Raw genomic sequence first — 115,343 nt, 5'->3', positions numbered from 1 at the left:
TTGGTCCATTTCAACCGAAGGGGGCAGGGCGTACGGCCAGCCGCGACGTGATCTTTGTCTGCTATCCGGATTCCAAGGAAGAAGAATTGGCATGTGGCGAAACGATCATCCGAAATCTGGTGCGAAAAGCTTATCGTCGGCCGCCTGCGGAAAGTGACTTGACTGTCCCGTTGTCCTTTTTTCGTCGAGAACGGGAAGGGAGCGGATTCGAGGCAGGGATTGAAGCAGCAATCGCGGCGATCTTGGTTAATCCGAACTTTTTGTTCCGTATTGAAACAGTTCCTCCTGACGTTAAGTCAGGCGAAAACTATGCAGTATCGGACATCGAACTGGCAAGCCGGCTGTCCTTCTTTCTTTGGAGCAGCATTCCCGACGAAGAACTGTTGACGTTAGCCGAAAAGGGAACGCTTCATGATCCCGTCATTTTAGAACGCCAAGTCGAGCGGATGCTCGCCGATCCACGTTCGGAATCTCTGGCGAAGAACTTTGCTTGTCAGTGGCTACATCTAAGAAACCTCGACTCAATACAGCCGGATTTGCGGCTCTTCCCAGACTGGGATGACAATCTGCGGCAAGCATTTTGTAAAGAGACTGAGTTGCTATTCCACGATGTTGTCACCCATGATCGAAGTGTATCGACACTTATTGACTCACCATACACCTTCCTCAACGAGCGGCTTGCCCGCCACTATGGCATCGATCATGTTTACGGAAGCCATTTTCGACGCGTGGACCTCGACCAACCGACACACCGAGGCGGCCTGCTTCGGCAGGGAAGTGTTTTGACCGTTACTTCCTATGCGACTCGGACATCGCCAACGATCCGTGGTGACTGGATTCTCAGCAATTTGATCGGAACACCTCCTCCTCCGCCGCCACCGAATGTTCCTGCTTTGGAAGAAAAGAACACCGCGACGAACAATCTTTCGGTACGAGATCGTCTAAGTCTGCATCGGGGCAATCCGGCCTGTGCTACTTGTCACGACTTGATCGATCCGCTTGGGTTTACGTTGGAAAGCTTTGACGCCGTTGGCCGATGGCGGGAACTGGAGAACGGCCAGCCGGTTGACGCCTCTGGTGAACTTCCAGACGGATCTTTCCTAAGTGGTATCGACGCACTTGAGAAATTTTTTCTTGAGCGTCCCGAGATTTTTGCAACCACGATTGTGGAAAAACTGATGACCTATGCCCTAGGGCGAGGGATCGAGTCGTATGATGGGCCAGCCATTCGACGCGTTGTAAGTGACGCGGAAAGAGATAACTATCAATTCTCGACCCTGGTTAAGGGGATCGTTTTGAGTCCACCTTTTTTGATGAGGACTGCGCCGTGATCGTGAGGAAGAAAGCTCTATCAAGACGGACCTTGCTGCGTGGTGCCGGTGCTGCCGTCGCATTGCCACTGTTGAATGCCATGGTCCCGGCACTAACGGCGGAAGAGACGACCGTTGCAGAGCCCAGCAAGCTACGCCGGCTGAGCTATATCTATATGCCGATGGGCTTCAATCCCAGCGAGTGGACGCCCCAAGGAAGTACACTCGAACATCTTCCTTCGAGCCTTGCATCGCTGTCAGGCGTGAAAGATCAACTTTCGGTCATCACGAACATGGAACTGCGGAATGCCTATCCGGGCTCTCACGCAACGTCGAATTCGGCATTCCTCAGCGCAGCCCGTGCGAAGCGTACGGAAAGTTCCGATTACTATCTTGGTACGACGGTAGACCAAATTGCGGCCCGATCAATTGGTAGGAACTCGCAATTACCCTCGCTAGAGTTGGCAATGGACCTGCTAAGCACCGTGGGGCAATGCGACAATGGCTATGCTTGCGTCTACCAGAACAATCTTTCCTGGTCATCGCCGACGACGCCGCTGCCAGCGGAAGCACATCCTCGCCTGGTATTCGAAACACTCTTTGGTGCTGGAGGTTCAGTTGAAGATCGCAAGGCAGCGCTATCACGACGGGCAAGTCTTTTGGATTCGGTCGTTGGCGAAATGAAGAGGCTAAAGAACCAGTTGGGCGTCGAAGATCAGCAGAGAATCGACGGCTATCTCGAGAATATTCGCGAGGTGGAACGCCGAATTCAATACGCCGAAGAAAACATTGAAGAGAACCCGTTACCCGATTTGGATCGCCCGCTCGGGGTCCCCGCATCGTATGCCGAACATGCCCGCATCATGTTTGATCTTCAGGCACTTGCGTTTCAAGGGGATATAACCCGTGTGACGACATTCCAGCTGGCTCGTGAAGCAAGCACACGTAGCTATCCCGAAATCGGCGTTCCCGATCCGCATCATCCCGTGACGCATCACGGTAATAATCCAGAAAAACTGGCAAAAGTCGCAAAGATCAACGCGTTTCATGTTTCACTTTTTGCAGGCTTTCTGGAGAAGCTCAGATCAATTCCGGAAGGAAGTGGAACACTTCTAGACCACAGTCTGCTACTGTACGGCAGCGGCATGGGAGATCCCGATGCGCACGATCACAGCAACTTGCCGACCTTGGTTGCCGGTGGTGCCGCCGGCAATATGCAGGGAGGACGTCACATCCGTTTCGATCAGCCCACTCCGTTGTCGAATTTGCATTTGACCCTACTACGTAAAGCCGGAGTCCCATTGGATCAATTCGCTGATAGCACTGGCGAAGTCGAAGAGTTGTTTATCTAGATCATGTTTGCATTCCCTGATAACCGCATGAATTGGCTCCTCTGGACGACGTCGATCGCTGCGACACTAGTGCTGTTGGCCGGGACAGGTGAGTTATATGGCGAAACACGCGAGATCTCGCTTGTCGATGCGGCTGAGAGTGCCGATTGGGCATCCGTAGAGAAGCATCTTCGTGCTAATCAGAACCCCAACGCGGCACAGCCTGACGGTATGACGGCACTGCACTGGGCGGCATTCCATGGCAGCGATGAAGCGACGCGTGTTTTGATCGACTCCGCAGCCGACGTGGACTCTCCAACCGAATACGGGATTACGGCCCTTTCGATCGCCTGCGAAATGGGAAAGCCGAAAGTTGTTCGTGCGCTTCTCAATGCCAGCGCAAATCCGAATCTGGCAGTTGCCGGGGGAGAAACTCCGTTAATGACCGCGGCCAGAACCGGTATCGTTGATTCCGTCGATCTCTTGCTCAAGGCTGGAGCCGAGGTCGATTCTACTGAACGGAACGGGCAAACGGCACTAATGTGGGCAGCGGCAGAGGGGCATACGCAAGTCGTCCAGCGTCTTCTTCAGGCGGGAGCAGATCCTAATCGGAGTCTTTCTTCCGGATTTACCGCGCTCATGTTCGCAGCACGTCAAGGAAAGATTGACGTTGCTCGAACCTTGATTGCCTCAGGAGTTGATGTTAATCGAGTGATGCGTCCCAAGAGTACGGCCGGGCGTGCTCCACGCGATAAGATGTCAGCATTGATGTTGGCGGTTGAAAGTGGCCATTTTGAACTCGCCTTGGATTTGGTACATCTTGGTGCCGACCCGAATGACCAACGTAGCGGCTATTCACCATTGCACGCATTGACGTGGGTTCGCAGAACCAACATTGGGGACAATGTCGACGGCGATCCTCCTCCGCGCGGTTCGGGAAACGTTACCGATCTGCAATTCGTTCGTGAAATTGTGCGTCTAGGTGCCGACATCAATTTGCAGCTTGTGGGCGGGAAGGGCGGACGGGCACGGCTCAACCACAAGGGAGCTACCCCCTTTTTGTTTGCCAGCAAAACGGCCGATTTGGAGCTACTGGAGGTTCTTTTGGACTTAGGGGCTGATCCGACTCAAGCAAATGCGGATAACGTGACGCCCCTTCTCGCGGCTGCTGGAATCGGCGTTTTCGCAGTTGGGGAAGAACCAGGAACGCCCGAAGAAGTCATTGCAACACTCGGCCTTCTTTGCAGCTTGGGCGCGGATGTCAATCATGTCGACGGAAACGGTGAAACGGTCATGCATGGTGCCGCTTACCGAAATTTCCCGACGGTGGTCACTGAACTTCATCGCCTCGGTGCGGAGTCCAGGGTTTGGAATCGCAAAAGCAAGTACGGAACAACGCCGATGGATATTGCCCGGGGAAAACGTCCCGGATCCTTCAAGCCGTCACCGGAAACCGTGGCGGCGTTTGAAGCCGCAATCGAAAGAGAACGGGGGATCCGGCCTGAATAATTGAGCACCAGGATATCGTTTATCGGAATCGTCAAATTGGGTTTCTACGCGGCCCTGTCGATGTCCAGATGCGTTTGCTGAAGAAGTCGCGCTCCCAAAGCGTGTGGTGGTGTGCTTTCAAAAACTCAGACCATGTTCCTCACCCACGCTCGGGACCTGGGTCAAGTCCATCCATTTTCGACCAAGATGTTCTTCACGGTCTGCCGCGATATGCGGCCGATACCAAGCTTCCGAATCTCTCCCAGTATTCGGCTGTAGCCCAACCGGTTTCCTTGGCGACAAGAACGACGAACTCGCGATTGATCCTATTCACAAGGGGTCGGCCGGTCCTCGCTGGTAATCAATTGGCGAATAGCGGAACCAAGCACGGATCCTAGCTTAAGAAGTCGTTCGCGTTTGCCTTGCCGCAGGAAGAGTTTCTTTTTTTGCACCCGCTCGAGGAGCATTTCGTTTTCCGTCTTGAGAAACTCAATTTGATGTCGAAGGTCCTTTTCCGTAGACATAGCTAGAAGAAATAATAGCGGCTTCACAGACAGGTTCTAAGTCGAACAAAGTCAATCGTCGGCGTCCAACAACCGCTTGGCCTCTTCCGCGCCCATGGGAGACTGAGAATCGGCGGCGTAGATTACCAAGTCGACTTGGTCGGCTTCTTGTTGCTGCAGATCAATATCGAGGTGCGATACTTCGGCAAGACCATCGCGTAGATATCGCAGCAAGAACGCAACGATGGCCTCCAAATCGATGGTATTCAGCGTGATAATGCATCTGCGAGGATTCTCAAGCAGTGAACTTGATAGAGCGGTCGATTCGTTGAATCGGAGAGCAACCTGGAATCTGTCGCCACCAAGCGTCAGCCCAGAACTGATTCCCTGGCGTAGCATCTCGCACTCGACGACAAAGTTCGAGATGTTCTGGAGGTCAAAGCGAAGATCGGCTGAATATACGTGATCTTCGTATTTCGATAGCTGGCATGCCGACGCCATTTCGAGAAAACGGTTCATGATCCCTCAGGGTAATTTAAATGCCAGTTTTCAAGTACCTCGCCGGTGACTGGGTCTAGCTTTTCAAGGTGGACATGGTTTTGGTTAGTATCGACTGGCTTGGCACGATACTGCCAGCGTCCGTCCTGGCTCCGCAATTTATTGTCGCCTACATCCACTGGATTTTTCCCTACTTTTTGACGGGCCAAAGCTCTCGCTTCCCCCTCACTGTTGTAGTTGGCACTTTGTTGTCGGGTGTTTTTGGTTTGGTAATCTCTAGGATAGGTCTTCGCACTGGCATTGTGGACCAGAATGCCTAGGCAGCTAACACGGTAAATATGATCTCCGTGAACTTCGAGATTATAGACGCGACGTTCGCCCGGTACGGCATCGACTCGCCTGAGGGTCACGGTTTTGTCCCCGGATTGAAGATGTTCGCCTGGTTTCAGTTCGCCTGCGGTCACAAAGGCTTGACGATCCTCGGACCAGAACGGGTGATTGCTGGTCACACCAATCGGTTTGGCGAGCTCTTCAACGTGAAGATTGAGGATTCCGCCACGAACATGAGAGATCAGCCCGGTAACGATACGTCCGCGGCCTGGTGCCAGGGTAGGACAATCACCGATTTGCATCACTTCTGCAGGATCGTCGATACTTTGTTCCGGCAATTCAAGATGAACTTGCCCTCCTTCGACCACTTCGTTCTCAAGAAACCACCGATTAGGGCGCAGAAGTTGAACGTCAAATACATCACCGTCTTTGGATACCTGTAGCTTTACCGCTTTCCAGTCATCGGCAGAAACCGGCTGTAAATCCCAGTAAGGGCGCTGGTCGACAGTAGAAATTGCCTGTTGTTTGGCTACCGACGAAGCATCGGTGTCGACTCGGTCGCCAAGACGAACGTCTTCGATTGATACGATCCGTTCTTCAACTGTCGGGTCTCCATTGGAACCTGGCATTTGGGATGCTAATAGCAAGCCAACTCCCAAAGTCAGGCAACCAGTAACCCACCAGCCGGCAGCGCGTGAAATAAACATTTTGTTTCCTTGGTGTGATCTGATTGAGGAACCGTTACCGCTCGGGCTCAAGGGCAATTCATCCTTAATGGTTCAGCCGTTCAATTCGACATTGAACTCCTTGAACGCCTGTGCTTCTTTGATCGATGCATGCCTAGCATCACCTATAAACTGTTGTTGGGCATCAAAGCGAATCAGTAAACACCTGAGCAGAGTAGCGAAAAGTAATCATTGGCGGTGTACTCGATGAAGCTGAACGGTGCCTTAAAAGCGCCAGAACGCAAAACCGTTTCCTGAATACAAACCTTCGGATCAAGCGAGCAGGTCTATGAATCCTCCATGAGGGATTCACCTTCAGTCATAATACCGTCAAGCCAATCTTGTAAGGAAATATCTTTGTTCAACCAAGTTGCCTGACCTGTATCCCATTCTTTGACTAATCCTTGCGAATCGAGCAGGATCAATCCTCCGTAATTCGTCATTGCTAAGGCCCAGTCCTGCTCTCGCCCTGTCCCCGCAACTCGCCACTTGGTGGTCATCGCATCAATGCACCACTCAACCGCCCATTCCAGTGGAGGAAGCGGCGGATCATCTGTCAGTCGGAAAATTGTCGCGAAATCGACAAATAACTCGGCACCGCTAAACCGATCAACCATCTGGCTGATGTCCTCGGGAAGCGGACCCAGCTGCTGCTCGATTGCGGACTTGGTACTGGGGGAGCAGGGAGGAAGTATCCTATGCCCATGGCTCGGGTGCGATTTCAGCCGAGCCAAAAAACCATCCCAATCTATCATCTGTCTTCTTTCGGATTAGCGACTATTTCTCAACGATCGATCAATGGACCAGTCGTCTTATTCTGGAAATTGCCGCCATGTTCCGCAAGGTTTCCAGCTTGCCCGTCCACAAACTTGATATTGCGAGGGTCTCCTGCCCATTCTGGGAAGTCGGCGACATTGTTAATATGATGCCCAACTTGCCCTGGTGGAAGTCGCCCGTTCTGTTGAATGTACTCGATTTGTTCCGGTGTCCATGCCTTGGTTCCCTTCCCAGTCCGCTGAACCAATTCAACTTCAGCAGCACGGGCCCGATTGACGCCAGTTCCCCGGGTTCCAGGTTGAGGAGTTTGGCCAGCCAGATGAGGATTCGAGGAAGCATTATGGACGAGAATCCCAAGGGAAGTCACTCGATAAATATGGTCTCGATGGACTTCCAGGTTGTATACCCGGTGTTCGCCGGAACGCGACACAAGATTCGCAACTCGGACAGTCCTACCAAATGCCTCGAGCCTTTCACCAATGATCAGGTCGCTGGTAACTACAAAGTCTTGGCGATCGACAGACCAAAACGGATGATTGTCTGTGACGCCGATCGACTCAGGGGCATCTTCCAGAAAGAGATCATAAACACCAGGCCTGATATGCGTTATCAACCCAGTAACTACGCGCCCTGTTCCTTTTGCGAGCGGAGGGCAGGCGGAGACCTCGATGACATCCGCCCAATCATCAATACTTTGCTCAGGCAATGTCAGGTGGACTTTTCCGCCAACTGCAACTCCGTTCTCCAGCAACCAACCGTCAGGGCGGAGAAGTTCGATATCGAACAGCTCGTTTCCTTTCACAAGTTGAAAGCGGATTGATTTCCAAGAGTTGGAATCTACTTCCAGCGCGTCCCAATAGGGTCGCTCCGCAAGGGGAGCGACGGCCTTCTCCTTGGCAATTGCAGATGCCGACGTGTCGACGCGATCTCCTAAACGGACGCTTTCGATCGGGCGAATTACCGGCTTAGTAGCTTCTGTCTCTCTAGGCGTTATGGAACGGCTGCCTGCCAAGAGTAAACCGGCGCCGATGGTGCAACATAGAGCGGATAAGAGTATCGATTTTTGAAAGGTATTCATTTCGTTTTATCCTGGATAATAGTGTTGGATGTTATGGAACTTGCTCGTCTCTAAGCGTAGACGAGAAGATCCTCATCGGCTTCGGCCTCAGCATCCAGCTCTAGCATCGCATCTCCGATTGGGTCGACTGGCCAGTCATTTAATTCCTCCCACTCTCCATCCAGGTCATTGGCGAAGAATTGATCCACATCCTTCGGAGAGGCTTTGCGTTTTCGAGTTGCGTAATAGGCCAGAGGAATCGATGCAACACCGACGGAGATGCATGTTGTTCCCATGAGGGCCAGCATATTAGGACCGCCTGCTTCTGCGATGATGATTTCATCATCCTCACTCATAACAATTCCAGTTCCCGCGACGAAGCAGTTGATGTACTTGCCAAACCGGCTTCCGAAGCGAGCCGCAGGCTTGGCTGCCAACATGGCAGTAAGAGCACCCAAACCACTTCCCAGTCGACTTGCTCGGTCCTCAACGGACATATTCAAGTCTTCGCCTGTCGCGATATCTTCGTTCATGACACCTTCGTAGATCGGAGAAACCGGCGTTACGTCGGCGATCCCACCAAGGACTGCTTGGGACGTCGTCTGCCCGTCGGTCATTCGGTTCGTTACAGCGGCATACCCATAGAGACCCCACGCAACGAGTCCTCCGACGATGAGAGCGACACCACATAAGACGATAATTGGGGAAGCACTCGCCAGAAGAGCACCGATGAGGATCGCCAACCCAATGCCAATAACCGCCTCTACGATCCAGTTGCTGATCAGATTCCAAGCAGCTTGCCACCAGTTGGTTGGCTCAACCGGTTCAATACCAGCAAAGTCGGTGTTCGGAGCGGCAGAAATCAGGGCGATGTTGTCCTGGGCGTTCTCAACCGCACGATCCCGGTCGATTCCAGAAAGGGTAACGGCACGAGTGGCTTCGGCCTGGGCAATGGCCGTCGCGTTATCGATCGTTGGCTGAGCCATGGCTTCCGTTTTGGCTTTCGCAGCCGCTGCGGTTGCCTTGGCGTAGTCAGCATAGGCATGCTGAACTGTGTCGATGTTAGCCGCCGCGGCATCCGCGACCGTTTCTTTATAAGTTACCCACGCAGGCCAAATGGTCTGGGCGAATGTGAGTCTGGCATCGGCCACCGTATTTTGACGGATCTTCCAGGCCGCTGCCAAATCGTAAGAGTATGTTTTGTAGGCGTCGGCAACCGCGACCTTCCAGGCCTTGTCCGCTTCTGCCTCAGCGTAGTCCCAAGCCTTCGAGGCATCGGCAACGGCTTGGTAGTATGCTGTCGCGGCAGTCGCTTCCGCAGTAACCCAGGCTACATAGGCATCGCCGATCGCGTTGGAGCGTGTCTCTGTTGCATCGGCAACGTCTGAAACGTATGCACGGTATGCAGCCGCCTCGGCGCTGGCGTACGTTAAGAATGACGCACCATCGGCGGCGACTTGGGCAATGTAAGCAGCCGTTTCGCCGTTGTAGTAGGCGTTCCAGGCACTTGCAATATCGTTATTAAGGGCGGTCCACGAAGCAGCTTCCGAGGTGTAGTAGGCATTCGTGGCATTGACGTTAGCCATATACTGATCGACCTCGGCATTAGCATGCGCTGCGTCGTAGGTTTCCCAGGCCGCATTATTCTGCGAGGTGAACGAGACCCATGCTGTGACTTCTGCCAATACATACGCCGCGTAATTCGTTCCCTCGGTGGCGGCCCAATCGGCAGTTACGGTCAATTCGGCATTGGCGATTTCTGTCGCAAGTGTTGACTGTGCAGACGAGACTGTCGACGACCAGGCCAAGTATGCACTTGCATCCGCCGTAGCATAGACAACCTCGGCCGCATTCATTGCGCTGGTGTAAGACTGATACGCAGCGCCTTCTGCGGCAGCATAAGCGACATCGGCAGCATTGACCGAACTGGTCCAGGCCGTCTCCAAGTTCGCCAATGTGTTGTCATAGTCTACGTAAGCCTGGGCCGTGCTGTTGTCGTAGACTTGCTGAGCGTCGCCGATGGCATTGTCACTAGTGTTCGCCGCAGAAGCTTCTGCAGTAACCCAAGCTCTATCTGCGGCACCAACAGAGTTCTTATAGGTCTCTTCGGCGGCAGCTTCATCATAGGCACGTTGATGATCCGCATCGGCTACCGCCTTCTTATAGGTTTCGGCAGCATTCGCCTCGGTAATATCCCAGGCATAGTCCGCATCGGCGATCTGTTGTGTATAGACCTCTTCGGCGTCGGCCACCGTGTGTTCGTAGGTATTAAAGAATCCTGCTACGGCTATTTCGAAGGTAGAAGTTGCATTGGCAGTGGCCTTCTCGTAGTTGGCATCCGCCGTTGCCGTGGACGCTTTGAAGTCGGCCATCGGACCTGCAACCGTATCGATATAGGTCTTATCCGCAGCCTCCTGCGCCTTGGCTAAATCGGTTTCAGCGGTTGCTTTGTCTGTGGCCAAAGTAACGCCGGCGGCAGATTCTGCTTGCGTAAAAGCAACCCCTGCATCACCAACCGCTTGTGTGTATGGAACGTTTGCATTTGCCTCGGCAATGGCGAACTGCTTCTTGGCATCCAGATAGGCATCTTCGGCGGCCTGATATTGGGCAGAGAAGTCATACACAGGTGGTTGTGGTTCTGTTCCCGAACAGCCGCCATAGCCCCCGTATCCGCCATAGCCACCGTAACCGCCATAGCCACCATATCCACTCATGCAGCTATTATTGTATTCATCGAGCGCGGTCCAGTAAGCATCCCAGAGGTCCATCTCCTGTTGCTGGAGATCTTGTATCGTATCCTCGTATGTTTCTTTGGCGTCCCAAAGCGTGGAATTCGGCCCAGACAACGCGCTTTCTAGATCGTCTTGAGCTGCTTCTACTGCGTCGTCGTAGTCGGATTGGGCTACGGCCACTGCGTCATCGTAGTCGCTTTGGGCGTCGCTGATCGCTGTTTGGTAGGCCGTATTCGCCGTACTCATAGCGTCTTGCTTGGCTTGTTCGGCCGGAGCAAGAATTCCGTTTAACGTGTTCTGTGCTGCCTGGATTGCGTTGGTGCGCGCATTGCCTGCCGCTTGTACCGCTGAATCGTATGTTGCTTGAGCACCCGCTCTGGCATTGTTGTAGACATCGGTTGCGTCAGATACGGCTTGGTCGTATTGATCCGAAGCTGCTTGAGAAGCATCGCTCAGTGTCGAATCCGCTGCCGCCATGGTCGAATCATAGGCGTCCGACGCCGCTTGTTCCGCCGCATTGAAGGCATCCGATGCTGTTATATAAGCAGAAACCCGTACGATCTCGGCGTCTAGCACGGCGGCGTCATAGACATCGTTGGCATCATCTACCGCTTGGTTATAGGCAGCGTTTGCCACGGCAACGGCAGCGTTATAGGTATTGGATGCGTTGTCCAGTTGAGCATTCAGGTCGTTTAGAGCGGTATCGGCGGCTGCGTAGTAGGCCAAATCCGCCGCGGTGATGGCATTCGATCGAACAGCCTGAGCATTCGCAATGTCGTCGCTGTAGGATGTATCTGCGCTGAAAACCGCAGTGCTGTAATCGGCATCTGCCAAAAAGATAGCGAAGTCGTAGTCGAAATAAGCCTGATCGACCGTTGCGTTATAACTAGTCCAAGCCAATGCAACGATCGAATCAAATGTCTGTTGCGCGGTTACGCCGTACCCACCGTATCCACCACCGCCGTACCCACCGTATCCACCACCGCCGTACCCACCATATCCACCACCCCCATAGCCTGATTGGTTGAGATAAGCTCCGGATACATCCAGGTTGAGCGGGTTGGTAGAGCTCTCGTCAAGCGTACCGCTTTGGTAGGTCGACCAGGCATTCGCAACGATAGATTCATAAGCGCTCCAGGCCGAGGCGATACTTGCGTCGCGGGCACTTGCTGCTGCTGCTGCGGTCGAGTCATACTGGACCTGCGCTGCCGCAACGGCATCATTCAGTGTTGTCGAGGCTTGATCGACGTCGAGAGAATAGATCAATTCCGCAACTGTGATGGCATCGTCACGGGTTATCGCCAACCCTGAAATGGTTCCGTCATAATCAAGCTGATGCTGGGAAACATCGGCCAAATAGGTGTTGTATGCATCTGCCTCATCGAGTGAATAGATGACGTCGGCAACCAAAATGGCATCATCAAGTGCTTGATCGGCATCGGCGACGGCCTGGTTGTAGTCTGCGTCTGCAGTATCCAGTGCGAAATTGTAGTCACTCGCGGCTAACAGTTCTGCGACGTAATAATCTGTGTCCGCCGTGGCGACAGCCGCGTTATAGTCGTCGTCGGCGTCAGTAATCGCATCTTCGTATGTCTGGCTGGCCGTAGATTCAGCATTGCTGTAGGTAGTGTCCGCTGAAACTACCGTGGATGAAAACGCATTTCTGGCATCTTGTACGGCGTCGTTATATGTTGTACTTGCAGGATTCACGACACCGTTATAAGTGCTATTGGCAGAATCTACGGCAGTAGTGTAAGTGCCCCAGGCACTTGATTCGGCCGTGTTATATGTCTGCTGTGCAGATGCCTCGGCGTTGGCCAAGGTTGAGTTCGCTGCCGCAATCGCATCATCTCGAGTCTGATCTGCCGCTGCGATTTGGGGCCCAAAGTCGGTTGCAAAGAGTTGCCTACTTTCAAGCTGCTCGATGAGATGCCGCCGCGATGCGCGCGCAGCCTTCCACTGACGTGACCTTACGATCATGGAACTTACTCCGCAAAGAAATGAGGGTAATACGAAGTACGGTTTTGTAGAAAAGAGAGAAAAAGAGATTTGTGTGGACTGTATGAGTCCAATGGATAGCGAGCGTCAGTATAGGAATACCCCTCTCGATCCGTCAAGAAAAAATTATTTCAAACCGAGGGTTTTTTAAATTATTTCCATTTAGCTTATTTTTGTTGCCAATCGATGATAGATAAAACAGCTGTGATTTGATTAACCAATACCTGTAGATATCGTGCGTAATATACCTGATTCATAACAGACTCAGCGCCTTCGAATCGCCCGATAATTGCTGGAGAGAAAAATCTATTAAGTGGCAAATTAGCTGACCTGGTAGTCGGTCATGCTGCTGGCTCAAAAGACGAACACTTGCGCAATTATGGAAGTCGTTGCCACTTGAAACCCGATCGACAGGAAAGAGAACAGTTAAGAGAGTGCTCAATTGGCCTGCCAGAGTTACCGCGCCTGTAAGAACGAGTGACAGAAGAAGGCAATAGTTGATCGAATGATTTCGACTCGATCTATATCACGAGAGATAGTGCTTGCCGCATCGGTTCCTGAAACGCAACGCTATCAGTGGAGCAGATTTGCGTTAAAATCGTTGACCTTTGGAAACTCGCTATTCTCTGGAAGCTGATAGTCTAGGAATTCACAGAGTCGGTCGTAACCTTCTCCGCCGCATATGTTCATGATCAGTAAGTCATCGGGACGATTGTGAAAGTAGCTCTGGACGCCTTCAACGTGGCGATCGTAAACATAGGAAAACCTACTTGCATTGAAGGCATTACAGCCGTAGACGCAAAGATCAATAAAACTCGCGTACTTTCTCCAGAAGGGCACTTCCTGTGGTGGAAACGTAGAGTTCTGCCAGTGCTTCTCGCACGATCGAAGCCACGACTCTTTATCGCGGATAGTAAGTACGAACTTGCTGCCAGGGTATTCTTGATCGAATTGAGGGTAGAAAGGAACTACTGGCGTATCGGTAAGTGCCTGGTACTCCTCGAGAACCGTGAGGCGATAATGAGCCGTCATCAATTCTCGGTAGGTTGTTTGATCCTGGGGATACCACATTGTTTTGATTCCCAGGAGATTCAGGGCTGTCGCAAGGCTTTTCGTTCCAGTTCGACTTAGGCCGATTCCAAAGATCTTACCCTGATGAGGCATGGTTCGCTCTACCTTTATTTCCAAGTCGATATAAATGGGGGGTTGATAAGCAGTTGATTTTCTAGGTGGGGCTGGTACCCACGGCGATTGCGCCATGATGGGTTATCTGCGACACTGAGGCAATGGCGGTCAGGCGATTTTGTGACGGAGGTTGTCGCGGCCTGATCCGGTGTTCTCAGGTGCCTTTCTCATGTCGTCACGTTCGCCTGTTTCCCTTCAAGAGTGCTTTGCCGATCTGACCGATCCGCGGACTCGCAAGGTGACTTATCCGTTAACGAATATCGTGACCATCGCGCTGTGTGCGGTGATGAGTGGGGCGGATGATTTTGTGGCTATCGCCGACTGGGCCGAGATGAAGAAGGAGTGGCTGGGTAAGTTCCTTGATTTGAGTTCCGGCATCCCTTCGCACGATCGCTTTAATGCGATCTTGGCTTCGCTGAATCCGGCTGAGTTTGAGAAGTGTTTGCTGACTTGGATCACCGCCTTACACGAAATCACCGACGGGCAGATCATCGCGATTGACGGCAAGACGCTGCGGCGGAGTTTCGACAAGGCCAGCAGCAAGGCGGCCATTCACATGGTCAGTGCCTGGGCGACTGCCAATCATGTGAGTCTCGGCCAGGTAGTAACCGACGCGAAGAGCAACGAGATCACCGCCATTCCCAAACTGCTTGAAATCGTCGAGGTTTCCGGCAGTTTAGTGACGATTGACGCTCAAGGTTGCCAACAGGACATCGCTCAGAAGATCGTCGACCAGGGAGCCGATTATTGCCTGGCCGTGAAGCGCAATCAGCCGACCCTCCACGATTCGATCGAAGATTTTTTTGTCGCGCAGCAGGAAAGCAATTTCAAGCGAGCCAAAGTACACCGTCACGAAACGCACGAGAAAGGGCATGGTCGCGAGGAGTCGCGTTCCTATTATATCTGCCCTGTGAACGACGAGATCATCACACGAGATCGTTGGTCGAACTTGAGGGCGATCGGGATGACGATCAATATCGTGAAGCAAGGCGGGAACGAGACGAGCGAGGTGCGATACTATATCCTGAGCAAGTACCTTTCCGGCAAGCGTTTCGCCGAGGCCGTTCGCGGTCATTGGGGCATTGAAAACAGCCTGCACTGGCAACTGGACGTGACGTTCGGTGAAGATCAATCTCGCATCCGCAAAGGGCACGCCGACGCCAACTTTAGCCTGCTACGAAGGACGAGCCTGAGCCTGCTGAAGAACAACAAGACAGCCAAGGTCGGCGTGAAGAACAAACGATTAAAATGCGGCTGGGGCGATGACTACCGCATGGAAGTCCTGCTGGGACGGTGAGTTATGGTGCAATCGCCGTGGGCTGGTACCTACTACACGCATTTGCTGGACTCTCATCGCCGTGATTCCAAGGCTAGAATTATTGTCTGCCACCTAGATTAGGGTTTGAATCTGACGGATGCATTCCTCGAAGGCATTTATGGGGTCGAAGTCATGATGACGCTCAGCGAATGCTTGTGCTTCTCTTGCGTGCGAGGCCGAGCCAATCAGCGCACTTAGTTGTTGAATTGCCTGACGCGGCTGTTCAGGCGATGCATCCAGGGCAGCACCCATATCGACCGTTCGCCGGGCAAGGATTTCTTGCTCAAAGGCCAGTGGAATCTGCAATAATGGTTTGCCAGCCATCAACAAGTCACATGTCGTGCCATGGCTTGCGTTGAGAATCGCTACGTCGCACCATCGCCGTACCGTTTCGATCGGTAATGCGCTTGTATGTATTCGCACATTGTCAGAGAGTATCGGCTCGAGTTTGTTCTTATCGATACCATCTCCTACAACCAAGGCCGAAAACCCTTGTCCGCTGATCCAGCGTAGCAACTCGGGCACTGCCCTGGATGGCTTCAGGTACGCGAAAATCTTCGTTTTTTTTCCTTCGGGCATATCTACCGGCAAGTTGTGATCAGCGTCGTTCGCTTTCAACACGCTACCTGACCAGGGCCCCAGGTACACGCTGTTGCCGACACGATGTGGATAATGATCCAACTCAGAAAAAGTGGTAAGAAGGTTCGCATCCATCTCTGCATAAATTTGGCCAATCCGCTGAATCTGAGGCTGTTGAAAACTTTCGAGGACCGAGTTGATAAGCTCGACCATGGCCCGTTCATCTCGCTCACGTTGATCGGCTTCCATGGCTCGCCAAGGAGCCATGGACGGCAAAGGAAACTCGTCAACGGGGCAACAAAAACCGGTGCCGACGGTCAATTTTGGGCCACTCATTCCCCGTGCAGCCAGCATCGCGGTGGGGCTATGATCAAATAGAAACAAATTGGGTTTGATAGCCTGAAATAGATTTCGCCAAGCTCCTATTAGTGCCCTAAGTTCGCGAGCCTCTTGATATCCCATGTTGGCCAGCAGGTGGGAAAAGGTAGCAGGCGTTGGATTATACGGAATGGCTGGGCCTAATTTGATCGGGGCCTGAAATAGATCAATGTCGAGGTCGGAGAAAAGGTCGGCCGTCCGTTTGAGATCTTTGACGACCAGGGCCAGATGATGGCCATTGGCCAATAGCCTTTCAGCAACTGGGCGGAATGGACCAACATGGCCGTACCCACCTCCCATTTCCCAGGAAAACACAATCTTTGCCATTAAGGTGCAATCCACTTAGAAAACAGTGCCAGAACATACCACAGGTCTTTATATGATAGCTAATGGAACCGGCCTCGAAAGCGACTATTTGGCCAGTATTCTGTCCTTCAATCGAATCACCGCCGACTGATTGAAGGCTTCCCCGGAACTGATGTTTGTGTCGTAGTCGGCGGTCAAGCGTCAGTTGCGGGTGAGCAGGCGTAGGTTCGCTCGACGACCCACCGCTTCGGCAAGACATGGAAGCCTGTCCGGTCCCAGCGGCGGACGATTTTCAGGTTTCAGCCGACATTGGTGCAGAACGTCTCAAAGGTTCCGTTGTAGATACCATCGGCGAAGATCTAATGCAAATGAGAGAGCATGACCTTGGTTTGCTCGATCAGGCTTTGACCTTCTTTCCACAATTGATTCAGAACGAGTTTGACGAGCAGACCAAAAATCGCAGACGATATTCCTTACAAAAAAAAGAGTAGCCCGGCCGTCTTACCGATCGGAACTACTCCTTTGAATCAGCCAGCGACTTAGGCCTGGATTAGAATTCCAGCCACTCGATCCATTCTGGATCTTCTTCGGCAAAGTAATCATCCAACTCGCCGTTATCCCTAACGCGAGTGTCTCTGCCACGACCTCCGATAAGGAGGTCGTGATCGAAGCCGCCAATCAACAGGTCATCCCCCTTATCGCCCAGGATCAGGTCGTTGCCAAAGCCACCCGCCAGGACATCGTCGACTTCACTTCCGGAAAGCACGTCATTGCCGTGCCCTCCAAAGAGCGACGCGGCGATTTCGATGCCGCCGTTAATGGAGATCAAGTCGTTGCCTCCAAACCCATATCCAACGATTGAAGTGACGTTGGCCGGATTAAAGACGCCTAGGATTTCCAACCCGGAGCTCACGATCAGATTGCTGAAAAACTGGGTCACGAGGATCAAGTCGCTGGAATCCGTACCGCGAATTACAAGCGTGCCCTTGTCGTCCAGGCGGACATCCGCCTCTTCGGGAGCACCGACGATCAGATCGACATACACCAAGCGGTGATCGGAGGCGGATACCAACGGGAAGTTGGGATCGGAAGACTCAGGCCAGAAAACCTGGGCACCCGTCATTTCGAGATCCTGCGAAGGCAACACATAGTCAACGCGAAGATTGCCAGGAGTCGGTTGGAAGAAGGAAGTATCGAAAGCAGGATTGCCAATCTGACCTGCGTCAGCGAATTCCACACCCCCAGTGCTCGTTGGCGTGATGGCCGTGTTGACATACCGGTTTTCGAGAAGCTGCTGTGCGGCCCCTGGGATACTATCGCCATCGAATGGGTCCGAATTGTAGTCCCCCATAATTACAAACGATTCACCCGCCAATAGACCGCCTTGGTAGCCGTTATCGTCGTAGATGTAGTCACCCTCTCCCGGCGAGATATAATCGGACCAGAAGCGGATTTCATCAAAGTTACGTCTTCCGTTGCGATCCTCGTCACCATCGAACACAGGCGGTGTCGGGTGGGCGGTCAGGGCGTGGATCACTTTGCCATTGACCAGAATCGGTACATCCCAATGACTCTTGGAAGACAAACGGACCACCTCAAGTTCTTCCGGTGTGTGCCAGTTGTCGAAGTCTCCATTGCCATCGGCATCGTTCGGATCGGCCGGAAGAAGTGCGCCCGGCATGTCTTTCCAGAGGAATTCTTGGAAGGTACGCGTTCCTAACTCGTCAATTTCGTACTTCGAGAACAACACCATGCCGAATTGGCCTTCAAAGAGGCCGAAACCATAGGCATCGTTTCCGCCGCCGACAGAACCGCTGTTGTCCAGATCAAAGCCAGACGCCACACCGGTATTCGACGGGGCGACGTAGACATAGGGATAATAGACGGGATCGGCGCCGTTTTGGGAGACCTCCAGGTAGTTGTCCCGGAAGAGGTTTGCAGCGATTTCGCTGTTGTCGAAATCAAATTCATTGATCAATACGACGTCTGGGTTGTTTCGCTGGATGATTTCGGCAATAGCCTGAGCCTGCGAGTTATTGAGCGTCGATAGATCCTCAATGAGCTCACCTTGGGAATTGCGATTCAATGAAGCATTGTAAGTGGCGAAACGGACCCCGTTATCCGATGCGACAGACTCTGACGTGACGGCAACATCCACCGTGGTGAAGGTTGTATTGCTGCCATCCGAAATCGAGATCTGTAACTGATATGCGGCGACTTTTTCCGCATCCAGGATGCCTTCGTTGGCGACCGTGATGACCCCCGTGTTCGGGTTGATCTCGAAGGGAGACTTCGAGAGGAAAGCGAGTTGCCCTCCTTCGACCAGGTCGTTATCGGTAATGCGAGAGCCCGGGTTGGGGCCTTCCCCGCCTGAACTAGCGGTCGATTGGTCTACGATCCCGTGAGCCTGGACGTCAAACAGGAACAGTGAACCCGGTGCTTCCCCAAACAGCGTAGAGACATCCAGAATTCCAGAGCTTTCCCACTCGCCCACGGTTCCGGCATCAAGATCGAATGCGTCTTCCGGATCGGCAATACTCGGATCGACGACGACATTTCGATCGATATTCGCGATGCGTCGCAGAACGCCCGTGTTCGGATTCACGCGAACGATGCCTGCTTCGTTGGGATTAACAGCACCTGGTCCAAAGAGCGGCTCGCCAGAAAGTGAAGCATCTTCGGCCTTATCTTCTTGAACGTAAATGAAACCGTCGTCCGCCCAATCCAGATTGTCTGGACTGCGAAGACCGCGGGTCGCATCGGAATCGCCGTCGTAGATAATCGTGACGGTCGCGGTTGGCTTGTTGATCTTTGAGAAGTCGGTTTTCACCGTGTACAAGGTACCGAAGGTATCGGCACCACCAACGTAGTTGTCAACGCCTGTGGACGCAAGCACAATCTCCGTGCCATCTTTCGGGTTGGTAGCAACGTCTTCCGGTCGTGAGAAACCGAATGCCCCCAAGGCTTCCGCTTGCAGCCATAGGTTGCCCTGGGTCGGATACCCATACTCATCGTATCCAGTCGAACCGTCTTCCGAAGCAAGTCCGAGGTTCGGCGAATTGTCGATTTCGACCCACGAGCCTGCCAGCGTGCCGGCGGTATTGAAGTCCGCAGGCGTGGTTTGCGAGGCATCATCAGCCACCCAAACGTAAAGCTTTCCGTCGCGAAGACCATTACGATCTAGGAAGTCTCCGCCTTTATGCTTTTTGCCAACGTACATGTAAAGCGGAGCCGCCTCATTCTGTCCGTCGTTATCGAAGTCAAAAGGTGAAGTGTCATCGGAGAGAATAAAGGCAACGCGATTCTTCTTGCCCGTATCAATCTCCGTGATGTTTTCCCAAGCGCCTCTTCCGAAGGCAGGAACCTGCCAGAGATTTCCGGTTTCCGGATCAAGAGCCCATTCGGCACCACCGACACCGTTGAAAAATCCACCGTCTTCTTCACCCGCAAAATAGATCCGATCTTCAAGGCCCCGTCCGTTACCGAATTGCTCCGCTTCCATCAGGATACCGGAACAGAACCGGCTAAACCCAATCAGATCGTTTGCTAAAAAGCTGATATCGGTCGCTACGTTCCCATAGGCGTCGTAAATCGTGTTGTAGGCAATCCCGGCATCAACGATGGTGCGGGTATGCTTGTCGATATCGATGTATGAAATTCGGGCCCCATCCATCGTGAACGTGCCACCGTTTCCGTCGCTGACCTCGTAGTCGTATCCATGGAAGTTCAGCAGTTCATGATTTGCAAAGACGCGAACCGTGTTGGCATCCAACTGGTAGGCACCAAGTCCGTCAATCACACCAGGCGGCGTGTAGTCCCCCGCACTTGAGCTATTGTACTCGCCGGAAGTCCCCGGAATCGTATCGCCGACAGTGAATAATGGGTCCACATGGTAGCCGCCGACGCCTTTGGCCATGGCATCTTCCGCGGTCTTGAAACCGGACTTCTTCAAAAACAGCAGTTGTCCACCTTCAACCAAATCGTTGTCGCTGATTCGCGAATCGGCGTTAGGACCTTCATCCGTCGTCGAGGCGGTCGATTGATCGGCGATTCCATGGGCCTGAACGTCGAACATGAAGAGCGTCCCGGGGGCTTCGCCGAAGAGTGTGGAAACATCTAGGATACCCGAGCTTTCCCATTCGCCGGCAACACCCGCATCCAGATCGAAGGCATCAGCCGGATTGCCTGTCGAGGGATCGAGAACGACACTTCGGTCCACATTGGCGACGCGAAGCGTCGCACCGGTCGTCGGGTCGACCTGAACAATTCCTGCTTCGTTCGGATTAGCCGCACCAGGGCCAAACAGTGGCTCTCCCGTCAGCGAATCGTCCTCGGCTTTATCTTCTTGAACGTAAATAAACCCATCGTCCGCCCAGTCGAGGTTGTCAGGGCTACGCAGTGCTCGAGTCAGATCGGCATCGCCGTCGTAAACGATGGTGAGAGTTGCCGTGGGAGCGCTGAGATTACTGAAATCATTTTTGAAGGTGTAGATCGTACCAAACGTATCGGCACCTCCGTCGTAGGTGTCGACGCCCGTCGAAGCAAGGGCCACCTCCGTTCCATCGGCCGGATTAGTCGCCACGTCTTCAGGACGCGAAAAGCCAAATGCTCCTAGGGATTCGGCTTCGGTCCACAGTGTGCGCTGCGTCGGGTAGCCGTATTCGTCGTAACCAGTGGAGCCATCTTCGGAAGGAGTTCCGGTGGGACTGTTGTCCACTTCCACCCATGACCCGTTCAGGGTACCTGCTGTGTTGAACTGCGAAGGAGTTGTTTCTCCCGTGTTGGAAACCCAGACATAGAGCTTGCCGTCGCGTAGGCCATTACGTTCCAGGAAGTCGCCGGAGGCGTTCTTTTCACCGACATACATGTACATCGGCGCTGCTTCGGGATCGGCGTCCCCGTCCACGTTAAAGGGTGAAGTATCGTCCGCCAACAGGAAAGCAACGTGTGTCGACGTACCGGTGTCCACTTCGGTGACATTTTCCCATCCACCACGACCAAAGCCGGGGATCGCCCATAGATCACCGGTCGCAGCATCCAACGCCCAGACCGCGCCGCCAACCGTATTGAAGGTCCCCCCGTCTTCTTCCGGTGCGAAGTAGATCCGATCTTCCAGTCCGCTACCGTTGCCGAACTGATGGGGCTCGATCAACATGCCGGAACAGAACCGGCTGAATCCGATCAGGTCGTTGGCCAGAAAACTAATATCCGTCGCGACGTTGCCGTTGGCATCGTAGATGGTGTTATAGGCCAGGCCCGCATCAACGATTTGGCGAGTTTCCTTATCGAAATCAAAGTAGGAGATACGCGCTCCGTCCATCGTAAACGTGCCGCCCGCTCCGTCGCTAACTTCATAGTCGTAGCCGCTGAAGTTCAACAGTTCGTGATTTGCAAACACGCGGACCGTGTGGGCATCCAATGCAAACGCACCCAGGCCATCGACGACGCCAGGCGGAGTGTAGTCACCTGCGGTTGTCGGGTTGTAAGCGCCTGATGTCCCCGAGAAAGTTTCTCCGACCGTAAAAATCTTTTCGACACTGTAGCCATTTTGGCCTTCGGCCATTGCGTCGTTGGGAACCGTCGCAACGATCTCGTAGGTAACGCCGCTGTCTTGTTCGCCATCATTGGTCGAGTCAACGTCGCCTACCACCGTGCCGGCTGGTGCCTGATCGGAAACGGCAAATGGACCGTTCTCGGTGACCTCAGGAGCAAGATCAGCCACGGCGGTCGTGAAGTTCCAGAATGTTGGATCGGCAATTCCCGTTGAGGCATTTCCAGAGGTGTCTTCAAATGCTCCGGCGTCGATAATTACCGTATAGGAAGTAGCCGAGAGCAAGTCGGCGGGCGGGTTAATCGTGACTTGATTGCCGGAGATGGTTACATCGGTGCTCGTAACGTGGATTTGAACGGGACTCACGCCGTCGTCCAAAGTGATAAATCCGGTACCTTTGACGATATCTTCGTTGAAGGTAACGTGGAGGTTGGCATCCACCGGAACGTCGACGCTTTCGTCTTCAGGCGATACGACAGCAACGACCGGGGCCAACATGTCGGCTCCCGTGGAATCTCCCGTGACCACGATGTTGTCAAAGGCCATTGCTTCAAACGGTACATCAGCGGTCATGGTCAGCGTCAAAATCGAACCCGTGCCGTTCAGTGCCGTGGTGAAGGTATCCATTTCCCCGGCACCGCTACCGGAGGCCGGAGTCTTGTCTAGGAAAGTGTCCGCTGCCGCTGCGCCTGTATCCGCCAGAGTCTTCTCAACCGAGTTATCACCCGATACTTCCAGCAAACGTCCGCCACCGGAAGCCATGCCACTGTCCATCGGTCGAGTGACAAACGTACCATTCACCGCCACAATCTCAAACGCTGTTTGCGTAGCACCACCATCAATCTGAGCCGTGAAGACGACACTGGTTGTCGCATTAAAGCCGCCAAAATCCGCATCGGAAATACCTCCGAGATCGATGCTTAGCTCGAGATTCTCAAAATTGGAAACATCGAATTGCCAAGAGGCACTCGGAGTTCCCCATTCCCGTGTATCGGCTAAACCAAAGAAGTCATCATTCGCATCGCGATTCTGTCCAAAGACACCTTCGTCATCGCCTGCGAAAACTCCGCCCCCAGAAATATCGACCACACTGTCATCGGCGAGGCTAAAGGGCACTCCATCCGCTTGGGGCCAGTTGCCCGTGTTGCCAACGCCAAAGAAATCTCCGCCGCCACCGTCCAGGTTGTCGGTGCTCGGATCAAAACCGGTAATCAAGTTGGTTTGATTGCCGTCAAAATCTTCTGTGGCGACAACCGCCAATAGCCTCCGATCTTCCAACCCTTCCAGTCGAGCACGTCTTTTGAGTCGAGATACCTGCCGCGCCTTGTTTCCATTCTTTCTGGATTTCGACATCAACTTCCCCTTGTTTTGGTTCTGGGTTCTACCTATCAACCTTGACGATCAGGAGAAATATCCCGACCGGAAACTTGCCTCAGCGTCGGCGGTAACGGTGAAGATGAGTTGAAGGGAGTGAATGAACTTCGCGAACCTTTTGCGAGGCAACGATGAAGTCAGCAACAGAAAGCTTTGATCTATCGCGCGCTAACCTTGTTGAAAACTTGTTCGTTATCAACGTATGAGATGCGTCAGAAGAACTACGTTCTTGCATTCATAGATTACCAGGCACGATCGAGAGAATAGGTTCCATCACATCTGATGAAGACAAAACCCTTTGGTATCTTTACTATTAGCAAGCACCAATTCTGGTTTGGACCTGAAGCGAGATGCCAATCGGTCTCGGAATGATGCGCCAGCTGCCATTGCCCGGTAACAGTTATCAGTCCTGGCTTACCGCATTCTCTGATTCCATCTCGCTCTACTTTAGAAAGCCTCTGATTTGTGAAATGAAGGTCAGCGGCTTTTTTTATTTCTTGGGTTGAGTACTCCGTTAATCGAACACGCTAGATGTCTGATCGTGTTGACAATGTAACAAGCTTGGGAATCGATCTGCCAATGAAATGGTTGGGTTATTTGATTCTCGACGAAGCTCTCGCCTCGGTTTCTGCCAGCTTTTTTCTCATTGCCTTGAGAGTATCCATATGCCGAGCGTCTTTCGCCAGGTTATGCGTCTCTTGCGGGTCTTCCTCAAGGTCGTAGAGCTCTTCTCCACTCGGCCATAGGGTGTATCGATATCGTGTTGTTCGTATGGCCTTGCCAAGGTTGGCCCCGCGAGTCACGACGGTGTATGCGACCTCTTTGACTTCGGCCGAGGGGTCTTTCAGAATACCGACAAGGCTCGTTCCTTGAAGGCCTGCTGGCGGCTCGAGTTCACATAATTCAACGAGCGTCGGGTAGAGGTCGACCAATTCAACCAGGCTGTCGCTCTTTTGGCCAGCGTTATCGGAGGCAGCATGAATTGACCTAGGAACACGGACGACCAAAGGAACGCGGTCACAAAGCTCAAATAACATCACTTTACCCCACATGAATTTCTCACCGAGAAGATAGCCATGATCGGAAGTCAATACGACAATCGTATCGTCGGCGTGGCCACTCTCTTCCAAGGCATTTAAGACGAGGCCAATTTGGGCGTCGATAAAGGAAATACAAGCATGGTAGGCTTGGATGTAATCGCCGCGTAGTTGCTTATTCTCCTTTCCGAATTCAAGGCCGAAACCTTCGTACCTTTTCGTCCCTGCGATCGGGGGAACGTGGTCCCAGAATTCAAGGGAAGCTGGTTCGAAGTTCAATTCTTCTTTCGGGTACATGGCGAAGTATTTGTCCGGTGCCAAGAAGGGTACGTGTGGTTTTTGAATCCCACAGGCCATGAAGAAGGGTTGGTCTCCGTAAACTTCCGACTTGAGCCAGGCAGCAATCTGGCGAGCATTCTTCCCATCTTTGTGCTGGTGATCTTCCAAGCCTGTCGGACCATACCCAGGCTGCTGGCCTCGAGTTTGGGTAGCGATGGTAGGATAGAACTCTCGCCATGCTTTTCTAGCTTTGCCCTCCCAGACCGAGCCATGCTTTGCTTCAAATCTTTCGCGGATAGGCGTCACTATGGGCATCTCGTCGTTCTCGAACCTTTTCATTTCGTTCCAAGCAAGATTACCTGGGTCGATCGTTTCGTTGTGAAAGACCTTGCCCACGGCTCCGGTCCAATACCCTGACTCCTTGAACAATTGCGGTAACGATACCGTTCCTGGACGGACATCTCGTATATCCGTCTTGTTATCGAGAACTTGAGTCGATTGGGGGTAGAGCCCATGCAGAAATGAAGCCCGCGATGGTCCGCATACGGGGTACTGACAGTACGCTCTGTCGAATGTAACCCCTGATGTCGCAAGCTTCTCAAACGCAGGCGTCTTGATTTGCGCGTAACCAGAGGTCGACACATGCGTGTTCAGGTCATCACAAACGATGAAAAGCACGTTCGGTTTATCCGCTGCAGCAAGAGAAACGCCCCATGCAAGCAATAAAAAGAAGGTGCCAACTATAGAAGGGAAGGAGTTCATGTTTTCGTCTCACGATTGAGTTCTTCGATCTTCTCTCAATTGTCAAGTGGAGAGGCCACTTGAAAAAAGAAAGGGTGCAGCAAGCGATTTGGGAACCGAGTAAGTTGATTGCACAAGCAACAATATTTCAGACGCTTTGGAAAACAGACTCAATCGACTCCATTGGTGCCGGCTTTGGATTTCCGTTCCTGCTTGTCTCTCTTCCGTGGCTGTTTGTCGTCGGTCTTGTCATAATCGTCAGGTAGGTCCCGAACCCATGCTCTAAGTTTAGCTTCGAGTTGCTCGACAACCTGGGGATGATCGTCGGCTACGTTCCGGCTTTCTGATGGATCGCTCGAGAGATCATATAACTCGGCAGGATCACGTCGAGTCGCAGCATGATATTTCCATTTGCCGTCACGCATTGCCGGTTGGCTGCCCGCGGAGTTCGTTTTCCAATACAGCGGAATAGTCCGCGTGCGATCGGATCCGAACCAGATGTCAGAAATATCTTCACCGTCGACTTCCTCAGGAAGGTCGTTGATGCCTGCGATGCGGCAAAGGGTTGGCATCCAGTCGATGGTTGAGGTCACGCTCGTTTCATTGACTTTGCCCTCAGGAACCCTTCCGGGCCAGCGAATGATCATCGGCACGCGTACTCCGCCTTCGTATTGGCTATGCTTTCCGCCGCGAAAAACGCCAGCGTATCCAAGCATGTTGGCCGAGTACTCTTTCGATTCCATTTTTGCGCCTAGTAGAACGGGTGCAGGACCGTGATCACTGGAAAATACAACGATCGTGTTGTCTCGTAATCCCAGATCGTCGATCGTCTTCATCACTCGGCCGATATTGAGATCGAGGGAGTAGACCTCACCCATGTATTCACGCATGCTTTGTGCCAAGTCTCCCCCAATGCTTGCCGCCTCGTCGAACTTGACTTGCATCGTCTCCGAGAAGTCGCTTCGCTTGAAATCAATATTCTGAAAGTGCTTGGCTAGCTCCGAATCCCCTTTCACCGGGTAATGCGTGATATGGCCCCAGATGTTGACGTAGAATGGCTGCTTACCATCGCTTCGTTTTATGAAATCGATTGCCGCGTTAAAAAGACCTGCATCTCGCCCCAGGGATGGATCATCGTTTTTCTCGCCTGAGGAATACTCATCGATGCCGTACACATCTTCTGTTTCAGGACCAATATGCCACTTGCCGAAGTGCCCCGTACGGTAGCCAGCATTTTTGAATAGTTGCGTGATCGTGACACGGTCGCCGAAGCCGTAGTCGGCCGGGTACATCTTGAATCTCGCCGGAAACAAGCCGGTCATGAGCCCAGTACGACTAGGGTTACAAGTTACCCCAGTCACATAAAATTGAGTAAAGCTCGTACCTTCGGACGCGAGTCGATCCAGCGAAGGGGTCTTCGCATAGGGATGTCCATAACTGGCTATGTCAGCATAGCCTAAATCATCCGCGAAGATGAAAACGACATTCGGTTGAGATTTGAGCACGGCAGTCGGATGCGTATCTTCGGCCTCGACTTCGTCAGCTTCCAATTCGCGACTGCCCATGAATGGTCCCCACTGCAGTCGAGTTTCATACTCTTTGGTTTGCTTGTAAGCCTCACGATCGAAGTCGGGGTTGGTCTTGGGAATCCGGGCTCCAACCTGTTTGAAGTAACCCATCATCGCTTGAAACATCCGTTGATGAACCTTGGGTTGGCTCTCGGCGATGTTTTGCACCTCCCCTTCATCACCAGACAGATCAAACAGCATCGGAATGTCAGGTCGCTCGTAGAAATGAATGACTTTCTTGTTTCCCGAGACCATAGCCGAGTGAGGCATCGACGTTCGGTAGTGCGGATAGTGGAAGTACAAATTCCGATTCCGGAACTCGTCGTCAGGTTCTTTCCCTTGCAAGTAACTGGCCAGACTAACGCCGTCGATATTTTCAAGGGTGTTGGAGTTGCCTCCTGCCCAGTCGACGAATGTCGGAAGGAAGTCGTAGTTGACGACGTTGGCGTCGAACTTGCTGCCGGCCTTGATGCCTGGCCCTCGAACGACCATCGGCACCCGGACGCCCCCTTGCCAGACCCACCATTTGGCACCATGCAGCGGCTGGGTGAGGCCCGGATAAAATTTGTGGCGATAGCCGTTGTCGGAGGTCACGACAACATACGTGTTCTCCTCGATACCCAACTTATTGACTTCGTCGAGTACTTTGCCGATGCATGTATCTAGGTCTTCGCCCATCCCCAGCCAGACGGCCGGATCCTGATTTCGGTTGATGGTTTCCGCCGTGGTGCCATTCTCTTTGTAGTACGCTTGAACTGCCGGATGTTTGGCATATTTTTTCCGGGTCTCGTCCAGGCATTCTCGCCCCGCGTGCATTGCGTAGTGTGAGATCTGAAGATAGAAGGGCGTGTCTTCGCTGGCTTGCGAACGCATGAAGCCGATTGCCTTCTCGGTCACGCTGAACATTAACTTCGGATCGGTTAGATCTTCGGGCAGCCGTTTGACTTTGCCGACCGTATTGCCGGGATTGTTGTTGGTATCTCCGTCGTGAAGCACGTAGCCTTCTTCGCCGGGATCCCCGCCAATATGCCATTTGCCGATATGCGCACTTTGGTAACCTAGCGGGCGGAGCGCTTCGGCGATCGTGGTCGTGCCTGCGTCGATGGATCCATCGGAAATATTAGGTACTACCGGCAGGCCTGCATATTGCCTTCGCGTATCGTAGTAGTCATCTTTCGGTTGCCCCAGGTAAACCGTATATCCACTGCGAGGGGCGCTTTGCCCCGTCTGGACGCAAACCCGCGAAGGCGAGCACTGCGGTGCTCCTGAATAAGCGTTGCGAAACTTCATCCCGTCGCGAGCAAGCTTCTCCAGATTTGGCATCTGCAAGACGGGCATTTTCGAGTTCGGAAGCTGGTCATCCATGGGGATTGGACTTCCGTTCCAGGCCCAGTCATCGATGAACAACAGAATGATATTGGGTTTGTCCGCGGGCGCGGCGGCGCTCAATGTGGATGCCATGCAGGCAGCGACAACGATCGCGCCAAGAGCGCGACTCAGTAGGGTGGTCATGATGAGTACCTTAGGGGGAAAACGGTCTGAAGAATGCCAGGATCCGGCGAGATGAACTTTCAAGCAGAAAATGAGCTAGGGTTTGGCTGGCAACTCCTTATGCTTACGGGCAATGTCGCACAGCATCATGAGTTGACGCTGGGACAGGGCTTTGTGGAAAATGGCAAGCTCATCAATACGACCGTGCCAAAAACCTGGGTTACGCGGATCAGCTTCGGTGCCTTGCGGATTTAGTTTGGCTCCAATTCCAAGCGCGCCTGGACCGTCGGTAGCCAACCCATCACATTCTGCTTCGGCCACCAGTTTGCCATTGCGATACAGCTGGACCTGTTTTCCATCGGCGACAAACGCAACAAATTGCCAGCTTCGCAAAGGAAGTGGAGATTGCTCACGAAGTTTCTGAACCCCGCCCTGGGAGTCGCGAACTTGAAGTTCGAGGTCGCCGAAGTCATCGTGGAGGCCAAAATGGAATTGCCCCCCGAGTCCCTCATACCGCTGCTTATCTTTCGGAAACTCCATCGCCCAGTGCTTGGCAATCGCCGCCCAGCGAGGACGACTTTCCGCCCAAACCCAGGCACAAACGGTAAGCTGATTGCTCGGTGATGGCTCGTAATTTTCAACTGCCGCGTAGGCCTGGGAATTCGGGCCATCGAGATAGAGTCCACTTCCCACCACACCGGGTTTGAATGGAGGGGAACTCATGCCACTGGTATACAGCTTGGCGCCAACCTTCTTACTTCCCTTGTTCCTGAGAGTTTTCCCATCCGCGGGAAGTGGCATCCGAAAATAGTAAGCCACATCGAATTCTCGTACCTGGGGGCCAAAGTTGGGCTCGGGAAGTTCCGGCTCAGTGAGTTGCCGAATAAAGCGATCATGGTCGATATCGATCCCCTCGGGAATTGCACTATCGCCCCGAATCAACGTCGCCTGGTTCGTTCTCAGGAAGACATCATCCGCTCCAGGCGATGCTTTGAGAGGCCGGACCGAGACTTCCCCCTGAAAAACATGGATTTCGCTGGCCGATTCATTCGACGCATCAATGGCGAATGCAGTGCCATGGTCCACAAGCTGAGCCGTAGGGGTTTCGACAAGGAATCCGCGTCCTTCTTCTGGTAGCACAGCCGACATTCGTCCACGCGAGAGTGTCATCCGCATGTTAGAGACAAGCTCGAACTCAGCGGGGGATTCGAGCAAGATTTCAATGTCGTTGTCCAACGTCAGTTGGACAAATCCATCGCCTAGGCGATACCTGCCTGTTCGGACTTCCGCTTCTTCGCCAAGGACGAAGTCATCGTCCAATATCGTGACGGTTCCTCCACTGCGCCCCGTCACGCGGCCGACGACATCTCGCTCTTCCCACGGAATGTGGCTATGTCCTGAACTTTGTGCTATCGATGGAATTGTCGATTCATTCTTCCACCAAGCATCGGGCCGGTAGAATAGTCCAATCGAGACGATGACGAAAAGAGCACTCGCTGCTAGAAAAATCAACGTTCGCAGTCCTGTCCACGACCTTTGGGGAGTCTTAACCGTTGATTCTTTGCTGTTTGATCGATCAATTGGAAACTTGAGTGCATCGAGCGAACCGTGCTCCCAGGCGAGCATCGCGTGAAGTTGGCAATGCTCGACGAAGGATCGGTACGTTTCGGGATCTTCCAGTAGTTGCTGCTCGAGCAATAGACGTTGCTCCTCGGTCGCAGTTCCATCCATGGCTGCATGAAACAACTCGATAAGTTCCTTCGATGGCTGATTGCTCATATCGCAGCCTCCGAGTCTGGTAGTGCGTGAACACAGCGATAAAGAGCATTGCGAGCTCGAAACAAAAGTTGCTTGACTGCATTTACGCTCGTGCCTGTATCGAGGGCAATCTTTTCCAGCGTCGCACCTAGTTGGTAACGCCGTCGAATGAACTCACGATGCCGATCGGTGAGCTTTTCAAGGCACTCTCGTAAGAGACGCTGTCGCGCCTCGAAGGTGTCGTCGCAGTCCTTCGATGTCTCTGCAATTCGCTGAAGTGCCTCGTCGTCGAAAATCAGGCGTTCTCGCTGTAGTGTCTTGCGATGGGCCAAGACCTGAAAGTAGGCAATCCGGAACGACCAGGCAATAAAATTTGTATCTGGCTGAAACTGATCTGCCTTCTCCCAAAGCAGGGCATTCGTCTGCTGTAGCACGTCTTCCGCTTGGTCCGGATCAAACGTCAAAGAGAGAATGTACGCATAGATGCGACATTGGCTGCTGGTGAGTAACTGGATGAATTCAGTGCTCGTCATTCGTTTGGGTCTGCGTCAAAGCCTATGAACGGTTGTATTTGGAAATAGCCACTTGCCTGAAATGGTTACGGCCTGAACGGCGAAGATTTGCTGAATTGCAAAATAATTTTTTTCAAAAAATGCGAAATACGGCAGGACCCGGGGTGATCTTCGGCCGTTAGCAACTGAGCGGGCCTCATGGAATCGAAGTTCTTATCTGCTCAACAATCTCATCTTTTATCTTGTTTTCACCCCATCTCATGCGAACGAGATCCCATGCTCCGTCGAGAATTTACGCTGGTCGAGCTTTTAGTAGTGATCGCCATTATTGGCGTCTTGATCGCGCTCTTACTGCCAGCGGTACAACAAGCCCGCGAAGCGGCACGATGAATGGAGTGCACGAACAATCTGAAGCAGATTGGCATTGCGATGCACAATTTCATGACACTTACGGCAAACTTGTTCCGGCCACCACAGAACGTAACCGTGACGCATTTTGGGGGTGGTGTGTCTATATCATGCCGCAGCTTGAACTAGCGAACACCTATGATCGACTAAATATCACGCAAGGGAGCAACTAGGGGGGTAATAACTGGCCCATTCTGCAAACAAGTGACGGCTATAGCGCATTGGATGATGCCGTGAATGACTCGAATTTGCTAACGCTCATGCAAATCCCAGTTACGGCATTCATGTGCCCTTCGACCGCCGGACCTGATCTCAACGACGTCAAGCCGGTCCTGCTTGGCAGTAATAACGACCTCGCTCGATCCGATTACGTCGTCGTGAACGACAAAGATTTTGTAGATCGTAGAGACCCAGACGGGAGTTTTGTTTGTGCTCGGTACAATGCGCCACATCGATTTGCTGATATTACGGATGGACTTACCAACACCTTGTTTGTCGGTGAGCGATGTTACCAGCTAGGCGGCGAGATCATGGGGGCAGGCGTCGTCTACGGGACTTCCTCTCAAAAGTTTAACGACGGAGAAGAAGGCTTGGTTTATGTCGCTGGGTCGGGAAGGCTTCCCATCAACTTGGGGCCGCTAAGTTCAACGGACTTTGATCATCGACAAGGCTTCGCGTCAAATCATCCGGGCGGAGTCAATTTTCTGTTTGGTGATGGATCGGTTCATTTTGAAACTGAGACGATTGATCACAATATCAGTGCCGCAACCAACAGTATGTTTGAATACCTCATCGTTGAGGTCGCGTCAGGCGATAACCAATTCGATTTTGACGTGCAGGCCGACCAGCAAAGCTACCCTCCGACTCGGTAAGGACGGTAAATCAATGCGTGCGTTTTGCCTCTTGTCTGTGGCGTAGTAGCCCAAGAGACCGTCATGGGAAAGGAGTTTCCGCATAGGTATGTACTTCGCGGAAATCTTCGCTTACATGAGAAGCGAAAGACGGAACATTCGCTCAGCGGATGTTCCCCTATAGCCGTCATTTGCTAGGGGATCTACTGTAAGATCTGACGAAAGAATTGATCGGCCGAGTTGATCGCTTCATCAAACCAATCCTGCTTTCCTAGGAAAGGGTGCGGCGCATTGGAGATGATCGTCAGGCCAGTCGGTATGCCTAGTTCTTTCATGCGTTTGCGAAACGGATCGGCGTGCGTGCTGGCGTCGTCGTTTTCACCCGCAATGAACCAACAAGGCGGATCTTGTGCGTCAAGATGATGAAGCGGTGATGCCAAACGGTACGTATCGACTTTCTCCTCTTGAGTTCCCCCGAGAAACTGTCTCCAGATCTGACCGCGGTCTTCCATTTCCGAAATGTCATTTGTGCGATTCGAAAGGAAGTCAGTTTGCGCGCCCATCGGAACGGCTGCCTGAATGGCGCTACTGAACTCACCGTGTCCTCCTTCGCCTTCGAGTTCTTCGACGTCGGAGGAAGTAGCGAGCAGCGCCACTAGATGACCTCCCGCGGAAAGTCCGATCGCGCCTATCTTTCCGGAATCGATGCCCAATTCGCCAGCATTGGCCCGCAGAAAACGTACGGCTGCTTTACAGTCTTCGATCGCTGCCGGGAATGGTGCCTCACCACTTAGCCGATAGGAGATGGTCGCGGTGACGTATCCGCGAGCGGCGAGAGCTTGGGCGACCTTTTCGTGACCGGCTCGGTTCCCCTTGGCCCATCCTCCACCGTGTATGCAGACAATCGCGGGCAAATTACCCCAAGAGCTCTTTGGGCGATAGAGATCCATTTCCAGAGTGCGATCTCCGTATCGGGCATAGGTGACATTCATTTTTGAATGAAGGCTTGCGAGGGATTGGGCTGGAATCTCGGTCCTTCCATCGGCCATGGGTTTGGACGTTTCTCCGGCAGGACGAGCGTCTCTTCGCATTTCTTCCTGAAAGAGAACGGCCATACCACGAAGCTTTCGGATGATCTCTCCATTTTTGACGGGACTCGACTCTCCTGGATCTTCGCCTAGATCGAAAAGCTCGAGGCTTGGATTCAGATAGAGCTTCCAGTTCCTCCAGCGGACTGCGGCTAGGGCGCCTTGGCTACCATGGTAGAAGAAAGCGTCGTTGTACTCATTTCTATTGACGATCGAAGCCCACTCCTCGGGAGGATCCCAGCGACGTCGTAGCGGCACCGATGCGTTCAATGACTTTTTCATGCCGGGTGAAGGTACGACCTTGGTTTCACCGTTTAAGAGAGGGCTGATGTCACGTCCATCAATGACGCGATCCTCGGGAACCTTGATACCTGCCAAGGTAGCAAGCGTCGGATACCAGTCCATGGCTCGAATGACTTCCGAAGAAGTTTCGCCTGCCATCAACCCCAGTCCAGGCCCCCAGACAATCGCAGGAACGCGGATTCCTCCTTCATAGGTTGAAAGCTTTCGCCCGCGTATCTTTTGATTGGGTGTGCGTCCCGGTCCGCGTCCGTTGTCAGACGCATAAATCACCATGGTGTTGTCATCAATCTTCAGCTGCTTAAGCTTGTCGAAGATACGTCCAACATGATAGTCGAGCTCCTGAATCGCGTCCCCGTATTCGTCCCACTGCGAGCTTCCTTGGAACGCCTCGCTCACGCCCAGTGGATTATGAAGCATCGTGTGTGGCAGATAGAGAAAAAAAGGATCGGCCTGATTCTGTTCGATAAAATGGATTGCCTCATCCGTGTAAAGCTTGGTAAGTTCGGCTGGATCGACAGGACGTTTAACGATGTCTTGGTTTCTCATCAGGGGCACTCCCCCATCACCCTCGAAATAGACGGCCTCGACCGGATCAAGGTTGTGAAGCAGACCGAAATAGTAGTCAAACCCCTGACTCTGCGGCAGAAATGGTTCTTGGAAGCCTAAGTGCCACTTACCGATGCAAGCCGTCTTGTAGCCATGTTGCTGAAACAACTCGGCAATTGTCAGTTCGTCGGGATGAATCCCCGAGTGAGAATCAGCGCGATGTACCCAGACCTCGTTTCCGACTCGGCGAGGATAACAGCCCGTCAGAAGGCCGGCTCGAGAAGGGCTGCAGATTGGAGCCGCGGCGTAGTAATCGGTAAACCGAATCCCCTCGTGAGACATTCCATCGATTCGCGGGGTCTTGACTTCGCTGGCCCCGTAGCAACCCAAGTCATAGTAGCCTTGATCATCGACAAAAATGAAGATGATATTCGGCGGCTGGGAAGAAGCGGCATAAAGTCGAACGCCGTGTGAAGTGGAGAGCAGCAATGCCAGCAAAGCCAACAGAAGTTTTGGGAACATGACCGCTCCTGTTTTGGGGCAGGGAGAGTGTTTCCTGGAAACGATCGATACAGAGGACTGTGAGGATAGCAGAGTTGAGTTCGTCGATCCATGAAAAGAGAGACGAAAGTTAACCGATGGCGGCCTTAAGCCGAGAATTACTTATGACCTTTCGCGGTGATCGAAATCGTGGGGCCTGTGATGAGCTTATCAACATTGTTCTTGGCTCGGATGGTCAATTGGTAGGAACCTGGCTTCAGACGGACGGCAAACTCGTAAAGTCCGAATCCCTCAATCGGCCTCCACTCCTCTCCTTTGGACCAACTTTCCTCGGGAGGTTTTGTTCGTGTCGAATCAACTGGTTCTCCCCAGTAGGGGCCGTGGTAGCGTTGATCGGCATCAAAGATCAGCGCCGTATCATTTCGCAGTACGGTCTCTCCATTCGGTCCGCGGATTACCAGCTCGACCCACTGGATCCCATCGTCGTCCCTGTATCCGACGTGCTTTGCCTTCTCCCAATTCCCTTTTCTCCATGTGCCACTTGAATCCATACAATCAAGATAGATGTAGGTGAGGTCATTGGGATTAGAAGAATCATTCGCGGCGATTACGCTTCCGTCATTCAGATTCGTAAAGCCTAGATAGTTTGGAATTTTGGGCATGGGATCGCGATATTCGAGGGTAAAGGTGGTATCGCTTCTATGCGGTGGATCCATGCTGGGGTCGGTGCCGCCGGGCCAGTAGTAGATTTTATAGTCTCGGGTTTCGTCCGACTTGAATCTTCTCTTGTAGAAGAAATATCCCGATACGTGGCGATCGGCCGCGGTAAAAGAACGCTCCGCCTTCTTGGCTCCTGGTTTCCATAGTTGTAGTTTCTCAATACCATTCGGATGCCGTGCGTCAATGATAAGGTAGTTCAGCTCGATCCACGTTGGACTAACTTGCTCTCCCTTGAGCTTTGGTCTTAGAATCTTCATGACGATCTGATCGGATGCGTCGACTTTTGAAATTCGATTCGGATGTTCTTGATCTGCCTCTACTGGTACACGCTTGGCCTCGCTAGACCCAGGCTCTTCCGAATTCGTAGAATTTTGGATTTGGGCCGTCGCATAAATAATGCACCTTGGTTCATCTCCTCCACTGGCAAACAGATATAGCGTGTCACCGTTTCGGTATACCTCGCACTCTCGGTAGCGGTTGTCGATCGGAGAGTCGGCGACCGGCTCGACGAGTAAATGACGCTTCCCCTTGTCGCCGATGGAACGGAGTTGTGAGTCGATCTCGACATACTTCACGTTTCCACCTCGATAAGCGGTATGGTCCTGATAGACGATGTAGTTCTTTCCTTGCCATTGAAAGAGCGAGGGCCCGTAGATATCGTTGTTCTCAGCGTCGATCGGCTCGACTAAAGGTGTCTCTTCCTGGACCCAGTGTTCACCATCCCGGGAGTGTGCCAACCAGATGCAACGAATACCGCGCTCGACGATGAAGCCGGAGTAGAGCATGATGTACTTGCTTTTGTAACGCTCCAGTGGAAACTCGTAAGCACGTGTGTAAGTGGCATTACGGGTACCGATTTCACTCGCGGCGATGCTGACGCTGTGGTAGTCGAAATGGAGCCCGTCGGAGCTAGTCCACATTTCGGTCTGCTTATTCTTTTTATGCGCCCAGAGATGGAACTTGCCAGTTTCCTCGATCCAGCGTACATCCGGGATGGCGGCGTCTTGAACAATCGGATTGCCCTGATATTCGATCCACGGACCCTCGATGCTATCGGAATACGCCAGGCTTACTCCGACATGCTTGTGAGGCGAGTAGTAGAGATAATACTTTCCGAGTGGCTTGTCGACGCGTCCTTCCATCTTGACCAACGAGGCACGCTCGAGTTCTTTCGATGGCGCGAATCTAAGGTCCTTTCCTTCCAGGACAACCGCCTGGAACGCGAACTTTGGCAAAGGACCTTCAGCCTGGACGAACGAGGTCGGGACAAGGAGCAAGGCCACATACGCTAGTGATTTCCAGAGGATATGCATAGTTACGGAATCCTTCTCGCTGCGGGGTCGGGCACAAGCGATCAGTAGTGAAAATAATGAGAACAAGCCATACGAGTAGGGAATGCGTTGTCGGGTGACCTTGAAGCACACTTTAGGCTGCTGAAAACGTAGGAGCAAGATGTTGCCTTGTCGCAGTCCTTTTGTCCATTGAGAGATTGGATAGCGCAGGACTCTCTTTTTCCCACGGCATGTTCTTCTCTCTGTCACCAAGTCGTCCGTCTTATTCCAAACACCGTAAGTCTCGCTCTACCTAAAAAGCCGCCGATCTGCAAACGTCGACCAGCGGTTTTTTCTTAGTTCAACGGAATCGTATGCCGGAAAGAGGCTGATCAGGCGAGCCGCAACGTGCCGTTTATGATGTACTGACAAGTTTGCAATTGGCGTCCGCGGCCCTCCGAAACGCTATTGAGCGTCAGTCATTTCGATGTCGAACTGGTTGTTCACGTCAGGTTTTACCTCGAAGGTGTAGCGACGGAAATCCTTAGGAACGAGTTCGATCCCGACTCCGGAATCGTCGTCCTTAAATTCCATCTTCGAGACAACGACATCGTGCTTGCCAAGTGGGGCACCGATGGCCGTTGTTGTGAAGTAGACGACGTAATTGCCTTGAGCATCGGTAATACCGCTGCCTGGTCTGCCTCCCTCTTTGGGACGAAAGGAAAGCGATACACCCTCGAACGGTCCTCCGTTCAATGTGACTTTGCCATGCACTTGCCCCAACCCGTCATCGACCTGGGTACAGCCGAGAAGTGGCGTCAATGCGATCAGCACGAATAGATAACGCAACATTTAAGTGCCTCTGACAACGACGATAGGAAGTTGTGACAGTTGGTAGAGAAGACTTGGCCTTGTCCAGACTTAGAAATCGCCTGAGATAACGTTTCCATCGGCACGATGCAGCAGGTTTTCAAATACCGTGTTGTCGTGCTGCTGGTTGCGAGGCGAGTGTTCCACTGTTTCGGCAATGAAACGTACCGATCCATCACCGAGCAGGAATTGAGCTCCGCCTGGGTGCAAGCTAGAGAAACCTGCCTGACAGTTGTCAGCTTTGAAGTTTTTAGCGATGGAATTGATAGAAACGGTATCGTTAGCGAATCCTTGTTGCAGCTTTCCATTGCCCATGCCAGCGCTGTTCGAGCCGCGCGTGCCAAAGACATTGGATGCATCACATTTCAGAACTCCCGTTGGTCCAGACAATTCCCAACTCCGTTCACCCAGTAAAATGGTATTACTCAGGCCATCCGTGACGTCTCGCATCGCGTAGGCTTCGTCGAGACCAAACATCGATCCTGAACGATTGTATTGGCTGGTATCGGCTGCGAAGAACTTGTGGGCGATATTGTTGTGAGCGTAAGAACCGTTGTTCGCGACATAGTTGGATACCGCGACATCGTTGGATCCGTTCAAACGAAAAAAAGCCTGTTGAGGAAAAGCCACCGGTGCGCCGGTATCCGAGGGGCAGCGGAATGTTGCAAGTGGTGTGGTTACAAGATGATTGAGCGCGTTACCAGAGCTTACCATCTGATCCAAGCGATTATTTCCAACTTGAAGTTGATCAAACAACGCAGTTTGTTCGACGAACGGCAATATGCGTGCACCCCATCCCCAAAAGGCGCCCACCATATTCCCGCTTGAATCGAATCCACCATATTCCCGCTTGAATCGAATTGAGTCGTAGCGCCGTAGGGAAGTGTGCCGTACGTATCATGATAGTTGTGCATCGCTAAGCCCAACTGCTTCAGGCTATTGGAACACGACATCCGCCGAGCGGCTTCGCGTGCTTGTTGTACCGCAGGTAATAACAGGGCGATCAATACGCCGATGATGGCGATCACCACCAAAAGCTCGACCAGGGTAAATCCGCGAAATCGATTCCAGCGTAATGGAAGATTCATGAGTGCATTCCATGAGGAGAAAGAAAGTTGATGGGGATAAGCAACTGACCGAGGAGGTTTTGTCCCGTTCAAACAAGGGGCAATATTCGAGCCCTGTCCGTCGGGGCATCAATTCCCTCGAATGGGAGCTGGGTCTACACCCTGTAGGTTTCGACTTAACTAGATAAGACGAAAGTCTCTGGTATTACGCGAAAAAGTTGCAAATCTGAAGTTTTTCCTGAGCGTGCCGAGCCTCGTAAATATCGGGTCGCTGAAGAAGTTCCTTATGCAGACATAACTAAAGATCCTGCAATCAAAGAAGGCGTGGATAGGCCAAATTTGCCTCGCGCCGCTTAATTTTCAGGGTTTGAAATGAGCTCTCCGACAAGCAGTCGTGGCTTCGCCGTGCCTCTGCGGAGCTAATTAGGGGGCGATTCTGAGATTCCTCGCGAAATTTGTTTATTAAAGCGTAAAATTCGCGTTCGCCGTCTTATTTCAATTATGAATGCCCCATCCTAGCGCTATGTTAGCCCCCAAATTGCATGAACGAAGAAGATGAATTCCTAAGCCTTATCACTGAAAGTCAAGGTTGGCTATATGGTTACATCTTGGGAATGCTTGCCAATCATGATGAAGCGAACGAAGTACTTCAAGAGACGAACGTCGTGATTTGGCGTAAGGCTTCTGAGTTTCAGATTGGCACGAACTTTCATGCCTGGGCGATCCGCATTGCCAATTTTCAAGTCATGGCCTTTCGGCAGAAGCGGCTCAAGGATCGCCTTGTATTCGACCACGATCTATTGGAATTAATCGGCAAGCGGGTCCAGGAGAGGATGGACGACTACGAAGAGAAGATGAACCACTTGAAGAACTGCCTCGAAGAGCTTCCAGATCGTTCGCAAGATGTCGTAAGACGCCGCTACTTCGATGGCGATTCGTTAAAGAAAATTGCTCTCGATTTGAATCGAAATCAGAACGCTATTGGGCAACTGATTTTCCGAATCAAAAATAAGTTGATTGAGTGCGTTTCACTCCAAGTGAGCAAGGGACTTTGATTCAAATGACTGATCAACATCACGACGAACTGAATCGGTTGCTTCTGAAGATGGATCGAGGTGAATTAAACGACGCAGATATGGGGCGACTCGGTGAACTGATTCAAAACGACTCGACAGTCCTTGAACGCTATCTCGACCACGTTGAAGCAGAATCAATGTTGAAAGATCGCTTTGGTGGTTTTGGCGATGCCGAAGCGATTTCCCGACTGGCGACCCTTCCGCCAAGCACAACTCCGGCATCTGTTTCTGATCGGTTGAGTAGCTGGCATGATTACCGCGTGATTGCGGCGTCGTTGATTGCTGTCTCTTGTTTGCTTGCAATCGGATATTTAATCGGTGCACAAACGGAGCGCGAAAAAGTTCAATCGGGTACCAAGTTGGCGAACCAGATTGGCGAACGCCCGACGACGGACCCTCTCCCGAATTCAGGTGAGGGCAACGCCCTCGCTCCCTCGGGAGCAGTGCTCTGCCAAATTACGCATCGCACTCAGGCCGTTTTAAGAATCCGGGAACACGACAGCTTCAGCCAGGTATCTACCGATGATCTTTCAGCAGGGGACTACTTCGTCGATGAAGGGAACCTAGAACTTCTTTACGAGAGTGGGGCGAAGGTAATACTACAGTCTCCGGCTCAATTCCGGCTGATCAGTGGCAAGCATCTGTTTCTCCAAGAGGGACGAATCAACGTACATTGTCCGACGCCACAGTCTCACGGATTTGTTGTGGAAACGCCAAGTAGTCTCGCCAAAGATCTCGGCACGGAGTTCGCGGTCGAGGTGGCAGCTGATAGCGTCAAGCAGGACGAATTTCACGTCTTTACCGGTAAGGTATCGCTTCGTCCAAAGCTAAGCCCCTATCAGCTTCGACTATCGCAAGGAGAAGCGACTCGGCTTGACCATGCAACGTCCACGCCGGCAGGCATTGATGTCGATTTGAAACGGTTTATTCGTTCTCTCGCTTCTCCTTCACAGGCCTATCGCGAGTTAGTTCTCGAGCACAACCCGGCCATCTATTACGAGATGTCCGACCAGGGCGACGGTCGGACGCTATATAACGCTATCGAAGATCAATACCACGCCAAGATTGTCCAATCGCGACATCCCCATAACCATTGGGCACCGGGCTTTAACGGAGGAACGTCTTTTCATATGGATGGAATGATTGGCCGCACATACGCAGTCGCGGCTGATTATCCCAAGGCGCCCGGCAATCATTTGACGGTCACTGCTTGGATCTACGCGGAAAGTCGCCCCTGCTGGGGAAGTATTGCGAAGAACTGGGGGCACAACGACGACCCAAAATCACGCGGGGAGTTTCATTTTGGTTTGTATCAGTTTAGTGGAAACCTGGAAGCGTCGATCAATGACCAGACCGACCGCGAAGTGTTCGCCATCGAATCCAAGCCGCTTCCGCTTTACCAGTGGCATCACGTTGCGCTCGTGGTCGATGAGCGGCACCTGACTCTCTATCGCAATGGTGAACTCGTCGCGCGATCGGAATGCGAAGGGATGAAAGGGAATCCCGACATCAAAACACTGGCGATTGGTACCAAGCTCGGAGAGCAGTCCATGAAGCCAGCGGTTAACCACAACAGCTTTTGGGACGGAAGAATCGACCACCTGGCAATTATCCACAAGTCCCTTTCCGCTGAGGAAATCAAGCAACTGCATTCGGTCGGCCGTGCTTCAATGGATCGTCGAGATTCAATCGTCCAGAACAACTAGTCTTGCTTCAACGCACAAAATAGCATTTCACTCGTCACTCAACATATATCGAGCTCTTCATGAATTGTCCTCCTGTGATTTCGATGAAACCATGGGTCAACGCCGCAATGACGGTTCTCGCGTGGCTTACGCTCGGTGGAGCTTTGACCGTTGCAGAAACGCGACCGAACATTGTTCTTGTCATGGCAGATGATCAAGGGTGGGGGCAAATGGGCTACAACGGCCATCCACATCTACGGACACCGAATTTCGATGCGATGGCTGACTCGGGGATAAGATTCAATCGCTTCTACGCTGCCGCTTCCACATGTTCGCCGACGCGGGCCTCGGTGTTGACCGGACGAACCCCGCAACGAACAGGAGTGCCAGCGATCGGAAATCGCCTGTGTTTACAGGAGAAGACCTTGCCACAGGCTCTTAAGCGAGCAGGGTATGCGACCGCCCATTTTGGCAAATGGCATCTCAATGGAGTGGGGGGACCGGGCGTTCCCATCTTGAAAGACGATCCAAATCATCCGGGGCACTACGGTTTTGATGAATGGCTCTCGGTCACGAACTTTTTCGATCGAGATCCCCTCATGAGTCACAACGGTGAGTTTGTCGCAATGGAGGGAGATTCGTCCATTTTGCTGGTTAGCGAGGCTCTCCAATTCATGAAACGGCAAAACGGGCCTTTTCTAGCTGTTATCTGGTACGGCTCTCCCCACTTTCCCTTCGTCGCCGACGCGCAGGACAGAGCAGGGTTTCCGGAAACGAAGCGCGATCGACTTGCGAATCACCTGGGCGAGATTGTGGCTATCGACCGCAGTATTGGCATGCTGCGACAAGGCCTGCGCAACTTAAAGATCGAAGAAGATACGATCGTATGGTACTGCAGCGACAACGGCGGCCTGCCAGACGATCCCGACAGTGTTGGCCATTTGCAAGGGAACAAGGGAAGTTTGCTCGAGGGAGGGATTCGCGTGCCTGGGATCATCGAATGGCCAGGCCACATTAAGCCGACCGTCACGGATTTTCCTGCGTCGACTATGGATATCATGCCGACGATCGTTGACCTGCTGGATCTCCCCAGCGATTCCCAGTTCGAGGTGCGCGATGGCGAAAGCATTGCCTCGCTGTTCGATGGCCAAACTCCCCAGCGACAGCACTCGATTCCGTTTACCGCCAAGGCACTCGCCCTGATTGACGGAGACTTCAAGCTATGGAGTGCTGGCAAGCGAAACAGCCCTTGGAAACTATTTGACTTGGCAGCAGATCCAGGCGAAACCAAGGACGTATCCGCGGAACATCCTGCGCGTTTCGAGGCGATGAAGTCCGAAATCGCCGAAATGCTGGAATCAATTGAGAAGAGTGCCGAAGGCGGTGATTACCCCGAGGGAACAGTGCTTCAGCCTCGTCGACATGAGCGCTGGTTTGAGATGGAATCCTACCAGCCGCATCTGCCGACCTTCGCCAAATTAAAGCCTGATTTCAATTGGAAAATCAACGAAGAGGACGAGGAAGAATAATCTGCTTGAATAAAACAGAGCTCCATATGTAAGCCGACATAGGCGCCTCTTCACTCCATAGCCCCAACCAACGGACTTCTCCTTATATGACCTTCAAAACCACCCGCCGTATTTTTTTGAAGACCGCCGGAGCCGCAACGACTTTGGCACTTCCCACAATCATTCCCGCCCATGTTCTTGCCGCACCGGGCCGTACTGGTGCCAACGGCAAGATCCGCGTCGGACTGATCGGTGCTGGAAATCGCGCTAAATGGCTAACAAGAGCACTCTCACGCGAAGGAAGCCGAGCCGAACTGGTATCGGTTTGCGATTGTTATCTGCCGCAGGTAGACCTTTTGGCTAACGAGCATCGTCAGAACATCAAGGCCGACCCAAAGTGGAATGTCTATCAGAATTACGAGGATCTGCTCGCCTCGGACGACTTGGATGCCGTCATCATCGCGACGCCTGATCATGCTCGCGTACGAGCCGCCGTGCTGGCATGTCAGCACGGATTGGATATCTACGCCGAAAAGCCGCTGAGCTACACGATTCCCGAAGGTCGTGCCCTAGTAAAAGCGGTTCGTAAGCATGACCGTATCTTACAAGTGGGAACCCAGCAGCGAAGTACCGCGATCAATCTTTATGCCTGCAAGTTTGTTCGAGAGGGGGGACTTGGCAAGGTTCATACCATTCTGGTCAAGAATATGCCTGGCTCACGCCCTGCCGATGGTTTGGAAATGCAAGCAATTCCAGAAGGCATGAATTGGGACCGGTTTTGTGCCCAGGCCCCCCTCATGCCATACAACGTTGACCTGCACCGCCGATGGCGGAAATACGATCCGTTCACTGGCGGAACCATCTGCGATCGTGGCGCCCATGCGCTCGACATGGTGCATTTGGCCATGGGGTGGGAAAACGTCGCTCCCAAGCGGATCGAACCAACACTTGCCGCAGACAACTACTGGGAGCGAGGAGTCCGGTTGTACTACCCCGACGGTACCGTCATTCGCCTAGAAAGTGACGGAGGCCCTGCGTTTGGTGGCATCTTTATCGGTGATAAAGCAAAGATGGAAATCAACCGCGGGCGATTCGCATGCAATCCGAAGGGATTATTGCCCGCGTTTGAAGGACAAGACACCGAGAGCCATGTTGCCAATTGGCTAGATTGCGTCCAGTCTCGCGAAGAACCTAACGCCCCGGTTGAGGTTGGCCACCTGGTGACAAGTGTTTCTCACCTCATCAATATCTGCCGAATCGTGGGTAGACCAATCGATTGGGATGCCGCGACGGAACAAATTGCTGGCGACCCGGAAGCGAACAAGTTACTGGATAAGGTACGACGACCGCAGTTCGCTTTGCCTCAGGTATAAATCGCCGAGCCCACGCCAATGTAAATCCATCCTGTTTCCATCGGAGTAGAATTCATGTTGCATAGAGTAGGTTGCCATCTCGTTTGGCTCAGGAACTCGCGTCTTGCAAGTTTCTGGATTGCGTTAATGGCCTTCACCTTGATTGTGAGTGGCGGCTCTCTCCAGGCAGCCGACTGGCAAGTATTGTTTGATGGGACCAGTCTCGAGGGGTGGACGCGTTCTCAGGACAACGATCAGTTTGCCCTTGAGGACAGCTTGATCGTAGGATCGAGTTCCGGCCAGACGCGGTTTTTGTACACGGAGAAAGAGTTCGCTGACTTCGAGCTCGAGTTCGATGTCATGCTTCACGATACCGACTTCAACTCAGGCGTACAGATCCGAACGAGTTTGTCCCGACTGAATGATAAGGGCGAGTCGAGGTTCTCGGTGCATGGACCGCAAGTCGATTTAGGGAAGTCGCCTGGTCGCTCCGGCTACATCTATGGGCAAGGTAATCGAGGATGGTTTACTCCCAAGGAGGCGTTGAAGAGCCACGATCTCATGAAGAACGGTCAGTGGAACAAGGTTCGCGTTCTAGCAGTCGGTCCTCGCATTCAGACTTGGATTAATGGAGAGATCGTCTCCGACTTGGTGAACCAAGAAGCGTACAAAAAGTATCCTCGTGGGGTCGTGGCGCTGCAAGTCCATGGGGTGAAGAACCCTGAGGAAAAGGTCCGTCATGTTTCCTTTCGGAACATTCGCATCCGCGAAGTCAAACAGTAGCACTCAGGCCGCCATGTCGAAGATCCTGCTATGTGCTGTGGCAATGAAGGAAGTGATTTTCCTGATAGGGTCCGCCATTTATGAAACATCTTGAATTGATGAGCGTGCTCGTCGTCGGACTTCTCTTCGGTTGTACTTCCTCGGCGTTGGCAGTCGACGCGCCTGCCGTCCACCTGTTCCTTTTGTCGGGGCAGTCCAACATGGCCAACCTGGACCCTGACCGGGTCTTCACCCTAGAACTGAAGAAGCACTTCGGTGCGGACAATATTGTGGTCGTGAAAGTCGCCAAGAGAGGGCAGCCGATCCGCCGCTGGTATAAAGATTGGAAGGTCACTGGAGACCAGAATTCGGCTGAAATAGGTGATCTGTATGAGTCGCTGATGAAAACGACGAAGGTGGCCATCCATGGCAAATCAATCCAATCCGTCACCCTGATCTGGATGCAGGGAGAGCGTGATGCGAAGGAACATCTTTCCGACCAATACGAGAAAGCTTTTCTTGGCATGCTGGAGCAAATTAAGAGAGACTTGAACGCCCAAGAGGTCAACTACGTCATTGGCCGATTGAGCGACTGGGGGTTAGGGAGGAAAGACTGGGACAAGATTCGGGAGGTCCAGCAGAAGCTGGGCGAAGCAGGCCCTCGAAGTGCATGGGTCAATACCGATGATCTTAATGATGACAACAAAGATCGAGACGGTACGCCACTGAAAGGGAGTAACCATCTTCACTACTCGATGGCCGGATATGACCAACTTGCCAAGCGGTATGTCGAGAAGGTCAAAGAGTTTGTCAAATAGGGCCGTTGCCATCCTGTGTTTATGAGAAGCAAGTTGTCAAACAATGAGAGCGAGCAATCCATGAGATCCGTAAAGATAAGTCTTTTCGTTTGCTGTCTGGCCGCGGCTTGGGCCCAGCTTTTAGCAGAAAGATCGTTGTATGCCGACGAAGCCAAGACCAAGCCAAACGTACTGTTCCTTGTTGCCGATGACATGAACAGCTGGCCGCTGGGCGACGCAACGCGTTATCAAGGTAAAGTGAACGCGCCGAACATCGATCGGTTGGCCCAAAGTGGCGTGAATTTCACCCGGGCGTACACGGCGGCGCCGGTCTGTTCTCCCTCGCGTACGGCATTCTTCTCTGGCGTCAGCCCGTGGAAATCAGGGCATTACCATAATGCCTTGCAGGTTCGTGATAGCAAGCCACTCAACGAAGCGTTGTCGCTTGCCGGCATGTTTAAAAAGGCCGGTTACCACACGGCCTCTTTCGGAAAGATCACGCACGGCTGGGATCAACGTGAACATTGGGATGTCCGATTGGGACATAAGCGAGATCCAGCGCCGCCGGGAGCCCCTTTGACCGCCGTTGGTAAGGGAGAGCAGGACTGGGGCCCCATTCATCTGCCTGAAGCACAAATGAATGACTCGAAGAACGCCGATGCTGCGATCACCGAGCTACAACGCCAACACGACAAACCATTTTTCATTGCCTTTGGGACATTTAATCCGCATATGCCGTGGTATGTCCCGCAGAAATACTTTGACATGTTTCCCATTTCGGAGATCGCAACACCTGAGTTGAAGAAGGACGATCTGGACGATGTGCCCCCCTTGGGAAAAGCTCTTACCGAAGGCAAGAGTCGCTTTGTGGATGCCGTTCTCGAGCATGGCCTACATAAGGAAGCGGTCCAGGCCTACCTGGCGACGATTGCTTACGCCGACGCTCAAATCGGACGTGTTCTCAATGCGCTGGATGAAAGTCCGCACAAGGACAATACGATCGTTGTGTTATTGACGGATCATGGCTTTCATCTGGGCGAGAAACATCACTGGCAAAAAGCTACCCTTTGGGAAGAAGGAACCCATAGCCTGCTGATGATTCGCGTGCCAGGTATGACACCACAAGGGCAGCCAAGTGAGCGTTTTGTTTCGCTTCAAGACATCTACCCCACATTAGCCGAAGTGTGCGGGACGGAAGCACCTGATTACATCGACGGAAAGTCGCTTGTGCCTCTGCTCAAGGATCCGAACGCCCCCTGGCAAAGCACTGCAGTGACCTGTCTCAGTGGAGATTCTTCGCAGGGTTACATCACCATCCGCAATGACCAAGGAAGGTACATCCGCTATGGCGACGGGCAGGAAGAGTTCTACGACTCGGCCCAAGACCCACACGAGTGGACCAACGAAATCGACAATACTCGCTTCGCCAGCACCATCGAGGCGTTGCGAAACGCTTTGCCAAGTCTTACTGAGATGGCAAAGCCTCTGCCGCACGTGCGAAGGAAATAGGGTTGCGATCAGTGGTTTTCAGGTCATTTACTTCCTTCAGTCTTACGAACCATAACCCGTCAATACGACCTATTCAAAGCAGTGTTTCCATGATGCGGATATTTCTCGGCTTGCTTTTCGGGCTATCTTTCTGTCTTCCGGTGTACGCGGCAGATAAGAAGCCCAATGTATTATTTCTGGCAGTCGATGATATGAACGACTGGGTCGGATGCTTGGATTCGACGCCTCAGGCGATCACACCGAATATCGATCGGTTGGCTGCCCGGGGAGTCAATTTCACCAATGCGCATACAGCCGGCGTGTTCTGTGCCCCAAGCCGTGCGGCTATTTTCACCGGGCAATATGCATCGACGACCGGTTGTTATCAAGAAGCGACCTACTTCGTTGAACACCCTGAAATTGAGCCGCTGCAAGTCAGCTTTTCCAAGGCTGGTTACAAGACGCTTGGCGCTGGCAAGTTGTTTCATCATCCCGTTGGTTTGGTCGACAAACGCGGCTGGGATGAATTCTACTTGAGAAGCCAGACTCAGCGTAAACGAGGTTGGGATCTGGATTCGTGGGGTGAAGATACGCCTTTTCCCATGCCATTTCCCAATAGTATCTACAACCGAGGCCAAGAGATTACTGGAGGACTCTTCCTGGAATGGGCTGGCATCCCGAATGATCGGGAAGAACAAATGGCCGATACCCAGCGAATCAACTGGGCCGTAGCAAAGCTTCACGAAAAACACGAGCAACCTTTCTTTCTGGCAGTGGGGATCTATGCTCCTCACTATCCAAATTACTGCCCGCAGAAATACTTTGACCTTTACGATCCTAAATCCATCGAGCTTCCTCCATACAAGACAGATGACCTTGAGGACCTGCCTCTGAAGATAAAGCGAATGAAGACGGCCCGTTCTCGAATTCATCAGAAGCTGGAAGAACTGGATGCTGTTGACGATGCCATCCTTGGATATCTGGCTTGCATCAGCTACGCCGATGCGATGATGGGACGGGTATTGGATGCCCTGGATGCGAGTCGCTATGCGGAAAACACAATCGTGGTGCTGTGGAGCGACCACGGTTACCACCATGGCGAGAAGGGAGACTGGGGAAAGCATACGCTTTGGGAACGGACCTCTAATGTCCCATTTGTCTGGGCCGGCCCAGGCATCGCACAAGGACAAGAGCCGGATGCCACCGTCAGCTTGATCGATATCTATCCGACACTAGTCGACCTTTGTGGATTGCCCCAGCCACACCAATCCCTAGAGGGCGTGTCTCAGGCAAGGGTTCTCGCAGATCCAACTTCCGCGAAAGATCGAAATGTGCTGCTTCCGCATATGAATCCCGGTGAGTTCGCCATTATCAACCGCGACTGGCGGTATATCAGTTATGGCAACGATGGTGAAGAGCTGTATGATCTGAAGTCCGACCCCAATGAATGGCACAATCTAGCCGGCGACCCTGCGTTCACCGCCAAGAAGACAGAAATGCGAGAGCGTGCCCCCGCAGCATTTGCTTCGCCAGCACCTAAACTTAACCCTCGAAAAGATCTCGTGATCGATGGAGATACTTTTTACTGGGAAAGAGGCAAAGGAAACTATTTGCCCCCGCCCAAATATCTGCCATATACCGATCCAAAATAGATATGGTTCGTCGCACAAGAAGTAGATTAGCGAAAGGGATCCCGCGGAAAGTGGGCGCAACGCTGTCGTCACGATTGATGGTTAGCGACTGCAGCTTTATGACGACAGGTGACTTGACTGGGATACTGCCTAGCTTGGCACCGTTGCGGGATCAAAAAAAGTGCGGAATGGCCGAATCGGTCAGCTGGCTCTCTTCGATAGAAGGCTGAGCCAAGATGAGGTTGTCACACCTTACCATAATGCCCATTAGGAGATAGCCCGCACACGATGAAAGCAAAAAGAGAAGAGGTCTTGCGTAAGATTTTGGTTTGCACTTCACAGGTCTTCCTTTGCGCAATGTTGATCTTCAGTGGAAAGTTGGCCATAGCAGCCGACCGGCCAAACATTGTTGTCTTTTTGACAGATGATCAAGGCTACGGCGATCTTGGTTGCTTCGGATCCGAGTCTCTCGAGACTCCGAACATTGACCAACTATGTAAGCAAGGGATGAAGTTCACCGACTTTTATGTGCATCAGCGCTGTTCGCCAACTCGACTGGCATTGATGACGGGCTCGCACGCGCATCGCGCTGGCTGTACCAAAGTCATTTATAACAAAGACCGCATAGGAATTAACGCGGACGAGGTAACGACGCCAGAGCTGTTGAAATCCGCAGGCTACACCACGGGAATCGTTGGGAAGTGGCATCTCGGAGAATGGGACACATTTAATCCAACTCGTCATGGCTTCGACTTCTTCTACGGATTCATGATTGATCTCGATCAGGGCACCGGCATATACAGGAACCTGAACCGTGTGGAATCCATCAAGCGAAAGACCGACGGGGAGCATTCGCCGAAACTGCTCGACGCGGCAATCGGCTTCATCAAGGAAAACAATGAGCGTCCATTCTTTCTTTACTATGCATCTCCGCTGCCACACACTCCGTGGATCCCTAATGAACGTTTTCAAGGGACATCACAGCGAGGTACCTACGGTGATGTGATTCGCGAAATCGACTGGCAGGTCGGTGAACTCATGAGAACTCTCGAAGAACAAGGCTTGACGGAGAAAACACTATTCATCTTTGCCTCGGATAACGGTCCGGTACTCGGCATAAATGGCGGCGATGCTGGCCCGTTTCGCGACGGTAAGTGGACCGATTTCGAGGGTGGGATACGCGTTCCGTGCATCATGCATTGGCCGGGCACCATTACACCGGGTGCAAACTGCGGTCAGATCACTGGGATCATCGACTTGTTGCCGACGTTCTGTGCGATCGCTGGAGTCGACCCGCCGGTCGACCGAGTCATTGACGGTCGAAACATTCTGCCGTACCTCAAGGGCGCAGACGTTAGGACACCCATTCACGAGTCATTCATTGTTCCCGGTTCTGTGATTCGTCACGGACGATGGAAACTGCTAGTTCGCGAATTAAATCCGGGTGGTAAGAGCGGCCGAGAAGGTAAACGACCATCAGCTCGGGCGGGATCGCTATTTGACCTGGAAGCCGATCCGGGAGAGACCCGTGACGTTTCGGCCGACCATCCTGAAATCGTCGCAGACTTGCAACGCAGGATGGAGTTAGCGGTCGAGGAACTCGAAGCCAACAGTCGACCGATTGGACGTCTTCCCGATGATCACGCTTCAGAAACTCGAAGGAAAGAAAGGAAAATGGAAACGCAGCAGATGTGACGTAAGGTCGTACTGTCGATGCTTTCAACGCGCCGTTGACTCATCGATGAACATGCCGCAATTGATTGTAAATGATCTTTTGATGTCTGCGTACGAAATCGAATTCCTCCGCCAGGCATTTTGCCACTAATTCCGGGACTTCCGTTGGTCGCCCCGACCGGATTGGGGGCGCAGATATCAAGAAAAGTCATCCGTGATTGATGGAATTCAATGTTGAACGAAGGAGTTTAACATCATGAGACGAGCCAAGAGTCTCGCTCAGATTACCACGCTAGTCACCAAGCTGGCGATGTGTGTAATGCTCACGTCTATTTTGCTTGCAGGTATCGCGCAGGGCGCGGATCGGCCCAACATTATTCTGATCATGGCCGACGACATCGGTGCCGAAGGTTTGGGTTGTTACGGCAGTACGATTTACACCACACCTAACCTTGATCGGATGGCGAACGAGGGAGTCCGTTTCAATAACGCTTACGCGACTCCGCTCTGCACTCCGACTCGCGTGATGATCATGAGCGGGCTGTACCCAAACCGTACAGGGTTCCAGGCATTGATAGGCAAGCGTGAAGGTGTTCGTATGCCTGCGAGTATCAGGACATTCGGGCACTACTTCCATGACGCCGGCTACCAGACGGCCATTGCCGGGAAGTGGCAGCTCGGAAAGTTCGATGAGTTCCCCAACCAGCCGATCGAGCACGGCTTCGATCATTATTGCATGTGGACCTGGCTCTACGACGGCGAGAAGACCAGCCGTTACTACAGTCCTCATTTATACCAAGACGGCAAGGTTATTGAGGGAGCCGAGACGGACTTTGGTCCAGACCACTACAGCAATTATCTGCTGAACTTCATTGACCAGAACAAGGACAAGCCATTTTTCATCTATTATCCGATGGCGCTAGTGCATTCTCCTTTCGTTCATCCACCGAAGCTGGAAGAGCCTGCACGAAGCAAGTATACGGATGATCTCGATAAGCCAACTCAAGCATACGGTCACATGATTACCTACATGGACAATATCGTTGGCAAGATCCTTTCCAAACTCAAAGAGCACAGACTTGAGAAGAACACGCTGGTCTTGTTCACCGGCGACAATGGCACCGATCACCGAATCACCAGCAGGTTGCCTGACATGTCCATAAGAGGCGGTAAGGCAACAATGACCGAAGCAGGGACGCGAGTGCCGTTGCTGGCATGGTGGCCGAACACGATTGAACCAGGCGTGCGTGATGAACTATTTTGCCTCGTCGACGTGCTGCCTACCATTACTTCGGTCGCAGGCATCAAACTCGAAGGCCAGGTCGATGGCATGGATCTGTCGCATAACCTGACGGGGGCCGCCGGCCGAGACCGTCGTCACGTGCTAATCAACTACGGCAAGGGATACTTCGTGCGGGAACAACGCTTCCGCATCAACCAGGATGGCGTGCTGTACGACATTCCGATCACATCAGATAAAGAACGCTACCTCGAGAAGAAGACGTCACGTGGCGAGTATGGCGACGAACGTGATCGGCTTCAGATGGCCCTTGACGAATTCATGGCTATCGAGAAGGAGTATATTTTGGAAGACTAACACTGACTCGTTGCTTGATCGTCCGTTTCCTATCGAAGCAACGCCCAACGATAGGGCGAGCATATTGGCCACTTCGGCAACCGAATCGTCGTGAAATCGGACCAGAATACAAAGAAGATCGCCACGAATTCTCTCATTGCATTCAGACCTAGAATAACAATACGATGACGAAGATCCGTTGGCATCGCCATTTTGCCTGCCTTTGCTCAAGCTCGTTCAAATATCTTACGTAACGATTGTGATCATGAAGCCCTGCCATTTAAACAAACGCGTCTCTGTATACTGTATCCCTTTGTTCACTGTTTTCCTTATGGTTGCCAGCACGGACCTTTCTGCGGCAGATAAATCGAAAAAACCAAACATCCTACTGATCGCGGTCGATGATCTGAATGACTGGATAGGCGTACTTGGAGGACACCCTCAGGCAACCACGCCGAACATCGATCGTCTGTCCAAGAAAGGGGTTCTCTTTGCCAATGCTCATTGCCAGTCGCCGGTATGTAACCCGTCCAGAGCGAGCATGATGTCGTCAACCTATCCGGAGACGTCAGGTATCTATTTTCTTAATCCGCCCTTCGCGACATCGCCCGTAGCAGAAGAAAGGACGATGATGCCAATCCGGTTCCATGACGAAGGCTATGATGTGTCTGCTGCCGGAAAGCTGTATCACAATGCAGAGAACAAGCAATACTTCGCCAGTTACGCTGGATCATTCGGCGGATTCGGTCCGCTACCTAAGAAGAAACTCTCCTCCTTTAAGGGAGTGAAGCTTTGGGACTGGGGTGTCTATCCGGAAAGAGACGAGCAAACGCCGGACTATCGAATCGCACAGTGGGGAGCACAGCAACTGAAAAAGGAATTTGATACGCCATTTTTTCTGGGAGTTGGCTTCTACCGTCCCCACGTGCCCCAGTATGCGTCACAGAAGTGGTTTGACATGTACCCGCTTGAATCTATGCAACTGCCTTCAGTTCCCAAGGATGATTTAAACGACCTCTCAATTTACGCCATCAACCTGACCCGTCTTAAACATATTGCCCCGACGCAAGATTGGGTAAGCGAAAACAATCAGTGGAAGCCGCTCGTTCAATCCTACCTGGCCTGTGTGAGCTTCGTCGATGAGCAAGTCGGCAAGGTTTTAGATGCGTTAGAAGCGAGCCCGTACGCTGACAATACTTATATCGTGTTGTTTTCCGACCATGGTTTTCACCTTGGGGAAAAGGAACGTTGGGCGAAACGCTCACTATGGGAAGACTCGACACATGTTCCACTGATCATCGCTGGTCCCGGAATACCTAGTGGTCAGATATGTAAGAAACCGGTAGAACTCGTAGACATCTACCCGACTTTGTTGGAATTATCCGGTTTGAAACCGGATTCACGGCTTGAGGGGCATTCACTGCTGTCGCTCTTGAAAAACCCGAAGGCAGATTGGCCCCACATGGCTCGGACCAGCTTTGGCCCCGGCAACTGCAGCATACGCTCGGAAAGATACCGCTTTATCCGCTATAACGACGGGAGTGAAGAGTTCTACGATCACAACAGCGATCCGCATGAGTGGAACAATCTCATTAGCCACTCGGAGATGAAGACGGTGATCGAGCAGCATCGTAAGCACCTACCGCAAACCAGTCATCCAATCCTCGGAGAGGGATCCACGGGGCACAAAGCGTTTCACGCGAGTAGTGTTCCATCCAGAGATGGTGCTTCCAACTAGCACGGCCAATTAAAAAGCCGCTGATACGCAACAACGTAGATCAATAGTGTTTTCGTGTTTCAGCGGAATCGAATGCCAGAGAGAGGCTGTCCATGCGAGAGGAAACGTTTCTGGTAACCCCTGATTATTCGCGAAGGGTTCGACTCGCTCACGTGGAGACCGACCCGGGCTCGGAATTCACAGTGCTCAGAGACGGCGTTGCTTTCTGAACTGGGTTGGGGTCATTCCTAACTCGCGTTTGAAAAGGTCGTACATGCGCATGGCGGAACCGAACCCAGCGTCCCGGGCGATATTCTTCAATGAACGATTGCTCTGAACCAGTTCTCGCTTGGCACGTTCCAGCCGGACTCTGCGAATGGTAGCCGCGATGGACTGATCCAAGACTTTCCGAAATCGATTCTGCAATGTCCGTGTTTCCACGCTCAGTGCCCTGGCGACGTCGTCTTGGCCAATTCTACGATGGCTATTGGAAGCGATGAAAGACAAAGCCGCAGCAATCAACTCATCTTCGGTGATAAGGAAGTCAGTCGACTCCCGTACGACGATTCCTTGAGGCGGAACATGCACGGTATTTTCCAGCAAATGCTCGCCATTCATCAAGCGATGTAAGAGCTTGGCTGCTTCATATCCCACGCGTTCATACCCCATTTCCATGCTCGTGATGGAAGGACGCGGACTTTCGCAAAGCGTTTCCTCGTTTCGACCGGCAATCATCACGACGTCTTCTGGAATGCGCCAACCCCGCTCCTTACATTTCTGAACGACAATTCGCCCGACGCTGTCCGCCCCGATAAATGTACCGACGGGTAGTTCCCACTTATCCATCCAGGTCGCAATCGTTTGGTTGAAGGTCCGCCACTGGGATAGTGAGTCCGAGAACATTCGCGACATCCAGGCAACCTCGCAGGCATGGCCTTGGTCGCGGATCGTTTCGACGAACGATTGCATTTCGAGATAGTCAGCGGAGTCTCGGCGGGAACCGAGAACAGCAAAGTTGCAAAGTCCACGGGCAAGCAGGTGTTCGGCTCTCAGTCTTCCGGACGCTTGATAATCGGGGTAAACGCCGGGAATCTCGTCACGCAAGGCCGAACTACTCCATACATTCACCAAGGGGACGTTCAACTTGTCGCAGCGCTGGGCCAGCGACTTCGTTGCCCTGGCGATAACGCCATCATACGGAATCGCCGTACCGCGGCGTGAAGGTAGTGAGTCGAGCGCATACTCGTCGATGACGGACTCCCAGCCTTGTTCGTCAAAGTATTGCTGCGTCCCCGCATATACGCTGGCATGCCGTTTGTAGGCCCAGTCAAGCTCTAGAACGAGGGCAACTCGACGTGTATTGCCTTTCATAAGCATTCCCGAAAACGAGGATCTTTTTCCTGAAAACGAGGTTCGCAACGATTAATATTAGTCTATGTATGTTTTTTTGCATTGCCGAATCCATGCTCTCGCTAGGGATCGTCCCAAATAAATCCATACACCTCGTTCCGACATCTGTCGTTTATTCCTATCAGGTTTGTAGCCGTTGGAAAATCAGATGGAGAACCGGTCGAACGGATTTCCTTCTAGCGCCGGTTTCAAAACCGTTTTCGAGAGCGAGATTGTTAGGTCGAATGCCTGATGCAAGGAGGCCGGAGCAGGCGAATCCACGAGATTCGTCGATGCACGCCGACGAAGCGGCAGCGTTCGAGATGACAATCGCAGCCGTAATAAGGTTTTGAAACAGGCTCTATGGAATTGAACAACGAATCCAAAATGATGGGCGTTTCCGAGTACAAGCTGTACGAGATCGGGGATGCCCTGAATGTCACCGAGAATGGATTGGCATTTGATTACGACATCATCTACGACGGAGACGTCCCCCCTCCTTGAGCACTCACCTGTCAAGATATTTGTTAGCCAAGAGCTTCCTGGCGTAGGTTGAATCGCGTCATTTCCACCTCCCGTTATCCTCTCGCAACTTTCCGTCGACCAATAAAATCCCTCCCATTCGTTTTCAACTCAATAAACCGTTCCTATGAAGACACAAATCCGGCAATGGATGGTTTCCATCGTTCTGGGGATCATCATCATCTTCACGCAACAGTTACTCGCTCAGAAAATGCCGCGCGAGGACGTCATTGATGTCCCCGCGATTGGTGATGGACTATGCGTGAGTAATTTGTTCCAGACCAATATGGTTCTGCAACGTGATAAACCAATCCACATCTGGGGATGGGCGAAACCTGGCGAAGAAGTCACCGTCAGCTTTGCAGACGAAATGGCGACAACAACGGCTGGTAAGGACCGCGCTTGGAAAGTTTCCCTTACCGCCATGGCTGCCAACAGTGCTCCGCAAAGGATGACGGTCCGCGGTGAGAGCGAGACAGTTGTGCTCGATAATCTACTTATTGGCGACGTCTGGGTTCTCGGTGGTCAAAGCAATATGGAATTTGAGTTGGCGAAGGTCGAGAATGGGCAGCTGGAAATTGCGTCGGCAAACTTTCCCTTGATCCGGATTCTGTCGATTCCGCACGACCAAGGCCCGGAAGAAAAACAGAGCTTCGCCCGTCTTCATCAATGGAGCGACTGGTCAAGTCGCCACTTTCGCAAGGGTGACTGGGATGTCTGCACGCCCGAGATCGCACGCGAGTTGTCGGCCATCGGCTATGTATTTGCCCGTCGAATTCATATGGCCAGCAACATTCCAATTGGCGTGATCGATGCCAGTCGAGGAGGAACCACCGTCGAGACGTGGACTCCAATGAGTGTGCTTCGCTCACTCGATAGCAAAGCTACCCAGGCCAAGCTGTCGCAGTTCGATATTAAGGTTTCCGAGTGGGATGCAGAGGATGACCTGAACAAACGCATCGATCAGCACAACAATTGGCTGGAAAAGCAGCGTGAAGAAGGAAAGGAAATCCCAGCCGATCGACTGGAAGCTCCAAACGATTTGCGAGTTGGTCCTCTTGGCGATGCCAACTATCCCGGCAATTGTTACGCAGGAATGATCGCGCCGTTGGCCGGACTCTCGATCAAGGGAGCGATTTTCCACCAAGGTTTCAATAACGCTTTTGATGGCTCCACGGGGGCAGAAATGTATCGCGATGTCTTTCCGGAGATGATCAAGGCATGGCGAAGTGCTTTCAATACGCCTGACATGCCATTTGGCATACTCTCACTCTGTACCGCCGGTGATCCCCAAACGCGTGACAACTACTGCGAAATGATGTTTGACGCTGGCGTTTACATACGTGCCGCACAGTACGAAACGTTTTTGGATCTTTACCGTGCGGATGACAAGCAAATCGGTTTTGTAAGTACGTATGATCTCCGTCGGCGATGGTACCATCCGCAGCTCAAGGTGCCGGCCGGCGAGCGAATTGCCCGCTGGGCCTTGGCAACACAGTATGGATTTGATCGGCAGCTCCAATGGAAGCCACCCATGCTGGACGGCACAGAGACCGCCAGCAATGAGCTGCGCCTCACATTTGACACCCAGGTCGGAGACCCAGAAGAAGGGGAAATTCAGGGCTTTGCGATTGCAGGAGAGGACCGCAGGTTTCATCCGGCAAACGTTACCTATGCGGTCAAAGGTCAGGACGACCGAGGGCGAACGCAATACGATCGTCGTCAGCTCATATTGACCAGCCCGCTGGTCCCTAATCCGCTTCACTTTCGCTATGCATGGGGTCGAAATCCACTAGCTAATTTGCAAGCGATCGGAAATCTGGATCTTCCATTCGCTACGCAGCGGAGTGACGACTGGGCGTTGGAATTTGTTCCCAAGGGTGTGCTTAGTGCGGACACGGAGCTGCCAGTTTCTCGAGGAGACCGGGGCAAGATCATCCAAGCTCTCCGCGAACAAGACGAGATGCGGCGAATTGAAGAAGCAAAAGCTGTCCTCGAATCAGCTCAGAAGGGATGAGGCTTTGCCACCGAAACGAATGTCGCGGAGGTTCAAAGCACCTTGCAACATTCCGCGCATAATAGAAGATTAGGCAACCAATGAAAACTCTTTCACTCACGGCACTCATTGTTTTGCTGTCCGGATCGCAGCTTGCCGAGGCGGCACCTAGTGCATCGATTCCTGTACCCACAGAAGTTCAGGCCACGTTGGCTAATCATTGCAATGGCTGTCATGGTGAGGATGCTAGTGAAGGTGGCGTACGCTTCGATAACCTCAATCAGCTCAACGTCGAAACACAGCTCAGCTTATTGAACCGTGCCCAAGATCAGCTCTTCTTTGGACTGATGCCGCCCGAGGATTCGGATCAACTTGCACTTGGCGATCATAAACGACTAGCTGATTGGATGCGTGGTGAACTGCAGGGGCATGGCGTTTCCCAGCTAGATGCAAGACTTCCATATCTAGGCAATGGCAACCTAGTCGACCATGAACAACTCTTCTCTGGTGAGGTCACCGACAAGGCCTACACGCCGGCACGACGCTGGCGCGTGCGACCGCAGATCTTTCATGAGCGCGTGATTGACCTCTTTGAATTGTCGGGACGCGAACGGGACTTTTATTCGAAGCAGGGCAGGGCGTTTTATGGCGTGACGAACCCATTTATCTTGCCCGAGCGTTCCGGCGTCCGCGATTTCGACTTGTCCACGCTCGACGCTGGCCACCTTCTGGTCATGCTCGACAACGCGAAGTGGGTTTCGGAAAAGCAGACTCACCGCGCCCGCGTGTTGAATAAGGAGATGGAGGCCAATGAATTTCCCAATGAGAAAGATCGATGGTTGCCTCCTTCAACGCCGGGAGAATTCGAGGCTATCATTCTGAATGATTCCACTCCCTCCGATACAGATTTGATCGACGCGATACAAAAACAGTTTGGATTGGTTCTGCAGAGACCTGCGACACAACATGAGGTGAACAGCTACCTGGTGCTCACCAAGGAAGCAATCCAATTGAGCGGCAACACGGTAGGACTGCAACAGATGCTGACCGCTGTCCTCCTGGAATCAGAATTCTTATACCGCCTTGAATTTGGTGAGGGCCCGGCAGACGAATACGGCCGAATGAAGCTCTCTCCACGCGAAGCCGCGTATGCCATATCATACGCAATTGGTGATAGAAATCCTGATCGGAAGCTAATCGAGGCCGCTCAGCAAGGGCGGTTGACGACCCATGAGGATTATCGCCGCGAAGTGACGCGGCTTCTCAATGATGACAATTTCTATCGAGGACAAATTGATCCCTCGCTCAACGGCAAACACTATCAATCGAACGAGACGTCGCATCCCCGGATCGTCCGCTTCTTCCGTGACTTCTTCGGTTACCCAGGCGCGTTGAAAGTTTTCAAGGACAGCGGCCGCAGCGAAGGGAAGTATATGAATCCCGACCGGGGCAGCCAGGGTACGCCAGGTCGGCTCATTCTGGAGGCAGATCGCATCGTTACTCGTCACGTCGAAAAAGATGAGAACGTTTTCGAGAACCTGCTGACATTTGACGAGTTCTTCGTTTACCACGACAAAGACAACGAAACAGGTCGTAAGGTTCTCAGGGAGTGGCGCGAGGTCTACGAGGCCCTCAAAGACACGGAGTGGAAGACAGATCCCCAGCGAGTCCTGGACGAAAATCTAGATTTTCTGAAATCGCACGAAGCGATGCGTATCAAGGATGCATCCCGACCGGGGGAACTCGTCAACTATATGCACTATTTTGAAGAGTCATTCGGCCAGGGACGTAACCCATTTACCACCGTCCCTTGGGCACATGGTTACTACTTTCATCATGCGCCGTTTTACAATCTGCCGCCAACTCCCGTCATTGGGCGCTACGGTAGTTGGAGATCGTTGAAATATATCAGCGATCTAGCGCCAAAGGAATTTTGGGATTACCCGCCTGAGCAACCTTTCAAGATCCAACATCGCAAAGGCATTCTCACCCACCCAGCCTGGCTCATTGCTCATTCGTCGAATTTTCATACCGATCCGATCAAGCGAGGTCGTTGGGTTCGGGAGAAGTTATTGGCAGGTCGCGTGCCTGACGTACCGATCACCGTTGACGCCCAAGTTCCGGAAGATCCTCACAAGACGTTTCGTCAACGTGTCGAGATGGTGACGCAGCAAAGCGAATGCTGGAAGTGCCATAAGCAGATGAACCCGCTCGGCTTTGCGTTTGAGGTCTTTGATGACTTCGGACGCTTTCGGACGCACGAACCTCTTGAGAATGCGGAGAACTTGATTCGATCGGGTAATGGAAAATCGACTTTCGACGTCTACAAGACCGCGCCGATTGTCTCTCAAGGTGAATTGATCGGCACGGGAGACCCCAAGCTAGATGGTGAAGTCGCTGATGCGTTCGAGTTGATCGATCTTTTGGCCGAATCGGCAAAAGTACGGCAGTCAATTATTCGCCATGCGTTCCGCTTTTACCTGGGACGCAACGAAATGCTATCGGACTCGCAGACACTTATCGATGCCGATCGAGCCTATGTCTCCAGTGGTGGAAGCTTTAAAGCGGTCATCATTTCCTTGTTGACTTCCGATTCCTTCATGTACCGAAAGCCTTCCTAGAGTGTTGACCAGCTCGGTCAGCATGAGCCGCATTCATACGATTCAGGAGTAAAGGATGACATCACGACGCGACTTCTTGCAAACAAGCCTGTTCAGTGTGGGCGTTATGGCGATGATGAATCCGTCGCGCCTGATTGCCTCGGACGTTCGACCCCCTACGCGGTTCATCTTCATGCATCGCGGTAATGGCTTGTTTCCGAAAGTCATGGTCCCACCATCTTTCGATGATAAGCTGATGGAGAAGGAGTCACGCAAAGAGGCGTTTGAGGTCGATTTGGATGGGCACGAGTTGCCGCACTGGATGAGTCCACTCGCTGATCACGTCGATAACCTGACTATCCTCCAAGGACTCTCGGGAAAAATGTGTACGACCGGACACCATTCATGGTGTTCGTCACTTGGCGTTTATAAAGCCAATGAACGGATTAGTTCGATCAAATGGGCGACTGTTGACTTTGAACTGGCAAAGTTGTTTCCATCGCCTGTCGGTCATATTGAGCTGGCATGCTTTCCTCTTGGAGGAGGTAATGCCCGAGGTTCTCTCGATGGAATCGCCCAAGGCTTCTCTGCACGAGGTCCGCAGCAACCAAACTATGCCTATGGATCTCCCAAGATTGCCTTGGCGGAATTGTTCAAGTCGGTTGCGAAGGATCAATCGACGCAAAGCCAGTATCAACTGGATCGTATGTTATTGAAATTCATTGCCAGCAATGAGAACGCGCAGGCTCGTGGACTCGAGGGGCATGAAAAAGCTAAGATCGCGAATTACTCGGGGGCAATTGAAGAGATTCGCGGACGAAATGAGAAAATCGATGCCATGGCCGATGTGATCCGCCGACATATTCCCGAGTTGGATTCGAAGCATTTGAGTCCAGATGTGAGCACGTTCGATCGTCAAATCGGCCACACCGAAGTCCTTCTAGGTTCGCTAATTTCTGGCCTGACGAATGTTGCGGCCTTCACCGTGGATGAACTCGGTCACGAATATACAGGTATACCTGGACTCGAAGGCGAGAAAGTAAACATGCACGATATCGGGCATGGCAAATCGATAGGAGGAGTTGAAGCCGAGGAGATCCGAGCCCGGTGTCGTCATCATCATATGACGCTAGTCGAACGAATTGTTACGAGGTTAAAGAGCATTCCTGAAGGTAGTGGGACCATGTTCGACAACACGATGCTGTTCTACTTCCCAGACTCAGGCGAAACACATCACTCGCACGGGACAGAATTCCCATTCATCGTGATGGCCGGCAATAACTGCCGACTAGACCTTGGGAGGCGTTACATCCGACTTCCGAATTACGGGCAAGAGGGACACAAAACATTAGGCAACTGGTACACAACGATTCTTAATGCCTATGGCAACGGGGTCGAACATTTCGGTTCGCTTGACGTTGGGCTCCAGCATCTCGATCAAAAAGGGCCGATTCAACGATTCTTGATTTAATGGCAACAATGGTTGGCTGTTCTCGCTTGGTAGAGACCGTTTCTGGCTAACCTCCTCAGCAGGCATCCCCGGGCCTTGACCTGCCCCCTTCAGCCGCATCCATTCGGTAAATTAGTTTTTGCCGAATGCATGCTCATTTGAAGGGAGATTTCTTATGCCCAGAAGACGATTCACGCCCGAGGAGATCATCCAACATCTCCGCGAAGCCAATGGCTCTGGGCTGTCGCGGACGCGGCACGTCGGGAACGGTGGGTACTGTCGTTTCTGGCCTGCTATCAAAATTCTGATCCACTCGTTATGAAGTCTTTCAGCCGATTTTGGCAAGGAGGTTTCGACGATGTCAACCAAGAGACGCAAGCGGCATTCGCCTGATCAGATATCCAACGGGGCAATTGCATGGCAGTGATCCGCGAGGCATTTACAATAGAGATTCGCCATTCGAACTCTTCCTGCGAGATGTCCCCTCATGCTGCTACGTATTGGTCGTACATTCGTAATCTTAATTGGTCTGCTTTCCGGCAATGTTTTGGCCGACGAACTGTCTTCCGCAGGCTCGAATAAGAGCGATGCAGCGCCTAGTCAGTTGCCCAATATCGTGGTGATCCTTGCGGATGATCTTGGATGGAACTCCGTCGGCTACCATAACAAGGAATTCCAGACGCCGCATATCGATTCCCTGGTTGCCAGTGGAATTACGTTGAACCGGTTTTACGTCGCGCCGATGTGTTCTCCGACGCGGGCCGGCATGATGACCGGACGCTATCCGATTCGATTCGGCTGTGCCCGAGCCGTGATTCCACCTTACCGAGACTTTGGCCTGCCAACTTCGGAAGTAACCCTTCCCGAGATGTTGTCGATTCTTGGCTACGAGAATCGGGGCGTCTTTGGCAAGTGGCATCTAGGTCATCGCCGCGCGAAATGGCATCCACTGTCACAGGGCTTTACTTATTTCCATGGGCATTACAACGGTGCGATTGATTACTTTGACCTATCTAGGGATGGCGTGCGCGATTGGCACGTCGGATACGATTCGTCCGATGAAATGGGATACGCAACCGACCTGATTGCCGATGCTGCAACGAAGTGGATTAGACAGTCCGCTACTTCAGACGCTCCGTATTTTTGTTATGTGCCATTCAATGCACCCCATTCTCCGTATCAGGCCCCAGACGACGCCGTCGAACTTTATGGCAGTTTATCGGAAGTGAACGGCCGAGATGAAAAGCATCGAGAAATCTATAAGGCGATGATCGGCCGAATGGACGAAGGTATCGGGCGTATCTTACAAGCCGTGGATGCCACCGGAGAATCCGACAATACGATTGTTTGGTTCTTCAGCGACAATGGCGGCGTGGGCAACTTGCGAGGCATAAACAAACCGCTGAAAGGTTCAAAACTTACTGTGTTTGAAGGAGGAATTCGCGTGCCAGCGTGCGTTCGCTGGCCAGAGAAGATCAAGGCCGGGCAATCGACCGATGTCGTCTGCGGATACATCGATCTTTTGCCGACGTTGGTCGCAATTGCTGGTGGACAGTGTACCGATCTCACGGAGAAGCCCATCGATGGCATAGATCTGACCTCAGTTCTTGCGGCACCCGAGTCGACCGTTGCTGACAGGCCTTGGTTTTCGTATCACGGACAATCAGGAGCATCTTCTGAACACCTGGCAATCATCGATAAGGGATGGAAGCTGGTGGTCAATGGTCCTCATTTGACTAGCGTTAAGCAGTTGAGAAGTGGTTCAAATCAAGTTCATCTGTTTCATCTCGAGCAAGATCTGAACGAAACGACGAATCTAAAAGAACAGAGGCCGAAGAAGGTTAATCAACTAGCCAGGCAGTTGATCGAACACCGAGCACTACAACCTAAGGATGCGGTCCCTCCGTACGGGATCGGGCAGGCCGGCTTCATTCCGCCGCCACTCTGGAAATTGGATCCCAATGAACCTGAAGCGATTGTTGGTGGGTACGAAGCCGCCGAACCCAAATAGACGATATTGCAATGTCCGCTTGCAAACGCAGCTTGCTACAAATTAGGGTTAGACAACCTGAACACCATACCCTTGAACTTAGGAAGAAGGGAAGAAATGCGTCGAATCATACTTCTTGGTATCGCAATGCTGTTGCTCGCACTGCAAATCACGGACTTAGTGGCGCAGAACGCCAAGAAGAAGACACCACCGCCATTCAACTGGGTCAATCCACCTCGTATGTTGCCACCCGGTGTGCAGCATGGCGTTTTTAAGAGCCCATCGATGAAGCAGGATGTGGGTTACTGCATCTACCTGCCACCATCGTACGAAAAGGATACGGATCGTCGCTATCCGGTCGTCTACTACTTGCATGGGGGCCGACCAGGAAGTGAGGCCAAGAGTATTGGGCTGGCGAACTATTTCCAACGCTACATGACCAATTCGGAAGCGCCAGACATGATCTATGTGTTCGTCAACGGTGGTCCAGTGAGCCACTATAATCTTGCCGACCGTGAGAACGCGATGGGTGAGAATGTCTTCGTTTATGAACTGATCCCATTTATCGACAAGACGTATCGCACCATTGCCGATCGCAAAGGGCGTGGCCTCGAAGGTTTCTCGCAAGGAGGTCGCGGAACAACACGGATTATGTTCAAACATCCCAACCTGTTCTGTTCGGCTGCTCCAGGGGGATCGGGTTACGAAACCGAGAAGCGAATCTCGGAAGAGAACGGTCGCGAGAGTGAAAACCTGGTCTTCGCCCCCGGCGACAATACCTGGGATCTGGCACGAAATTATGCCGAAAGCAAAGAGCCCCCATTACGCATCATGTTGCACGTCGGCACCGAAGGGTTTAACTACAACAACAACCTGGAGTACATGAAGTTTCTCGAGTCGCTGAGAATTCCTTTCGAGCGAATTATCGTGGCAGGAGCCCCGCATAGCGCTCAGAAGATCTACGACAAACGTGGCCTGGAACTTGTTCAATTCCATGCCGAAAGTTTCCGCCGGTCCGGAGCCTTGCCGGCCCAATAAGCTGTTATGCGTCGAGACTTTGTGCTGCCGTAACCCTTTCGGTGTTGTCACTGCTCTATGTTTTGCTCGATAACGGTTCTTCAAAACACTCCAGTTGTTAGAAAGTAAAGGTCCATTGACCAACATTTGGTTGCTCAGAGAGGGCGTCGGCTAGGCGGTAGTTTGGAGAAGTTACGTCCCTTGAATTGCTTCGCCCGCTGCATCTTACTCGATTACGGGATCTATTTCTGGGTGATGATCGGAGAGTGGAATCACGCTAACTTTCCGGGGAATCGCTGATTGTTAAAAAAATCGTTTCGCCTCTCGGAGCGATTTCGGGTATCATCAGCGAACAGTCGTGATATGACCTGATATCACGGCTGTCCCACCCGCACCTGTCTCAACCTCGAGATGCCATGAGACTTCTCCTCGCAGCGTTTGTGTTACAGCTTTTTAGTCTGCCTGTTCAGGCTGATGAAAGCTTCTACGAAGAGCAAATCAAGCCGCTCCTTGCCATGAAGTGTTTCGCGTGTCACGGGGCGCTGAAGCAGGAGTCTGATTTGCGGCTTGATGCCGGCCAGCTGATTCACTCTGGTGGAGCGACTGGTCCCGTCATTGATTTAGAGAAGCCAACCGAGAGCTTGCTACTTAGTCGTATTCAAACCGCCGATCTCGATCTGCGCATGCCGCCTGATGGTGAGGGCGAGCCATTAACGCCTGGGCAGGTTGACCTATTGACGACATGGATACGAGGTGGAGCGAAGTTTCCCAAAACAGAAGAGATACCCCCGGACCCGCGGCAGCATTGGGCCTACCAAGTGCCGCGAAAGGTTGAACTACCTCGAGTCAAGAACGAATTGGGCGAGTTGCATCCGGTTGATGCATTTCTGCTTGCGAATCTCCAAGATCATCAGTTATCCGCCGCACCCCACACCGATCGGTCTACCTTGGTGCGTAGGGTTTACTTGGATTTGATTGGTTTGCCCCCGACGGCAGACCAGCAACGCGCGTTTCTCGACGATCCTTCGCCTGATGCATGGAAAAAATTGGTCGATGAACTACTCGACGATCCGGCGTACGGTGAGCGTTGGGGGCGACATTGGATGGACGTTTGGCGATATAGCGACTGGGACGGCTATAAAAACGAACTCCGTGGTAGTCAGCGGCATATTTGGCGGTGGCGAGATTGGATTGTTGAATCCGTCAATGCCGACAAGCCGTACGACCGCATGATTAGGGAAATGCTGGCGGCAGATGAGATTGCTCCTACGGATCAAAACGTCCTGAGAGCAACTGGTTATTTGGCCCGAAACTATCATAAAAGCAATCGGAATATTTGGCTTGATGCCACAGTAGAGCATACCGCCAAGGCGTTCCTCGGAATGACGATCGACTGCGCACGCTGTCACGATCATAAATTCGATCCGATCGGGCAGTCTGAATACTACGCGATGCGGGCTGTCTTCGAGCCGCATGAGGTACGCACCGAACGACTGCCCGGTGAGGCGGATCTCGTCAAGCAAGGTCTAGTCCGCGCTTACGACGCGAAGCCTGACGAGCCTACCTACGTGTACATCGCCGGTAACGAGAAGCATCCTGACAAAGAGCATCCCGTGGAGCCCGGTGTGCCTGAGGTGATCGAATTGCCGTACGAACCGCATCCAATCGATTTGCCGCCACTCGCTGTCTATCCGAGTCTCAAGGAGTTCATTGAGCAGGAACAATTGGAATCAGCGGCAGCCAAGGTGAAAGCCAGCGAAATGAAGATTGCCGAGACCACGGACCCTGCCGACAAGTCGGTACACCAGCAAGACTTGGTTGCCGCGACTGCTGAGTATGAATCGCTGAAAGCTCGCTGGGCAGCCGATCGGGCGAAGTATGCCGAGGATGCGGATTCAGTGAAGTTGCAGCAGCTTGCCAAACGAGCCGCTATGGCTGAAAACACTGCCAAATTGGAACGAGCGAGACATACGGTGCTTCTTAAGGAACAATCGCTTTCGCAAGCCGAGTCAAGCCCACAAACCGACGAAAAACAGAAAGCAGCGGTGGAGAAATCGCGGAAAGAAGTCAACGAGGCAATGAAGAAGCGGGAGGAAGCCGAGCGTCTAGTGAACAGCCTTGATGCTATCGAATATTCGTCGATCGGTACCGCTTATCCTCCAAAGAGTACCGGCAGGCGTTCCGCCCTGGCTAGCTGGATTACCGACCGGCGCAACCCGCTCACCGCACGCGTGGCCGTGAATCACATCTGGATGCGTCACTTTGGTGAACCACTGGTAGAAAACGTATTCGACTTCGGCCTACGCTCGCCCAAGCCCGAACACGTTGATCTCCTAGACTGGTTGGCAGTCGAGTTCATGGAAAGTGATTGGAGCATGAAGCATCTGCATCGATTGATTTTGACCTCGGCCGCTTATCGTCGTGCATCGAGCGTTTCTGGTGAGGAATTCATGGCTAATCGAGCGCAGGATCCCGATAACCGACTGCTTTGGCGGTCAAATATTCAGCGACTCGATGCCGAGAGCATCCGCGATAGCGTTCTGCATGTGGCTGGTAGATTGGATCGAACGCTAGGAGGTCCCGACATTGATTTCGATCAAGGGGAAAAGGTTTATCGCCGCAGCCTCTATTTTCGCCATGCTTACGAAAAGCAGATGCAGATGCTCGTCACGTTTGATGCCGCTGCGCCAAACGAGTGCTATCGGCGGTCTCAAAGCGTGATCCCGCAGCAGGCGCTGGCCCTTTCGAATAGTTCATTGGTTGTCGAGCAATCGCGCCGCTTAGCTGCTCGGCTTAGTGGCGAGGTTCCCGAGGCAGAGGGTTTTATTCGCGCGGCTTTTGAATCCATTCTTTGTCGAGACTGTACCGTTGAGGAACTCGCAGCGTGTCAGGAGTTTCTGGTAAGCCAGACAGAGCGGCTAAGTTATTCCGGAGAGCTAACCCCGATTGCTAGTGGCGCGAAGGCTGGGGTGCCTGCGGCTGATGATTCAGCCCAACGTGCCCGTGAAAACCTCGTGCACGTTCTTTTCAACCATAACGACTTTGTGACCGTCCGATGAGCCATTACACCCGCCAAATCGATCTGCCCACCGAGGGCTTTACTCGTCGTCAGTTTCTCAATGATCTAGGCCTGGGATTCGGCAGTATCGCCCTTTCCACCATGCTGGCAAACGATGGCTTTGCCGGAACCCAACTGCAGCAGATAGCGCCTCGTGCGAAGAGTGTAATTTGGCTGTTCATGATTGGAGGAGCGAGTCACCTGGAGACGTTTGATCCGAAGCCGGCGCTCAACAAATATGCGGGCAAGACGATTGAAGAGACTCCTCATGCCGCCGTCCTGAAGTCTTCGTTTCTGGAAAACGAACGGGTCGTGGCATTCGATCCGAATAATGGATTTATCCGCAATAAGCTGTTTCCCATGCAGATCGGCTTCACTCCACGGGGCGAGAGTGGACTGGAGATCAGTGACTGGCTACCGCATGTTGGCGACCGGGCCGACGATCTCTGTTTAATCCGATCCATGTGGACTGAAGATAGCAATCACGGCGCGCAGCTACAGTTTCATACTGGGCGGCATCGCGTCGAAGGATTCTTTCCGACGATCGGTTCATGGGTCAATTATGGGCTAGGCTCAATCAATGATAATCTGCCTCAGTTTGTCGTCATGGGGACACCGGTTGCCGACTGTTGCGGAGGGCGAGAGTGTCATCGGGCGAACTATCTTGGACCTCAATATGATGGCGTTCCGTTGAATATCGACCCCGCGAACCCACTTCCATATGCTAAGCCTCCGCAAGGGACATTTCAGGAGGAGCAAATCGGTCAATTTGAACTCCTTCGCAAGCTGAACGGACTCACTGCCGACAACTTCCCTGACGATGATGCCCTGGCTGCTCGGATTCGTTCCTATGAGCTCGCCTATCGCATGCAAACGGCCGTGCCGGAGGTTGTTCAGTTCTCAGATGAAACTCAAGAGACGACGGATCTCTACGGGATTGAACAAAAGGAAACGAAGACTTTTGGACAGCAGCTACTCGCCGCCCGGCGTTTGGTCGAGCGTGGAGTGCGGTTTGTACAGATTTATCATGGAAGCAATGGCGGGGCTGGACAATGGGATAGCCATAAAGGCCTCAAGGCGAGTCACGCCAAGCTCTGCAAGCAAATCGATCAACCGCTTGGGGCACTCCTGAAGGATCTGAAGCGGCGTGGGCTTCTCGACGAGACGCTTGTGGTTTGGGCGACTGAATTCGGCCGGACGCCTGGTTCGCAAAGCGCCGATGGACGAGACCATCACCCATATGGATTCACGATCGCCATGGCTGGCGGAGGTATCAAAGGGGGTGTGGCCCATGGGGCGACCGATGAATTAGGTTTCCATGCGGTGGAGAATCGACATTACGTCACGGATGTTCACGCCACCGTTTTGCACCAACTCGGTCTCGACCCTCGTGCGATGCATGTGCCTGGAAGAAAGCGATTGGAGAGAGACTTCGGGCATGTGATTGGCGAGGTAATCAGCTAACTGTACGGTATTAAGGAGAGTAAACCTCTCAGGAAAAGTCGGTTGCCCAAGTCTGCAAAGAGAATGCTCTCTGGGAGCGGACTTTTCAAGGAAGTGTCCGGGGAGGGGAATATCTAGATGTTCGATCGATTGTTGTCCGTGAAATTCGAGCAGCTTGCCACACCTCGTCTCGTTATTGACTCACAACTCGTGCGGCGAAATCTTGAGGCGCTTCAACAATATGCGCAGCAGCACAATTTACTGGTGCGTCCCCACGCCAAGACGCACAAGTCGCTACGCGTCGCTCAAGAGCAGTTGAATGTGGGTAGTCGAGGGTTATCAGTTGCCAAAGTGGGTGAAGCAGAGGTTCTGAGTCAAGAATGCGATGACTTGCTGATTGCCTACCCTGCTATCGATGCGTCGAGGTGCGATCGGATAGCTCAGCTTGCCAAGAAGATCAATCTAAGAGTTACGGTAGATTCACAGGAGGGGGTCGACGCATTGGCAAACGCCGCGAAGCTGCATGGCACGACGATTGGGATACTCGTCGATCAAGATGTTGGCTTTCATCGAACGGGTATTTCGTCGGCGGATGGGGTCGTAGAACTAGCCAAGTTCGTAGTCAACAAGCCTGGTGCGATTCGTCTAGACGGAATCTTCTTCTATCCTGGGCACATCACGGCACCACCTGATCAACAGCAAGACGCTTTGCAGCGAATTGACGTTCAACTTCAGAGGACTCTAAAACGTTGCCAAGAGACGGGAATCGAAATCAATGTCGTATCCGGGGGTTCAACACCGACGGCGTTTCAATCACACCTGATCACGTGCCAGACGGAGATTCGCCCAGGTACGTATGTGTTCAATGACATGAATACCGTTCGAGGTGGCTTCTGCAGCATAGACCAGTGCGCCGCAGTGGTTATTGCGACCGTGGTAAGCACCGCTGTTGCTGGAAAAGTCGTGGTTGATGCTGGAACTAAAGCCCTTTCAAGCGACCGAAATTGGATAATTCCAGATTCAGGTTTTGGCCACGTCATTGAGTATCCAGAAGCCAAGATCGTACGACTCAGCGAAGAACATGGCGAAATTGATATCTCGAATAGTCCATCTCGGCCACGTCTTGGCGAAAGAGTAGCCATCATCCCAAATCACATTTGCCTCTGCATCAACCTTCATGATACGGTTTCATGGCTTGACGGCGCCGGGAAGTCTGAACGAATTCCGGTCGATTGCCGTGGTATGATTCATTAGCCATGGTCTTAATGAGGTTTGGGTGAGGATCATTCGTTTAGGAGTATCCCATTTTGCCCGGCCTGTTTTGCTCTCGCGGTTCCCCTTGCCTTCGGGGAACATGAAATTGAGGCCCACTTGATGGGAGTGATACCCCATATTTCTGTTGCAATTCGTCGGCGAATGGCCGATATTGACTGAACTCGCCTTACCCCGCACCGGATGCGGACCTACCCGCTTTTCTAAGCAAACAACCACTTGCCATGCAAACTACTCCGCTATTCGGTTTGGATCGCCGAAACATGTTGCGTATTGCCGCAGGCGGCGTTATGGGAGCAACTCTACCCAGTTTGCCGATTTCCGCTGCCGAATCAGGCGAAAACCGGCCAATTGGGTTTGGGAAGGCAAAGTCGGTTTTGATTGTGCTATTGAGTGGCGGCCCCAGCCAACTCGACACTCTCGATCTCAAGCCGAATGCTCCCCAAGAGGTACGAGGTGAGTTTCATCCGATCTCAACGAAGGTGCCGGGAATTTGCGTTTGCGAACACCTTCCGAAGCTTGCCAGTCAAATGCAACGCTGGGCAATTGTGCGAACCATGGCTCATCGCGAGCACAACCATCTTCTGGCGACGCACGTGGCTCTTACCGGTCGGCCAACTCCGCTGCCACGTGGTGGATCGGACCTGGACCGGGTGGAGTCTCGCAATGACTTTCCCAATTTCGCGGCAGCTCTCGATTTCATTCGTCCCCGGACCGATGGAATTCCGAGTGGTGTTTCGCTTCCAAATTACTTGATCGAGGGACCACTTACCTGGCCAGGGCAGCACGCTGGATTCCTGGGGGCTAAACACGACCCTTGGCAGATCAACGGTGATCCAAATGATAAGAACTTTCGTATCGAGGCACTGTCAATGCGGGATGGCGTTTCGCTCGATCGCCTGCAATCGCGTCACCAATTGCTCGACGACCTGAACCACGGCCGTGCACCTTTGTCCGGAATCAATACGGACTCGCTTCGCGACCAAAGAGACGTCGCCTATAAACTACTGAATTCCGGAAAACTGGCCCAGGCATTTGATATCGGTCGCGAATCGGACGAGACTCGCGAGCGGTACGGTCGCAATAAGTTCGGACAGTCTCTGCTGTTGTCTTGGCGGATGATCGACGCAGGCGTGCCCATCGTGCAGGCAACGATGGGAATCGTGCAGACATGGGATACTCACGTCGACAATTGGGGGAAACTCAAGAACCGACTTCTGCCTGAACTCGATCAAGGATTAGCGGCATTGACGGACGATCTGGAGAACTCGGGCAAACTTGATGAAACGTTATTGATCGTCATGGGGGAATTTGGTCGCACGCCGAAGGTCTCAACGCTTCCGGGGCAAACCATTCCGGGACGCGATCATTGGGCACACGCGTACAGCGGGTTGTTCGCAGGTGCTGGAATCCAAGGAGGTCAAGTCCTGGGAGAAACCGATTCAAAAGCCGCTTATCCGATCACCACGTCCTGGTCTCCGGCCGATGTCTGCAGCACGGTTTTCAACGCTGTTGGGGTTAACGCGGATGCCACCATCTACGATCCATTGACGCGCCCGCATCACCTGCTCAATGGTTCGGTGATTTCTAATCTTTACACGGGAGCCAGCGTATGACGACTCGACTGGGCTCTCTTCCATCGAATGAGTGGCAACAAGACGGATCACATGCCCCGATTTGTCGCAGGCCATTGCTTCGGGCCTTATCAATCTGCGCTCGAATCGCTTGGCTCTCCCTTTTTGCCAATTGAACTCTCTCAAAAAACCAAAATAGAATGTCCCGGCGCAAAACAAATCGATCCAGTGGATGTCACGAATTCCAAACCGCTTCGATGATTAATCGTCGACAGATACTTCAAGCCGGCGCGCTGGGTGCCTTGGGACTTGGCTGGGGAGATTTACAGGCCCATCTTGCTGCGGCGGAACATCATCAAAGCTTGCCGCGAAAACGCGCCAAGGCATGCATCTTCTTGTTCATGTGGGGCGGCCCCAGCCAACTCGAGACATTCGACTTGAAGCCGGATGCACCGGCCGAAGTGCGTGGCGATTTCAAACCAATTGCGACGAAGGTGCCAGGAACCCAGATCTGCGAGCACTTTGGCCGGGTGGCACAGTGGACGGACAAACTGGCAATCGTCCGTTCGCTTACGCACGATGATCCTGCGCACTTATCCAGCGGGCACGCTACCCTTACTGGGCAATTGGCACCAGTTGTCAAGAGCGATGCCGATCCGCCAAGTTCCAAGGATTCACCTCACCTCGGCTCGCTGATATCGAAATTGCGACCCAACGACAACGGTCTGCCATCCTTCGTGGCCATGCCTTGGAAAGCGCTTCACCCGGCGGCGCCCGGTGGCGAGGCACCTGGGCAGCATGGCGGGTGGCTTGGGTCGGCATACGATGGAATGCTTCTTGGCGGAGACCTGAACGATCCGAACTGGCGTCCACAAGGACTCGGTTTGCCTGCGGATATTGAACTGGGGCGTCTACAATCTCGGGTCGAATTGATGAAGATGATGGATGCACAGCGTGTTGGAATTCATAAGTCGTTGGCGGCTTCATCCTTTGAAAGTCACCAGACACGAGCACTCGAAATGATCGGTTCCGCCAAGGTTCGCAGTGCATTTGATCTTTCCCAGGAAACTCCCGAGACACGGGAGCGTTACGGCCGGAACATACACGGCCAGTGTGTTTTGATGGCACGCCGTTTGGTGGAACATGGTGTGCCGTTGGTTTCAGTCAATTGGCATAACGATGGCAAGAACTTTTGGGATACGCATGGGAACAATTTCAATCGTTTGAAGAACGATTTAATTCCTCCGGCTGACATGGCGCTTGCGGCGTTATTGCAAGACCTGGAAGAACGCGGCATGTTGGACGAAACTCTCGTGGCTTGGGTCGGAGAGTTTGGTCGTAAGCCCCAAATCAGTCAGAACAATGCCGGGCGAGAGCATTGGCCATTCTGCTACAACGGCCTATTGGCTGGCGGCGGAATCAAGCCGGGGATTGTTTATGGTGCCAGCGATAAACACGCTGCCTATCCCGTTTCCGATCCCGTCACCCCTCAAGATTTCGCGACAACCATCCTGCATGCAATGGGTGTTTCCACAACGCAATCGTTACTGGATCGTGAGAACCGGCCTCATCATGTTTGTTCCGGCAGAATCTTGCAGGATTTGCTCGTCGGATAGACCGCTCCCTCATTCGGACAATATTTAAACACCCGCCTTCCAACTTTTCCTCCCTCCACCGCCAATGTCACTATTATGCGAATGAGAACGATTTCAACTGTCTTACTGGGCATTGTGATAGCCACGTGGCAGTTGTCCGCTTGTGCCGAAACGTTCGAAGCGATCCATCCGCGTACCTGTAGGCCAGGACAATCCACCAACGTGGTCATCCATGGGAAAGACCTTTCCGACACGCTGCGGTTGGCGCTGAGTACGCCCGACATCACCTGGAAAGTTGAGAAGATCGAGCCGACCCAAGCAGTCGTATCGGTTCATGTACCGGCGGATCACCCTCTTGGACCGGTACATCTTTGGATAGCGGGAAAGAACGGGACAGCTCAGGTTCGTACGCTTCTGGTGGATGGGATGGAAGCCGTAGCGGATAACGGAAATAATCATTCCCGCGAGTCGGCACAGGAGATTCCTGCGCTGGCTTCGGTCGAGGGAACGTGCGATCCGTCGTTGAGCGACTTCTATCGGTTACACGTCCAAGCTGGGCAACGCGTTTCATTTGAGGTGCATACGCAGATCTTACACTCGGCGATGGATCCAGTATGCCGCGTCATTGACGAAACAGGAAAGACCCTTATCCAGGCAGACGATTCTGAGATTGGTCCTGATATTCGCTTCCACTACGTGTTTCCCCAGGAAGGCAATTACTGGATCGAAGTCCACGACAATCGCAATGCGGCTGGTGGTGCGCCATACCAACTGCGGGTAGGCGATTTTCCCACAGTCAATCAAAGCTTTCCACTTGCCGTGCAAACGGATCACAAGGCTGAAGTCTCTTTTCTAGGGCCAGACGCCGGGCAAGTACCGGGTCGTGAAATTCAGATTCCGTCCGATGCACCCGCGATGGTCAACCTTCAGGCTCAGACGATGGAAGGAAAATCGGCCACGTGGGTTCCGCTGCTTACCAGTAAATACCCCCAAGTCACCGAGTCTTCGTCGATTCCAGTCTCCTCACCGCCTATCGGTATTAGTGGTCGCCTGAATGAACCCAAAGAAGTCGACGTCTATCCCATCCAGGGAGTTAAGGGGCAATTGGTCCGTTTCAGGTCGAAAACGCGAAGCCTCAATAGCCCTACTTTGCTTCAGATGCAATTGCTCAACGCGTCGGGCGGCAAGATCACTGAAACGAAAGTGTCTGATACGGACGAATGGAGCATGGACGCGACATTTCCTGACGATGGCGAATATCGACTGGAAGTTTCTGACCTGTTAAAGCGGGGCGGAGAAGAGTTCAGCTATTGGGTCGAACTGGTACCGGCGGGAACCTTCTCGGTGTCGATTAAAGGAGACGCTAAGACACGAGAACAATTCGCGATCGAGCTAAACAACGGCGCCTGTGCGATTGATCTCGACGTAATTCGCTTTGGCTTTGACGGCGAAATCGACCTGGCGCTGACGAAACCCGATTGTGGCATCCGATTGGTGAACTCACGAATACCAGCCAAAGCGAATTCGTCACGGGTATACCTCGTGGCTAGCGAAAACTGGAAGCTCGATCAGTTGGAATCGGTGAAACTTGTCGCCACGGCCTCGGGGAATCCTGCCAACTCGTGCATCGTCAATAGCCACTCGATTCACCGAGCAAAAGAACCCTTCGTATTGACGCCCAATTCTCAATTGGACGGAGCTTTGATTCTATCGGCGAGCGTGAATACAGATTCCCCGTTCGCAATGGAAGCGGCGGGACCAATTTCGTTTGCCCGCCCGCTTCGTTCCCATACCGCCCAAATGAACCTCAAACGACTGCAAGGCGAATTCAAGTCAGGCGTCGAAGTCCTTGCCGAGACGTTACCGGCCGGCTGGGGTGCTCAGGCTAAGGCCGACAAAGACGCCTACAAGCTGACGTTCACGCGAAACGAAAGGGCGACCGGCGAGCCCGATCATCTTGTACTTCAGGCCTATGGAGAGTTCAAAGGGGTCGGACGTTTGGAAACAATCAATGTACCGATCCAATGGATGGATCCTCTTAAGGTACAACTGTCGTTTAACGAGCCGATCGTGCGAGGCGGTTCCGTGCATGTTCGTGCCAGCTTAATTCGTGAAGGAGGCGAACATCAGCCTGTAACCCTGACATTTGCCAATCTTCCGCCAGGTATCACTGGCCCTGAATCGATCGTAATTTCAGCCGATCAATCCACGACGGACTTTGAACTAAAGATTGGTAGTGACGTATCTCTCGACGTCCCCCAGAAGCTAACGATTCAAGCTGCTAGCAAGTTTCAGGGGCAGGATTTCTCCGTGGATTCAACCCACGAAATGCCATTGGTGATCGAAAGCCCGAAACAGTTGGCTATCTATCCCACCGCAATCGAGCTGAACGACTCCATGGGCCGCCAACAAATCGTGGTCATCGGTAGTAACGAAACCGGTAAGTCGCGTGATTGGTCGCGGCATGCTCGGATTACTTCGTCCCGCCCAGAAATCGCTGAGGTGCGTAACGGGGTCGTTTATCCGCTGGCAGACGGCCAAGCAGAGATCAACATCGAAGTTGGGACTGCGCATCAAGTGATTCCGGTGAAGGTGTCGCAGACGTCGACGCGTCGCCCGGTCCAATTCGAGTCCGAGGTGCTGGTGGCCCTGTCAAAGCAGGGATGCAACTCAGGTGCCTGTCATGGATCTCCCAGCGGTAAAGGAGGATTTCGATTATCCCTGAGAGCGTTTGATCTGAAGCTGGATCAACTCACCTTGATTCACGAGGATTTCGGCCGCCGCGTTAACCTGATCGAACCTGAGAAGAGCCTTTTGTTGCTTAAGCCGCTGATGAGTGTGGCTCACGGCGGTGGCAAGCAATTGCATAAAGGAGACGAAGCTTATGCCATCCTGCGAGACTGGATCGCCGGCGGCGCGCACTCGGATCCGGCTGACACTCCCAGGGTGACCAGGCTCGAAGTCACTCCGAGTGGAAAGCAAGTTCGTTGGGTCGCCGACGGTAGTCAGCAGTTGGCAGTAACGGCACACTTCGCCGATGGCGACTCGCGCGATGTTACCCATCTTGCGGCGTACGAGTCGTCGAATACTACGGTTGCGACGGTCAATGCGAATGGACTCGTCACGCCGCATGCCCGCGGCGAAGCGGTGGTTCTCGTGCGATTGTTGGAATACATTGAATCGGTCCCATTGATGTTCGTCGAAAACCAGCCAGGTTTTCAATGGGCGGCGCCGTCGCCTGCCAATTACATTGATCAACTGGTTAACGAGAAACTGAGGCAGCTCCAGTACCTCCCAGCGGAAACCTGTACCGATGCAGAGTTCATTCGAAGAGTTCACCTGGACCTAATTGGCGTGTTGCCCACGGTTGAGGAGACCTCAACGTTCTTGTCGGATGCTTCCCTTGATAAGCGATCGAAGCTGATCGATGCACTTCTGGATCGGGACGAGTACGCCAAGTTCTGGGCGCTCAAGTGGGGTGATCTTCTGAAAATGACTAGTAAAGAGGTCGGAGATGACGGCGTGTATAAGTATCATCGCTGGGTCGAAGACACGCTCCGCACGAACATGCCTTACGACGAATTTGCCACGGCACTTCTGACCGGATCCGGTAGCACCTTGGCGAACCCACCGGCGAACTTCTATCGTACGGCTGCCGACATGAACCAATGTGTCGAAACGATCTCGCAGGTGTTTCTCGGGGCGCGCTTGCAGTGTGCCAAGTGTCACAATCATCCCTTCGAGCGGTGGACGCAAGACAATTACTATGGCCTAGGAGCGTTCTTCAATCGAGTGCAGCACCGTAATACCGATCGCCCCGGAGAGATGTTCATCTACACATCACTCTCAGGCGAGGTCACGCAGCCGCGGACTGGAGAGGTGATGGCTCCATGGCTACCACAAGTTGGCACTATCGAACGCGCGTCCGATTCTGATCAGCGGATCGCTTTTGCCGAGTGGCTCGTCAACGCTGAAAACCCTTATTTCGCTCGAATCGAAGCCAATAGAATTTGGAGCCACCTATTTGCTCGAGGGATTGTCGAACCAATCGACGACTTTCGTGACTCGAATCCTCCTGCGAATGGCCCGTTGCTGGATGCATTGGAAAAAGATTTCGTTGACAGCGGATTCGATCGAAAGCATTTGTTGCGAGCAATCTTGAACAGTCGGACCTATCAAGCGAGCCACGCGACCAACGAGATGAATCGCGAAGATACAACCTATTTCTCGCACCAGGAACCACGTATGTTGGGAGCCGAACAGTTGCTTGACGCGATCAATCATACGTTGAATCTGAACCAGAAACTGGGCAGTTTGCCGACAGGAACGTTGGCGACCCAGATGCCGGCACCGGATGTCGCGAAAGTCGATTTCCTGAAGGTGTTTGGGCAACCGGAGCGCAGCACCGTTTGCGCGTGCGAACGTTCCAGTGATTCCAATCTTGGTATGGCAATTGAACTGTTCAACGGATCGCTGATCCATGAGAAGCTGCGAGACAAGAATAATCGCTTCCGAACAAGCCTTACCGAAGGTAAGAGTACCGAAGAGACCATCAAAGAGCTTTACCTCGCCGCCTTATGTCGTTTGCCATCCGAAGTGGAACTAAAAGCGGCGCTGGATCACTGCTCGAAGGCGACCGATCCCGTATCGGGTATCGAGGATGTTTGTTGGGCACTGTTCAACACGGATGAGTTTTTGTTTCAGCATTGAGCAACGTTGTCTGTATTGACGGTGTTTACAACGACAAGCAAGACTCCGAGAACAATCCATGAGTTATCACGCTTACCTGTCGATTCTTGTCCTGGGCAGTCTAACTGGGATGGTCTATGGTGCCGATGCGCCGGTTAGTTTCCGTACCGATATTGCTCCCATACTTCAGGATAGCTGCCTTGCATGTCATGGAGCGAAGAAGGCGGAAGGAGGATATCGCGTCGACAGTTACAAAGAGTTATTCAAGGCAGGAGACTCAGGCGAGTCCCCGATTGGCGCGAATGCCAACGATCCAAGTGAGCTGGTACGCCGAATTTCGTGCGATGACGAATCAGAACGGATGCCAGCCGAAAGCGAGCCACTTTCCGCCGATCAGATCGCTAAGTTCCAAAAGTGGATTGCCGAAGGGGCGAAGTTCGATGGCGAAAATCCCGCCCAGACACTGGCTCTTGTGATCCCTCCTCCAACGTATGCGAGCCCACCAAAGCATTACGGACACCCGGTGCCGATTACGGCGGTGGCGTTTTCGCCAGATGGGAGAACGGTGATCTCAGGCGGATACCATGAACTGAACGTTTGGAATGTCGAGAACGGTGCGCTTGTCCGTCGAGTTCCGAACGTTGGCCAACGTGTGTTTGCGATGAGCTTTTCTGCTGATGGAAAGACGTTGGGAGTCGGATGCGGCGAACCTGGAAAGAGTGGTGAGGTGCGACTTATTGATTTCGCGACAGGCGAAGTCAAAGGAGTCACCGCGAGAACCAGCGATGTCGTGTTGGACATTGCCTTTCGTCCCGGCACTTCGGAACTTGCCGTCGCTTCGGCGGATAGTTCGATTCGTATCGTTGATATGCAGACATTGAAAGATGTCCGCACAATCGCCAGTCACGCGGATTGGGTCACCTCGGTGGCCTGGAGCGACGATGGCAAGTTGCTTGCGTCCAGCAGTCGCGATAAATCTGCCAAGGTGTACGATGGCACCTCCGGCGAATTGATTTCCAGCTATCTGGGACACGGAGACATCGTTCGTGGCGTGAGCATCCTTCCTGAAAACAAGCAAGTTGTCTCGATCGGGGATGACAGCAAATTGCACCGCTGGAATATTGCCGATAACAAGAAGGTTGCCGAGGTAGGGCTGGGCAGCGATGGCAGCAAGATCGTTCGTCAGGGGGATAATGTTCTGATTCCGTGTGTCGATGCCCGTGTCCAGTGTGTCGACTTAAAGAGCAATAAGGTCGCCAAAGAATTCAAAGGACACAGCGACTGGGTGTTGTCGGTAACTTTCCAGCCTGGGCAGAACGATCCCGCAAATGAATTAGTGGCGAGCGGGTCGTTTGATGGTGAAGTGAGATTATGGAAAGTGGCTGATGCGTCGCTTGTCCGAAGTTGGAGTGCGAAGCCTTGAGTTGATTTTTAGGGTAAAATGATCGCTTGAATCGGATAGTTCTAGACCCATCCGAATGAGTCCTTTCACATCGCAAGACTCCACAACAGGGCTGATCGGTATCTATTATGAACACGGCGTCAAACTGATAAGAGGAGATTTCGATGAACTTGACAATGCCTGTCACACTTAGGACTGTAAAGGCCTGGACGCTGCTTTTGCTGTTTCTCCTCGTATTCTCTTCTGCCCGCAGCTCGCGAGCGGACGATCGGCCGAACTTCCTGGTGATCATTGCGGATGACATGGGATATTCGGATGCTGGTTGCTATGGTGGAGAAATCTTGACGCCGAATCTAGACCAACTTGCCAAAGGTGGCTTACGTTTTACCCATTTCTACAACACGGCCCGCTGTTGGCCGACACGATCGGCACTTTTGACGGGCTACTATCCGCAGCAGATTCGACGCGACGGAATGCCGGGAGCACCGGGCAATTTCGGCGGCCGAGGCAAACGACCGGAGTGGGCGAAAACCGTTGCCGATTACCTGAAAGCCGAAGGATATCGAACCTACCATTCGGGTAAGTGGCACGTCGACGGTGAGCCAACGAAGAATGGTTTCGACCGTTCCGATCCGACGACACGAGGTCCTGGATTCTTTGAAACGACCAAAAAGAAAACACGTGATCCCAAATACTACGAGACGATTGATACAGCGGACTTTGCGATCGCGTGTTTAAAGGAACACGCATCGAAGTTTGCCGAACGGCCATTCTTTGAATACGTGGCCTTTCGCGCGCCCCACTTTCCGCTGCATGCTCTGCCAGAGGACATCGAACGATATCGCGGCCGTTACACGCAGGGGTGGGATGTATTGCGGAAGGAACGTCATGAGCGACAGCAAGGACTTGGGATTGATGTTGCTGAGTTATCGGCACTTGAGCCCGAGGTTGGGCCTCCTTATGCATTTCCCGAACATATCAAGTTGCTTGGCACGGGCGAGATCAATCGCCCCTTACCTTGGGAGGAGCTTACCGAGGAGCAAAAGCAATTCCAGGCAACCAAAATGGCGATCCATGCAGCCATGATTGATCGGATGGACCGCGAGATCGGTCGTATTCTCGAGCAATTACGAAGTATGGACGTGATGGAGAATACATTCATTTGCTTTCTATCCGACAATGGTGCAAGTGCTGAAATCATGGTGCGAGGTGACGGTCATGATACGACAGCGGACATGGGATCAGCTGAGACGTATCTGTGCCTGGGGCCAGGTTTTTCGAGCGCCGCAAACACACCGTTTCGTCGCCATAAGACTTGGGTCCATGAAGGTGGAATTTCTACACCTTTTATCGTTCATTGGCCCAGCGGTATAAAAGCTAAGAACGAATTGCGATCCTCCATGGCGCATGTTATTGACATCGCTCCAACCATTCTTGATCTGGCAGGCGTCAGGGTCGAAGGCGGGCAGGGCCCCCCGATGGCTGGCGTGAGTCTTAAGCCTGGTTTGCTGAAGGATGAAGTTGTCTTGCATGACGAGCTTTGGTTTTATCACAACCAAAACCGAGCCTATCGGCAGGGGAACTGGAAGATCGTATACGCAGCCGATTCAGAGGATGGGCCACGAACAAAGAGCGATGGCAGTAAACGTAAAGAAGATTTAAGCGTGAATTGGCACCTATACAATCTCTCAGCTGATCGTGCCGAACAACACGACTTGGCAGACAAAGAGCCAGAGCGATTGAAAGCCATGGCATCTCGTTGGGAGGAGTTGAGGAGCCAGTTTTTAAGCGAGGCAACTCAGCAGTGAAGTAGTTCGATTGTCCTCCTTGCGGACATGAGAACTCTCTTAGGTTTGAAACTCGCAAATTGTGATGTCTTCACATCACCATAGAAGCCACTACGTTAGGCATCACGCGTTGGTGTTATTAGCAGGCAGTGGAATACGTGCGCGTCACGCGCCGGAGACGAGTCCCTTGTGCACGTGCCCCTCGTTGAGATCGACCCGCTCGGGTCGGCCTTTGTGCATGTAGACAACCTTCGTGTGATCCAGTCCCATCATGCCCAACACCGTGGCGTGAATGTCGTGTACATGCAGTTTATCTTCGACGGCATACAGGCCAAGGTCGTCCGTGGCACCAATCGTCTGTCCGCCCTTCGCTCCGCCGCCGGCAATCCACATGGTGAAGCCAGTCGGATTGTGATCCCGCCCGGTTCCCTTTTCGCTCATTGGCGTGCGTCCGAATTCGCCACCCCACATGACCAGAGTATCTTCCAAGAGTCCGCGTTGTTTCAGATCGGCAATCAAGCCCGCAATTGGCTTATCAACGCCGCGGCAAAGACGTGAATGATTACCTTCGATATTGCTATGGCTGTCCCATTTGCTTCCAGCGCCTGAGTAGAGCTGAATAAATCGAACGCCCCGCTCGACTAGCCGTCGAGCCAGTAGACACTGCCGGCCGTAAACTTCGGTCTCTTTGTCATCCAGACCGTACATCTTTCGAATGTGCTCTGGCTCGTTCTGAAGATCGATCGCTTCCGGAGCATCTGTCTGCATCCGTGCTGCCAGTTCATAGCTGCGAATGCGAGCTTCAAGGTCGGTGTTCGATTCCCGTCCGACGTAATGCTTGCGGTTCAATTGGTTGATAAAAGCTAACTTGCGCTGCTGCTGTGAATCGGAAATTCCTTGGGGGTTATTGAGATTCCGTAGCGGCTCTTCCCCCCCTTCGAAGAGCACTCCCTGATGACCGGAGGGCATAAATCCGGAACCCCACGCGCGGACCCCATTGACCACCATCGAGTTGCTGTCTTTCATCACGACGAAGTCAGGCAGACTTCTGCTGCTTGAGCCCAGGCCGTAAGAGATCCATGCCCCTAAAGACGGCCGCCCGCCGAACACGGCTCCCGTATTCATCTGGCAGACGCCGCCGGCGTGATTGATTCCGTCCGATACGCACGAGTGAATGACGCAAAGTTCATCCGCGATTGCGTGGTGATGAGGTAACCAGTCAGAAATCCACAGCCCGCTTTCTCCACACTGCGACCACTTTCGTTTGCATTCGAGAATGGGAGAGTTGATCTCACCCATGGCCGTGACTGGTCGAGGAAAACTATCGGGAAGCGTTTGGCCAGCTAGACGGTTTAGTTCTGGCTTGTAATCGAACAGGTCCAAGTGACTTGGGCCACCTTCCATGAAGAGCCAGATAATATTCTTCGCTCGGCCGCGATAATGCGGGATCTTCTCTGCTGCTGGGCTGTCGTTACGAGCAGCAAATAGCGACTCCCCGGTGAGTGCCGCATATGCCAATGCCCCGAATCCACCACCAGCACGGCAAAGAAAATCTCGCCGCGAATTTGGGTGTTCGACGTTGTTGCACATGGAATATTTCATGACTGGAGTCCAGGTTTTGAGTTGTTTGAATTGTCGTCAGCACGATTTACTGGAGGTACAGAAACTCGTTGGAATTGAATAGGGCGTGACAAAAATCGGTAACGGCCCGAAGCGTTTTTGTTTCAGACTGCGAGTCGCCACTTTCCTGGCTCGGACGCAACCACTGCGTGTTGGGAGCAGGCTGCTCGCCATCTTCATCGTTGAATCGCCAGTCAAGGATTCGCACCGCCTTTTTCGGTTGTTCGCCGATTAAAAGTTGTTGACGTGGAAGCGCTCCACGACTGATCGTCAGACGCGCAAACTGGCCATCCCACAGGTGTCCGTTTGCATCTCGACCCCCAGCGATGACCCTCATTGCCGGATTCTGAATTTGTGACACGACAGAGGTTGGCACCTTTGATGTTTCCACTTCAGAGTTCGGGTCCGACAGATCTTTCATGTAGAACGTGACTGACCCGGAAGTGGGATCGTCTTCCGATGTAGTTGCTGAAATTACTGCCGCGAGATAGACCGGCTTATTCAATGGGACCTTGAATCCCGAGGCGACGACTTCGAATGTAGCCTGGTCCTGAAAATCGCGGCCAGCTAACGCGACGACGAAGTTGCGCGGCTGATAGGCCGACTTGGTACTGGTGACGGCGACCGTCCAGCCATTTGTTTTGGTATTGCTATTCCAACGCGAAATCAGCGAATTGGCGCTGGCGTCGGGATACAGACGATCGAGAATCACAACGGCTTCCACCGTGAACTGATCATCGAATCCGTCCGTTTCCTTTACGTGAAGGCGTTCAAATCGGCTGCCCGGCTGAATCCATAGAGCCTGTTTACCCAGTCCGAAATCCTTTACCGCTGCGAAATGCTGCGTGACCGGCCTTAGGCCCGTTTCATTGGGATACTTGGCAACGATCGGGGGAGCGGTGATCGACTCTGTCTGTTCGCGGATGAACGTTAATGCCGCGGTGATTTCCTCGTCGGATGCTTCTCGACCGAAGACTAATTGCCAGGCCTTGCGAACGTCGGCTGCGTCTAGTTGTTCTTTTCCTGCAAGGAGCCGCTTCGCGAAGGCTCGTGAACGGTCCAAAGTCCAGGCTCCATTGGCCAGTAACAACGATTGAATTGGGGTCGTCGTCGAATCTCGGGTTGGAGCGGATTCAAAACACAATGGCGCATCGAACCCACTAAGCATTTCATCCGGTTTGTTTCGTTTCTTGATGACGTAGACGCTTCGGTTTGGCGTCGAGCCACTGACGGACGGACCACCATCGCGATGTTTCAGTTCGCCAGATACGGCGAGCATTGCATCACGTAACTGTTCGGCGTCGAGCCGCGTAGGCGGAAATCGCCACAACAAACGGTTGGTAGGATCGATATCGATCGGGCGAACCGCCGGTTCATCGCTCGAAGTGTGCTGTCGTGCGACATTGCCCTCAAATCGCGCGGTTTGGCGGTACGCGGCACTGTCCATGATCAGCCTATGCATGGGTTTGGTCTTCCACCCGCCATTCAGAAATCGCCTAGTCAGCCAGTCGAGAAGTTCGGGATGACTTGGTGACTCACCAAGTGTGCCAAAATCGTTTGGTGTCGGCACAATGCCCTGGCCAAAGTGCCGTTGCCAGATCCGGTTGACGATCACACGCGTTGACAGAGGATTGTCTTCTCGGACAATCCAATTCGCCAATGCCGTTCGACGGCCTGTGGTGGTCTCGGTCGGATGGATCTCCGGTTCTTTGTCGCCGAGCAGTGTGAGGAACGATGGCTGAACCTCTTCTGTGGTAGTACGCGTCATCAGGTAAGTTGGTGCCGGTGATGTCCCAATGTCGGTCCCGACGAACGCAACCGGAAGTGGCTTGGGTTTGAGCGAATCGAATTTCTTCAATTCGGCCTCCAACTCTTCATAACGCTTTAGCTTGTCGGGCGACTTCTTAAGTCCTTTCGCCCGGTCGTAGGACTTATTTGCACGGTCAACCTGCCGCCAAACCAGATACGAAAGCTGCTTCTCGAACGTTGATTTCTCTGATTCCGGCTTGTTGTAGATTTCTTGAACGTCTGGCGGAAACTGCTTGACGATATTGCGCTGATTGGAAGCGATCCCATCGCCGACCAAGCCATCGATTTCGTCTCGAATTGACTGGGTTGCTTCTTCCCACTTCTGTTGTTGCTGCTGATAAGCCGCAATCTGATCTGGATTTGCCAAAGGTCGATCCATTGGCCAGGCCACCGACGACAAGAATGCTTGCAAACCGTAGTAATCCTTCTGCAGAATCGGATCAAATTTATGATCGTGACATTGCGCACAGCCAATTCCGATCCCCAGGAATGCCTCACCGGTCACGCGGGTCATCTCATTGATGATCAGATCCCAGTGCATCCTCGCGTTGCGCTGATTCCATTCGTAAACGCCGTGACGGAGATACGCCGTGCCAATGAAGACATCGGGATCATCGGGGGCGATTTCATCTCCCGCCAGATGTTCGCGAACGAACTGATTGTAAGGCTTGTCGTCGTTCAACGATCGAATGACATAGTCACGATAGGCGCTGGCATCTGGTCGAAAAGCGTCTTCGTTGTAGCCGTCGCTTTCCGAATATCGAACCACATCAAGCCAATGCTGAGCCCAACGCTCCCCGTATCGTGGACTTTCCAGCAGCTGGTCAACCAGACGCTGCCAGGCATCTGGGCGATCATCGTGGACAAATGCATCAATTTGCTCTGGTGTCGGCGGCAAACCATGTAGGTCGAAATAGGCTCGTCGCACCAGCTCATAGCGATCGGCTTCCGGCGCTGGTTCAAGTCCTGCCTCGTTCAGTTTTCTGGCAACGAATCGATCAATTTCATTCCTTGCCCAGCCATCGCCGGCATGAGGTACGGCCGGGTCCGTGACTGGTTGGACGGCCCACCACTTGCGATCTTCTTCGGTGATGCGGTCCGCATCCTGACGAATTATCAATGAGTTATCACCGCCTGGCCAGGGAGCACCAAGCTCAATCCATTTCACCAGAACGGCAACGTCCTTCTCGGGCAACTGGCCTTTAGGCGGCATTTCGTACGACTCGTACCGCACGGCGGAGATGAGCAGACTTTCGTTAGGAGTACCGGGGACGATAGCGGCTTCTTCAGATTCGCCCCCCTTGAGCATGGCCGCTCTTGAATCGAGCCGCAGCATGCCTTTCTGGCTCTCAGCACTGTGGCACTCAAGACAGTGTTGAGCTAGCAGGGGACGAACGTGCATCTCGAAGAACTTGAGCTTATCCGCGCTGACCGCGTCGTCCTGAGCGACGAGTGATGAGCAGGTGAGCAAGAATAGCGCTATTGAAAATAGTGTTTGAATCGAGCGATGCAGCATGAAGTGACTCAACTGGGGTAGGGGGAGGCGGGAGGTGAGTAGCTATGGACCGGCTAGCACCACTGAAACACGTCTTCCGAATCGGACCAATGTGGGAGTGGAGAAGGAATAGTAGTGAGAACCCGATCGCGCTCCTGCATTATTTGGCAAAGTGGAAGTCTCGTAGCGATCGTGAAGCTGCTCTCATTCTGGCGTTTAACTCGTGTATCCAGTGGACATTGCGCTCTGCCTTGGCAAGCTCTCTATCAGCAATCGTACAGTGACGTCACAAACCTACCTAAGGTTTTTGAAGAAATACAGAAATAATGAAAACAGGAATATTTAACGGTAAGAATGGGGGCCTAAAAGTTGCTGCAAGCGCGAGATAGAGGCACTTCCCGCCTCGATTATCTGGGTCGAAGCTAGAGAATCATGGGCCGTATCTTACGTACTTGAGAAGAGCCCCTTCCTTCGAGAGCCGGCAACGATCTTGGAATGAATCATTCAGGCGCCTTTCTCACTTGGTTGTACCATGTCGTCACCGCTATCTTGTAATTCGCGGAGTATGCTACGCTCAAGGCGTCCAAAAAGTCTCCCGTGCCTCAAGTTCGACGCTGGGTTTATCCAGTGCGGCTTCTAACTGGTTGGCCACGTTCAGCATGTCCGTTCCGTACACCGCAAGCGGCGTCAGGAGGCTCGCTTGTTGGCCATCGCAGCGGAATAACCCACCGGCTGTTCCATCAAAGGTTGTTTGGCCGGCAGTCGTAACCAAGACAAGGCCTGGCTCAATGTGAAAGGACAAAACAAGTCGATCACTTTGATGCCGGTTGAATAAATCTCGTTGCCGGTTCTCCGTTCAGAGGGGGGCGGCGGAGTTCGATGAAGCGGCCATCGTGTTACCGCTTTAATCGTTGCCCCGCCGTCCAAAGGACTTCCCTTCAAGTCAACCACGCGGCCTAACAACTCGTCTCCAACAACCACATCAATCGGCCGGCCATCGCTTGTCACTTGCCATCCAAGACTTAGTCCCCGCGTCGAGTCGATCGCGATGGCCCGTACCGCGCCTTCTCCCAGATGGGAATGCACGTACGCAGTAATCACACTATCCTCAGAAACTTGGCAATACAGACCTGTTCCGATTGCCGGGCTTGTTCCATCGAATTGAACATCCAGAACCGTTCCTCGAACGGTCGTGACGACACCGCTGGCTGATGCGTTATCTGAATGTGGACTCATGCGCCTATTGTACGATGTGATCCCTCACTTATGAAATCTAAGGATTCCCGTTTTGTGCATGGTGGAATCCGCCATTCCCCAAGCTCGCCTGCCTTCCGAAACCCCGTGGTGTTAGTCCGGGTACTCTGGCTAAAGCGACTGCAGAAAGGCGAGTAAGTCGGCGAGTTGCCTCTCAGAGAGAGTTTTTTGGATATCCGCCGGCATAATGGAGCTATTGCTGCCTCGAATTGCTTCAATAGATGCGTTGGGTAGGCTTATGGACTTTTCCTGATCGAGCCCTAGTCGTAGCTGATCCGTTCCTTCGCCAAGTATGATGCCGCTATGGGTTTTGCCATCGGACGTGGCAACTATGTAAGGAGCAAAACCTCGCGCAAACGTGGCACTGGGAAAGAGGATTGATTCCAACAAATCGCGACGAGAACGACTGCGACCGATGGTACTTAAGTTGGGGCCAACTTGACCTCCGCGATCAGCAACGCGATGGCATTTGCTACAGGTCGCCTGAGTTGAAAAGAAAACTTCGCGGCCACGGATTGGATTGCCGTCGTCGAGTCGGGACTCCATTTGGAGAAGCATTTGCTGTTGCGGCAGGGTAAGAGGTTCTCCCAACGACGGTGCTGGAATGTCCAACCATTGGCTGGCTACTTTTTTCTCGGAGAGCCGATGAAGCTCGGCCAATGCCAAAGAGGCACCGCCGCTGACTGTGGGATTGGGATCGAGGACGGCTTGGCGAAGTAGGTCCCGTCGACCACCACGAATCAACCCTAAAATCACCGCGTGATGAAGCATAGGGTCATTCTGGGTATGCGGCAGTATCTCAAGCAGCGTGCTTGTGTATTGATCGTCGTTGACTTCCCAACGGCTGAGCGTGGCGATCGCATTCCGCCTCTCGGACGGTGAACCCTGGGCCGCCAGTTGAGCAAGCTGGGGAATCGATTGATCTCGAGTCGGTCCAGGCGGAACGTCAAGCAAAGCACGAGCGGCGATCTGACGTATTGTCGGATTCTCAGATTTTAATTGTTTCCCTAGTTCGCTGAGAGATTTGTTCGATGCTTTTCGGCGAATTTGCCAGAGGTGCTCAATGTCTGATGTTCTTTGTGGTTTGGTATCGTTTGCGGGTTGCTGGGTAAGTTCTGTTCGTCGAATGCGATAGATACCACCGTGGATGTGTGATTTTGCAACGCTAGATTGAGGGCAACCGATTCGAAACCATCCGCCGGTGTTAATGACCAACAGCGATCCATCGGGTGATTGCAGTACGTCCGTCGGATGGAAATCTTTGTCGCTGGACACAAGAAAGTCTTCGACTTCCTTCACTTCGTAGGTTGATTTATGGGGCTTCAAATGAACCTGGACAACCCTATTGGTATTGAATTGAGTGACGAACAACGACCCGCTGGTATCCGGTCCCCAGCCGTTGCCTTCGAACTGACAAAGTCCTGACACCGCCACATGTCCGAAGTTGTAGAGTTCCGGCAAGAGTGGGCCGGTGCGAATGAACTCCTGTTCGAGGCTTTCCGCGAAGTCCTCGCGTGGGTAAACACCGCCATATTGCCAATGGACCAGACAGTCGCCCCGTGGCTGGGCGTACATCAAGTTGACTGTTCCGAGCATGTCTCCTTCCGGGGTGAAGACAATCTCGACCGGATTGTCCATGCCACCGGTCGCGAAGGTTTGCACGTCACTTCCATCAGTGCGACACGAAAAGATGCGAGCGGCTTTTCCCTTGCTGATGATTTTCCCCTCGTCGTCCAATATTTCGTGTCCGTGGCGTCCTTCACACCAATAGATTCTGCCCTCCGGGCCTAGGAAGGGACCGTGAACGTCCGCCGCGTTGCCGGTGTAGCCAAAGTCTCCGACCAGCTTTTGCCTCTGGTCGGCTACGCCATCATCATCCGTATCGGTGAGCTTCCAGATGGCACCGCTCGACGCGACGTAAAGCGACCCATCCAACCAGAGACATCCTTGAGGGAATGTCATGCGATCGGCGAATGTCGTTGCCTGGTCGAATACACCGTCTCCGTCCGTGTCTTCCAATCGTCGAATAAAGTTGGGAAGCTGTTTTTCCAGTTCGGCTCGGGGAAGGTTCTCGCCCGCGTTTGCCGCTACGTAAAGCCTCCCTTGTTCGTCGAAGTCTGCCATCATTGGGTGACGGACCAGGGACGCTGGGGCGGCCAACTCGACCTTGTAGCCCTCTGGAACGTGAATGGATTTGAGGGAGAGTCCGTCGCCATAAGAGCATGCGGTCGACAGAATGAATACCAGGGCAAGTAGGGAACGCAAGACCATGCGAACTATTCCTTAATCAGACGATTAAACAGCCGTAACACCTAGGGCCCGACGAAGCAGATTATGCGTAATCTGCTGTACGCGGGCATCTGGGCCGTGTGGTCGACTCCAATGCGACCAGGGCAGTACATGCCCAGGCGGGCTACTCAGCCCTTGGGCCCAGAAGATGGTTGCCGCGTTGAAGACAAAGTTGCCTTTGGGCCCGGGGTAGATGGTTGCGGTCCACTGTTGAGGATTCACGCCTCCCTGCCAGGCGGTTCCGCCGGCGACCACTTCCAGCCCATCAATCGCTGGAGGATTGCCATGGTATTCCCAGCCGACCAATCCAGGGATCGATTCGCCCTGCTTGACTCCGGTACCGGAAAAGATCCAATGATCGGGACGAGTGATCGTCCAGTCACCTCCACCGTTCACGGGCTCGACATTTCGCGCGCCCATGAGCATCCCTTCGTCTGGTCCATGACGCGGAAACGGGCCATGCTCTTGCTCGCGTGTCACGGCGTACGATTGGTTCCCTCCGTAGGGGCCTCCGCGAAAGATGATGCGATTAGCCACGCCGGCGCTGCTATCGCGGAAAGGCGTTACCCAGCAGACGCTGTTTCCGGAAAGGAATAGAAGATTCACTCCTTCGTCCCGCAACTTTTCGACGGAGTGGAATTGCCGGAGGTCCCAGTATTCATCGTGTCCAACGCTGATAAACGTCTTACACTTCAACCCCTTTTCGGGAGAAAGCATATCGCTGTTGGAACAATACGTGACATCGTAGCCGTGCTGTTCCAACCAATAGGCGAGTGGAAACTCGAAAGGGAGGAACTCACCAGAACCTACCGTTCGTGGGTCGTCGACCACTCCGTTGTGTTGGGCTTCGCGGGCGTAGGGGCGGTCAAAACTAACATCCGCCCATGGACCTTGAACTCCACGGGGATGGGTGTAGATCGAATAATTGTTCGGCCAACGATTGTAGGCTTGCCAAGTGTTGTCGCTCACCTGAAAGAGAATGTCGGCGGGACGATCGTCTCGGACGACAAAGATAATGTAGCTTTGCCAATAGGGCTCACCCGGTTGGGGAATGGTTGTGAGCCTCCCAATGTAAACGCCACTCAACCAATTTGGTGGGATCTGTATGTGTAGCGACGGCTTCCAGTGGCACTCGTGAAGGTTCTTCTCTCCGGGATCTGGCGTCGGCTGTGTGACGGCCTCCAGGGGGCCGAAGGTTTTCATCAGTCGGGCACTGACCTGCCCCCACGAATGAAACCAGTCTTTAAGTTGTAGTCTTCAAGGATTCTTCCAGGGGAAGGTGCTGGAGCGTAGCGGAAGCAGCTTCCCCTGGAAGAATTGCCTCCGGTGCCGGTGGACGGTACCCCAGCGAACTGTGCGGGCGTACCGTGTTGTACTCGACTCGCCACCGTTCGATCAACACTTTTGCCTCCAGCAGCGTGTCGAAGATCTCTCGATCGAGTAGTTCATCTCGCAGCTTCCCGTTGAAGGATTCGATGTAGCCATTCTCCCACGGGCTGCCAGGTTCGATGTACAGGGTGTTCACCTCGACTCGCTCCAGCCAGTCACGGACCTTAGTGGCGGTGAACTCTGAGCCGTTGTCGCTGCGAATGAAGTCTGGCACGCCACGGCGAACGAACAGGTCGCTAAGACGCTCCAAGACATCCTCGCTGGTCAGTTGACGAGCCACATCGATCGCCAAGCACTCGCGAGTATACTCGTTGATCAGCGTCAGCATACGGAAGGCTCGACCATCGTGCGTTCGGTGATGCACGAAGTCATAGCTCCAGACCTCATCACGATGACTCGGCCGCAGGCGAACGCACGAACCATCATTAAGCCACAGGCGACGTCGTTTCGGCTGCCTTTTTGGTACTTTCAAGCCCTCGCGACGCCATAAGCGTTCGATGCGTTTATGGTTCACCTGCCAACCTTTCCGGCGTAACATCTCAGTGATTCGCCGATAGCCATAACGGCCATACTGTTCAGCAAGTTCAATCATCTCCCGGACCAGGCGAGGCTCGTCGTCGGGGACCCAGCGAACACGGCGCTGAGTGGAACGAGGCTGTCCCAGCACCCGGCAGGCCCTCCGTTCTGATACTCGCTCGCGTCCCAAAGTATCTCGCACGTGCTCGACGATTCGCCGTCGCTTGTCCGGGCTCAGAAGTTTCCCGAAGCGGCTTCCTTCAGGATCGCCTTGTCGAGTTCGGCATCAGCCAGCAGTCGCTTCAGGCGAGCATTCTCCTTCTCGAGCTCTTTCAAACGCTTGGCCTGATCGGTACGAACACCGCCGTACTCCTTCCGCCAGCGATAGTAAGTCTGCTCCGTGACGCCGATCGCCTTGCAGGCCTGGGCAATCGTCTTGTCCTGAGAGAGAAGCACCTCCGCTTCGCGGAGATGCTGGATGATCTGCTCAGGCGTGAATCTTCTTCTAGGCATAAGAAATCTCCCTTCAAATGGGCATGCATTCAGCAAAAACTAATTTACCGAATGGACGCTGTTGAAGGGGGCAGGTCAGATGGCGGAAACCGCCATCGCGAGGCGGTGAATTCTCTGATTACCGACAAGCGGCGGTACGCCGATATTGGGAGTTAGGCGCATGCGCCCACGAAGTACCCGATGAATCAGCGCTGATATCGCTCCCATTCAAGGAAGTCAGGATGAACATTACTGAACCGGCCCCCAGTGCTTTTCCTTGTCGTTTGCTGTTGGTTGATAGTGATCCACGTTTCCGACAAATCGTGACTGAGTTTCTTAGCAGCCAGACGGTCCATGTCGATCAAGTTGAACACGAGCATCAGTCGCTTCAACGAGTCGATCGAGCCGACTACGATGTCATCATATTCGAAATGGCGTCAGTCACGCCAGCTTCACTGCAAAGACTTCGGCAACTTAAGGAGAGAGCTGCTTGTGAAGTCGTATGTGTGTCTGAAATCTCAGCTGCAGAGTCGATCGTCGAAGCGCTCAAGGCTGGTGCGTTCGACTATTTGCCCAAGCCGGTGCGGATGTCGCGACTGCAGAAGACCGTCGAGAATGCGTTCAAGGCGACTCGCCGACAACGCCAATCAGTTAACGGACGTCCACATAACAGGCATGGAAAAAGGTCATTGATGGTCGGGCAATCAGCCCCCATGCAGGAAGTATTTCGTCTGATCAAACGTGCCGGTCCTACGGAACAACCAATTCTGATCCAGGGAGAAAGCGGGACGGGCAAGGAATTGGTCGCCAAGGCCGTCCATCAGGTAAGCCATCGAGCAGATCAACCGATGGTGGTCGTGAACTGTGCTGCTTTACCCGAGAGTGAGCTTTTCGGTCACGAAAAGGGGGCTTTTACAGGAGCTGCGAGTACCAAGCCGGGCTTGTTTGAACTCGCCGACGGAGGAACCATGTTCATCGATGAAATCGGTGAGATGGCCGGTGGCATTCAAGCCAAACTTTTGCGTGTCTTGGAGGATGGTTCGTTTCGGCGTGTTGGCGGGACTGAGGAACGACGTGTGAACGTTCGTTTGCTCACGGCCACGAATCGAAACCTCTTCCAAGAGGTCAAAGAGGGACGGTTCCGGGAAGATCTGTTTTATCGAATCGACGTGATGCGACTTGAGTTGCCTCCACTACGCCATCGAGGAGATGACATTGCCTTGCTGACGCATCACTTCATGGGCAATGATTGGCAAATCGATATGGATGCAATGGAGGCCATCGAGCGGTACCACTGGCCTGGAAATATCCGCCAACTGATTAACGCCCTTGAACGAGCCAAGATCTTGTCCGACGACGAGACGATCCTTTTACAGAACCTGCCGACAGAGGTCGCTCAGTGCACATCTGCGGCAAGTCGTTCCATCCCTCCCCGAAATGATGACTTGGAATCGTTGATGCGCCAGCAGATAGAAGTGGTCATGTCGCGAGAGAAAGGGAACAAAGTCCGCGCAGCCCGCGCTTTAGGTGTGAGCCGTCGTAGCTTATACCGTCTGTTGGAAAAGTATCAGATCGTGTGACGAGTTGGAGAGTCTCTGTTGGTCGAGTGACGTGTTCTGAAATTAACCAGGTTTGACGAGTATCCATAGCAGCTCAAAGGGCATAACAATGGCCATTTGTGTAGCCGCACACGAGTCGAACGTTCTAATCGGACCAGAAAAAATGCCTGGTACACTTTGCGTTCCGCCGGGAGCCAAACGACTGATCTTGGTCGCCCAAGGCGATAGGCGTAGTCGGATGGGTTCTGAAACGCAGAATATCTCGCTGGCATTGCAAGAGAGGGGATTCGCCACATTGTTAATTGACTTGCTGAATGAGTGTGAAGCGAGCGACCCCTGGTGTTTTTTTGACATTCCTCTTCTAGCCCTACGACTGCGAGAAGTCGAGAGCTGGGCGCGGGATCAGCCAATGATTGCTAGTCTCCCCCAGGGCTGTTTCGGGTTTGGTACTAGTGTTGCAGCTGCATTGGTCGCGGCGGCTTTGAGTGGTACCAGTCTGGGGGCGGTCGTATCCTTGGGAGGTCGCCCTGACTTGGCGAAAGCATACCTTCCAAAAGTGACGGTCCCCACGCTGCTGATGGTCGGAGGGGACGATGAATGTGCGATCTCATTGAATCGAAAAGCTCTCAATAAACTTAGCTGCGTTAAGCACCTCGAACTCGTAAGTGACGCAGCACGGCCGCTAACGGAACCAAGTGTATTAGAGCACGTGGCACGGTTGACTGGAGATTGGTTCTCTAAATACTTACCATCAAAAGACAACGAATAACTAATCGGCCTCGTCCGTCGGAGCCTAGAACAATGGTCTTCTCAATATTCCTTCGATGACGACAATGGAATATCGACGCAATCCATTCGAGTGAAGTGCTTAGGTCGAAAAACGACAGTCGCCAAGTTACGCCCTAGCATAGTATCGATGAACTTGGGGGACGTGGCGCGTAGGAGGTGTTGATGAGGGCCCAAATACTCCGCCAAGTGGTGTCACTTCGCGATGTTTCGACACCGCTGGAACTCGTTGACGTTCCCACGCCGCGTCCCGTCCGAGGCGAAATACGGATCAGAATTGCCGCATGTGGCGTCTGCCATACGGAGCTAGATGAAATCGAAGGAAGAACGGCTCCGCCCAACTTGCCGATTGTGCCGGGACATGAAGTCGTCGGTTATGTCGACGAAGTCGGAGATGGCGTCGTAAGTCATCGCGTCGGTGATCGAGTTGGCGTCGGTTGGATTCATTCGTCCAGTGGCGATGAGCGGGAGAACATCAGCCCCAAGTTTCGTGCTACAGGCAGAGACGTTAATGGCGGATATGCCGAGTTTATGACGGTACCGTCGGACTACGCCTATCCGATTCCCTCAAGTTTTTCTGATGCCGAAGCCGCTCCACTATTGTGTGCCGGAGCCATCGGCTATCGAGCCGTGCGACTGACAGGCATCAAGGACGGACGGACTCTTGGCCTGACCGGGTTTGGTGGGTCGGCGCACCTGGTTCTGCAGATGGTAAGGCATCAATTTCCACGGACGAAAATCTTTGTGTTTGCCCGTGATCCGGATCAACAAGTCTTTGCCCGGGAACTCGGGGCTGAGTGGGCAGGACACACTACGGATCGTGCCCCCGTGCCTCTGGACGCCATCATCGACACAACGCCAGCTTGGCAGCCCGTCGTTGAGGGGTTGGCCAATCTGGCGCCAGGTGGGCGGCTGGTCATCAATGCGATTCGCAAGGAGGATGCAGACAAAGAACGACTTCTTCAACTCAGCTACCACGAGCATCTGTGGATGGAGCGGGAAGTGAAGACGGTCGCAAACATCACGCACTATGATATTCGCGAATTCTTGCCGCTGGCGGCTGAGATTTCTCTTCGCTCGACGGTCACTGCTTACCCGCTGGAGGAAGCGAATCGGGCACTCATGGAGTTGAAACAGGGAAGTGTCAAGGGTGCCAAAGTTCTCTTGATGGACTCATAAGGTGATCTAGTCGGGGAATCAGCCGTTTTCCAATACCCACTGGACGGCCAGCTTCATCAATTCCGCGCTATTTTTCGCCCCCAATTTGTGGCGTAGTTTCTCACGGTGAGTATCAATCGTATGGACGCTTAGCTGTAATTGCGCGGCGATAGCCGCCGTAGTTTTGCCATGGCCGATTAGCTGAAACACTTCCAGTTCCCGATCACTAAGACGCTGGATGGGATCCTCGTCCATGGTTGTTTTATTGGATACGACCTGGCTGAGAAGTTGCTGCGTCATTTTAGGACTTAGGTAGCGATCACCTTTGAGAACCGTTCGGATCGCGTCGATTACCTTATCCTGTAGCTCTCGCTTGTTAACATACCCGAGCGCCCCAGCCCGTAGGGCTCGATTCGCATAAAGCGACTCATCAAAGGCTGAGACAACTAGCATCTTCGCGGTCGAATTGCGGGAGTAAATCTCCTTGATCAGTTCGATCCCATTTCCATCTTCCAACTGGATATCCACGAGCGTTAAGTCGGGCGAAAGAGAACGATACTGGGACAAGGCATCATTGATACCGCTTGCTTCCCCACAAACCTCAAGATCTGGTTGACCGTCGATGCGAGCGGCCAATCCTTCGCGGACGATCGGATGGTCGTCAACAATAAGAATTCGGCTGGGAGATGATGTTGAACCCATTCTAGTGTGTCACCTCAAGATTGCCTTCGCGGGAAACAGTGCAGTTGACGAGCGTGCCACCATCTGGACCGGGAACGATCTTGATGACGCCTCCGATCAAACTAGAGCGGTACTGCATGATCTTAAGCCCCGTTCCCAGATTGGATAGCGTTCCCGTTTGAATGCCCCGCCCGTTGTCGATAACTTCCAGCGAGATTGTTCGGTCCGTGCCTACCAGTCGAATATCAATTCGCGAAGCGTCCCCATGCTTCATGGCATTCGTAACCGCCTCCTGAACGATTCGGAATAGATGCGTTGCAACGAAATTGTTGGTCAGGTTGATGTCGCCCCGAAATTCACACGCGCAAACAACTCCATATTGTATGCTGACTCGCTCGGCGAGTTCTTCCAGTGCGGCTCGAAGCCCTTCCGCATCGATCTCCACGGGGACCAGTCCGCGCGAAAGGTTATGGACTTCGCGCGCGGCTTCGCTTATGCCTCGAGCGACGCGGTCAGCCAGCCGAGCCACCTTGGCCACCGTCGGTTGACAGCGAGCCTCCCAGTCGTTCGAATCCGAGAGCATCTCGGCTACGGTTTGTGAGAGTAGGCCCAGCCCGGTAAGTTGTTGCTGAACGCTGTCATGCAGTTCATGACCGATACGACGGTCTTCTTCGGCAGCAATCTCCAGCACTTGTTTTTGCAATTCCTTAAGCGCGGATATATCGCGAATGATGCCGGTGAACAGAGGTGGGGCATCGATTCGGCTGACTGCCAGATGAACGGGAAACGTCGATCCATCTTTCTTTTTGGCGATAACCTCTCGTCCGATGCCGATGATTCGGGCTTCGCCTGTTCGCAAGTAGCGGGAAAGATAATCGTCGTGTTCGCTCCGATAGGGCTCCGGCATCAAAATGCTTACGTTGGTGCCGATCAGTTCCCTTTCTTCGTAGCCGAAGATCCGTAATGTGGCCGGATTGACACCGACTATCATTCCCTTCGGATCGATCGTCACGATGGCATCGGTTGCCGTTTGAAGAATCGCGCGCAGCCGCGATTCTCGTTCGCTAAGTTGACGAGCGGATCTAATCTTCTCGGTAATGTCGCGATGTATGGAAACATAGTTGGTACAGCGGCCTTCCGAATCAATCATCGGTGTACAGATGATTTCCGCGTCATAGGTCGTTCCGTCCTTCCGATAAAAGAGCAACTCCCCCTGAAACGGGCGACGAGCGTGAATTGCCTCGGACACCTCTTCGACGGACTGCGAATCCGTATTTTCTCCGTGAAAGATCTCAGGCGTTTCGCCCAAAAGTTCGGTCTTATGGTACCCAGTAATCCGGCAAATCGCTTCGTTGACAAATACGATGCGCGGACACGAACCATTGAACTCGGTCTTGGTGATCACAACGCCTTCCCCTAGGTGGGCAATTGCTTCGGCAAGCAAACGATGCTGATTCTCGGCATATTGCCGAGCGTCCGTTTCGAGTTTCAAAGAAGCCCTGGTGTAACTGAGCTGGCTGATTCGCAGCAAAGTTGCTCGTAGAATATCCGCATTGATGGGCTTTAGGAGATAGTCGTACGCTCCCTCGCGAAGCGTCTGGACGGCATCTTCAACGTTGGGATTGCTGGCGGCGTATACGATAGCCGCATGCGGGGCGAGCCTTCGCAAGCGGGGAAGTATTTCACGGGCATCTCCGCATGCAAGTTCCGTGTCTAGCAAAATGACGTCTATCTCTTGCCAATCTCCCTGCTCAATTGCCTCATCGAATGATGACGCTAAGCGGACATGGTGTCCATCGTGCTCGATGACGTCTTGAATATGACCGCGCGTATCCGGAGCGCTTTCGATTACGAGCACAGTGAGAGACAGCGTATTTGGTTGAATATCGGACACGCGAACGCCCAATCAAGCATGTGGTCAGTGCACCGCTTCCGCAGCGAAGTAGTTCATCCACGCTCACTAATCATAAGTTGAGCCGTTCCAATATGTAATCACGATCATCAAGTAGTTGTTGGGGCCGCACAATACTCAGCTTCCGCTCCACCCAACTCGGTGGTTTGGTTCGAGGAGTGCATTTAGCGGGAAGGTTGCCCGTATCTTGTTTAACGCTGTTACATGGACCTGATCAGTCGTTCACGGCCTGTTGAAAGTGAGGATGGTGGAAATCACCATGTCGAAATGGAGTTTAACTCGATTTCGAAAACTTCAGAGAATCGTCATATTTTTTCATGGCAAGCAAGACGCTCGACCTCGACCCGTCCGCTAAGGCCCGACAACCAGGCGCAAAAAGATCTGCGTCGAATCAAAACCATGGAGGAGAATCATGTTGGTACTCAGTCGAAAAGCCAGTCAAATCATCCACATTGGCGCAGATGTTACTGTGAAGGTTTTGGGAGTTTCTGGCAATACGGTCCGTTTGGGGATCGAGGCTCCGACGGAAGTTTCCATTCTTCGCGGGGAACTTCGTGACGATGTCGGCCAACAGGATTCCGACGAGAGTTTACCTGGGTCTATCCAAGTACACCCCACTCCGAAGCCGGGCTTGCAGTTCGCTCTTGAAAACGTTCCGGCCTCGGTTATTCAAGTCCCCTAGTTGGAAGAAGACATTCGATGCTTATCCCAAGATCCCGTAACCGAAAGAGCCAGCTACATGCTCATGAAGTTGTAATGCGACTCGTAAGACGCCGGATGGATCAATGCCGATATGGCTTCATCTTTCGAAAAGTCAGCGTCAGTTTTGATGACGGAACGCTTACGTTAACTGGTTGCGTACCGAGCTTTTACCTCAAGCAAAACCTCCAGGAGTTGCTTCGTGACATTCCCGAGGTGAAACAAGTGGTGAACAATGTCGATGTTGTCAGTAGTTGCGGGCTTAGCAGCGTCCGCCGAGAAGATCGGCGATGCTCTTGAAAGCTTGGTGGCTTCCACCATGTTGAAATCAAGTTCTTCTCGATTGGTGAACTGACCAATAAAGGTGAAAATTCAAGCAAAGTTGAACAGTCAGTAAGTTAGCCTTGGCAAACTGGTTTGCCTTGGTTTATTTCTCCGACACATTCAAAAGGAGAAGGCCATGAACGCTCCACTTGCAAGCCGGCAAAGCCGCAGCCTATTCCCCTGGGCTCAAGGCGGCAACCTTCCTGCATTGCGGGAAGAAATGGAACACATGTTTCATCGCTTCTGGGATGAGAATGGTGACATCTGGGGTGGCCAGATGTTGTCACCGGCCCTTGATCTGAAGGAATCGGACAAGGAGATCACCGTTCGATTGGATCTGCCTGGGGTGGAAGCCAAGGAAGTCGACATCCAATTGAATGGAAATCAGTTGGTGATCAGCGGGGAACGAAAAGAGGAAAACGAAGAGAAGGGTGAGACCTATCACCGCATCGAACGCCGAAGCGGACGCTTCTCGCGATCGACGATGCTGCCGTGTGCCGTCGAGGAAGACAAGATCGACGCCATGATGAAAGACGGCATTCTGACCGTCGTGCTTCCCAAATCGCCGGAAGCCCGGTCGCGTCATATCGAGGTGAAGAGTAACTAAAGCCTCGATGGTTGCGCCTCCAACTTGGCAGCGGTTGGCGGCGCAACTTCTTTTTTGACGCCATCCATCTTGGCAATCTATGCTGGGCTTCGTCGAGTTCATCATGCCGCGTTCCGATACGGCAGGGGAACTCAATTTTTGAAAGCGGCCAAAAGGTCGTTCCAGGCGGCAGGTGATCCAGCCATCGCAAGGAGGTAGTAGGTTGCCGAATCTACTATTGCCAATCTTGCAGTATTCGAGCGTATTGATGCTGCTTACCCTCGGCCATCTGGATCAAATCGGAGAAAAGTTCACGAACTTGCGCTGAAGACGTTGATTCGGCTAGATCTCGATAAAGAGCCATAAGCTTGGCGTCGAACGAAAGTACCTGCTCGACAATTTCCTCCGCCGTCATGCCGGGATGGAGATCCATCTCACGCAGTGCTTCATTGATTGTTTCGTCTGCGGAAAACTGAAGCCATGTATCGATAGCTGCTTTGGCATTGGCCTCTTTTTCATAACGTCGGAGAGCAATATTGAAGGCCTCTTCGTGGCGTCCAACGTAATCCAGTAGCAATTGCAAACGTGTGTCAGGCTCGCTCGCGGAAAGTTGTTTGCAAGCCTTATTCAGTTGGTGATGTACGGCTCGGACGTGATCCAAGATGTCTTTGACCTGTTTTGATGGCATCGCAATGTCTCCGGGGCCCAAACCTCTCGGTTGTTATTGTGCCGAGAGTTGCTGAACACAATGGGAACTAGGTGTATGAACATTGTTCACTAAATGGCCTGCATGCGATACGGAAAGTGCAAAAGGAGTGCCAAGAAGCTTCTAGCAAACTTCCTCTCTAATTGACGGCGTTTCTGACGTCCGTCTGAAATCCTGGTGGGCGAATCCGCACATAAATTGTCAATGAGTGAACCATTCCGCCCGCTCCCACCGATGCGCGGGTCCGTCCATGATGCTCGATTGCCGACGAACAAGCTCATGATCTAAATGAACCCAAGCGCACTTCGAGATCGTCGGGGCAGCGTGCCATAGGCAAAGACAGTACGGAGAGTTAGTTTACTTGTTGGGGCTGGTATTCTCGATCCGTGGTGATCAGCCACTGATCAAATTCGAATCCGTCTTCGCGCATCGAGAACTCGATCGTGTGTCGACCAGGTTCTTTAATATCGAGAAAGATCTTGTAAGGCTCTCCACAATGATTCTTGGCGGTGCGCTGTTTGCTTTCCCAACGCCAGCTGTTCTTGCCTTGGCACCACTGCATACGTTGACCACTTTCTGGCCACTTGCCATCTAGGCCAACATGAATACCGTTGTCTTCGGACCCCGTCGAGTAAGCACGAACCCAGACGTAATATCGGCCCGGGTTTGAGATTTGAACCGGATACGTAAGCACGGCGACCGTGCCGGGCTCATTGGCAAAACTCTCGCCTTCAACCAACTTGTCGTCATGTGTCCGCCGGGTATCTGGTAAGACCTCTAGATAAGCGTTTCCGCTGGCATCTTTCCAATGGGCATCGTCCCCATCTGGCGTTACGTCTATCGAAACCCTATTTGAGATAAGGTGAAATGCGCGATGTTTCGTTTTTTTCTGATCGGTGAACGCTTCAGCCTCCACGATCAGAAGGCCGTCTTTCTCAAAAGAGACGGCGTCACGGTCCGCCGATAGCGATGTGCGACTGAGAATGTCGCCGCCAAGGGCCAGAAGTAGCATAGGAAGAATCGAAAGGGAGAGTCTTCTTAACATGGCGTGGGGCTCGTGTTTCAACGTCAAATCAAAGTGATGGTGGATCTCGTTGGGCGAGAATTATCCAAGGTGGTCAGCAATCGCAGCTGCGACGTCGCTTGTCGTGGAGTTGCCGCCAATATCCTGAGTCTTGACGCGGCCTTCCTGGAGCGTGCGGATGACGGCCTCTTCGATCAATACGGCAGCTTGCTTGGCATCGGGATCTTTGTGTTTGTCTCCCAGCCAATCGAACATCATTGCGGCGGAAAGGATTGTTGCGATCGGGTTAGCTAAGTTCCGGCCAGCGAGGTGGGGGGCCGAACCGTGTGAGGGCTGGAACAACCCATGCCTTGGGCCAATCTCTGCGGAAGGAGCCATGCCAAGTCCGCCAACCAGCCCCGCACCAAGATCCGAGAGAATATCCCCAAATTGATTCTCCATCACGAGAATATCGTAAGCGCTGGGATTCTGTACCAGATAAAGCGCCATCGCGTCGACGTATTGGGCATCGAACTGAACGTCGGGATATGCCATCGAGGTTTCGGACATCACTTTCCGAAAAAAAGCAAAGCTCCGAAACACATTGGCCTTATCGACGCAAGTAACCATTCGCTTACCGTCTGAGGGACGGCCTGATCGTCGGCTGGCAAGTCTAAATGCGAACTCGGCCAGACGGGAAGTAGCGTTACGAGTAATCACAATCGAATCGGTCGCGACTTGATCGTGCACCACGCATCCGCCGCCGAACGAAGCGAAAAGGCCTTCCAGATTTTCGCGTAAGATAACCAGGTCAATGCTCGCATCGCTCTTCAGCGGAGTCGGTACGCCTGGGTATGACTTGACGGGGCGAACCGCCACGAAGAGATCCAGTTCTCTCCGTAGTCCCATCATCATTTGCGGCTGAACTTCGGTACCGTCAATTTGGCGCACGTCCGGCAAGCCAATCGCGGAAAGGAGCACGGCATCGGCACTTCGGCACGCCTCGAGCGCGGCCCTTGGCAGGACCTCGCCCGATTTTCGATAGTGCTGAGCGCCGGCTTCATGGGTTTGCAATTCGATGCCAAGGTTCGGGAGTACCCTTGGCAGGCTATTCACGATATGAACAGCCGCATCCATCACCTCGGGACCTATTCCATCCCCAGGTAGGAGTGCGATCGTATATTTTTTCTGGAGGTTTAGACGCTGTGCCGATACGTCACCAACACTTTCAATCACGAGGATGACCTTTCAAGTAGATCTTGGCATTGTTCTGGAGTAAGGGAGCTGGCCTTTTCATTTTTGAGAAGCAAAACAAGTTTGGCCGTTTCCTCCATTTCCTCGATTCCGGCGACCGCCGAATCGAGAGTTGAGCCAGAGAAAAGTGGACCGTGATTTGCTAGTAGCACAGCCCGGTATTGTGAAGCAATCTTGCCTACTGCGTTTCCCAACTGCGCGTCACCAGGTGGATAGTACGGTGCGCGAAACACGCGTCCCACCTTCATGACGAAGTAGGCTGTCAGAGGTGGAATGACATTTTCCGGGTCAACATCCTGAAGACAGGATAAGGCAACCGAGTAGGTAGAATGCAGATGTACCACGGCATCATCGCGTTCTCGCGCACCATACATGGCCAGATGCAAAAAGGCCTCTTTGGAAGGCTTATCTCCTTCCAGCAGCGACCCGTTCAATGACACCTTCGAAATCCGTTCCGGATCGATTTTTCCCAGCGAACAATTGGTCGGCGTGATCAGCATTCCGTCAGGCAAACGTACGCTTATATTGCCGGATGTTCCTACGCCGTAGCCACGATTAAAGAGAGACTTGCCGTACTCGGAAATCTGTTCGCGCAATTCACGTTCGCTCATGGAAGCATCTCCAAGGCAGAACGGAAGAAGTGATCGTCTCCGAAATTGCCTGACTTGAGGGCGATCGCCAGCGCTGGATCGTCTATTGTTTCCATCCATGGGACGCCTGGAGCAATGGCAGGACCAATCCGAAATCGAGTCGCGCCGAGCGCTCGTACAACCGCACCGGCAGTTTCACCTCCGGCAACGATCAACTTGCGAAGTCCATCGGCAACCAAGGCGCGGGCCAGGCAGCCCATCGTTTCTTCAATTGCTGCGGCAGTACGCTCAATACCCAGTTGGCTTTGAAGTGATTCGACTTGTTCTGGTGGTGAGGAACTGAAAATCAATGCGTGGCTGTTGGGCAACTGCATCTTAGCCCAATTAACGACTACATCGACCGTCAGGTCACCACGAACCAGCGCTGCGACATCCAAACACAAGGAAGGCCATTCACTCGGCCAGGACTTCACCTGTTTTCGCGTTGCTTCCGAACAACTCCCCGCAAGCACGAGAGCGTTGCCGCTAGCCGATGGTGGGGCTGCCTGGCATCGCAGTGATGACGCTTTGCCCACCTTTACGTAAGATCGTGGTAACTTCAAGCCAAGGCCGGAGCCGGAGGTGACAAGCGGCAACTCTGCTGCCACATCCGCAATGACTTGGAGATCGGCATCATTAATCGAATCGATAACCAGCAGTCTTTTCTGTTGGCTGAGGTTGACGTCAATCTCCTTCTCGATCGCGGCAGGGCCGCAGGCAACGACGTTGTGAGGAATCAAGCCGACACGATATTGCGATTGACGCTGAAGCACCAACGTCAGATCGGACGCCTTCATGGGGTTAAGTGGATGATTCTCCATACCACAGCGGTTGAGCAGCTTTCCCTTAACGAAAAGGTGGCCGCAATAGACGGTTCGTCCGTTCTCAGGCGTTGCCGGGCAGAATAGCGTGTAAGGGGTCGCAAGAGCTTCCATCAATGCTTCGGCCACAGGACCAATGTTCCCTTCGTCGGTCGAATCAAACGTTGAACAGTACTTAAACAAGAATTGCGTAACGCCACAGTTTTGAAGTACTCGGAGCGCCTTGAGTGATTGTGCGACCGCCTGCTCTTTTGGCAAGGAACGTGTTTTTAAAGCAATAACGACCGCGTCTACTGCATCAACATCCTTCAACTCTTGATGCTCTCCGAACCAAAGCTGCGTGCGCATGCCGCCAACAGTCAATGCACTCGCAAGATCGCTGGCACCTGTGACGTCGTCGGCAATGCATCCCAAAATTGGCGGCATACAGTTGGTTTACCTGAGGGGCGTTTGTGTGTTGGATTGGATCGCGATGGCTCGTACCGGACATCCATCTCCGCTTTCGATGCGTAGAGGAAGGGTGATGAATTCAACTTCATCGCGAGTCAACTGATCGAGATTGGTCAGTCCTTCGACGATGACGATGTTGCCTTCGAGGAGAATCCGGTGTACTTCCGTTAACTCATCCAGATTGTTTACGTCGGCAACGGATGGCGGTTCCACGCCAACAAGTGCGACCTGTTTTTCAACAAACCATCGAGCGAGTTCTGGGGAGATTCGCGGAAGTTCATTGCGATACTTGGACGTCCCCAGATTCCTGTGCCAGTCAGTGCGCAAGAGCACGCGATCCCCTGCATTAATTGTCCCGGTAGCTTCCGTTATCCGCTCTACCGTGAGTAGTTCTTTGGGAATGACCGGCGTCAAGTCGATGACTTTTGCCGTTCCAATGAAGGGTTCAAGTGGCATCTGGTCGATGCTTGTCCCCTGCGTTAGGAAGTGTTTCGGAGCGTCCATATGCGTTCCGCAGTGGGAATACAACGAAATCGTTGTCGCGTTCCAACCATCCTGGTCAACCGTCTTGCATGCTGTAATCTCGGCTCCCGGCAGACGGTTATTTATCGGGATGCTTAAGTCAATGATTTGGCGGCTGGGTTGGTGATGCTCGATACGTACTGGACGATTTCGTGCGGCAGAGTCATACGCGGACTCCACGATCCGCAGATTGGCAAGATAGTCGTTACCACTGGTCTCAAAGAGATTGCCCGTTTGTAGGCAGTCTATGAAGTGCCTTTGGGCTGCCAGTACGCAGTCCCCCGCGAAGCCGGTTCGTGGTGCCTCGAATTCGTGTCGTTTCGGGGTGTCTCCGAGTCGGGCGACGGTGATTTCACCTTCCTCATTGACCCAGATCGATCCCTCGTTGCCTTCGAGAACGAATGTGCCAAAGGTATAACGAGGATCAGTGCAGAGCGATTCGTTGTACCTATTCGCATCCCAGGTACCCATTGCTCCGCTGGCAAAGCGAATCAAAAGGTGAACGGCGTCTTCTCCCTGAATAGCCTTGTTGAGACGCTTCGTCGTGCAAAACACTTCGTCGATCTCACCGGCAAGGTAACGGAACGTATCGATGAAATGGACGCCTGTCTCTTGAATCAGGAATCGCTGCATGTCTCGAAAGTAAGGTTGTCGACCAAGGTAAGCTTCGTCTCCCCAGCCGTCTCCCAGACGAGTGTGGCAACTGATCGTATGCAATTGGCTACCAATCACTCCCGCATCTAGCAGTGACTTGACAGCGCGATGCCAAGGCTGGAAGCGAAAGTTCTCGTGGACCATGAGGCGAATGCCAGATCTTGCGGCAACGCTTACGATTCGCTCGGCGGTTTCCAGGTTGGGGGCTAAGGGCTTTTGGCAAATCACCGGCAAGCGATGTCGTGCCGCCATCTCCACGAGATCCAAGTGGGAACTAGGAGGAGTTATGATGTCGACGAAGTCCGCTCGCGCCGACGATAGTGCCTCGTCCAGTGAGGTGTAGGTGCGCGCAACGGCAAACTCGCTTGCCATCGCCTTGGCGGCTGATGAGTTTCTATCGCAAATTGCGACAATCTCCGCGTCTTCCATCCGTCTCCACGCGTCGAGATGGAAGCGAGAAAAGTAGCCTGCACCGACGCAGATTCCTTGAAGCGTTTTCATGAGACGCACATCACCTTCTCGGCCGTACGGCTTTCGACCGGCTGCAAGGATCGATGCGGGTTCACTCCAAGCCATGCCAAAATGGCTATGACACTTAAGCCGGCCGCCAGGAAGAAGAATGGGACATTCGACCCGGTCCAGGCCGCCAGGTAGGGAAAGGCAAGCGCCGTGATGAACGAGCCGACATTACCAGCCATGTTCATCGTGCCAGAAACGACGCCTGAATTCCGCTTGCCAATGTCGATGCAGAAAGACCAGGACGGAGCCAAGGTCATATCGGCACCAAAAATGGCTAGACTGAAGAAGAGGATTGAACTCCAAGGGGAATTCGCCCAGACACCGCAGACAAGGCCAATGGCTGCGCAAGCAAAGCCTAGTATTGCCGGGCCTCTGCGAGACCATGTCCAACTTCCATTACGGTAGATTCGGTCGACGAGCCAACCTGATAGCCAGTTTCCCATTGCTCCGCAAATAAGTGGAGCTGAAGAATAGAGGCCAGCTTCCAAGGTGCTCAAGGAGTAGGTCTCTTTAAGGTGCGGGAAAAGCCACGTGAGGCAAAAGAAGAAGGTGAAGTTCGAGCAGAAGTATTGGAGCGAAATAAGCCACATATTTCGTGAGCGGAGCATCGCGTTTGCGAGGCCTTGATCCGTTGCGTGATCCTGCTTCGAGGGAATCTGACGTGTGGCCAGGATTTCGTCTCGCTCCCACGAAGCAATAGTGGGATGCTCTGCAGGATCATCGCGGAAGAACCAATACCAGCCAATTGCCCAGAGGAAACCGACCACCATCAAAAGGAGAAAGCAGTTACGCCAGCCGAGGGATGCAATCAACATAGCGATGATAGGTAGCGCGAACGCCGCCCCGAGCCGTGAACCCGAGAAATTGATTCCTTGAACCAGCCCCCGATTATCCATGGGAATCCAGGAGAAAACGGCTCGAGACATGCCTGGAAACGCTCCGGCCTCTCCCGCGCCAAACAGAAATCGGGTAACCAGCAAGGGAACAAAGCCAAATACCAATCCAGTCAAACCAGTAAAAATCGACCACGAGACGACAATTGCCGCGAGAATCCTACGAGGTCCGAACCGATCGGCCAACCAGCCACCAGGCGTTTGGAACAAGGCATATCCCAACGCGAACGCCGACATCGCCCAGCCCATCTGCTGGCGGCTTAAGAGAAGATCGTTCTCCATCTGAACTGCCGCTGCCGAGATACAAATTCGATCGACATAAAGCAGAACCGACAACGCGAACGTTCCTCCGACGATCATATGCGTCCGGCGGATATACAACGAATGCTCCTTACGTGAAACTGAATCAGCTCGTCGAGTCGTAGATTACTGAGGAAGTTTGATCTCAAAGTTCTTTTGAGATTCTTCAATGGTGACTTTGAGAGGTGGATTCTTTTTAAAGTACTTGACGACGTTCTTTTGTAATTCCGTCGGGGGAACGCTTCCGTCGTCCGTTGGCGAAACCCAGTACGCGCTAATCTCTTGCGGACCCGGTTCAATTCCATATTGGTCGATGCTGTATTGCATGCGGAACTTGCCGTTCTCGTCGGTGGTAGCCTCACTGGCACGTCCCCCTTGCGGTTTGAAGGAGACAATCATTTGCGGCACCGGCTGACCCTCGTAAGTAAGAACCCCTTCAACCGGCACTACGTCGTACTTTCCACCACCACAACCTGCGATCGCGATGAGCCCAACGACAACGATTGCCCACCGTATTTGAAAAGCCATATTCATGTAAATTCTCAGCATATGTTCGGTAAAAGCAAACTGGGAGCGACTGATTTAAACCGCCCTCAGTGACATGAAAGCCTCTAATAGTCGCCGACCGGTGAACCATCGTTGATCGCGGCAAGACGCTCGGTGACGGTGTTGATATTTCCGTCTCCGTCGCCCCCGTAGGCCCATTCAATCGTCTCCGGAAGGAATCGGACAGAAGCGTCACCCAAAGCGACATTGACACCGCCAGGATGCTGGCTGGAAAGCCCTTCCTGACGCGACCACAACTGCACCGAGTTATTGTCAGGATTGCTGAAGTTGATTCCGCCTTGGGCGCCATTGATGGGGCCTCGGAAAGTGAACCAGATGTCCTCATGGCAATCTTCGTGGCTGCCGGCCAGGCAACCGACCCACGTACCTGGATAGAATCGAATATTACCCTTCAACGCATAGGTGCGTTCTCCAAGCATCAACGTGTTGGTCGTGCCATCGGTAATATCGCGAAAGGCCAGGGCTGAGGCCTGCGAACCACCCCCTGTATAGCGGAACATGCCGGTAGCGATTCGGTTGTACTGGCCGTTATCCCAGACGCGGGAACGATTGTGCCCGAAGCACCCGTTATAGTTCGATTTTGGAGCCAGATTGGCTGGTGAAGATTCGTACGGATTGCCGCCCGTTCGCGAGAACTTGGAGCTGTCGTTGACTTCTGGTCCGGCATCGGATGGGCAAATGAACCCATCGAGCACCAAGGACTTATTGTCTAACGTAATGCCCGTCGAGGCACTCTTCTTGACGTAGTCGTCCAACGCGATTTTGCCAACACCCAGGCGATCTGCCATGTTCTGCTGTTCGATGAATGGAAGTAGTAGTGCGCCCCAACCCCAACTTGCATTCCCTTGATCTCCTGCCCCGGTCGAACTGTTGGCTACCGTGATGGCACCAGCGGGCAGCGAACCAAAAGTATCGTGGTAGTTATGAATTGCCAGTCCCAACTGCTTGAGCTTATTGGTGCACTGCATTCTGCGGGCGGCTTCACGAGCTTGTTGAACCGCGGGGAGCAGCAGCGCGATAAGAACCCCGATGATGGCAATCACGACAAGCAACTCGACTAAAGTAAAACCTCTACGAGACATAAGATGAACTCCGACTTAAGAAGATAGCGAATTCATCAGAGGGCATTATGGCGAGTCAAATCGGAGTGACTCGCCAGAGGCCCTCTGACAGGAGATGAGAAGAGTTTTGATAAGTTAGTTCAACGCGATGAGTTGTCGCAAACGGCTTACCTGCGCAACACGGCGAGCCAGTCTTGGCTGGCGTCCTCGGGGGGATTGCCGAGTGAGACAACCGTCCCCCCTTTGACCTCCGTGACGCTTCCAGGTTGTAGCTTTCCTCCGGTACGAGGATTAAACCAGCTGACTTGATAGGCCTGGTTATCCTTGGTGAGGTCGAGCTTGGCCTGACCGCCTGCGCCGAGGTAGGCGAGATAAATGGTTCCTGGTTTGGCAAAACAATACGTGACTTTGGAACCAGAATCACTTTCCAGTCGTTGGTCCATGTTCTTCATATCCCAGAAGGGGATGTCATTTTGCTGGAAGAAATCCAAGGCGATTCGGCAGTAATCCCACGACTTGTCCCGGCTGCGGAAGTCTTCGCAGACCAGGTCGTTCTGAGGCAGTTGGTAGCCGAAGTAGTACTCGACGCCTGCTCCCCCTGCCATTAATGTGCCCCAAAGCGTTTGCTTGCGGATGTCGTGCAGGTCGTACTGCTTGCCGTTTTCACCGGCCTTGCCATCCTTTCCTTCATATCCAGGATCAGCGGGAACGCCGAACGATGCCGGGCCTTGTTCGTCGTTGGCACAGACCCAAGGTCGGCCTGCCTTGTCGGATTCGGTTACCCAATGCAAGGTTCGTTGGTGAGCCTGGTTCCAGCCATTTTGCAGCGATACCCCAGTTAGCACGGATTGGTCACCGATCAACTGGGAGTAGACCTTGTCCTGTTGATTGGGAAACGTATGGATCACGATATGGTGATCGTAGGGATCGACGTCCTTGATGTACTTCGCCATGTCGCGTTGTTGCTTGGGAGTTTGAGTGTTCTCTTCTCCCAGGTTCCAGTTCAGTGCAAGCTCGTGGCCGAATCGGGCAACCAGTTCACGGCAATACAACTTTCGCTCCGGCCCCAAATCTCCTTTGTTTAGTGATGTGGGCACGTTGTCATCCATCTCGGTTTCCTGCATTTTGAAGTGCAGGTAAACACCCTTGGACTGCGCGTGATCGAAGACGATTTGCCACTGATCAAGCTTCGAGCAGTCGTAGTGAAGTTGATCGTCGCGAGCGACGAATGGCCAAACGTTGTCGCCGTCGCCGCCGGCGTTATAAGGAAGGAACGAGACGACATTACAGCCCTTGTTGGCGATGTAGTTGACGGCTCCGATCATTCCCTTTCCTTTGCCATTTTTCCAGGTGGGATCTCCTGCGTTCCAATCCTTGACGTGTGCCTTCCAGGTTTTCAGGGGGACGTTCTTCTTCTTGGCAATGGTGTCGTCGAAGTCCTCATAGGCGAGAAACGTTTCCGGGGCATCAGGGCCTGCCTTCAAGAAGTATTCGCCTGATCCGGCAAACTGAAGGTAATGCTTGCCCACGTAAGACAGACGACCTTTGCTACGAAAGTCTCGACCACCCTTGTCACTCGGGGCAATTTCGAAGCTTCCGGAAACACCGTCGAACGGAGGCACCGGTTTGGCCTTAGCGGAGTCGTCGACGGCCGCGAGATCACCTTGAACGAAAGAGATCTTATAGGTCCACTTGCCAGGCTTGTCGGGGGACAAATGGGCTCGCCATTGGTTGCCGGATTTTGCTGAAGTCTCGGCGGCGTTGCCGTCTGCCGCGAAGTAGCCAGGCACCCGATAGTGAGGGCTTCCCGACTCATGTTGGAAATCGACCGTCATACGGTAATCGGTAAATGGATTGGGGCTTGAATCCGTTTCGTGGGCTCGTGGACCATCGGTGGTGAGCGTCACTTTGTGCCAGGCCTTCAATTCCCCGTCTATCGAGGGAGTGTCAGCTTGAACAGAGTGTAAGCCCACAAAAAGCACGGCGAACACGGCACCCGTGAACGTAAGATACTGCCGCGTCGAAAGCCAAGTAGGTGGAGTAAAACGGCGATGAGGCATTTCCGAGAATCTCCGAGAAGTTTGATGGGAATGGATTGACCTTGATTGTAGACAACTTTTAAATTTGAATATCTCAAATAATCCAAAAACATTGTTAGGATATACCTAATGATGGCGATCGGACGGTTCAAGCTTCTCTTCTGATTTTTCAAGGTGTCCCGACGTGATCCCTTCCGATGTGGATAAAGCCAACGAATTGGTCGTCCAGCAGTTGCGTTCGTTCTGTTTGGTGTATGAGAACCACAGTTATGCCACCGCTGCCCGTAAGACGGGGCGATCCGTACCAACCTTGTGGGAGCAGGTTCGATCGGTCGAGAAGCGCTACGAGGTTGTTCTATTTCGTCGCAAAGGGCGCAAGATCGAACCAACCGCATCGGCAGAGGTGCTTTACACTTCCCTTCGACCACTACTGGCCGGGATTGATTCCACCTTTGAGAGGATCCGCGAGTTCAACACGCTGGGTGCGGATACGGTCACGCTGGTTACCGGCGTGAGGATGATGTGCGAAGAGCTTGGCGCGCCCCTGGCCAAGTTCCACAAAGAACTTCCCCAGGTTCGTTTGCGTTTGGTTCATGGCGACGATGACACGGCGGTGCGCATGATTTCGGAGGGCACCGCCGACCTGGCTTTGACACTGGAGCGTGGTCCGGAACCGAAGGATTCGTTAGTGACCAGCGAACGTGCCTACACGATTGATTACCTGGCCATTTTTCCGGAGGATCACCCGCTCAACCGAAAGAAGAGGTTAGGCCTTGAAGAGTTGATTCGGTATCCGATCATCATCGGCCACCGCGCAACCTCGGGCCGTGTATTGTTCGAGCAAACGTTGCATCGGGAAGGGCTGACTACCAAATTGAATATCGCGGCGGAGACAGATAACAGCGCGTTTACCATCTCTTGTGTCCGAGCTGGTATGGGAGTGGGTATCGTGGCCGGCCAGGCGGTCGAGAGCCCTCTGACATCCCGGCTCGCCAAGCGATCGTTGTCACATTGCTTAGGACAGGCCTACATCGCATTTCGACGAAAGAAGGGACGAGAGCCGACCAAAGTGGTTCGTGCGATTATGGATTTAATCCAAGAGGATCTCGCCTAACGCGACGCGCATTGCCCAAGTGACTTCCGGTTCCTACTGAAGGACAAGCACATACTTGGCGAATCAGTCACAGGAGGACATTACTTCCCCGAGGCATTCCAGCCTGGGTGAGGTACGTGAGCTGCGTCCATGTAACCCTCTAATTTCTTCACCACGTCAGGATGCTCACCCGCAACATCGTGCGCCTCACCTACATCGGTGGACAGATCATAGAGTTCAAGCTTTCCACCGGGCCACGCATTGTTAACCCCTTTCCATTTTCCTGCTCGAACAGCTCGTTTGCCCCCGCGTTCGTAGAATTCCCAATAGAGGTATTCGTGAGTTCGTTGCTTTGCGGCATGACCTGTGAGGGTGGGAACGAAGCTGATTGAGTCGAGTCCTTCCTTGGCCTCTACCCCGGAAAGCTCGCAGCATGTGGCCATCAAATCGCCGAAGTAACCAATGTGATCGGAAACCTGTCCTGGCGCGATGGTTCCCGGCCAGCGAACGATCATCGGGACACGAACTCCACCTTCGTAGAGATCACGTTTCATGCCTTGGAGTGGCCCGTTGGGGTCGAAAAGATCAACCGTGTGGCCGCCTTCATTGTGAGGGCCGTTGTCGCTGGAGAACATCACGACGGTATCCTTGGCAATTTGCAACCGATCCAAGAGATCGAGGATTCGACCTACATCGGCATCCATACGCGTAATCATCGCGGCCTGGCCTTTGTCTTGGTCTTTCCAATCCTTGTCGGCGTAGATTCCAAAGTCAGGAACTTCCTGCCCGTTGCCTGTTCCTCGGGTCCCTTCGTTGTTGGCGTGAGGAATCGTCAAAGACAGGTAAAGAAAGAACGGCTTGGCTTCTTGCTTCGCTTGCACTTGGATGAAGGCCATGGCATCGTCAACGAACAAGTCATGACTATAGTCAAGCTTCTTTGTTGCCCAGCCGCCGCGGAATCCTCCGTAGGAGCGATCATTCTCGTGGACGACGTTTCGCAAAGGGACTTTCTCTTCATTCCGCCACAGGAACTCCGGATAGTAATTGTGGGCATGGACTTGGTTGAGGTAGCCGAAGAAATGATCGAAGCCCTGGCGTCGTGGCAGACCTTTTCGCCCACCGGGAGCGTCATCTCCCAGACCCCACTTGCCACACAATGCGGTGGCATAGTTCGCTTGCTTCAAAGCTTCCGCGACGGTGAAATCTTCGTCCCGCAGCGACTGCCGCGTCATGTCCGGCCCGCCTGCATTTCCGCGGACATGGACATGTCCCATATGCAGGCCTGTCATAAGCACGCAGCGTGAAGGCGCGCACACCGTGCTGCCTGCGTAGAAATTCGTAAAACCCATCCCTTCGTTCGCCATACGATCGAGTCTCGGCGTTTGAATCAGCTTCTGACCGTAGCAGCCAAGCTCGCCGTATCCGAGGTCATCGGCCAAGATGAAAATGATGTTCGGACGAAGGGGCTCTTCTGCCTGAATGGTACTAATCGAAACGAGCAGGAATAGAAAAGCGAGGGGGGCAGATAGCTTCATCTGGGGCTGCCTATCGTGGAGGAATTTGCACTCGCCAGGCGACTTGTCGACGACGAGTGGTGCTACTGGGTTGGATTGAGACTTGGCAATTCGATCAAAGCGTCGCGATCGCAAGTCAAATCGCCATCCATTAGTTTTAACTCAGCCATCTGTAGAAAGGAAATCTTCTGTTCGACCGTTCGCTTTTCCGCCGGAGGGGAGGGGTAGGGGCGATTCGGTTCCGTATGGTAGAAGATGAATGCTCGATCATCGACAACGGCGACGCTTGGATGCGACGACTTCGACATGTAAGAGCCGTATTAGATAACGAAGCACAGATGAGGGGCACGATTCGATCGGCGGTATCGGGACATAGATGACACCGCCAAAGGAGAATGGGCCGCGAGATCGTGGTCTTGCAAGAACAGCCTGGCTTTGTCGCGACTGAGTGAGATCGTGCGTCCGAGAACAAACACATTCGATGATGAATGCTCGCGGATAGCGATCTTCCACTCACAAGCCAACTAGAGGTTGTGGTGGGTCACAACCTCTAGCCGTACGACTTGCTTACAGCCAATTCTTACGGCTCGATCGCATCAAGCGTCGTTGCCGACAAGGCCGCCTCGCTAGGTAGCGGGGGCAGGCTGTCTTCTTCAGGCGAGAGTTCCTCAGGCATGTCCTCGGGCGTTGGGACGTCGATGACTTCGCCTGGCAGGTAAGGGGTCGTCAGGCAGCGAATGTCCTTGTAGGTCGTACCTTGGCTGGTGAGTAGGTAACCACCACCCAATGCCTGGTAAGCATTGACGATCGCCGAGAGCTGCTGCTGCTTGGTTTCGATCAGGTCAACGCGTGCTTCCAGCAAGTCTCGTTGCGAGAACAGAACGTCGACGTATTCCGATCGGGCATTCTGGAAGAGATTCGTGGCAACTTCGACCGACTGTTCGAGAGCCGCGACCTGGCTTTGCTTGATTTCCACGCTCTTGCGGTAGTTCTCAACCTTAGCCATGCGATTGACCACTTCGGTATAGGCGTTCAAGACCGTACGCTGGTAATCGTAAACGGCTTGCAACTGCCGTGCATTCGCACTCTGATATTCAGCCCGGATGGCTGCCTTGTTAATTAGAGGAGCGACAAGCTCACCGGCCGTGCTGGCGATAAAGGCGCCCGGATCGAACAGGTATCGAGGGTTGAATGCCTCGTAACCAACACTCGCCGTGATATCAAATCGCGGGAAGAACTGGGCTCGGG

General features: G+C 53.0%; 75 protein-coding genes and 2 pseudogenes (2 of these 77 running past the window's edge). 38 read left to right on the top strand and 39 right to left on the bottom strand.

The features are described 5' to 3' along the window. The 3 genes in view from Pan97_RS14080 to Pan97_RS14070 are tightly spaced (at most 27 nt apart) and all read left to right on the top strand, a layout consistent with a single transcriptional unit that may run on beyond the window. Positions 1–1,331, top strand: partial view of a DUF1592 domain-containing protein gene (locus Pan97_RS14080; protein WP_144973544.1) — the 3' portion only. The gene continues 1,033 nt to the left of window position 1, outside the view; 1,331 of the gene's 2,364 nt are visible here — the last part of the coding sequence; its start codon lies beyond the left edge, outside the window; it ends in the stop codon at positions 1,329–1,331. Between the two features lie 2 nt (positions 1,332–1,333). Next, positions 1,334–2,662 (top strand): DUF1552 domain-containing protein, encoded by a 1,329-nt coding sequence (locus Pan97_RS14075; protein ID WP_144973542.1) that lies wholly within the window; start codon positions 1,334–1,336, stop codon positions 2,660–2,662. Between the two features lie 27 nt (positions 2,663–2,689). Continuing rightward, positions 2,690–4,150, top strand: a complete 1,461-nt coding sequence (locus Pan97_RS14070) for an ankyrin repeat domain-containing protein (protein ID WP_165698754.1) — start codon at positions 2,690–2,692, stop codon at positions 4,148–4,150. A 554-nt stretch (positions 4,151–4,704) separates the two neighbouring features. On the opposite strand, the gene Pan97_RS14065 is transcribed toward Pan97_RS14070, so the two are convergent. The 6 genes from Pan97_RS14065 to Pan97_RS14040 form a co-directional block, all read right to left on the bottom strand. Beyond that, positions 4,705–5,151: a hypothetical protein gene (locus Pan97_RS14065; RefSeq protein ID WP_144973538.1), complete on the bottom strand. Its 447-nt coding sequence runs from the start codon at positions 5,149–5,151 to the stop codon at positions 4,705–4,707. Further along, positions 5,148–6,167, bottom strand: coding sequence for a Hint domain-containing protein (locus Pan97_RS14060; protein WP_144973536.1), 1,020 nt, complete (start codon positions 6,165–6,167; stop codon positions 5,148–5,150). Before Pan97_RS14060 ends, Pan97_RS14065 begins: the two co-directional genes overlap by 4 nt. A gap of 305 nt (positions 6,168–6,472) precedes the next feature. After that, positions 6,473–6,802, bottom strand: coding sequence for a hypothetical protein (locus Pan97_RS14055; RefSeq protein WP_144973534.1), 330 nt, complete (start codon positions 6,800–6,802; stop codon positions 6,473–6,475). A gap of 167 nt (positions 6,803–6,969) precedes the next feature. Continuing rightward, entirely contained in the window at positions 6,970–8,040 is a 1,071-nt protein-coding gene (locus Pan97_RS14050; protein WP_144973532.1) for a hypothetical protein, read from the bottom strand. A gap of 50 nt (positions 8,041–8,090) precedes the next feature. After that, positions 8,091–12,731, bottom strand: a complete 4,641-nt coding sequence (locus Pan97_RS26520; protein ID WP_144973530.1) for a hypothetical protein — start codon at positions 12,729–12,731, stop codon at positions 8,091–8,093. Between the two features lie 591 nt (positions 12,732–13,322). Then, positions 13,323–14,009: a sulfotransferase family protein gene (locus Pan97_RS14040; RefSeq protein ID WP_144973527.1), complete on the bottom strand. Its 687-nt coding sequence runs from the start codon at positions 14,007–14,009 to the stop codon at positions 13,323–13,325. 94 nt (positions 14,010–14,103) lie between these two features. Between Pan97_RS14040 and Pan97_RS14035 the strand changes: the two genes are divergently transcribed. Next, a complete protein-coding gene (locus Pan97_RS14035) occupies positions 14,104–15,231 on the top strand; it encodes an ISAs1 family transposase (protein ID WP_144970136.1) in 1,128 nt (375 codons plus the stop codon). 93 nt (positions 15,232–15,324) lie between these two features. Here the strand turns inward: Pan97_RS14035 and Pan97_RS14030 are convergent, their stop codons facing one another. Further along, a complete protein-coding gene (locus tag Pan97_RS14030; RefSeq protein ID WP_144973525.1) occupies positions 15,325–16,080 on the bottom strand; it encodes a glycosyltransferase in 756 nt (251 codons plus the stop codon). Positions 16,081–16,772: 692 nt separating this feature from the next. On the opposite strand from Pan97_RS14030, the gene Pan97_RS14025 reads away from it, so the two are divergent. Further along, complete coding sequence (locus tag Pan97_RS14025; protein ID WP_144973523.1) at positions 16,773–17,006, top strand: hypothetical protein; 234 nt, start codon at positions 16,773–16,775, stop codon at positions 17,004–17,006. A 59-nt stretch (positions 17,007–17,065) separates the two neighbouring features. Here the strand turns inward: Pan97_RS14025 and Pan97_RS14020 are convergent, their stop codons facing one another. The 5 genes from Pan97_RS14020 to Pan97_RS14000 all read right to left on the bottom strand — a co-directional run bounded on the left by Pan97_RS14020 (position 17,066) and on the right by Pan97_RS14000 (position 30,847). Then, positions 17,066–23,419, bottom strand: coding sequence for an endonuclease/exonuclease/phosphatase family protein (locus Pan97_RS14020; RefSeq protein WP_144973521.1), 6,354 nt, complete (start codon positions 23,417–23,419; stop codon positions 17,066–17,068). 614 nt (positions 23,420–24,033) lie between these two features. Further along, positions 24,034–25,518 (bottom strand): sulfatase, encoded by a 1,485-nt coding sequence (locus Pan97_RS14015; protein ID WP_144973519.1) that lies wholly within the window; start codon positions 25,516–25,518, stop codon positions 24,034–24,036. 149 nt (positions 25,519–25,667) lie between these two features. After that, a complete protein-coding gene (locus tag Pan97_RS27085) occupies positions 25,668–28,577 on the bottom strand; it encodes a sulfatase-like hydrolase/transferase (protein ID WP_315861147.1) in 2,910 nt (969 codons plus the stop codon). Positions 28,578–28,652: 75 nt separating this feature from the next. Continuing rightward, positions 28,653–30,335 carry a LamG-like jellyroll fold domain-containing protein gene (locus Pan97_RS14005; protein WP_144973517.1) on the bottom strand — a complete coding sequence of 561 codons (1,683 nt, stop codon included), beginning with the start codon at positions 30,333–30,335 and terminating at the stop codon, positions 28,653–28,655. Further along, positions 30,332–30,847, bottom strand: a complete 516-nt coding sequence (locus tag Pan97_RS14000) for a sigma-70 family RNA polymerase sigma factor (RefSeq protein ID WP_144973515.1) — start codon at positions 30,845–30,847, stop codon at positions 30,332–30,334. The genes Pan97_RS14005 and Pan97_RS14000 overlap by 4 nt, the downstream gene beginning before the upstream one ends. Before the next feature lie 255 nt (positions 30,848–31,102). On the opposite strand from Pan97_RS14000, the pseudogene Pan97_RS27220 reads away from it, so the two are divergent. Both Pan97_RS27220 and Pan97_RS13985 read left to right on the top strand, forming a co-directional pair. Beyond that, positions 31,103–31,288 (top strand): annotated as a pseudogene (locus Pan97_RS27220) (type II secretion system protein); the annotation flags it as partial. Between the two features lie 179 nt (positions 31,289–31,467). Beyond that, a complete protein-coding gene (locus Pan97_RS13985) occupies positions 31,468–32,106 on the top strand; it encodes a DUF1559 family PulG-like putative transporter (protein WP_144973511.1) in 639 nt (212 codons plus the stop codon). Positions 32,107–32,288: 182 nt separating this feature from the next. On the opposite strand, the gene Pan97_RS13980 is transcribed toward Pan97_RS13985, so the two are convergent. From Pan97_RS13980 to Pan97_RS27035, 5 genes are all read right to left on the bottom strand, one after another. Beyond that, entirely contained in the window at positions 32,289–34,544 is a 2,256-nt protein-coding gene (locus Pan97_RS13980; RefSeq protein ID WP_144973509.1) for an alpha/beta fold hydrolase, read from the bottom strand. A 137-nt stretch (positions 34,545–34,681) separates the two neighbouring features. Then, positions 34,682–36,556: a glycoside hydrolase family protein gene (locus Pan97_RS13975; RefSeq protein WP_144973507.1), complete on the bottom strand. Its 1,875-nt coding sequence runs from the start codon at positions 36,554–36,556 to the stop codon at positions 34,682–34,684. 423 nt (positions 36,557–36,979) lie between these two features. Then, positions 36,980–37,366 carry a peptidase associated/transthyretin-like domain-containing protein gene (locus Pan97_RS13970; protein ID WP_144973505.1) on the bottom strand — a complete coding sequence of 129 codons (387 nt, stop codon included), beginning with the start codon at positions 37,364–37,366 and terminating at the stop codon, positions 36,980–36,982. Positions 37,367–37,435: 69 nt separating this feature from the next. Then, on the bottom strand, positions 37,436–38,200 hold the full coding sequence (locus Pan97_RS13965) for a DUF1559 family PulG-like putative transporter (protein ID WP_206668895.1): 765 nt from the start codon (positions 38,198–38,200) through the stop codon (positions 37,436–37,438). Next, positions 38,092–38,472, bottom strand: a complete 381-nt coding sequence (locus Pan97_RS27035) for a type II secretion system protein (protein ID WP_261342354.1) — start codon at positions 38,470–38,472, stop codon at positions 38,092–38,094. The genes Pan97_RS13965 and Pan97_RS27035 overlap by 109 nt, the downstream gene beginning before the upstream one ends. A gap of 521 nt (positions 38,473–38,993) precedes the next feature. Between Pan97_RS27035 and Pan97_RS13960 the strand changes: the two genes are divergently transcribed. The 11 genes from Pan97_RS13960 to Pan97_RS13910 all read left to right on the top strand — a co-directional run bounded on the left by Pan97_RS13960 (position 38,994) and on the right by Pan97_RS13910 (position 53,738). Next, entirely contained in the window at positions 38,994–39,506 is a 513-nt protein-coding gene (locus Pan97_RS13960; protein WP_144973503.1) for a sigma-70 family RNA polymerase sigma factor, read from the top strand. 5 nt (positions 39,507–39,511) lie between these two features. After that, positions 39,512–41,233, top strand: a complete 1,722-nt coding sequence (locus Pan97_RS13955) for a LamG-like jellyroll fold domain-containing protein (RefSeq protein WP_144973501.1) — start codon at positions 39,512–39,514, stop codon at positions 41,231–41,233. Positions 41,234–41,292: 59 nt separating this feature from the next. Continuing rightward, positions 41,293–42,741 (top strand): sulfatase family protein, encoded by a 1,449-nt coding sequence (locus tag Pan97_RS13950; protein ID WP_196782105.1) that lies wholly within the window; start codon positions 41,293–41,295, stop codon positions 42,739–42,741. Between the two features lie 86 nt (positions 42,742–42,827). Beyond that, positions 42,828–44,093, top strand: a complete 1,266-nt coding sequence (locus tag Pan97_RS13945; RefSeq protein WP_144973498.1) for a Gfo/Idh/MocA family protein — start codon at positions 42,828–42,830, stop codon at positions 44,091–44,093. 126 nt (positions 44,094–44,219) lie between these two features. Further along, positions 44,220–44,855, top strand: coding sequence for a 3-keto-disaccharide hydrolase (locus Pan97_RS13940; RefSeq protein WP_144973497.1), 636 nt, complete (start codon positions 44,220–44,222; stop codon positions 44,853–44,855). A gap of 80 nt (positions 44,856–44,935) precedes the next feature. Then, positions 44,936–45,652 (top strand): sialate O-acetylesterase, encoded by a 717-nt coding sequence (locus Pan97_RS13935; RefSeq protein ID WP_144973495.1) that lies wholly within the window; start codon positions 44,936–44,938, stop codon positions 45,650–45,652. A 60-nt stretch (positions 45,653–45,712) separates the two neighbouring features. Next, positions 45,713–47,140 (top strand): sulfatase, encoded by a 1,428-nt coding sequence (locus Pan97_RS13930; protein ID WP_144973493.1) that lies wholly within the window; start codon positions 45,713–45,715, stop codon positions 47,138–47,140. A gap of 89 nt (positions 47,141–47,229) precedes the next feature. Further along, on the top strand, positions 47,230–48,771 hold the full coding sequence (locus tag Pan97_RS13925) for a sulfatase (RefSeq protein WP_196782103.1): 1,542 nt from the start codon (positions 47,230–47,232) through the stop codon (positions 48,769–48,771). A 336-nt stretch (positions 48,772–49,107) separates the two neighbouring features. Further along, positions 49,108–50,445, top strand: coding sequence for a sulfatase-like hydrolase/transferase (locus Pan97_RS13920; protein ID WP_196782419.1), 1,338 nt, complete (start codon positions 49,108–49,110; stop codon positions 50,443–50,445). A 235-nt stretch (positions 50,446–50,680) separates the two neighbouring features. Then, positions 50,681–52,021: a sulfatase-like hydrolase/transferase gene (locus Pan97_RS13915; RefSeq protein WP_144973489.1), complete on the top strand. Its 1,341-nt coding sequence runs from the start codon at positions 50,681–50,683 to the stop codon at positions 52,019–52,021. 244 nt (positions 52,022–52,265) lie between these two features. Beyond that, the gene (locus Pan97_RS13910; protein WP_165698752.1) at positions 52,266–53,738 is read left to right on the top strand and encodes a sulfatase; all 1,473 of its coding nucleotides are present in this window, start codon (positions 52,266–52,268) and stop codon (positions 53,736–53,738) included. Between the two features lie 186 nt (positions 53,739–53,924). Here the strand turns inward: Pan97_RS13910 and Pan97_RS13905 are convergent, their stop codons facing one another. Further along, positions 53,925–55,088, bottom strand: a complete 1,164-nt coding sequence (locus Pan97_RS13905; protein ID WP_165698751.1) for a substrate-binding domain-containing protein — start codon at positions 55,086–55,088, stop codon at positions 53,925–53,927. A gap of 381 nt (positions 55,089–55,469) precedes the next feature. Between Pan97_RS13905 and Pan97_RS26285 the strand changes: the two genes are divergently transcribed. The 14 genes from Pan97_RS26285 (at position 55,470) to Pan97_RS13840 (ending at position 81,522) form a co-directional block, all read left to right on the top strand. Next, positions 55,470–55,610: a hypothetical protein gene (locus tag Pan97_RS26285; protein WP_165698750.1), complete on the top strand. Its 141-nt coding sequence runs from the start codon at positions 55,470–55,472 to the stop codon at positions 55,608–55,610. A 145-nt stretch (positions 55,611–55,755) separates the two neighbouring features. Next, positions 55,756–57,645 (top strand): hypothetical protein, encoded by a 1,890-nt coding sequence (locus tag Pan97_RS13900; protein ID WP_144973485.1) that lies wholly within the window; start codon positions 55,756–55,758, stop codon positions 57,643–57,645. Between the two features lie 80 nt (positions 57,646–57,725). Next, positions 57,726–60,245 carry a DUF1588 domain-containing protein gene (locus Pan97_RS13895; protein ID WP_144973483.1) on the top strand — a complete coding sequence of 840 codons (2,520 nt, stop codon included), beginning with the start codon at positions 57,726–57,728 and terminating at the stop codon, positions 60,243–60,245. A 55-nt stretch (positions 60,246–60,300) separates the two neighbouring features. After that, a complete protein-coding gene (locus Pan97_RS13890) occupies positions 60,301–61,695 on the top strand; it encodes a DUF1552 domain-containing protein (protein WP_144973480.1) in 1,395 nt (464 codons plus the stop codon). 466 nt (positions 61,696–62,161) lie between these two features. Beyond that, positions 62,162–63,685 (top strand): sulfatase-like hydrolase/transferase, encoded by a 1,524-nt coding sequence (locus tag Pan97_RS13885; RefSeq protein ID WP_144973478.1) that lies wholly within the window; start codon positions 62,162–62,164, stop codon positions 63,683–63,685. Positions 63,686–63,781: 96 nt separating this feature from the next. Beyond that, entirely contained in the window at positions 63,782–64,702 is a 921-nt protein-coding gene (locus tag Pan97_RS13880; protein WP_144973476.1) for an alpha/beta hydrolase, read from the top strand. Between the two features lie 395 nt (positions 64,703–65,097). Next, complete coding sequence (locus Pan97_RS13875; protein ID WP_144973474.1) at positions 65,098–67,740, top strand: PSD1 and planctomycete cytochrome C domain-containing protein; 2,643 nt, start codon at positions 65,098–65,100, stop codon at positions 67,738–67,740. Next, positions 67,737–69,203, top strand: a complete 1,467-nt coding sequence (locus Pan97_RS13870) for a DUF1501 domain-containing protein (RefSeq protein WP_144973472.1) — start codon at positions 67,737–67,739, stop codon at positions 69,201–69,203. The genes Pan97_RS13875 and Pan97_RS13870 overlap by 4 nt, the downstream gene beginning before the upstream one ends. Positions 69,204–69,320: 117 nt before the next feature. Then, positions 69,321–70,436: an alanine racemase gene (locus Pan97_RS13865; protein ID WP_144973470.1), complete on the top strand. Its 1,116-nt coding sequence runs from the start codon at positions 69,321–69,323 to the stop codon at positions 70,434–70,436. Positions 70,437–70,717: 281 nt separating this feature from the next. Then, positions 70,718–72,070: a DUF1501 domain-containing protein gene (locus Pan97_RS13860; protein ID WP_206668894.1), complete on the top strand. Its 1,353-nt coding sequence runs from the start codon at positions 70,718–70,720 to the stop codon at positions 72,068–72,070. A 215-nt stretch (positions 72,071–72,285) separates the two neighbouring features. Next, positions 72,286–73,644: a DUF1501 domain-containing protein gene (locus Pan97_RS13855; protein WP_165698749.1), complete on the top strand. Its 1,359-nt coding sequence runs from the start codon at positions 72,286–72,288 to the stop codon at positions 73,642–73,644. A gap of 81 nt (positions 73,645–73,725) precedes the next feature. Next, positions 73,726–78,333 (top strand): DUF1549 domain-containing protein, encoded by a 4,608-nt coding sequence (locus Pan97_RS13850; RefSeq protein ID WP_165698748.1) that lies wholly within the window; start codon positions 73,726–73,728, stop codon positions 78,331–78,333. Between the two features lie 58 nt (positions 78,334–78,391). Beyond that, on the top strand, positions 78,392–79,735 hold the full coding sequence (locus Pan97_RS13845) for a c-type cytochrome domain-containing protein (RefSeq protein WP_144973462.1): 1,344 nt from the start codon (positions 78,392–78,394) through the stop codon (positions 79,733–79,735). A 281-nt stretch (positions 79,736–80,016) separates the two neighbouring features. Next, positions 80,017–81,522: an arylsulfatase gene (locus Pan97_RS13840; RefSeq protein ID WP_241676421.1), complete on the top strand. Its 1,506-nt coding sequence runs from the start codon at positions 80,017–80,019 to the stop codon at positions 81,520–81,522. A gap of 144 nt (positions 81,523–81,666) precedes the next feature. Here the strand turns inward: Pan97_RS13840 and Pan97_RS13835 are convergent, their stop codons facing one another. The 6 genes and pseudogenes from Pan97_RS13835 to Pan97_RS13810 form a co-directional block, all read right to left on the bottom strand. After that, positions 81,667–83,103: a DUF1501 domain-containing protein gene (locus Pan97_RS13835; protein WP_144973458.1), complete on the bottom strand. Its 1,437-nt coding sequence runs from the start codon at positions 83,101–83,103 to the stop codon at positions 81,667–81,669. Positions 83,104–83,149: 46 nt separating this feature from the next. After that, complete coding sequence (locus tag Pan97_RS13830; RefSeq protein WP_165698747.1) at positions 83,150–86,401, bottom strand: PSD1 and planctomycete cytochrome C domain-containing protein; 3,252 nt, start codon at positions 86,399–86,401, stop codon at positions 83,150–83,152. Between the two features lie 711 nt (positions 86,402–87,112). Next, a complete protein-coding gene (locus tag Pan97_RS13825) occupies positions 87,113–87,661 on the bottom strand; it encodes a hypothetical protein (RefSeq protein WP_144973454.1) in 549 nt (182 codons plus the stop codon). A gap of 129 nt (positions 87,662–87,790) precedes the next feature. After that, the gene (locus tag Pan97_RS13820) at positions 87,791–89,950 is read right to left on the bottom strand and encodes a PVC-type heme-binding CxxCH protein (RefSeq protein ID WP_144973452.1); all 2,160 of its coding nucleotides are present in this window, start codon (positions 89,948–89,950) and stop codon (positions 87,791–87,793) included. Between the two features lie 24 nt (positions 89,951–89,974). Next, a pseudogene (locus Pan97_RS13815) lies at positions 89,975–91,177 on the bottom strand (N,N-dimethylformamidase beta subunit family domain-containing protein); the annotation flags it as partial. Between the two features lie 34 nt (positions 91,178–91,211). Then, positions 91,212–92,386 (bottom strand): IS3 family transposase gene (locus Pan97_RS13810; protein ID WP_144970036.1). Its coding sequence is split into 2 segments (ribosomal slippage): positions 91,212–92,122 and positions 92,122–92,386, totalling 1,176 coding nucleotides; the frame shifts between segments, so codons are not numbered across the junction. A 221-nt stretch (positions 92,387–92,607) separates the two neighbouring features. On the opposite strand from Pan97_RS13810, the gene Pan97_RS13805 reads away from it, so the two are divergent. Together Pan97_RS13805 and Pan97_RS13800 are read left to right on the top strand one after the other, a co-directional pair. Continuing rightward, a complete protein-coding gene (locus Pan97_RS13805) occupies positions 92,608–93,945 on the top strand; it encodes a sigma-54-dependent transcriptional regulator (protein WP_144973450.1) in 1,338 nt (445 codons plus the stop codon). Between the two features lie 930 nt (positions 93,946–94,875). Further along, entirely contained in the window at positions 94,876–95,889 is a 1,014-nt protein-coding gene (locus Pan97_RS13800) for a zinc-dependent alcohol dehydrogenase family protein (RefSeq protein ID WP_144973448.1), read from the top strand. Positions 95,890–95,907: 18 nt separating this feature from the next. Here the strand turns inward: Pan97_RS13800 and Pan97_RS13795 are convergent, their stop codons facing one another. Continuing rightward, complete coding sequence (locus Pan97_RS13795) at positions 95,908–96,570, bottom strand: response regulator (RefSeq protein WP_144973446.1); 663 nt, start codon at positions 96,568–96,570, stop codon at positions 95,908–95,910. Between the two features lies 1 nt (position 96,571). Then, a complete protein-coding gene (locus Pan97_RS13790) occupies positions 96,572–98,443 on the bottom strand; it encodes a hybrid sensor histidine kinase/response regulator (protein ID WP_165698746.1) in 1,872 nt (623 codons plus the stop codon). 430 nt (positions 98,444–98,873) lie between these two features. On the opposite strand from Pan97_RS13790, the gene Pan97_RS27165 reads away from it, so the two are divergent. The 3 genes from Pan97_RS27165 (at position 98,874) to Pan97_RS13775 (ending at position 100,091) form a co-directional block, all read left to right on the top strand. Continuing rightward, a complete protein-coding gene (locus Pan97_RS27165) occupies positions 98,874–99,143 on the top strand; it encodes a carbon storage regulator (RefSeq protein ID WP_144973442.1) in 270 nt (89 codons plus the stop codon). A 17-nt stretch (positions 99,144–99,160) separates the two neighbouring features. Continuing rightward, entirely contained in the window at positions 99,161–99,460 is a 300-nt protein-coding gene (locus tag Pan97_RS27160) for a BON domain-containing protein (RefSeq protein ID WP_144973440.1), read from the top strand. Between the two features lie 160 nt (positions 99,461–99,620). Further along, positions 99,621–100,091, top strand: a complete 471-nt coding sequence (locus tag Pan97_RS13775; RefSeq protein ID WP_144973438.1) for an Hsp20/alpha crystallin family protein — start codon at positions 99,621–99,623, stop codon at positions 100,089–100,091. A 214-nt stretch (positions 100,092–100,305) separates the two neighbouring features. On the opposite strand, the gene Pan97_RS13770 is transcribed toward Pan97_RS13775, so the two are convergent. The 10 genes from Pan97_RS13770 to Pan97_RS13720 form a co-directional block, all read right to left on the bottom strand. Beyond that, positions 100,306–100,731: a hypothetical protein gene (locus tag Pan97_RS13770; protein WP_144973436.1), complete on the bottom strand. Its 426-nt coding sequence runs from the start codon at positions 100,729–100,731 to the stop codon at positions 100,306–100,308. A gap of 397 nt (positions 100,732–101,128) precedes the next feature. Continuing rightward, positions 101,129–101,842, bottom strand: a complete 714-nt coding sequence (locus Pan97_RS13765) for a hypothetical protein (RefSeq protein WP_196782102.1) — start codon at positions 101,840–101,842, stop codon at positions 101,129–101,131. A 39-nt stretch (positions 101,843–101,881) separates the two neighbouring features. Further along, complete coding sequence (locus Pan97_RS13760) at positions 101,882–103,015, bottom strand: isocitrate/isopropylmalate dehydrogenase family protein (RefSeq protein WP_196782101.1); 1,134 nt, start codon at positions 103,013–103,015, stop codon at positions 101,882–101,884. Beyond that, positions 103,012–103,644: a 3-oxo-tetronate 4-phosphate decarboxylase gene (gene otnC / locus Pan97_RS13755; RefSeq protein ID WP_144973432.1), complete on the bottom strand. Its 633-nt coding sequence runs from the start codon at positions 103,642–103,644 to the stop codon at positions 103,012–103,014. The genes Pan97_RS13760 and otnC overlap by 4 nt, the downstream gene beginning before the upstream one ends. Then, the gene (otnK, locus tag Pan97_RS13750; protein ID WP_144973430.1) at positions 103,641–104,909 is read right to left on the bottom strand and encodes a 3-oxo-tetronate kinase; all 1,269 of its coding nucleotides are present in this window, start codon (positions 104,907–104,909) and stop codon (positions 103,641–103,643) included. The genes otnC and otnK overlap by 4 nt, the downstream gene beginning before the upstream one ends. A gap of 9 nt (positions 104,910–104,918) precedes the next feature. Continuing rightward, entirely contained in the window at positions 104,919–106,610 is a 1,692-nt protein-coding gene (locus Pan97_RS26850) for a cyclase family protein (protein ID WP_196782100.1), read from the bottom strand. Then, the gene (locus tag Pan97_RS13735; protein WP_196782099.1) at positions 106,607–107,902 is read right to left on the bottom strand and encodes an MFS transporter; all 1,296 of its coding nucleotides are present in this window, start codon (positions 107,900–107,902) and stop codon (positions 106,607–106,609) included. The genes Pan97_RS26850 and Pan97_RS13735 overlap by 4 nt, the downstream gene beginning before the upstream one ends. 45 nt (positions 107,903–107,947) lie before the next feature. Then, on the bottom strand, positions 107,948–108,355 hold the full coding sequence (locus Pan97_RS13730; protein ID WP_144973428.1) for a carboxypeptidase regulatory-like domain-containing protein: 408 nt from the start codon (positions 108,353–108,355) through the stop codon (positions 107,948–107,950). 77 nt (positions 108,356–108,432) lie between these two features. After that, complete coding sequence (locus Pan97_RS13725; RefSeq protein ID WP_144973426.1) at positions 108,433–109,470, bottom strand: DUF1559 domain-containing protein; 1,038 nt, start codon at positions 109,468–109,470, stop codon at positions 108,433–108,435. Positions 109,471–109,616: 146 nt separating this feature from the next. Then, positions 109,617–111,509: a DUF5060 domain-containing protein gene (locus Pan97_RS13720; protein ID WP_144973424.1), complete on the bottom strand. Its 1,893-nt coding sequence runs from the start codon at positions 111,507–111,509 to the stop codon at positions 109,617–109,619. 163 nt (positions 111,510–111,672) lie between these two features. On the opposite strand from Pan97_RS13720, the gene Pan97_RS13715 reads away from it, so the two are divergent. Then, positions 111,673–112,602 (top strand): LysR family transcriptional regulator, encoded by a 930-nt coding sequence (locus Pan97_RS13715; protein WP_144973422.1) that lies wholly within the window; start codon positions 111,673–111,675, stop codon positions 112,600–112,602. 80 nt (positions 112,603–112,682) lie between these two features. Here Pan97_RS13715 and Pan97_RS13710 read toward each other — a convergent pair whose 3' ends face one another. The 3 genes from Pan97_RS13710 to Pan97_RS13700 all read right to left on the bottom strand — a co-directional run. Continuing rightward, the gene (locus Pan97_RS13710) at positions 112,683–114,116 is read right to left on the bottom strand and encodes an arylsulfatase (RefSeq protein ID WP_144973420.1); all 1,434 of its coding nucleotides are present in this window, start codon (positions 114,114–114,116) and stop codon (positions 112,683–112,685) included. 62 nt (positions 114,117–114,178) lie between these two features. Continuing rightward, on the bottom strand, positions 114,179–114,403 hold the full coding sequence (locus Pan97_RS13705) for a hypothetical protein (RefSeq protein ID WP_144973418.1): 225 nt from the start codon (positions 114,401–114,403) through the stop codon (positions 114,179–114,181). Positions 114,404–114,675: 272 nt separating this feature from the next. Beyond that, positions 114,676–115,343, bottom strand: partial view of a TolC family protein gene (locus Pan97_RS13700; RefSeq protein WP_241676303.1) — the 3' portion only. The gene runs 952 nt beyond the window's last position; the window shows 668 of its 1,620 coding nt (coding positions 953–1,620); its start codon lies off the right edge, out of view — the gene reads right to left on this strand; the stop codon is at positions 114,676–114,678.

Origin of the sequence: Bremerella volcania, assembly GCF_007748115.1 — a bacterium.
GTDB lineage: Bacteria > Planctomycetota > Planctomycetia > Pirellulales > Pirellulaceae > Bremerella > Bremerella volcania.
Note: the sequence above shows the minus strand (reverse complement) of the source record. Positions and strands in the feature narration are given on the sequence as shown.

What these genes read in the sequence shown, in the direction of transcription:
- Pan97_RS14070 (WP_165698754.1), top strand. Translation starts at nt 2,690, where the DNA reads ATGAATTGGCTCCTCTGGACGACGTCGATCGCTGCGACACTAGTGCTG.
- Pan97_RS14065 (WP_144973538.1), bottom strand. Translation starts at nt 5,151, where the DNA reads ATGAACCGTTTTCTCGAAATGGCGTCGGCATGCCAGCTATCGAAATAC.
- Pan97_RS14060 (WP_144973536.1), bottom strand. Translation starts at nt 6,167, where the DNA reads ATGTTTATTTCACGCGCTGCCGGCTGGTGGGTTACTGGTTGCCTGACT.
- Pan97_RS14055 (WP_144973534.1), bottom strand. Translation starts at nt 6,802, where the DNA reads ATGGTTGATCGGTTTAGCGGTGCCGAGTTATTTGTCGATTTCGCGACA.
- Pan97_RS14050 (WP_144973532.1), bottom strand. Translation starts at nt 8,040, where the DNA reads ATGAATACCTTTCAAAAATCGATACTCTTATCCGCTCTATGTTGCACC.
- Pan97_RS26520 (WP_144973530.1), bottom strand. Translation starts at nt 12,731, where the DNA reads ATGATCGTAAGGTCACGTCAGTGGAAGGCTGCGCGCGCATCGCGGCGG.
- Pan97_RS14040 (WP_144973527.1), bottom strand. Translation starts at nt 14,009, where the DNA reads ATGGCGCAATCGCCGTGGGTACCAGCCCCACCTAGAAAATCAACTGCT.
- Pan97_RS14035 (WP_144970136.1), top strand. Translation starts at nt 14,104, where the DNA reads ATGTCGTCACGTTCGCCTGTTTCCCTTCAAGAGTGCTTTGCCGATCTG.
- Pan97_RS14030 (WP_144973525.1), bottom strand. Translation starts at nt 16,080, where the DNA reads ATGGAAGCCGATCAACGTGAGCGAGATGAACGGGCCATGGTCGAGCTT.
- Pan97_RS14025 (WP_144973523.1), top strand. Translation starts at nt 16,773, where the DNA reads ATGGAAGCCTGTCCGGTCCCAGCGGCGGACGATTTTCAGGTTTCAGCC.
- Pan97_RS14020 (WP_144973521.1), bottom strand. Translation starts at nt 23,419, where the DNA reads ATGTCGAAATCCAGAAAGAATGGAAACAAGGCGCGGCAGGTATCTCGA.
- Pan97_RS14015 (WP_144973519.1), bottom strand. Translation starts at nt 25,518, where the DNA reads ATGAACTCCTTCCCTTCTATAGTTGGCACCTTCTTTTTATTGCTTGCA.
- Pan97_RS27085 (WP_315861147.1), bottom strand. Translation starts at nt 28,577, where the DNA reads ATGACCACCCTACTGAGTCGCGCTCTTGGCGCGATCGTTGTCGCTGCC.
- Pan97_RS14005 (WP_144973517.1), bottom strand. Translation starts at nt 30,335, where the DNA reads ATGAGCAATCAGCCATCGAAGGAACTTATCGAGTTGTTTCATGCAGCC.
- Pan97_RS14000 (WP_144973515.1), bottom strand. Translation starts at nt 30,847, where the DNA reads ATGACGAGCACTGAATTCATCCAGTTACTCACCAGCAGCCAATGTCGC.
- Pan97_RS13980 (WP_144973509.1), bottom strand. Translation starts at nt 34,544, where the DNA reads ATGTTCCCAAAACTTCTGTTGGCTTTGCTGGCATTGCTGCTCTCCACT.
- Pan97_RS13975 (WP_144973507.1), bottom strand. Translation starts at nt 36,556, where the DNA reads ATGCATATCCTCTGGAAATCACTAGCGTATGTGGCCTTGCTCCTTGTC.
- Pan97_RS13970 (WP_144973505.1), bottom strand. Translation starts at nt 37,366, where the DNA reads ATGTTGCGTTATCTATTCGTGCTGATCGCATTGACGCCACTTCTCGGC.
- Pan97_RS13965 (WP_206668895.1), bottom strand. Translation starts at nt 38,200, where the DNA reads ATGGTGGGCGCCTTTTGGGGATGGGGTGCACGCATATTGCCGTTCGTC.
- Pan97_RS27035 (WP_261342354.1), bottom strand. Translation starts at nt 38,472, where the DNA reads ATGAATCTTCCATTACGCTGGAATCGATTTCGCGGATTTACCCTGGTC.
- Pan97_RS13960 (WP_144973503.1), top strand. Translation starts at nt 38,994, where the DNA reads ATGAACGAAGAAGATGAATTCCTAAGCCTTATCACTGAAAGTCAAGGT.
- Pan97_RS13955 (WP_144973501.1), top strand. Translation starts at nt 39,512, where the DNA reads ATGACTGATCAACATCACGACGAACTGAATCGGTTGCTTCTGAAGATG.
- Pan97_RS13950 (WP_196782105.1), top strand. Translation starts at nt 41,293, where the DNA reads ATGAATTGTCCTCCTGTGATTTCGATGAAACCATGGGTCAACGCCGCA.
- Pan97_RS13945 (WP_144973498.1), top strand. Translation starts at nt 42,828, where the DNA reads ATGACCTTCAAAACCACCCGCCGTATTTTTTTGAAGACCGCCGGAGCC.
- Pan97_RS13940 (WP_144973497.1), top strand. Translation starts at nt 44,220, where the DNA reads ATGGCCTTCACCTTGATTGTGAGTGGCGGCTCTCTCCAGGCAGCCGAC.
- Pan97_RS13935 (WP_144973495.1), top strand. Translation starts at nt 44,936, where the DNA reads ATGAAACATCTTGAATTGATGAGCGTGCTCGTCGTCGGACTTCTCTTC.
- Pan97_RS13930 (WP_144973493.1), top strand. Translation starts at nt 45,713, where the DNA reads ATGAGATCCGTAAAGATAAGTCTTTTCGTTTGCTGTCTGGCCGCGGCT.
- Pan97_RS13925 (WP_196782103.1), top strand. Translation starts at nt 47,230, where the DNA reads ATGATGCGGATATTTCTCGGCTTGCTTTTCGGGCTATCTTTCTGTCTT.
- Pan97_RS13920 (WP_196782419.1), top strand. Translation starts at nt 49,108, where the DNA reads ATGTTGATCTTCAGTGGAAAGTTGGCCATAGCAGCCGACCGGCCAAAC.
- Pan97_RS13915 (WP_144973489.1), top strand. Translation starts at nt 50,681, where the DNA reads ATGAGACGAGCCAAGAGTCTCGCTCAGATTACCACGCTAGTCACCAAG.
- Pan97_RS13910 (WP_165698752.1), top strand. Translation starts at nt 52,266, where the DNA reads ATGAAGCCCTGCCATTTAAACAAACGCGTCTCTGTATACTGTATCCCT.
- Pan97_RS13905 (WP_165698751.1), bottom strand. Translation starts at nt 55,088, where the DNA reads ATGAAAGGCAATACACGTCGAGTTGCCCTCGTTCTAGAGCTTGACTGG.
- Pan97_RS26285 (WP_165698750.1), top strand. Translation starts at nt 55,470, where the DNA reads ATGGAATTGAACAACGAATCCAAAATGATGGGCGTTTCCGAGTACAAG.
- Pan97_RS13900 (WP_144973485.1), top strand. Translation starts at nt 55,756, where the DNA reads ATGAAGACACAAATCCGGCAATGGATGGTTTCCATCGTTCTGGGGATC.
- Pan97_RS13895 (WP_144973483.1), top strand. Translation starts at nt 57,726, where the DNA reads ATGAAAACTCTTTCACTCACGGCACTCATTGTTTTGCTGTCCGGATCG.
- Pan97_RS13890 (WP_144973480.1), top strand. Translation starts at nt 60,301, where the DNA reads ATGACATCACGACGCGACTTCTTGCAAACAAGCCTGTTCAGTGTGGGC.
- Pan97_RS13885 (WP_144973478.1), top strand. Translation starts at nt 62,162, where the DNA reads ATGCTGCTACGTATTGGTCGTACATTCGTAATCTTAATTGGTCTGCTT.
- Pan97_RS13880 (WP_144973476.1), top strand. Translation starts at nt 63,782, where the DNA reads ATGCGTCGAATCATACTTCTTGGTATCGCAATGCTGTTGCTCGCACTG.
- Pan97_RS13875 (WP_144973474.1), top strand. Translation starts at nt 65,098, where the DNA reads ATGAGACTTCTCCTCGCAGCGTTTGTGTTACAGCTTTTTAGTCTGCCT.
- Pan97_RS13870 (WP_144973472.1), top strand. Translation starts at nt 67,737, where the DNA reads ATGAGCCATTACACCCGCCAAATCGATCTGCCCACCGAGGGCTTTACT.
- Pan97_RS13865 (WP_144973470.1), top strand. Translation starts at nt 69,321, where the DNA reads ATGTTCGATCGATTGTTGTCCGTGAAATTCGAGCAGCTTGCCACACCT.
- Pan97_RS13860 (WP_206668894.1), top strand. Translation starts at nt 70,718, where the DNA reads ATGTTGCGTATTGCCGCAGGCGGCGTTATGGGAGCAACTCTACCCAGT.
- Pan97_RS13855 (WP_165698749.1), top strand. Translation starts at nt 72,286, where the DNA reads ATGATTAATCGTCGACAGATACTTCAAGCCGGCGCGCTGGGTGCCTTG.
- Pan97_RS13850 (WP_165698748.1), top strand. Translation starts at nt 73,726, where the DNA reads ATGAGAACGATTTCAACTGTCTTACTGGGCATTGTGATAGCCACGTGG.
- Pan97_RS13845 (WP_144973462.1), top strand. Translation starts at nt 78,392, where the DNA reads ATGAGTTATCACGCTTACCTGTCGATTCTTGTCCTGGGCAGTCTAACT.
- Pan97_RS13840 (WP_241676421.1), top strand. Translation starts at nt 80,017, where the DNA reads ATGGGATATTCGGATGCTGGTTGCTATGGTGGAGAAATCTTGACGCCG.
- Pan97_RS13835 (WP_144973458.1), bottom strand. Translation starts at nt 83,103, where the DNA reads ATGAAATATTCCATGTGCAACAACGTCGAACACCCAAATTCGCGGCGA.
- Pan97_RS13825 (WP_144973454.1), bottom strand. Translation starts at nt 87,661, where the DNA reads ATGAGTCCACATTCAGATAACGCATCAGCCAGCGGTGTCGTCACGACC.
- Pan97_RS13820 (WP_144973452.1), bottom strand. Translation starts at nt 89,950, where the DNA reads ATGGTCTTGCGTTCCCTACTTGCCCTGGTATTCATTCTGTCGACCGCA.
- Pan97_RS13805 (WP_144973450.1), top strand. Translation starts at nt 92,608, where the DNA reads ATGAACATTACTGAACCGGCCCCCAGTGCTTTTCCTTGTCGTTTGCTG.
- Pan97_RS13800 (WP_144973448.1), top strand. Translation starts at nt 94,876, where the DNA reads ATGAGGGCCCAAATACTCCGCCAAGTGGTGTCACTTCGCGATGTTTCG.
- Pan97_RS13795 (WP_144973446.1), bottom strand. Translation starts at nt 96,570, where the DNA reads ATGGGTTCAACATCATCTCCCAGCCGAATTCTTATTGTTGACGACCAT.
- Pan97_RS27165 (WP_144973442.1), top strand. Translation starts at nt 98,874, where the DNA reads ATGTTGGTACTCAGTCGAAAAGCCAGTCAAATCATCCACATTGGCGCA.
- Pan97_RS27160 (WP_144973440.1), top strand. Translation starts at nt 99,161, where the DNA reads ATGCTTATCCCAAGATCCCGTAACCGAAAGAGCCAGCTACATGCTCAT.
- Pan97_RS13775 (WP_144973438.1), top strand. Translation starts at nt 99,621, where the DNA reads ATGAACGCTCCACTTGCAAGCCGGCAAAGCCGCAGCCTATTCCCCTGG.
- otnC (WP_144973432.1), bottom strand. Translation starts at nt 103,644, where the DNA reads ATGAGCGAACGTGAATTGCGCGAACAGATTTCCGAGTACGGCAAGTCT.
- otnK (WP_144973430.1), bottom strand. Translation starts at nt 104,909, where the DNA reads ATGCCGCCAATTTTGGGATGCATTGCCGACGACGTCACAGGTGCCAGC.
- Pan97_RS26850 (WP_196782100.1), bottom strand. Translation starts at nt 106,610, where the DNA reads ATGAAAACGCTTCAAGGAATCTGCGTCGGTGCAGGCTACTTTTCTCGC.
- Pan97_RS13730 (WP_144973428.1), bottom strand. Translation starts at nt 108,355, where the DNA reads ATGAATATGGCTTTTCAAATACGGTGGGCAATCGTTGTCGTTGGGCTC.
- Pan97_RS13725 (WP_144973426.1), bottom strand. Translation starts at nt 109,470, where the DNA reads ATGTCTCGTAGAGGTTTTACTTTAGTCGAGTTGCTTGTCGTGATTGCC.
- Pan97_RS13720 (WP_144973424.1), bottom strand. Translation starts at nt 111,509, where the DNA reads ATGCCTCATCGCCGTTTTACTCCACCTACTTGGCTTTCGACGCGGCAG.
- Pan97_RS13710 (WP_144973420.1), bottom strand. Translation starts at nt 114,116, where the DNA reads ATGAAGCTATCTGCCCCCCTCGCTTTTCTATTCCTGCTCGTTTCGATT.
- Pan97_RS13705 (WP_144973418.1), bottom strand. Translation starts at nt 114,403, where the DNA reads ATGTCGAAGTCGTCGCATCCAAGCGTCGCCGTTGTCGATGATCGAGCA.